Here is a 110,384-nt window from a genome sequence, read left to right as displayed (position 1 = left end):
TCGCGCGTGCTCACGCCGGCGATCGTCGGCCAGGAGCATTATGACACCGCCCGCGCCGTCCAGGAGACGCTGCAGCGTTACAAGTCGCTGCAGGACATCATCGCCATCCTGGGCATGGACGAGCTTTCGGAAGAGGATAAGCTCACCGTCAGCCGCGCCCGGAAGATCCAGCGCTTCCTCAGCCAGCCGTTCCACGTCGCCGAAGTGTTCACCGGCATCCCCGGCAAGTTCGTCGCGATCGAGGATACGGTGAAGTCGTTCAAGGCCGTGGTCGAAGGCGAATATGACCATCTGCCCGAGAGCGCCTTCTACATGGTCGGCGGCATCGACGAGGCAGTCGCCAAGGCCCAGAAGATGGCCGAGGACGCCTGATCCCGATGTGGCGCCGTCTGGCTCTCGCCGCCTGCGCACTGCTGCTTCCGGCAGCCGCGGCGACGCAGGACGTCAAGCCGGCGATCGATCAGGTGAGCGCGGACCTGGCCTATGGCTATTGCCCGCGCTTCCTCGCCGGCCAGTTCGCGCTGGCAGACAATCCCAGGCTCGTGGCCTTCGGCTTCGCGCCGATCGTCGAGAAGGCGCCCAATCCGCGCTTCGGCGAGCTGCAGATGGTCACCGCGAACCGCGCCGACGGCGAGATTTCGTTCGGCGGCGCACCGCAGAAGGTCTGCAGCGTCGTCGTCACCGGCGCCAATCGCGACAAGGCGCTGGCCCGGCTGCGATCGGGCATGGCGCAGATGGGGGTCCCCTTCAAGGCGGACCTCACCAATACGGGCGATCGCGGCGCGGTGAAGCTCGAATCCTATAAGGGGCGGGTCGACGGGCAGATGCTCAACGTCCAGCTCATCCAGGCCGGGGTTCCCGAACCCACGGTGGTCGCTCAACTCTTCGTCACGGCGGAATAAAATGGCCCTGCATTTCGAACTCGTCACCCCCGAACGCCTCGTCCGCTCCGAGGAGGTCCATATGGTCGTCGTCCCCGGCACCGAGGGCGATTTCGGCGTGCTGGAGGGCCATGCCCCCCTGATGTCCACGGTCCGCGACGGCACGCTGGAAATCTACAAGAGCTCGATGAGCGAGACCCCCCAGACGATCCGCATCGAAGGCGGCTTCGCCGAGGTCAACGAGCGCGGCCTGACCGTGCTCGCAGAGCGCGCCGAGTAATAAGCAAAATCCCCCCTCCCTGTATGGGAGGAGGCCCCTGAACATCCCCTCCCTGAAAGGGAGGGGTAAGGGGTGGGTTTAGCTTCAGGCGAGGCTCGATGCCTCGACTGGAGCTTATAGTGGTGACCGTCGGAGGCTCGCTACGCTCGCCACCCACCCCCAACCCCTCCCTGAAAGGGAGGGGAGCCCGCTCATTTCACCCGCCGATACGTCCAACTCAGCCGCCGGCTACCATCCAGCATCGAAATCTCCGCCTTCAACAGCGCACCCTCGCGCCAATAGCGGATCCGCTGCGGATATTCGTTCGCCGCATTCTCGAACAGCATCTCGCCCGGGCCATGGCGCACCAGCACGAAGTCAGCGGGCGGGTCCCCATCGGGCGTCGCGGTAAAGACGGTCTTCCCGCGCACCGTCCCGATCCGCATCTGCTCCCCCGACGATTCGCCATCGGCGCGCACCACCTCGGACGAGCCGGTCATCGCGCTCCCGACGGCACGCCACGTCTCGCAGCTCCTGGCCCGCTCGGTCTGCTCGCACCATTCGCCCACCAGCCAGGTCGGCAAGTGCAGCGCCTGGGGCGGGGCGGCGGCCAGCAATAGTGGCACGAGCATCAACAACACCGAACTTCCTTTGCGCCTTGCTCCCATATCGCCGCGTCCGCGGCAATTCGCATCGGGCCGCCGATGGTTAGTATATTCTCAAGCCTTGGCCGCTAACCCCGTCATCACCACGGGGATCAAGAGCCGTAATGAGCGCTTTCGGACGACGCAGCGGAACGAGCGGAGGAACAGGCGGCAGGCCTGCGTTTGGCGTCGCACGCCCGATGCAGGGACCCGGACCGGCTCCGCGCCCTTCCGATTCTCCACTGGGCGGTGAGCAATTTCCGCCGATCGGCAGCGTGCCGCTCCCCGGCGCCTCCGGCGATCTCGACATCATGGAGCAGCGCGATCCCGCTTCGGGCAGCGCCGCCAATGGCGATGCGATGCAGCGCCTCGCCGATCGCCAGGCGCAATCGGGCGACGCCGGCAATTCGCGCGTCGAGGGCTTCGAGGCCTCGATTCACCGCATCAAGGAACAGGTGCTCCCTCGCCTGCTCGAACGAGTCGACCCCGAGGCCGCGGCAACGCTCTCCAAGGACGAGCTGGCTGAGGAATTCCGCCCGATCATCGGCGAAGTGCTCGCCGAGCTGAAGCTGACGCTCAACCGCCGCGAGCAGTTTGCGCTCGAAAAGGTGCTCGTCGACGAACTCCTCGGCCTTGGGCCGTTGGAGGAATTGCTCGCCGATCCGGCTATCTCGGACATCATGGTCAACGGCCCCGAGCAGACCTATATCGAGCGCAAGGGCAAGCTCGAGCTCGCCAACATCAATTTTCGCGATGAAGAGCATCTGTTCCAGATCGCGCAGCGCATCTGCAACTCGGTCGGCCGCCGCGTCGATCAGACTACCCCCCTCGCCGACGCCCGCCTCAAGGACGGCAGCCGCGTCAACGTCATCGTGCCCCCGCTCTCCTTGCGCGGCACCGCCATCTCGATTCGTAAATTCTCCGCCAAACCGATCACGCTCGACATGATGGCGCAGGGCGGGTCGATGTCGCAGAAGATGGCGACGATGCTCAAGATCGCCGGCGCCAGCCGCTTCAATGTCGTCATCTCGGGCGGCACCGGCTCGGGCAAGACGACGATGCTCAACGCCATCTCCAAGATGATAGACCCCGGCGAGCGCGTGCTGACGATCGAGGACGCCGCCGAGCTTCGTCTCCAGCAGCCACACTGGCTCCCGCTCGAGACCCGCCCGCCCAACCTCGAGGGCCAGGGCGAGATCAGCATCCGCGATCTCGTCAAGAACGCCCTGCGTATGCGCCCCGATCGCATCATCCTCGGCGAAATTCGTGGATCCGAATGCTTCGACATGCTTTCGGCCATGAACACCGGCCATGATGGCTCGATGTGCACGCTCCACAGCAATTCCCCGCGCGAGGCGCTCGCCCGTATGGAGAATATGGTGATGATGTCGGACATCAAGGTGCCGAAGGAGGCGATCAGCCGCCAGATCGCCGACTCGGTCGATCTCATCATCCAGGTGAAGCGCCTGCGCGACGGTTCGCGCCGCGTGACCAACATCACCGAAGTGATCGGCATGGAAGGCCCCGTCATCGTGACGCAGGAGCTGTTCAAGTTCGAATATCTCGACGAGTCGGCCGACGGCAAGATCCTCGGCGAGTATCGCTCGATGGGCCTGCGCCCCTACACGCTCGACAAGGCCAAGATGTTCGGCTTCGACAGCGCGTTGCTCGAGGCGTGCCTGTAACGGCTTAGGAGTCGCACGCGCCTGGGCGCCCCGCTAGAGCACGGGCGATGCTGGCCTTCCTCCTCCCTGCTTTCGCGCTCGTCCAGGCCGAACCGAAGGCCGCGACCAGCCTCACCCCTGACACCGAAGCGCGCTGGGTCGCATTCGAGCTTACTCCCTACAACCAGATCCGCTTCGCGCTCGAGCTGAACGGCCACGCGGCCCACGCCATCCTCGATACCGGCCTCAGCGACACGATCGTCACCGCCGCCTTCGCGCGCACTGCCGGCCTCATTGCCTATCGCCGCCAGCGCGCCGCCGCGATCGGGGGGAGTGTCGATGTCGATTGGGCGAACCTCGCGTCGCTCACCTTCGGCGGCCTCGCGCGCCGGGGCGGACGGATCGGCATAGCTGCCGCCAGCGGAGAACGCTTCGGCGCCGATGCCTTCCTCGGCAGCGACATCCTCGCCTGCTGCGCGCTCGAGATCGACTATGACGCGCGCCGCTTCCGCATGCTTCCCAGTGGGCGGATGCCCTTCGCCGGCACCATCGTTCCCCTCACCCGCGCCCGCGCCTCGGGCGTGTACCAGTCCGAAGTCCGGATCGGCGCGCGGCGGCTGCGGCCGATCGTCGTCGATACCGGCGACGGCGCCGCGCTCACGCTCAGCCGCGCCGCTTGGGCCTCGGTCGACTATCGCGGCTCGCCGGTCACCACCACGATCGGCTGGGGAATGGGCGGCGCCAGCGTCACCCAGATCGCCGTGGTCCCATCGGTCGCCCTCCCCGGCCTCGCTCCGGTCGAAAGCGAAGTCCGCGTCGAGGGCGAGGGCGGCTTCACCGCGCGCATCGGCGCCGCCGGCCGGCTCGGATCAGGACTGCTCCAGCGGTATCGTGTTTTGCTCGATCCCGGCGCGGGCCGGATGATCCTGCAGCCGGGCAAGACGATCGCGGCGCCCGTCATCCGCTCGACCAGCGGGCTGCTCCTCGACTTTACCGCCGCATCGCTGCGGGTGGTCCATGTCATGCGCGGCTCGCCGGCCGCGCTCGGCGGGTGGAGGCCCGGCGAGACGATCTGCGCCGCCGAAGGTCGCGACATCGCCGATCAGGTCGATCGCCAGGGCCTCGTCGAATGGAGCGTCGGCACTCCGGGCCGCACGATCAGCCTGACTCTGTGCCACGGCACCCGGCGCACCCTGAAGCTCGCACGCTTCTACTGAACACTATCGCAAGTTCAGCGCCAGGCTGGCGCAGACCAGTGCTGCCAGCATCGCCAATATCTGGATCAGCGACCACGGCATGAAGCCGGCGCGATCCAGATCGGCACGCTTGCTCCGCCGACCCTCGGCAAAACCGCTCGCAACTGCTAGTAACAGCGCTGCAGCCGCACCGCTCCATAATTGTGGTTGCATCGAATCGAGACTTCCCCGTGGCCAATGCCAGATAGGCAAGGAAATCCCATGCGCCAGACCCTGACTGTCCTAGCAATGCTCACCACTGCCGTCGCCTTCACCAGTGTCGCCGTCGGCGCGCCCCAGACTCACCGCCACGCGATCCACGAAGCGACCTCCGCGGCGACGCGCACCCCCGCCAACCTCGCCCGCGACAAATATCGCCATCCGGCCGAGACGCTTGCCTTCTTCGGCGTCGAACCCGACGACACCGTCGTCGAGATCTGGCCCGGCGGCGGCTGGTACACCGAGATCCTCGCGCCGCTGACGCTGGCGAAGGGCACGCTCTATGCCGCCGGCCCCTGGCCCAATGGCCTGAAGGGCGTCCAGACGCTCCAGGCGGCGAACCCCGCCGTCTATGGCAAGGTCAAGCTGGCCGCCTTCCCCTGGGCGGAGGGCCAGCCCAAGGTTGCAGACGGCACCGCCGACGCGGTCCTCACGTTCCGCAACGTCCATAACTGGCGGATGGGCGCCGGCCGCCCCGACAAGGCGGATTATTCGGCCGAGGCGTTCGCGCAGATGTTCGCGATGCTCAAGCCTGGCGGCACGCTCGGCATCGAGGATCATCGCCTCCCCGAGGGCGCCAGCGCCGAACGCGAGCGGACCAGCGGCTATATGAAGGTCTCCACCGTGCGCCGCTTGGCCGAAGCCGCAGGGTTCCGGTTCGTCGCCGCTTCCGAGGTCAATGCCAATCCCAAGGACAGCGCGGACTGGGCCGATGGCGTGTGGACGCTTCCTCCCAGTTATCGCCTCAAGGATGTCGACCGCGCCAAATATGAAGCGATCGGCGAAAGCGATCGCATGACGCTCAAGTTCCGCAAGCCCTGACCGCAACCCCTCCCCTCCCGCGGGGGGAGGGCTCGCGCCCGCATCGGCAAGAACCGCCCATTAACCAATCTCGCGTAGCACCCTTGTTCGTGCCACGCCGCATCCGTTCCCTCCTGTCCGTCCTGCAAGACGAGGTCGACAGTTTCGCCAGCACGAGCGAACAGATCGCCGCGCGCACCAATCTTCTCGCACTCAACGCCGCGATCGAGGCCGCCCGTTCGGGGGAGGCCGGGCGCGGCTTTTCGGTCGTCGCACAGGAAGTGAAGGCGCTTGCCCAGCAGGCCCGCCACGCCAGCCACGAATTTCGCTCCGAAGTGCGTGAACGGCTGGCGATGGGCGCGGGCATCGCCGACGAGATGGTCGGCGATATCGAGGGCACCCGGCTGGTCGAGCTGGCCCAGGCGTTGATCCAGAACGTCACGCGGCACCTCTATGGTCGCAGTATCGACCTGCGGCTGATGGCGTCCGACGCCGAGATAGTCGCCGCGACGCTGGATCCCACTCCGGAAAATCTCGCCGCGGCCGAGTCACGCCTGGCTGTGCTCGCCGCGACTTCGCCTTATTATGTCAACGCCTTCATTGCCGATGCGCAGGGCAGGGTCATCGTCTCGTCGGACCCTCATGCGCGCGTCCGCGAGACCAATCTCTCCGACGCCTCGCAATATCGCAACGCAATGGCCAGCACCCATCGCGATAATTGGTTCACCGACGCGGTCTGGCAAAACCCCTGGTCCGATCATCGCGCGGTCCTGGTCTTCGTCACGGGCATCCGCCCGCGCGGCCAGCACGGCACCCCCGCCGGCGTCTTCTATCTCGAATTCGATTGGGAGGGGCATGTCCCGGCGATCATCTCCGATCGCTCGCTGCTCGGCGACAAGGACTGGGCGCGCACCCGCATCGCGATCGTCGACGAATCGGCGCGGGTGGTCGCCGATTCGACCGGCACGCGCTATGGCGAGATCATTCCCCTGCCCGCCAACGCGGTACGCGGCGCCGAACCCCGCGCCGACGCCACCATCGCCTTCGCCACTGCCGCCGACTATCACGGCTTCGCCGGCCTTGGCCTGCGCTGCGTCATCGAGCAGAATATGCTGACCAAGGAAGAGATCGACGCGGCGCTGGGAGGCCTGCGCGCGCGATTCCGCTGAGGCCGCCCCTCTCAAGGAGGGCAGCGCCGCTTACTTCCCCAGTTTTTCGATCTTGTCCTGCAGTCGAGCGAGCTCGGCCTTGAGCGCGGAGACATCGTCGCCGCTCTCCGTCGCGGACGCAGCCGGGGCTACCGGCGCACCGGACACACCCGGCATACCGGGAACCTGCCCGGGCTTGAACGCTTCCGCAGCCGCTTCGAACATCGCCAGGTTGCGCTTGGCGATCTCGGCGAAGGGAGAATTGGCGAAGGCGCCCTCGACCGCGGACTTGAACTGTTCCTGGTTGCGGCGGAAGCTGTCCATCGAGGCTTCGAGATAGCCCGGAACCATCGCCTGCATCGAATCGCCATATAGCGAGATCAGCTGGCGCAGGAAATTGACGGGCAGCATCGTCTGGCCGCGCGATTCCTCTTCCATGATGATCTGGGTGAGCACATTATGGGTGATGTCGTCGTCGGTCTTGGCGTCCACGACCTTGAAGTCGCGGCCCTCGCGCGTCATCGCCGCGAGATGTTCCAGCGTGATGTAAGACGAGGTTTCGGTGTTGTAGAGGCGGCGGTTCGCATACTTCTTGATGATGACCGGACCGTTGCCAGTAGCAGTTTTCTTCATGGAACCCCCCGCGCGTGAGCGACTATCTAGCATCCTTTAATGCCGCATCGCAACAAGGGCCACGGCCCCTTCCACTGTTTCTTGCGTTGCTGCGCAGCGAGACTGCAGCATCCCCCGAACGCCGCGCCGCGGCATTGGCCGGGCTGCGTGCATATCAGGACGCGGAGCGCCCCGCGCCGCGCCCACCCAAGCCCGCGATCGCGACGGCCGGGCGCGCCAAGCTGCGCGATTATGGCGGCAGCGGCCTGCCGGTCGTCTTCGTGCCCTCGCTGATCAATCCGCCGCTTGTGCTGGATCTCGCGCGCGGCAATTCGCTGCTGCGCTGGTTGAGCCGCCAGGGCGTCCGCCCGCTGCTGGTCGATTGGGGAACCCCCACCCCCGACGACCACGCACAGGACGCCACCGCGCATGTCGAGCGGTTGCTGCTCCCGCTGCTGCACAGCCTCGATCGCCCGCCCGCCTTGGTCGGCTACTGCCTGGGCGGAACGATGGCGATCGCCGCCGCCGCCGCGACGACGCTCGCCGGGCTCGTCACGATCGCCGCGCCGTGGCGCTTCTCGGCCTATGGCGACGCGCTCGATCCGATCTCGGCGCTGTGGGACGAGGCATATGCCACCTGCGCGCAGCTCGGCGTGGTGCCGATGGAAGTGCTCCAATCGGGCTTCTGGCAGCTCGACCCCGCCCGCACCGTCGCCAAGTTCGAACGCTTCGCCCGCTTGGCTCCAGGCGGCAGCGCCGAGGCCCGCGCCTTCGTCGCGCTCGAGGATTGGGCCAACGGCGGCGCCCCGCTCACCTTCGCCGCGGGCCGTCAGATGTTCGACGATTTCTTCTCGGCCGACCTGCCGGGTGCGGGCAGGTGGACGATCGAAGGCAAAACCGTCGACCCCCAGTCGCTCGATTGCCCCGCGCTGTCCTTCGTTTCCACCACCGATCGCATCGTCCCCGCGGCCAGCGCGGCGCGGATCGGCGAGGTGCGCGAGCTCGCGATGGGCCATGTCGGCATGATCGTCGGCGGCCGCGCACGCGCCGCTTTGTGGCAGCCGCTCGCGGACTGGCTAAGCGGACTGCGCGCGACTAGATAGGCGCCAACGTCAAAAGACAGATCGCAGGAGCCTTCATGACCGATATCGTCATCACCGCCGCCAAGCGCACCCCCGTCGGCGCCTTCCTCGGCGCCTTCGCGTCCACGCCCGCGCACGAGCTCGGCCGCGTCGCGATCGAGGCCGCGCTGGAGCAGGCCGGGGTCAAGGGCGAGGAAGTCGACGAAGTGATCCTCGGCCAGGTGCTCACGGCCGCGCAGGGCCAGAACCCCGCGCGCCAGGCCTCGATGAACGCCGGCATCCCCAAGGAAGTCCCCGCCTGGGGCGTCCAGCAGGTCTGCGGCTCTGGCCTCCGCGCCGTCGCGCTCGCTTATCAGGCGATCAAGACCGGCGACGCGACGATCGTCGTCGCGGGCGGGCAGGAATCGATGTCGATGTCCACCCACGCCCAGTCGCTGCGCCCGGGCACCAAGATGGGCGACGTGACGCTGGTCGACACGATGATCAAGGATGGCCTGACCGACGTCTTCAACGGCTATCATATGGGCATCACCGCCGAAAATCTCGCCGAGCAATATCAGGTCACCCGCGGCGATCAGGACGAATTCGCCGTCCGCTCGCAGAATCTCGCCGAGGCGGCGCGCAGCTCGGGCCGTTTCAAGGATGAGATTTCGGCCGTCACCGTCAAGGGCCGCAAGGGCGACACGATCGTCGCCGACGACGAATATATCCGCGCCGGCGCCACCGTCGACGGCATCGCCGGGCTGCGCCCCGCCTTCAAGAAGGACGGCACCGTCACCGCCGCCAATGCCTCGGGGCTCAACGACGGCGCCGCCGCTTTGGTGATCATGTCGCGCGAAGAAGCCGAAAAGCGCGGCAGCCCGATCCTCGCGGTGATCAAGAGCTGGGCGTCGGCCGGCGTCGATCCCTCGATCATGGGCATCGGCCCCGTCCCCGCCTCGAAGAAGGCGCTCGAGAAGGCCGGCTGGAGCATCGCCGATCTCGATCTGATCGAAGCCAACGAAGCCTTCGCCGCGCAGGCGCTGTCGGTCGGCAAGGAGCTCGGCTGGGATGCCGAAAAGGTCAACGTGAATGGCGGCGCGATCGCGATCGGCCACCCGATCGGCGCATCGGGCGCGCGCGTGCTGACTACGCTCATCTACGAAATGCAGAAGCGCGACGCCAAGAAGGGCCTCGCCACGCTCTGCATCGGCGGCGGCATGGGCATCGCCATGTGCATCGCGCGCGACTGAGCCCGTCGGTGGCCGAATACGCCTATCACACCGTCGACGTCTTTACCGACCGCCGCTTTGGCGGCAATCCGCTCGCGGTCTTTCCGGCCGCGAGCGGGCTCGATACCGCGACGATGCAGGCGCTCGCCGCCGAGCTGAACTATAGCGAGACGACCTTCGTCCTGCCCCCGCAGGACCCGGCCAACACTGCGCAAGTGCGCATCTTCACCCGCACCGCCGAGATGCCCTTCGCCGGCCACCCCAATGTCGGCACGGCCTTCGTGCTGGCGCGGCTGGGCCATGTGCATGAACCGGTGCTGCGCTTCGAGGAAATCGCGGGAATCGTCGAAGTGCGCCTCTCCGAAAACGGCGCCGAGATCGACGCGCCGCAGCCGCTGAGCCTGCTCGGCGAATTGCCGGTGCCGGATATCGCCGCCTGCCTGTCGCTGCCGGTCGAGGACATCATCGTCACCGCGCATGAGCCCGTGCGCGCCAGCGTCGGCGTCGACTTCATCCTGGTCGAAGTCGCACCCGACGCGCTTGCCCGCGCCGCACCCGACATGCCGGCCTATCGCCGCGCCGCCACCGCGCATCCTTCGGGCAAGGGCCGCCTCTCGATCTTCCTGTACGCGCAGGACGGCGCCGGCATCTGCGCCCGCATGTTCTCGCCGCTATCCGGGACCTGGGAAGACCCCGCCACCGGCAGCGCCAACGCCGCCCTCGCCGCGCTCCGCCTGTCGCTCTCGGGCGAGTCCGAGCTGGCTTATGAAGCGGTGCAGGGGGTGGAGATGGGCCGCGAAAGCCGGCTGGCGTTGCGGGCTTGGAAGGCGAGCGACGGAGTCCGGGCGAGTGTGGGTGGTGGCTGCGTGGAGGTGTTCAGCGGTACCGTCTCGATCTAATCCGCTTTGAAGGGGGCAAGCTGATGAAATGCGCGTTTCTGTGTGCGACGGCACTCGCGGCTCCGGTAGCGGCGCAGACTGCCCCCGATGTCCCCCGGGTGCATAGCGGCCCTTGGGTCGCCGAGTTCGAAGAGTCGATGTGCGTCCTGTCTCGGACCTTTGGGCGGGGGCCGGATCAGGCGACTTTCGCGATCCGCCCCGTACCCGCCGATGACGACATCGAACTGGTCGTGATGACGCCGTACTCAGGCAAGAATTTTTACCGAGTGGGTCAGGACGCTTCGGTCGAATTGCTACCTAGTGGGCAGAAGGCGAACGGCTCGTTTCGTGACTATACGATTCCCGGCAAACGGCTTGTGCGTTTCTCAGTACCTCGTGCCGACATATCGAACTTTGCCGGAGCTACCTCCCTTCGACTCATTGCGGGCAAAGAGAGGCCAATTCACCTCGCACTAGCGAATTCGGCGGGTGCGATGCGCACCATCGCCCAATGTGAAGATATGTTGCTAACGCATTGGGGATATGATCTCGCCGCACTGAAGAAGGTGACTAAATATGCGGTGGCAGACCATCCCGAAACGTGGGTCACAACCGATGACTATCCCGTCAAGGCGCTGTTGGGGAAACGCACCGGCTACGTCCGCATGCGATGGACGATTGATGTAGATGGTCGAGCCAAGAATTGCGTGATCGTCCAGAGCAGCGGCCATCCTGACCTCGATTCGCTGTCGTGTTCGCTGATGCTCAAGCGAGCGCGCTACTCTCCTGCCCTCGGAGCAGACGGCACGCCCATACCGGCGCCCGCCGGCAGATCCATTCTCTGGCAAATTCCCTAATAGATAGATCGACCAACCGAGGTTTCGTCATCTCCAAACCCGCTCGAACCGCTTCCCCAATCCCGTCAGCAACTCATACTGCGACAACCCGCTAAGCGCCGCCGTCTCCGGCAACTCATAGTCCATCGCAACCCAATCCCCCTCGACCAGCTCCGGCACGGCATCCACCGCGATCGCGGTCATGTCCATCGACACCCGCCCGATCACCGGCACCGCCACATCGCCGACCCACGCGCGCCCCTTGCCCGAGAAGCAGCGCAGATATCCGTCCGCATAACCGATGTTGAGCACCGCCACGTCCATGTCCGCCGTCGCCACGAAGGTCGCGTTGTAGCCGACGATCTCGCCCGCCTTCACCCGCCGCCGCTGCAGCACCTGCGCCTCGGGCGTTACCACCTGCCGTATCCCGGCATGCCCCGCGCGCTGGACGCCGCCGTACAGCGATATCCCCGGCCGCGTCAGGTCGAAGCCATAGTCCACCCCCAGCGCGATCCCCGCCGAATTGGCCAGGCTCAGCCGCTTGGCGGAGGTGCGCCCCTGCAGCCCCGCCAGCCGATCGCGCTGCACTGCGTTCAGCGGCACATCCTCGTCGGCGCAGGCGAGGTGGCTCATCAGCGTGTCGATCGCCAGCCCGTCTAGCAGCCCGCTCGCCACATCCTCCAACGACACACCCAGCCGATTCATCCCCGTGTCGACCATCACGTCGCAGGGGCCCCCGCCCGAATCCTGCCAGCGACGCACCTGGTTCGCCGTGCTCAGCACGGGCCGGATTCGCTCGGGCAAATCAAAGCCGAGATCCGCCTCGCGCACGCCGTGCAGCACGGCGATATCGACGCGCAGATCGGCCAGTGCCGCAGCCTCGGCCCAGGTCGCCACGAAGAAATCCCGACATCCGGCGCGTTGCAACCGCCGCACCACCTCACGCGCGCCCAGCCCATAGCCGTTGGCCTTCACCGCCGCGCCGCACGCCGCCGCCCCGCTCAGCCGATCAAGCAGCCGCCAATTGTCGACGAGTGCCGCGCCATCGAGGCGCAGCCGTAGCGGGGATCCAGTCATCGCCGCAGCGATTAGCGCCGTACGGGCTTCGGCGCCACCGTCTCTTCGAGCCCCCACACCGTCACCACCAGCGCCAGCGCCACCACCGCGAAGGTGTACCAGAGCCCGGCATAGGGATCGCCGGTCTTGGCGACGATCAACTGGCTGATCAGCGGCAGGAAGCCGCCGAAATAGCCGGTGCCGATATGATAGGGGATCGACATCGAGCTGTAGCGGATCCGCGAGGGAAACATCTCGCTCAGCAGTGCCGCCACCGGGCCATAGGTCGCCCCCGAAAGCGCCACCAGCCCGAGGATCGCCAGCACGATCACCACCAGGTTTCCGCCCGAAGGCACCACCCGATCGAGCTGATAGCCCGCCGCCGCCAGCGCCGCGTCGAGCGCGGCAGGCTCTGTGTCGTTCACCGGATTGCCACCGATCGAGACGGTCACCGCCGGCGCCTTCGCGGTATTGTAGGTCACGCCTTTCTTCGAGAAATAATCGAGCAGCTTGCCGCACTCGTCGGGCTGCACGCTCGCGAAGGGGTCGTATCCGCAGTGCGGCCCGGTGACGATCACCGGCGCCCGCCGCGCCGCCGCCGCAAGCTCCGGATTGGCGGCGTTGCCGATCACCCAGAAGAGCGGGAACAGCAGCACCAGCGTCAGCGCATAGCCGATCACGATCGGCTTCTTGCGCCCCACCCGATCCGACAGATGGCCGAAGAAAATGAAGAAGACGATCCCGATCACCGCCGCGCCGCCGGTGATCAATTGCGCCGCGGTGGCATCGAGCCGCATCGGCCCCTGCAGGAACGACAGCACCGAGAAGGTCGCGGTATACCAGATCACCGTCAGCCCCGCGGCGATCCCGAACAAGGCGACGAACAGCCGCTTGCGGTTGCCGGGATAGATGAAGCTCTCGACGAACGGATTCTTCGCGGTCTCGCCGGCTTCCTTCATCGCCTTGAACACCGGACTCTCGGAAAGCTTCAGCCGCATCCACAGCGACACCGCCAGCAACACGATCGAGAAGAGGAACGGCACCCGCCAGCCCCAGGCGTTCCAGATTTCCAGCGGCATGCCGAACCGGCAGACCAGCACGACGGCGATGCTCAGGATGAACCCGCCGATCACGCTCGCCTGGATGAAGCTGGTATGGAAGCCCGCGCGCCCGTGGCTCGAATGCTCGGCGACATAGATCGCCGCCCCGCCATATTCGCCGCCCAGCGCCAGCCCCTGGCAGATCCGCAGCAGGATGATCAGCACCGGCGCGGCAATCCCGATCGCCGCATAGCTCGGCACCAGCCCGACGCCCGCGGTCGCCACGCCCATCAGCGTGATCGTCACCAGGAAGGTATATTTGCGCCCGAGCTTGTCGCCCAGATAGCCGAACAGGATCGCCCCCAGCGGCCGGAATCCGAACCCGACCGCGAAGCCGGCCCAGGCCAGCAACGCCTGCAGCACTTCATTGCCGGCGGGAAAGAAGGTCCGCCCGATGATCCCCGATGCGGCGAGCGTCCCATAGATGAAGAAATCATACCATTCGAACACGGTGCCCAGCGACGACGCGCCGATCACCAGCCGCATCTCCTTGGCACTCGGCTCCGCGGCCTGCGTCGTCATCTTGCTCTCCCCGTTCGAGGAGAGGTGTAGCGCGTGACGGCGCAGCGGCAAGCCTCAAGCAGCCAGCCGCATCGCATCCTTTGAGAGCAGGGCCAGCAGCGAGATCCGGTTGAAGAACCACATCCGCTCGAGCTGCAGCCCGCTATATTTCCGGATCGTGTTGGCGAAGGTGTAGGGCGTGTACCAGGCGTTGTGATCGGGGTGGACGACTTCGACGAAGGTCTCGCTGCCCTCGACATAGTCGAAATGCCGGCTGCGGCACTGATAGGCGTCGGGCACCGAGATCAGATAGGCATCGGCGTCGATCGCCTCGAGCTGCGCCAGGAAGTCCGAGACGTTGGGCACATGCTCCATCACTTCGGGCACGAGCACCAGATCGTAGCGATCGGTCGCCTCGGCCAGGCTCGAGAAGAGCCGCCCCTTGGTGAAGGGCGCGAGCTGCTCCAGCGCCTCGGCATGCGGATCGACTCCGTCGAGCTGCGCGCAGACCGGCTCCAGCGCCAGGTGCAGCGAGGTCCGGGGATCGGTGATCGGCCAGTCCGCGCAGCCGACATGCAGCACCCGCTGCCCCTCGCAGAAGCTACGCAGCACGTCCGTCCGGCGCAGCGTCGCGAAATCACTGCTGACGTTCACCTGCTGGACGAAATACGCCGGATGCCTGGCCACCAGCGGGGAGACCGCGGCCACGGGCGGCTGCACCGCGCGCTTGTGAATCTCGTCATAGGCCTGCTTGGTCGATCCCCAGAGCTGATCGGCATAGACCGGATCGCTGCCTTCATAGGTCAGCCCGGTGAAATGCGTCGGGATGAAATAGTGGCTCGGATAGATGCGCAGCTTGGAATAGCCGCATTTGCGATAGGTCTCGGTCAGCCGCTGCGGCCCCACCGTGCGCCACGCCTTGGCATCGGTGACGCTGGCCTCGGCGGCAATGTCATGGATGATCTGCCCGACGAAGGGATTGCGCGCGACGCTGCCGAAATAGCCCGCCGCGAGCAGCCCGGGCCGCGCGATCTCATTCTCCCAGCAAGTGAAGGCCTCGCAGTCGAGCAGGTGATCGTCGAGCGGGCGCAGCGCGATACTGTCCGCATCGACGACGATCCCGCCATGCGCGTACAGAATTTCCCAGCGCATCATGTCCGCGACGCCGTTCAGCTCGTGGCCGTACATGTCCTCCATATGCGCGCGATTGTGCCAGGCCTGCTGCTCCAGATCGGCATTGCCCCAGATCCGGATCGTCCAGTCGGGGTGCAGCGCGCGCCAGGTGTCGATGCAGTTATGCGGGCATTTGGATTCGTCGCCCACCCAGATGAAATGCAGCAGCTTGGGGATCATCGGTCGTCCTCGCGTTTCACGGCAAGGGTAGAGCGGCATGGTTAACAGTTTCTTTGGAAGCCTCTGCCACCGTCACACAAACTGCCGGACGAGACCCTATGCTGAATGCCCCGACCATCGCCGCCGTCCTGATCGTTCGCGACGAGGCGCGCTGCATCGCCCGTTGCCTGGATAGCGTGCGCCCCTATGTCGATCGCATGCTGGTTCTCGATACTGGCTCGACCGACGCCACGCCGATGCTGGCCGCAGCCGCCGGCGCCGAGGTCCACCATCTGCCCTGGCCGGACGATTTCTCGATCGCGCGCAACCATGCGCTCGACCTCGCCGATGCCGATTGGAACCTGGTGATCGACGCCGACGAATGGATCGTCGAGGGCGGCGACGCCCTGCGCGCCTGGTGCCGCGGCCCGGTCCGGCTCGGCACGATATGCGTCCGCAGTGGCGTCGAAGGCCGCGGCCCCGATTGCGAACGGCGCAGCTGGCTCACCCGCCTGCTTCCCCGCGGCGTACGCTATGAAGGGCGCGTCCACGAACAGCCGATCTCGCCGCTGCCGCGCGCCCGCATCGCACTGCACCTCGCGCATGACGGCTATCTGGCGGAGCAGATCGACCGCAAGCGCGATCGCAATGGCCTGCTCCTGCTGCGCGAGCTCCAGGATCGTCCGGGCGATCCCTACCTCCTCTACCAGCTCGCCAAGGATGCCGAAATGCGCGGCGACTTGCCCGCGGCCTGCACCCGCTATGCCGCCGCGCTGGACGCGACCTCGCACAAGGCGAACTGGCGCCACTCGCTGGTCGTCCGCCAGCTCCACTGCCTGGGCAAGACCGGCCGCCGCGAAGCCGCGCTGGCGCTGGCACATGCCGAGGCGCCCAACTGGCCGGACTCCCCCGATTTCTACTTCGTCCTCGGCAATCTCGCGCTCGATCAGGCCGCGGCCGAGCCCGCGCAAGCGCTCGAAGACTGGCTCCCGCTCGCGATCGGCGCGTGGGAGCGCTGCCTGGAAATCGGCGAACGCCCCGATCTGGAAGGCAGCCTGCAGGGTTGCGGAAGCCATCTCGCGCAGCACAATCTCGACGCCGCCCGCACCCAGATGAAGCTGTTCGCCGCGCAGGCCGAGCTAGGCCGCCTCCGCGCCTGATACCCGCTGATCGATTTCGAGTGGGGTTCCACCCCGGCGACGGCCGGGGCCCAGCTACGGCGGACGCGCGACGGCATCCCGCCATCTCCATCGGTTTGCAACTGGGCCCCGGCCTGCGGCGGGGTGACGGCTGAAACAGCAGGCGAGCGCTAGCCGGCGATCCCCTCCAGCGCCTCGCTCGCCTCCATCCACGCCACTTCCGCCGCCTCCATCGCCGCGGTCACCTCCGCCCGCCGCTTCATCAGATCGCTCATCGAAAGCGTCGAAAGCCCCGCCTCTGCGGTCGACGGATCGAACATCGCCCGATCCACCGCGCTGCGCTGCTCGGTGAGCCTGGCCAGCTCGCTCTCCGCCGCCTTGGCCGCCTTACGCAGCCCCGCATCCTTGTCGCGCGCCTCCGCCGCCAGCCGCCGCGCTTCCTTCTTGTCGGCCTTGGACAGCTTCGGCCCCGCCCCGTCCTTGCTCAGCACGAAGGCGATATAATCGTCGAGCGAGCCGTCGAATTCCTTCGCCGTGCCCTGGTCGACCAGCACCAGCCGGTCGGCGGTCATCTCCAGCATGTGGCGATCGTGGCTGACCAGCACGACCGTTCCCGTATATTCGTTGAGCGCCTGGATCAGCGCCTCGCGCGCATCGACGTCGAGATGGTTCGTCGGCTCGTCGAGGATCAGCATGTGCGGCGCGTCGCGGGTAATCAGCGCCAGCGCCAGCCGCGCGCGCTCGCCGCCCGACAATTTGCCGACTTCGGTCGTCGCCTTCTGCCCCGAAAAGCCGAACCGCCCAAGCTGGCCGCGCACCGCGCCCTGGCTCGCGCCCTTCATCAGCACGGTCATATGCTGGAGCGGCGTCTCGCTGCGCTCCAGTTCCTCGACTTGATACTGGGTGAAATAGCCCACGCGCATCTTGCCCGACGCATTCATCTCGCCTTCCATCGGCGTCAGCTGCGCCGCGAGCAGCCGCGCCAGCGTCGTCTTGCCGTTGCCGTTGCGCCCGAGCAAAGCGATCCGGTCGTCGGGATCGATGCGCAAATTGAGCCGCTTGAGGATCGGCGTCTCGCCATAGCCCACGCTCGCCAGGTCGAGCGTGATCAGCGGCGGGCGCAGTTCGTCGGGATTGGGAAAGTCGAAGGTGAGCGTCGGATCGTCGAGCAGCTCCGCGATCGGTTGCATCTTGGCCAAAGCCTTCTGCCGGCTCTGCGCCTGCTTGGCGGTCGAGGCGCGCGCGCTGTTCTTGGCGATATATTCCTGCAGATGCTCGCGCTGCGCCTGCTGCTTGGCGCGGGCGGAGGCGATCTGCGCCTGCCGCTCGGCGCGCTGCCGCTCGAACGCATCATAGCCACCTGGATACAGCGTGAGCTTGCCGCGATCCAGATGGAGGATATGATCGACGACATTGTTGAGAAAATCGCGCTCGTGGCTGACCAGCAGGATCGTCGCCTGATAGCCCTTCAGGAAATCCTCAAGCCACAAGACCGCTTCGAGATCGAGATGGTTCGAAGGCTCGTCGAGCAGCAGCACGTCGGGCTGCGAGAAGAGCAGGCTCGCCAGCGCCACGCGCATCTTCCACCCGCCCGAGAAGCTGTCGAGCGGCGCATGCTGCATCTCCTCGTCGAAGCCCAGGCCCACCAGGATCTGCGCCGCGCGCGACGGCGCGGTATAGGCGTCGATCGCCATCAGCCGCTCATGCACTTCGCCCAGCCGATCGGGATCGTGGCTGGTCTCGCTCTCGTGGAGCAGCGCCGCGCGCTCCAGATCGGCATCGAGCACCGTCTGGAACGGCGTCGAATCGCCATGCGGCGCTTCCTGCGCGATATAGCCCAGCCGGGCCCCGCGCGGCATGTCGACGCTGCCGGTATCGGGATCGAGCTGCGAGGCGATCACCTTCACCAGCGTGGTCTTCCCCGCGCCATTGCGCCCGATCAGCCCGATCCGCCCGCGCGGCGGCAGCTTGGCGGTGGCATTATCGAGGATCGTGCGCCCGCCGAGGCGCACCGTGATGTCGGTCAGGTTGAGCATGCGCCGCCGTTAGCACTTGCAGCATCGTGCGTCATCCCCCGCACAACCCCCACCCTCCGCATCCCGGCGACGGCTGCATGTTGGTATGGACAACGGCGATGCTCCATGGGACCCGCCTTGCCTCGGCGTCCAAATTCCGCGACCATTCCTCTTATGAAACCGATATTGTTGTTGCCGATGCTGGCGTTGCTCGGCGCCGCGCCCGCCCCACCCCAATGGGTGTCGATTTTCGACGGCAAGACGCTCGAGGGCTGGACGCCCAAGATTAGCGGCCGAGCGGTCGGCGAGGATCCGCTGAAGATGTTCGTGGTCGAAGCGGGTGCGATCCGGGTGAGCCACGCCGGCTATCCGAAGTTTACCGGAGAGTTCGGCCACCTATTCTGGAAGTCGCCCCTCACGGCCTACCGCATCCGCTTCGAATATCGGCTGTTCGGCGAATCGCTTCCCGGGATCAAGAACTGGCAGGGCAGCAACAGCGGACTGATGTTCCATGCCCAGGCCCCCGCGACGATGCGCCGCGACCAAGCCTTCCCGGTCAGCCTCGAAATGCAGCTGTTGGGCACCCCGCGTGATCCGGCGGAGCCGACCGGCAATCTTTGCACCCCCGGCACCACCGTGCACATCAACGGCAAGCTCGAGACGCAACATTGCATCCTGTCCTCCTCGCCGATTGAGAAGAACGGTCGCTGGATGCGCGCCGAAGTCGAGGTGCTGCCGAGCGGGCACATCAGCCACACAATCGACGGCAAGCTGGTGCTGCGCTATTCGAAACCCGAGCTCGATGCGGGCGACGAGGACGCCAAACCGCTGATCGCCGCTGCGGGGGGCAAGATCATGCTCACGGGCGGCTATATCGCGCTGCAAAGCGAAGGACACCCGATCGAATTCCGACGCATCGAGGTGCAGTTACTCGATTAGAGCGATGCGCATCCTGCGGTCAGTCGACATCATCTTTCGTCCGAAAGATGAGAGCGTGCATTCGCCATGCGGCGCTTCCTTCGCGCTATATCCCAGCCGGGCGCCGCGCGGCATATCGACGCTGCCGGTATCGGGATCGAGCTGCGCGGCGAGCACCTTGACCAACCTGGTCTCCCCGCGCCGTTGCGCCCGGAAGCCGCCGCCGCGCCGCATTGCTCCGGGCCGCATCAGCGCTCGGTTGCCGGCACTACTTTAGGAGACCAGTTCGAAGGAAGAACCTTAACGTTGTCCGCGCGCAAACCGTTCCCCAAACGCACGGCAATTGCTTCCGCAGCGGTCTGCTCCTTCGCCCACACGCACTCGACTTTTGCCTGGGCGCGTACGAGCCGGGGATCGATGCCTGCCGCCTCGATAACCTGGGCAACGGACGCATCACTGCGAAGCCAAGCCTGATATTCGTCGGTCAGGGCAGCGACACGCGCTCCGTCGCCTTGAGAAAGGTTCAGCAGCGCAACACGATTGGACCCGGGCCGCGTCGGGGTCGCAGTGCAGACCAGAAATCCTTCCGTAGCCTGTGCGGGTTCGGCCGGGGTCAAGCTGAGCAATATCGCTGCAGAAACGGATACGAAAATCATATATTTTGCTCCAGGTGATTTCTGAGAATTAGGCAGGCAAGAACGTCAAACAGTCTAAACCTTACATATCGCGGGCCGCTGCGACGTTCTCCGGATCTTGAAGGTCGGTGGCGGCCTGCTGATTGCCCTGCGCTGCGGATTTTCGGAACCAGCGGACTGCTTCTTTCACATCCTTGGGCACCCCCTCCCCGTTCTGGTAGAGTGCGCCGAGCATGCGCTGGCCCTCGGAGTGTCCGCCCTCTGCGGCAAGGCGGGCGTAGCGCACGGCAGCGTTCACATCCTTGGCCACGCCGTCGCCAAAATATGCGAAGCGCACCATCATCACCTGCGCGTCGCCATCTCCGGCCTCGGCCGCCTCGCGCGCGTATCGGACGGACGCCGCCAAATCCTTCGGCACCAGCGCGCCCTCGTATAGAATTGCTGCATAGTCGCCCATCGCCGCGGGATGGCGTTGCTCCACCGCCATGCGGATATATTTCAGCCCCCTGGCCGGGTCCTTCCCTTGACCGTTGCTGCCCTGAATGAGCGACAGCCCCAGCGGGCGCATCGCTCCGGCCTGGCCAAGATCGGCCGCCTTGGTGAGCAGCGCCCAGCCCTTGGCCCTGTCCTTTTCGATGGCGGCGCCGCCCACCATATAATGCTCGCCCAATATCTGCAGCGCCATCGGATGATCCTGAGCCGCGGCGAGCTTGAGATAGTGGATCGACTTGGCCGGATCCGCCTTGGCGCCATTGGTGCCGAAGACATAGACCACGGTTCCCAGAATCGCTTGCGCGACCACCTCGCCGGCATCCGCGGCGCGCGTCAGCAGATCGATCGCTTCGGGAAGCGGCGCATCGCTGGTGCGCGTCTCGACAGCGTCATTGACCAGCATCATGCCGTAGAGCGCCTGGCCATAGCTATCGCCACCGGCCGCTGCGGTGCGCAGCGCGGCTCGAGCAGCGGCGGGGTCGACCGGGCCGCCGCGTCCATACATCGTCAGATAGCCATATTGCGCAGAGGCCGCCGGGTGCCCCTGGGCCGCTGCGGCCCCAAACCAGCGGCGCGCGGCCACGTCATCGCGTGCGACGCCAAGGCCCGCATAGTTCAACCGGCCAAGATTATACTGCGATTCCGCCTTTCCTTCTCCGGCCTCCCGCGTCACGCGAGCCAGCATTTGTGGCGTCGTCTCCTCGATGCGGATGAACACGGTGCGGGTCGCAACCACGCTTTGCGGACCTCGCTCCGCGCCGGGCGTGGCGGCAAAGGCGCTCGCCGACGGGGATGACGAATTGGGAGCACTGGTGCCGCCTGATCCGCCCGTGGTCGAGCGGCCGCCGGCCAGCCCCCTCTGGAACGCGGCGTCGGCATTGCGGCGGTCGTTCGCGGAGGCAGTGTCGCTCATGCTGGACATCATGCGCTGGCGATTGGCCTCGTCGTTCGCTGCGGTCCATTGCGCACGAGCCTGGGAAGGGATGATGACCGGAAGCGCCAGCGTGGCAATGCCCACCCATAGAGCCGGGCGTTTCGAGCGCATTCGGAACGCAGGCGTGGCGCGCATGATGGGTCCTGATCGCAAAAGCCGAGAGAGCCGCCGCTTGGGAAGCGGCAATTGCCCAAGTCGTATTGAGCATGTGGCTGCGCGCAACCCTAGGATCAGGGGGGTCCCGCATCGGATCGAGATTGGTGCCGACGCATCGCTCGCATTCGGTCCTTCCAAAATAGGATTTGGTCTGACACCCTCTCCCGGCTCTTTGAACCCGTCAAAATCGCAAGTTCGCCAAGCGCAACTTCCTTACCCCTCCGCGCAACGGAATTACCCAAAACACGAGAAAAGTGCGAAGCTAAGCGTCTCCGCTCCCCCGACTCAGTCCAGGTTCGGCCGCAAATAACGCTGCGCCAGATCGAGCGGAATTCCCCGCCGCGCGGCATAATCCTCGACCTGGTCCTGCCCGATCCGCGCCACGCCGAAATATTCCGCCTGCGGATGCCCGAAGTAAAATCCGCTCACCGCCGCGGTCGGCAGCATCGCGAAGCTCTCGGTCAGCGTCAGGCCGGTCGCCGCCTCTGCGTCCAGCATCTCGAACAGGATCGGCTTCAGGCTGTGCTCGGGGCAGGCGGGATAGCCCGGCGCGGGGCGGATGCCGCGATATTGCTCGCGGACCAGCGCCTCATTGTCGAGCTGCTCGCCCTCGGCATAGCCCCACAGATCGGTGCGGACATATTGGTGCAGCCGCTCGGCAAAGGCCTCGGCCAGGCGATCGGCCAAGGCCTTGAGCAAAATGTCCGAATAATCGTCGATCGCCGCCTTGAAGCCGGCCAGATGCGGCTCGATGCCGTGGATGCCCACCGCGAAGCCGCCGATCCAGTCGCCGTGCGGATCGATGAAGTCGGCCAGGCACATGTTCGCCCGGCCCTCCCGCTTGGCGATCTGCTGGCGCAGCATCGGCAATCGGACGCTGCCTTCGTTGCTGCGGTCCAGGTCGGGCACGTGGAAGAAGTCGGGGACGCTCGCGCCGTCGGGGCTGCGATGATCGTCCGAATGGCGCGTCTGCACGCGGATGTCGTCGCCGCTGCGATGGCACGGCCACAGCCCGGCGACGCCGCGCGCGGTCAGCCATTTCTCGTCGATGATCTTGTCGAGCATCGCCTGGGCATCGGCGAACAGCGAAGTCGCGCTCTCGCCGACCACTTCGTCGGTCAGGATCGCGGGATAATTGCCCGCCAGCTCCCAGGCGCGGAAGAAGGGCGTCCAGTCGATATAGCGGCGCAGCTCGGCCAGGTCCCAATCGTCGAACACATGGACGCCGGGCTGTTTGGGCGCCGGCGGCTTGAGCGCCATGTCGGCAACGAACCCATTCTCCCGCGCCGTCTCCAGCGGCAGCAGGTCGCTCTGTCCCTTGTTCGCACGCGCCACGCGGACCGCCTCATATTCGTCGGCGATCTTGGCGACATAATCGTCGCGGATCGTGTCCGAGACGAGCGTCGTCGCCACGCCCACCGCGCGGCTGGCGTCGAGGACGTGAATCACCGGGCCCTTGTATGCCGGCTCGATCCGCAGCGCGGTGTGGACGCGGCTGGTGGTGGCGCCGCCGATCAGCAGCGGCATCGTCATCTCCAGCCGCTGCATCTCCTCGGCGACGGTCACCATTTCGTCGAGGCTCGGCGTGATCAGCCCCGACAATCCGATCATGTCGGCATCATTCTCGTTCGCCGCCGCGATGATCTTCGACCAGGGCACCATCACCCCCAGGTCGACCACGTCGAAGCCGTTGCACTGCAGGACGACGCCGACGATATTCTTGCCGATATCGTGCACGTCGCCCTTCACGGTCGCCATGATGATCTTGCCCTTGCCCTTGGCGCCGGGCTCCTTCGAAGCCTCGATATAGGGCAGCAGATGCGCGACCGCCTTCTTCATCACGCGGGCGGATTTGACCACCTGCGGGAGGAACATCTTGCCGCTGCCGAACAGGTCGCCGACGACGTTCATCCCGTCCATCAGCGGGCCCTCGATCACTTCGATCGGGCGGGCATAGGCCAGCCGGGCTTCCTCGGTATCCTCGACGACATGCAAGTCGATGCCCTTGACCAGCGCATGTTCGAGCCGCTTCGAGACGTCCCAGCCACGCCATTCGGCCATCTGCTTCTCGGCCACCGCATCGGTGCCGCGGAATTTCTCGGCGAGCGCGACCAGCCGGTCGCCGGCCTCGGGGTCGCGGTTGAGGATCACATCCTCGCAGGCCGTGCGCAGCTCGGGCTCGATCTGGTCGTAGATGTCGAGCTGGCCGGCATTGACGATCGCCATGTCCATGCCCGCGGGAATGGCATGATAGAGGAACACCGAATGCATCGCCTTGCGGACGACTTCGTTGCCGCGGAAGCTGAACGACAGGTTCGATAGCCCGCCCGAGATATGGACGTGCGGACAGCGCTTCTTGATCTCGCGCGTCGCCTCGATGAAGTCGACGCCGTAATTATTATGCTCCTCGATCCCCGTCGCGACCGCGAACACGTTGGGATCGAAGATGATATCCTCGGGCGGGAAGCCGATGCCGACGAGCAATTTGTAGGCTCGCTCGCAAATCTCGACCTTGCGGTCCTTGGTGTCGGCCTGCCCGGTCTCGTCGAACGCCATCACCACCGCGGCGGCACCGTACGCCATGCATTTGCGGGCCTGCTCGAGAAACTGCGCCTCGCCTTCCTTCATGCTGATCGAATTGACGATCGGCTTGCCGGAAACGCATTTCAGCCCCGCCTCGATCACCGACCATTTCGAGCTGTCGATCATCACCGGCACGCGGGCGATGTCGGGCTCGGCGGCGATCAGCTTGAGGAAAGTGGTCATGGCGTAGTGCGCGTCGAGCAGCCCCTCGTCCATGTTGACGTCCACCACCTGCGCGCCATTCTCGACCTGCTGGCGCGCGACTTCGACGGCCTTGTTATAGTCGCCGGCCATGATGAGCTTCTTGAACGCCGCGGAGCCGGTAACGTTGGTCCGCTCGCCGACATTGACGAAGTTGGTGGAGGAGGAGGGGGTCAATGAAAGTGTCCGTACATGAGAAATCAGGAAGCTAGCGGCCGGGCGAAGACGAGATCGTCGTGGAGCGTACCGCCCACGTCGAACTGGCGCTCGCCGACAGGCACGAAGCCCTGCCGACGATAGAAAGCGATGGCGCGGGCATTGCCGGCATAGACGCCCAGCAGCAGCCGCTCATGCCCGCCGGCCGCCGCAACCGCCGCCTGCATCAACGCGGCCCCTGCGCCGCTGCCGTGGAAGCGCGCCAACAAATAGATGCGCTTGAGCTCGACGTCACCGGCTTGGGCGCCGGGCAGATCGGGCGTGCCGAGCAGCGCATAGCCGATCGGCGCACCGCCGGTGACGCTCTCGGCCAGCCATGCCCGCGCGCCGCCCGCCAAGGCGTTCCGATAAGCCGCATCGGAATGAACTCGCGCGCAATGGGCGACGATCGCCTCACCCTGCAGCACCCCGGCAAAGGCATCCAGAAAGGTCGCGGCGCCGACCAGCGCCAGCGCCCGGGCGTCGTCCGCGCTGGCCTCCCGCACGCGCCAGGTGTCGCCGTCAGCCATGGATCAGGCCGCCATCGTGAAGGGCTCGAGCCCCGCCAGCCGGGTCTGCACCTCGGGCACCGCGATCCGCCGCGGCTCGAGCGCTTTCACCGCCTCGGCGATCGCCGCGATATGCGCCGGGGTCGATCCGCAGCAGCCGCCGAGCACATTGACCTGCCCGGCATCGGCCCATTCCTTGACCAAGGCCGCGGTCGTCGCCGGCATCTCGTCATATTCGCCCAGTTCGTTGGGAAGGCCGGCATTGGGATAGACCATGATCAGCGTGTCGCACAGCGCGCTCAGCGTCTTCACATGCGGACGCAACTGCTCCGCCCCGAACGAGCAGTTGAGACCGATCGTCAGCGGCTTGGCATGGCGCACCGCATGCCAGAAGGCCTCGACCGTGTGGCCGGAGAGGTTGCGCCCCGAAAGATCGGTCAGCGTCATCGACATCATGATCGGCAAATCGCGGCCCAGATCCTTGCCGGCCTCGATCGCCGCCATGATCCCCGCCTTGGCGTTGAGCGTGTCGAACACCGTCTCGATCAGGATGAAGTCCACCCCGCCCTCGACCAGCGCGTCGATCTGTTCGCGATAGACTTCCTTGAGATAATCGAAGTCGATCTCGCGATAGCCGGGATCGTTGACGTCGGGGCTCAGCGACAGCGTCTTGTTGGTCGGCCCCAGCGCGCCGGCGACGAAGCGCGGGCGGCCGTCCTCGGCCTGGAACTCGTCGGCCACGCGCCGCGCCATCGCCGCGGACTGGACGTTGATCTCGCGCACCAGATGCTCGGCGCCATAGTCCGCCTGGCTGATCTTGTTGGCCGAGAAGGTGTTCGTCTCGGCGATGTCCGCCCCGGCCGCGAAATAAGCGCGGTGGATCGATTCCGGCACCTCGGGCTTGGTCAACGCAAGGATGTCGTTATTGCCCTTCTGATCGTGGCTCAGGCCGAGATCGCCGGCATAATCGTCCTCGGAAAGCTTCCAGTTCTGGATCTCGGTCCCGAACGCACCGTCGGTGATCAGGATGCGCTTGGCGGCTTCGGCCAATAGGGTTTCGCGTGGTGTCATCATTTCTTCCTTCTTCCTCCCCTCCCGCTTGCGGGAGGGGTCGGGGGAGGGGCTGTGCAAAATTCAACGTGGTCGAGGAGGATAGCCCCTCCCCTAACCCCTCCCGCAAGCGGGAGGGGGATTTACGCCGCCGCTAGTTCCGCCACCTTCGCCCGCACCCCCAGCAAGTGGCAGATCGCGTAGCTGAGCTCGGCTCGGTTCAGCGTGTAGAAGTGAAACTGCCGCACATCCCCGGCATAGAGCTTGCGGCACAATTCGGCGGCCAGCGTCGCCGCGACAAGCTGCCGCGCGCCGGGATGGTCGTCGAGCCCTTCGAACAATTTGCCCATCCAGGGCGGCACTTCGGTCCCGCACATCGCCGACATCCGCACGACCGCGGCATAGTTCATCACCGGCATGATCCCCGGCACCAGCTCGGCGTCAATCCCGGCCGCCGCAGCATCGTCGCGGAAGCGGAAGAAGGCTTCGGGGGTGAAAAAGAATTGGGTGATCGCGCGCGTCGCCCCGGCGTCGATCTTGCGCTTCAGATTGTCGAGATCGGCCTTCGCGCTCGGAGAATCGGGATGGCATTCGGGATAGGCCGCGACCGATATTTCGAACGGGTGCAGCTTCCGCAGCCCGCCCACCAGATCGGCCGCATTTTCATAGCCGCCGGGATGCGACTGATATTTAGCGCCGGGCGTCGACGGATCGCCGCGCAGCGCGACGATATGCCGAACACCCGCTTCCCAATAAGCATGCGCGACCGCATCGATCTCGTCGCGTGTCGCGTCGACGCAGGTCAGATGCGCCGCCGCCGGAATGCGCGTCTCGCGCGCGATGCGGGCTACCGTGTTATGCGTCCGCTCGCGCGTCGTCCCGCCCGCGCCATAGGTCACGCTCACGAAGCGCGGCCCCAGCGGGCTCAGCGCCTGGATCGACTCCCACAGCGTCTCCTCCATCTTCTCGCTCTTGGGCGGGAAGAATTCGAACGAAATGTCCACGTCGCCGGCCACGTCCGCGAACAGCGGCGCCGCCAGCGGATTTACGATCGTCATGCCGCTTTCACTTTCTTCGTTTCTTCGCCGATCTTGCGACCCAGCCATAATTTCACGGTCAGCTCGCCGCCCTCGAGCGTCTCGACCAAAACCGGCGCGAGCCCGCTCGTCTCGAACCAGCCGAGGATCTGTTCGTCCGAAAAGCCGAGCCGGGTATGGGCATCGCGCGAGCGCAGTTCCTCGCGGTCATGCGGCGCGAAGTCGGCGATCAGCAGCCGTCCGCCGGGACTCAGCACCCGCGCCGCCTCGCCGATCGCCGCACCCGGCTGCTGTGCGAAGTGGAGCACATGGTGGAGGATCGCCGCATCGGCCTCGCCGTCGCGCAGCGGCAAGGCATAGAGATCGGCCTGGCGGAGCTCGGCATTGGCCAGCCCCCGCTCGGACAATTTGGCGCGCGCCAGCCGCAGCATTTCGGAGCTGCGATCGATTCCCAGCGCATGCCCCGCCTGCGGCCCGAACAGCTCCAGCATCCGCCCGGTGCCGGTGCCGATGTCGATCAGCCGGCCCAACGGCGCATCGCCGAGCGCCTTCGCCATCGCCGCCTCGACTTCGCTGTCGGCGACGTGGAGCGATCGGATCGCGTCCCATTGCCCGGCATTGACCTCGAACCATTCCGCCGCCGCGCTTGCCCGGTCGGCGCGCACCGCCGCGAGCCGTGCTTCGTCGGCCACGGTCCAGTGATCGGCCTCGTCCCAGCTGTCGAGCGCGGCCAATACCGGCGCCACTTTCTCCGCGGGCCCCAGTCCTACGAATACCCAGCTCCCCTCCTTGCGGCGATCGGCCAGGCCGGCGTCGCAGAGGATCTTCACATGCCGACTGACCCGCGGCTGGCTCTGCCCGAGCACCTGCGCCAACTCGCCGACCGACAGCTCCATCGAGCGCAATAGCGCGACGATGCGAAGGCGCGTCGAGTCCGCCAGAGCGCGGAAAATGATAAGGGCTGATTTCATGTCGCATATAGATATAAAGATATCTTTATATCAGGTCAACGATTGCCATCGCGGTTACGGCTGTTTAGCCCATCCTCGATCCAAATGAGAGGCCGAACCCATGCGCAAGACCCTGCTCCTCCCCCTCGCACTCCTCGCGCTCTCCGCCTGCAACAGCGCGCAGAACGAAGCCGCCGAGGCCAACGAGATTCTCACCGGTGACAGCAATACGATGGGCGAAGCGGTCAGCGACGTGAACGCCGCCAATGCCGCGACCGACGCCGCCTTCGGGGCCGCCGAAAATGCCTATGTCGGCAATGCCGTCGAAGAAACCGGCCCCGCCGGCAACGAGATCATCGACTAACCGTTAGGCCATGATGAAGAAGCACATGCGCGCATTGCTGCCACTCGCGCTGGCCTTGGCCGGCTGCGGCCAGACCGACAGCGGCCCGAGCGGCGGCGACGAAGCACGCCAACTCGACGAGGCCGCCGCCGCGACCGATATCAATGCCACCTTCGCCGACAATGTCGCCGAGGCCGAGAAGTGACCGCTCTGCGCGAACTGGGCACCAGCGGGCTGATGACGCCGCCGCTGATCCTCGGCGGCAACGTCTTCGGCTGGACGATCGACAAGGCCGAGAGCTTCCGCATCCTCGATCGCTTCGTCGAGGCGGGAGGCACGATGATCGATACCGCCGACGTCTATTCGGCCTGGGTGGATGGGCACCAGGGCGGCGAATCCGAGACGATCATCGGTGAATGGCTCCGCCACTCGGGCAAGCGCGATCGCGTCCTCGTCGCCACCAAGGTCGGGATGCTCGACGGCGAAGGCGGCGCGAAGCTCGCCCCCGCCCGGATCGCGGCCGCTGCCGAGGCCTCGCTCCAGCGCCTCGGCGTCGAGACGATCGACCTCTATTTCGCCCATCAGGATGACGAATCCGTTTCGCAGGAAGCTGCCCTCGCCGCGTTCGACACGCTGATCCAGGCGGGCAAGGTCCGCGCGCTCGGCGCCTCCAACTTCCACGCCATCCGCCTCAAATCGGCCCTCGAGATCGCGACGCGCGAGGGACTGCCGCACTACCGCGTGCTCCAGCCCGAATATAATCTGGTCAGCCGCCACAAGTTCGAAGGCGAGCTGCAAAATCTCTGCATCACCCAAAATATCGGCGTCGTCCCCTATTACGGGCTCGCCTCGGGCTTCCTCACCGGCAAATATCGCAGCGAAGCCGATCTCGGCAAAAGCGTGCGCGGCGGCCGGATGGGCGAACTGCTCGCCGGCAAGGGCGCACCCGTGCTCGAGGCCATGGACCAGGTCGCCGCCGAAACCGGCGCCAGCCACGCCCAGATCGCGCTCGCCTGGCTCGCCGCGCAGGACGGCGTCACCGCGCCCATCGCAAGTGCGACGAGCGTGGAGCAGCTCGACGAGCTGCTGGGCGCGTGGAGCGTGACGTTGACGCAGGACCAGCTCGATCGGCTCACCGGCGCGGGGGCCTGAATTCGCCCGCGATCGAGAGGATTGTGCGCGGAGAGGACGATTGTCCTTACCGGACCAAGGTCAAGCGAAGGCGGACAATGCCCAAATATGCTCCGTCATCTCCAACCTCCCTACGTCATCCCCGCGCAGGCGGGGATCCAGGGTGGTGCGGGACAAGGCTGGGGATGACAAATAGGCGGCCGAGTTACATAGCGGCCGCTCCGCTGACAACCCAGTAGCGGACGTTCGATCGACGGCCTACACGTTGATGATGCGTGGTCTCGATAGCCACCCGAGGTGGATTTCTGTCGTGCTCGGCGCAGTATTCCTCTGCGCTGCCGTGGCGGCAAACGCGGCTAATCACACGGTGGTCGGAGTATGTCTTCTGGTAACAGGAGTTGGTCTGATGGTTCCGCGCCGCACGTTGCCGCCCGCTTAAATCAACGGCAGCTTCCCCCCCAAAAATCAGCCATCCGCGCGCCTAGTCGACGCCGCCAAAAAAAAACGGCCGCACATCCCGGACGGCATTTATCCCCGACCCCTCTGCGTCCTCCGCGCCTCCGCGCGAAAAAAATCGCCGCCTCCACAGGCGCGCAAAAGCATCCGGAACACCGCAGACCTTCCCGCATTGTCCCCCAATGCCAAACCAATCCCCGCCCCGTTGGCCGAAGCGTCTCTGGGTAGTCCGTCACGGCCAGAGCGCAGGCAATGTAGCGCGCGACCTGGCGCATGACTCGGGCGAGCATCGCATCGCGATCGAGACCCGCGATGTCGACGTGCCCTTGTCCGAGCTCGGCTATGCGCAGGCTGAAGCCCTCGGGCGCTGGTTCACGCAAGGGGCGGGCAACGGCCGTCCCGATGTGATCCTCACCAGCCCCTATCTGCGCGCCCGCGAAACGGCGCGGACCTTTCGCGATGCCGGTGGCGCGGATCCCGACGAAGCGATCTGCGGCGACGAACGGCTGCGCGAGAAGGAGTTCGGGATTCTCGATGGGCTCACCACCGCCGGCATCCACGCGATTCTGCCCGAACAGGCCGAATTCCGTCGCCTGCTCGGTAAATTCTATCATCGCCCGCCCGGCGGCGAGAGCTGGTGCGACGTCATCTTCCGCCTCCGCTCGCTGCTCGACACGGTCTCGCTCCATTATGCCGATCGCGAGGTGATGATCGTCGCGCACCAAGTCGTGGTGCTCTGCCTGCGCTACATCATCGAGAATCTGTCGGAGGAGGAGATATTGGAGATCGATCGCCAGGGCGACGTCGCCAATTGCTCGATCACCGAATATGCCCACGATCCCGCCGCCGGAAAGGATGGCGGGCTGGTGCTCCTGCGCTACAATGTTAACCCGCCGATGGAGGATGGCGATGCCGAGGTGACCAGCGCCCCCGACGCAATGGTCGCGGCTCGGGGATGATCGCGCTTGATTCGGCCTGGCTCGAAGCCCATCCGCTGCCCCAGCCCGGGCATGACACCGACAAGAATGACCGGGGCCGCGTCCTCGTCGCGGGCGGCTCGGAAACGGTGCCCGGCGCGCTGCGGCTGACCGGCGAGGCCGCGTTGCGCGCCGGCGCGGGCAAGGTCCAGCTCGCGACGATCGAGCGCGCCGCACTGGCGCTCGGCATGATGATGCCTGAGGCGGCCGTCTATCCGCTGCCTGCCAACGGCGACGGCGAACTGGGCGCCGCGGCCGGGGATCGGCTGCTGACCTATCTCGGACGCTGCGACACGTTGGTCCTGGGCCCCGGGATGGGACCGGATTCCGATGCCGGAGCAATCCTGGCGACCGTTCTCGCGCAACCGCGCGATGCGATGTCACTGGTCCTCGACGCCGCCGCGATCGCCGCCGCCGCAGACCTCGCCGATGCGGTCAAAGCGCATGCGGGCCGCGCCGTCCTGACCCCGCATCCCGGCGAGATGATCCAGCTGATGGGGTGCGACGAGGCGCGCATCTCCGACGATCCCGATGGCCTCGCGCGCGAGGCGAGCGCGCGCTTCGGCGCCACCGTCTTGCTCAAGGGGCCCCAGACCTGGATCGCCTGCCCGGGCGAGGAAGTGCTCCGCTATGCCGGCGGCGGCCACGGCCTCGCCACCGGCGGCTCCGGCGACGTGCTCGCCGGGATCATCGGCGGGCTGCTGTCGCGCGGGACCGCACCGCAGGCCGCGGCGGCATGGGGCGTATGGCTCCACGGCGAGGCCGGACGGCGGCTGGCCGAACGGGTGGGGCCGATGGGTTTCCTCGGCCGCGAACTGCCGGGCGAGGTCCCTGCGCTGATGGCGCTCGGCCGCTAGACAAGCGGCGCAGCCCGAACCGCAAAGTTGTAAGTCAACCTTGCAAAGCCGGGCCCCGCCTGCCATCGGCAGGTCATGAAAATCACCGCTGCACGCGTCATCGTCACCTGTCCGGGTCGCAACTTCGTCACGCTGAAGATCGAGACCGACGAGGGCCTCACCGGTATCGGCGATGCCACGCTCAACGGTCGCGAGCTGGCAGTCGCGAGCTATCTGAACGACCATGTGATCCCTTGCCTGATCGGGCGCGACGCGCATCGGATCGAGGATATCTGGCAGTATCTCTACAAGGGGGCATATTGGCGGCGCGGCCCCGTGACGATGTCGGCAATCGCCGCGGTCGACATGGCCTTGTGGGACATCAAGGGGAAGGCAGCCGGGCTTCCCGTCTATCAGCTGCTTGGCGGTGCCAGCCGCGAGGGCTGCATGGTCTATGGCCATGCCAACGGCTCCGACATCGAAGAGACGATCGAGCGCGCGCAGGAATATCTCGAGCAGGGCTACAAGGCGGTCCGCCTCCAGTCCGGAGTCCCCGGCCTCGCCGCGACCTATGGCGTCTCGGGCGAGCGCTTCTATTACGAGCCGGCAAAGGGCTCGTTGCCCGACGAAACGCTTTGGTCGACCTCCAAATATATGCAGCATGCGCCCAAATTGTTCGAGCGCGGACGCGATGCGCTCGGCTGGGATATCCATCTGCTCCACGACGCGCATCATCGGCTGAGCCCGATTGAGGCCGGACGGCTCGGAAAGGATCTCGAGCCCTATCGCCTCTTCTGGCTGGAGGATGCCACGCCCGCCGAAAACCAGGCCGCGTTCCGGCTGATCCGCCAGCACACCACGACGCCGCTCGCGGTGGGCGAGATCTTCAACACCGTCTGGGATGCCAAGCAGCTGATCGAAGAGCAGTTGATCGACTATATCCGCGCGACCGTGGTCCATGCCGGCGGAATCACCCATCTGCGCCGGATTGCCGCGCTGGCCGATCTCTATCAGGTTCGCACCGGCTGCCACGGCGCGACCGATCTCTCCCCCGTCAGCATGGCCGCGGCGCTGCAGTTCGGGCTTTCGGTGCCCAATTTCGGCATCCAGGAATATATGCGGCACACGCCCGAGACCGATGCGGTCTTCCCGCACGGCTATTCGCTGAGCAACGGCCTGATGCATCCGGGCGACGCGCCCGGCCTGGGCGTCGAGATCGACGAGCAACTGGCTGCGAAATATGAGTATAAGCGCGCCTATCTGCCGGTGAACCGCCTCGAGGACGGGACGATGTTCAACTGGTGAAGCTGCGTCCCCCGACCCACCGGCCGGGCCGGGCGTGCGCTTCGCGGCGGATCGGCTAGCCGTGGGCATCACCAAGGCGGCGTCATTGGCCGACGATCTGGTCCGGCGGTTCGAAGAGCAGATCGAGACCGGGACCATGCCGCCCGGCGCGCGCTTCCCGACCGAAATGGCGATCGTCGAGGCATTTGGCGTAAGCCGGCCGGTGGTCCGCGAGGCTTTTGCGCGGCTGTCCGCCCGGGGTCTGCTTGTCTCGCGGCGGGGCTCGGGCGCCTTCGTCGCCAACGGCGCGCGGTACCGGGCGTTCCAGGTTACCGCGGACGAGATCAGCGAGATTGACGACGTTATCAAGCTGCTTGAGATGCGAATGGGGTTCGAGACCGAGATGGCATTTCTCGCCGCGCAACGCCGCACCGGCAGCGAACTGCAGGAGATGCGTCGCAGCCTTGCGGATATGGACGCCAGCACCGAAGTCGACGGCTCGGTCGCGGCGGATACCGCGTTCCACGCCGCCATCGCCCGCGCCACGCAAAACGACTATTATCTGCGCTTCACCGATTTTCTGGGCGTGCGGCTGGTCCCGTCGCGCCGGGTATATCTGCAGGATAGCGACGCCGCGACGCACCAGACGTATGCGCGCGCGATAAACGCCGATCATCGCGCAATATACGCCGCGATCGAAACCGGGGATGCCCAGGCGGCGCGTGAGGCTGCCCGCGCCCATATCCAGAAAAGCATCGCGCGCTATCGGCCCCATGCGCTGGTGGCGTAGCGGAGCGCCGCCTATCGGATCGGGCGCTTTTCCAGTTTGCGCGCCAGGGTGCGGCGATGCATCCCCAGCCTCCGCGCGGTCTCGGAGATGTTGAAGTCGGTTTCGACCAGCGTCTCGTTGATCCGTTCCCATTCGAGCGTCTTTATCGAGGTGGCGCGGCCTTCGATCGGGGCCCCAGGGTCCCCCGCAGCCTTGCTGAACGCGGCCTCGATATCATCGGTGTTCGCCGGCTTGGCGAGATAATGCGATGCGCCCAGCTTGATCGCCTCGACCGCGGTCGCGATGCTGGCAAAGCCGGTGAGGACCACGATCAGCATCGCCGGATCCTTCGCATGCAGCCGCTGGATGCAGGGCAGACCGGAGGCCGTCCCCAGCTTCAGGTCGACGACTGCATAGCCCGGCACCTCGGCGTCCAAAAGCGTGTCGAGTTCCTCCGGGCTGCGGGCCACGCGCACCGCATATCCGCGGCGTTCGAACGAACGCTGCAGCGCCCGGGCGAAGGCGGCATCGTCATCGACGATCACCAGATGTCGTTGCGAATCCATCATCCCTCCTGCGCAGGCTTGGCGACAAGCGGCAGCACAAGGCTGACTTCGGCACCGCCCTGCGCCCGATTGCTAGCCTCCAGCCGCCCGCCAAGCCTGCGGGCGACATTGGCCGCGAGGAACAGCCCGACGCCGTGCCCCGCCCCCTTGCGCGACGTCGAGGGCTTGCCGACGATCGCCAGCTGCGCCGTCGAGAAGCCGGGCCCGCTGTCGATGACCGAAATGCGGAGCATTTCGTCGTCGCGCGTCACCACCAGGCGAATGCCATGCTCAGAAGCCTCCGCGGCATTGTCGAGCAGGTTCCAGAGTGCCTGCCGCAGCGACACGCCGGCGAACAAAGCCGCGCCGCTCAGATCGCTACAGGCATAGTCCAGCGCGACCGCGGCGTGCGTCGGGCGCCAGGCCGCAACTGCCTCGTCGAGAAAATGAAAGGCATCGACGCTCTCGATCGCCTCGCTGCGCGGTTCTCCCGCGGAATGGAGGATGTCGGTGACGATCGCCTTGCAGCGTCGCACCTCGGCTTCCATTTCCTCCAGCTCGCCCAGCAGTTCGGGATCCTGCGCGAGCCGCGGCATGCGCCGCCAGTCGCCGAGAATGACCGACAACGACGCGAGCGGCGTGCCCAGTTCGTGCGCCGCACCGCTCGCGAACAGCCCCATCCGGACGATGCCATCCTCTTCGGCGGCACGCTCGCGCAGATCCGCGAGATATTGGTCACGCGCGCGCAAGTTGCGCGAGATTCGAGTCGTGAACAGCCCCAGCAGCGCCCCGATCAGGACGAAATTAATCCACGCCCCGAGCGTGAAGAGACTGGCCAAGTCGGGTGCCAGTTCGGGCGGAAGCACCAGCGGACGATGGTTTATCGCAAGCCCGGCATAGCAGACCGTCGCCGCCGCCACGAGCACCCATACCGACCAGACTTCGAGAAGGATGGCGCCTAGCACGACTTGGAGCAGGAAGAGCGAGATGAAGGGATTGGTGGCCCCGCCGCTTAGATAGAGCTGGGCAGCGAGCGCCCCCATGTCGAGCAGCAGCGCCAGCATGATCTCGACATTGGTCACGCGGTGCCTAGACAGCAGGAACATCCCGACCAGATTTGCCAAGCCGAGCAGCGCTACGAGGCCCAGCATCGGCGCCAGCGGCAACGGCACGCCAAGCCCCTTGTCCACCGCCAGGATCGTTACCAGCTGCCCGACCACGGCGATCCAGCGCAACTGGACCAGCTGGCGCATATTCTCGGTCGCGGCGGCGTCAGGCGACGGACCCGGGCGGGCGATCCCCCGCCGGGTCAGCGCGAGGAGCGGCCTATCCATCAGCGTCTCCCTCTCGTGCCGAGCAGTAGCGCCGCCCCGGAGAGCGACAATGCGGCCAGACCGAACCAGGTCAATGCATAGACCAGATGGTTGTTGCGAAAGGCGACCACCGTCAGGCCGCCGACGGGATAGCCGCCGGGATTCGCGGACGCGTCGGCATCGATGAAGAAGGGCGCGACCGGCCCCAGGCCGCGCGCCTGCGCAATCGCGGCGACGTCGCGCGAGTGCCAGCGATCGGCCGCCGGATCGTTGGCGCGCAGGAAGCCCCCGCCGGGCTCGCTCGCGCGAAGCAAGCCGGTGACGCCAACCGGACCCAGCGGCATGCCCGCCCGCCGTGTCTCGGGCGCTTTACGCTCCGAGGGCACGAAGCCGCGATTGACGAGGACCACGCCTTTGTCGGTCCGCAGCGGAGTCTCCACCCACCAGCCCGGCCCCAGATCGGTCACCGCTTGGACCAGCGCCTCGGCCTCGTGGAGGAAAACACCCGTCACGCGCACCCGCGTATAAGCAAGGTCGTCGCGCCATTCGGCCGCAGCCGGCAAGGCCCGCGGCGGGGCGTGGATCCGCGCCTCCACCTTCGCGATCAGATCGAGCTTCCAGGCGCGCCGCTCGATTTGCCAGACGCCGAGCGCAGCGAAGGCGGCTGCGAGCAGCAGGCAAAGGCTGGCGAACAGCGCTCGTCTATGGCCAAGGCTCACGGGTTCGGGGACGTGCCCCCGCCCGGCATCGGCATCATGTTGCTGTTGAGATGGTACATGATCCACATCGAGCCCGCGATCACGATCAGTACGATGACCAGGGTGAACACCGTCGCCAGCAGCGTCCAGCCACCCTCCGAGCGCGTGTTGACGTGGAGGAAGAAGATCGTGTGCACGACAATCTGCGCGACGGCGAGCGCGACCACGACGAGCGCCGTGGTCTGCGCATCCGCGATCGCGCCGGTCATCACCAGCCAGAAGGGGATCGCAGTGAGCACGACCGACAGCGCGAAGCCGATCAGATAGCCGCGCCGGGTGCCGTGCCCATGTTCGAGCGTGTGGGCGGTGTCGTGGGGCGCGCTCATCGCAGGACTCCGAGCAGATAGACGAAGGTGAAGACACCGATCCAGACCACGTCGAGCAGATGCCAGAACATGCCCAGGCACATCATCCGTCGCATATTCTCTGGGATCAGCCCGCGCTGGCCGACCTGGACCAGCATCACGCCGATCCAGACCAGCCCGACGGTGACGTGCAGCCCATGCGTGCCGACCAGCGTGAAGAATGCCGAGAGGAAGGCGCTGCGCTGCGGCGTCGCGCCCTCGGCGATCAGGTGCGCGAACTCGTACAGCTCGATCCCGACGAAGGCCAGGCCGAACAAGGCGGTGACGGCGAGCCAGGCCTGGGTGCGGCGCACATGCCCCGCCTCCATGTCGATCGTCGCCATGCCGAAGGTGATCGACGAGAGCAGCAGCATCGCCGTATTGAGCGCCACCAGCGGCAGCTGGAAGATTTCGCTCGGCGTGGGGCCGCCGGCATAGCTGGTGCTGAGCACGCCATAGGTGGCGAAGAGCGTCGCGAAGATCAGCGCATCGCTCATCAGGTAGATCCAGAAGCCCAGCATCGTCGCGCCGGTGCTGCCGTGCGCGTGGCCGTCTTCTTCGAGGACGTAGAAGTTGGGCTTCTCGGGCACGCCCGCGTCCATGGTCATGGTCTGGCTGCTCATGTCAGGCCTCCGCCGCCGCGAGATGCGCGCGCTCTTCGCGGGCCACCTCGTCGGCCGGGATGAAATAGTCGCGGTCGTAGTTGAACGTGTGGGCGATCGACACGACGATCAGTGCGACGAAGCTCAAGGCCGCCAGCCACCAGATATACCAGACCATCGCGAAACCCACGGCCAGCGCCAGCGCCGAGACGATCACGCCGGTGCCGGTGTTGCGCGGCATGTGGATCGGGCGATAACCGGCTGCCGGGCGCTCGTGCCCGCGGTCCTTCATGTCGTACCAGGCGTCGAGATCGTGGACGACCGGGGTGAAGGCGAAGTTATAGGCGGGCGGCGGCGAGGTCGTGGACCATTCGAGCGTACGCCCGTTCCACGGATCGCCGGTCGTATCCCGCAACTGATCGCGCCGCACCACGCCCATGACGATGCTCATCACGAAGCCGAGAATGCCGATCAGGATGATGACCGCGCCCACCGCGGCGATGACGAACCAGATCTGCAGCGAGGGATCGTCGAAGTGGCGCACGCGCCGCGTCGTACCCATCAGCCCGACGATGTAGATCGGCGTCCAGGCAACCCAATAGCCGATCACCCAGCCCCAGAAACCGACCTGGCCCCACCACGGATCGAGCTTGAAGCCGAACGCCTTGGGGAACCAATAGACCATCCCGGCGAACAGCCCGAACACGACGCCGCCGATGATCACATTGTGGAAATGCGCGACCAGGAACAGCGAATTGTGGAGCACGAAGTCGGCCGGCGGCACTGCCAGCAGCACGCCGGTCATCCCGCCGACCACGAAGGTCAGCATGAAGGCGACGACCCACATCATCGGCAGATCGAAGCGGATCTCGCCGCGATACATCGTGAACAGCCAGTTGAAGATCTTGGCGCCCGTCGGAATCGCGATCACCATCGTCGCGATGCCGAAGAAGCTGTTGACGCTCGCCCCCGATCCCATCGTGAAGAAGTGATGCAGCCACACCAGGTAGGACAGGATCGTGATGACCACGGTGGCATAGACCATCGACGAATAGCCGAACAGCCGCTTGCCCGAAAAGGTCGAGGTGATTTCGGAATAGATGCCGAACACCGGCAGGACGAGGACATAGACCTCCGGATGCCCCCAGATCCACACCAGGTTCCAGTACATCATCGGATTGCCGCCGAGATCGTTGGTGAAGAAATTGGTCCCCACATAGCGATCGAGCATCAGCAGCGCGAAGGCGCCGGTCAGCACCGGGAAGATCGCGATCGCCAGCACGTTGCTGCACAATGCGGTCCAGCAGAAGACGGGCATCTTCATCATCGTCATGCCCGGCGCGCGCATCTTGATGATCGTCGCGACCATGTTGATCGCGGAAAGGGTCGTCCCGACCCCGGCTATCTGCAGCGCCCATAGATAATAGTCCGGTCCGGTATCCGGACTATTCTCCAGGTTCGAAACGGGCACATAATTGAGCCACCCCGCTCGGCTGAACTCACCGACGAACAGCGAAATCATGACAAGCAAGGCACCGGCGACCGTCAGCCAGAAGCTCAGATTGTTGAGATAGGGAAAGGCCACGTCACGCGCGCCGATCTGGAGCGGCATGACGAAATTGACGATCCCCACCACCAGCGGGATCGCCACGAAGAAGATCATGATCGTGCCGTGCGCGGTGAAGATCTGGTCGTAATGGTGGGCGTTGAGATATCCCTCGTTGCCGCCGAACGCCATCGCCTGCTGCGCGCGCATCATCAGCGCATCGGCAAAGCCGCGCAGCAGCATGATGATCCCCAGGATCATATACATGATCCCGATCTTCTTGTGATCGACGCTGGTGAACCACTCGCGCCACAGCCAGCCCCATAGCTGGAACTTGGTGACTGCGCCCACGACCGCGCCGCCAAGCAGGACGACGACGACGAAGGTGACGAGGAGGATCGGTTCATGGATCGGGAACGACTCGAGGCTGAGCCGACCGAAGATCGTGCGCGCCAGGCTTTCGGTGGACATTTAACGCTCCTGGGGCGAATTCGGTGAAGGGCTGCCCTGCGCGCCTGGCGGAGGGGTGACGCTTTCACCGCTGGATTTCTCGGCGCCTTCCTTGAACAGCGCGCCCTCGGGCTTCGCGCCCGCGGGTGGCGGGGCGGTGTGGCGCCCCGGCATGCCCTCGACGGGCTGCATCGAATGCGGTTCGCCGGCGCCGCGCTTCTGGTCGTGCGCCATCACATCCTTCATGCACCGGGTGCCCGGTGCCACGCAGCGATTGACGACGCGGTCGAACAGATCGGGCTGGACCGCGGCGAAATACATCGCCGGCACTTTCTCGCTCGGCTTTTCGAGCAGGAGATAGTTGGGGATCGAGAGCGGCAAGCGCGCCGCCTTGACCCGCGCCACCCAGGCGTCGAACTCGCCCGCCGGCAGCCCGCGCAGCTTGAAGCGCATGTCCGAGAAACCGGCGCCGCTATAATTGGCCGACATGCCCTGGAAATCGCCCGGCCGATTGAGCACCGCGTGCAGCGTGCTCTGCATGCCCGGCATGGCATAGACCATCCCCGCCATCGTCGGCGCGTAGAAGGTGTTCATCATGTTGGTGGAGGTGATGTCGAAGCGCACCTGCCGATCGACCGGCAGCGCAAGCTCGTTGACCGTCGCGATACCCTGCTCGGGATAGATGAACAGCCATTTCCAGTCGAGCGCCACCACCTGCACACGCAGCGGCTTCGCGGTCGGATCGATCGCCTTGCCGGCCGCGATCCGATCGAGCGGGCGGAACGGATCGAGCAGATGCGTGCTCGACCAGGTGAGCGCACCCAGCGCGATGATGATCAGCAGAGGCGCCGACCAGATCACCAGCTCGAGCGACGTCGAATGGTCGAAATGCGGATCGTAGGTCGCGCCCTTGTTGCCCTTGCGATAGCGCCAGGCGAACAGCACGATCAGGATCATCACCGGCACGATGATCAGCAGCATCAATGCGGTGGAGACATAGATCAGGTTGCGCTGCTGCAGCGCCACGTCGCCCGCAGGGTCGAGCACCTCGCCCTGGCAGCCGGCGAGCAGCCCCAGCAGCGGGAGCAGCAGGGTTAGGCCCAGACGGCCGGCGAGGGGCATGGGTTGGCGCATGGCAGCGCGTTACGCGTAGCACGTTTGCCGCTACATTGGACATTTTGTCCAATGCCCCTGCCCGCCCGGGTGCGGCAGGGGAATCTAGGTGCCGATCCGCGCGTGGACGGCTATAGGTTATAAGCGGGAGCTTCCCGCAGGAGCAAGACGGCATGACTGCACCGACTGCTGCGTCGAACTCGACGCCACTCGAGCGCGATGCGCGGCTGGTCAATGCGCGCGAGCACAAGATCGCTCCCGGCGAGATCGCGATCGGCGTCATCGTCGGGCGGACGAGCGAGTTTTTCGACTTCTTCGTCTATGCGATCGCCTCGGTGCTGGTCTTCCCGGCGCTGGTCTTTCCCTATGTCGATCCGGTCACCGGCACGCTCTATTCCTTCGCGCTCTTCTCGCTCGCCTTCATCGCGCGGCCGTTCGGCACGCTGATCTTCATGTGGGTCGATCGGAATTACGGCCGCGGCGTCAAGCTGACGATCGCCTTGTTTCTGCTCGGCGGCTCGACGATGGCGATCGCCTTGCTGCCCAGCTACAATCAGGTGGGTACGCTTTCGGCGGTGCTGCTCGGCCTGTTCCGCTTCGGCCAGGGCATCGCATTGGGCGGCGCCTGGGACGGGCTGCCCTCCTTGCTTTCGCTCAACGCCCCGCGCGAGCGCCGCGGCTGGTATGCGATGATCCCGCAGCTCGGCGCACCGCTCGGCCTGCTCGTGGCATCGGGCCTGTTCGCTTATTTCCTGGCGATCCTCTCTCCCGAGGACTTCCTCAGCTGGGGGTGGCGCTATCCCTTCTTCGTGGTGCTGGCGATCAACGTCGTCGCCTTGTTCGCGCGGCTGCGGCTGGTCGCGACGCCGGAGTTCCAGCGCCTGTTCGAAAGCCGCGAGCTGCAGCCCTCCCCGGCCTTCGCGACGCTCTTCCAGGAATGGCGCACGATCCTGCTCGGTGCCTTCGCCCCGCTTGCGAGCTTTGCGCTTTTTCACCTGGTCACAGTGTTCCCGCTCTCGTGGGTCACACTCTATTCGCGCGAAGAGCCGGTCCGCTTCCTGCTGATCGAGGCCGCCGGGACGATCGTCTGCGTGCTGGCGATCCTGGCGTCGGGTCTGATCGCCGATCGAGTCGGGCGGCGGGCCGTGCTGGGCGTCTCAGCCGTGCTGATCGGTGCCTATAGCGGCTTTGCACCGCAGCTGCTGGACGCCGGGGGCTTCGGCGAGACGATCTACATGATGGTCGGCTTCGCGCTGCTTGGCCTCGCCTTCGGCCAGTCTTCGGGCGTCACGAACGGCAGCTTCCCCCCGCAGCATCGCTATACCGGCGCAGCGATCGTCGCCAATTCGGCCTGGCTGATCGGCGCGGGCTTCGCGCCGCTGGTCGCACTTTTCCTTGCCAGTCGCTTCGGCCTCTGGTCGGTCGGCGCCTATCTGCTCTCCGGCGCGGTCTGCACCCTGGCGGCGCTCGCTATCAACAAGGAATGGGCGCGGAAGTCGGAATGAGCGCGGGCTCGATCACCAATCCGCCGGCCGATTACTGATAGCGTGAATAGAGGCGGCTTCTGTGCCGCCCCGGCACAGCGCCGCAAAGACCCCTATTCGATGTGTTGCCCTGCTGCGGCATGCCCTACCGTTAGGAATGCATTTACCAGATTCGCCCGGCTCCCTGCCCCGCCGCTCGGTCACGGGCCGCGTCGTACGCTTCCTGATCACGGCGCTCGCGATCGGAATCGCGGCGCTTGGGGCGCCACATGTTTCCGCGACGAACCGCTTCGAACTTCTCCGCCAGCAGGATTTGCGTTTGGCGACGGTCGCCTATCAGCTGGCTACGCGTAGCCCGGTCTGCCGCGCGGCAACCGCGCCCCAGCTGGGGTTCACGCTGCATCAGCGCAGCCAATATGCTCCCGCCGACCGCGAAGAGGCGGCGCGGCACTATGGGCTCTACGCGCATGTCGGAGTGATGGCGGTAGTGGCAGGTAGCCCGGCCGATGTAGCCGGCCTTGCCGCCAACGATCAGCTGATTTCGGTCAACGGCAGGGCATTGCGCGCCAACTCCGAGGAGCCGGCAGGCAAGATCCTTGTGGACGAGCTGCAGAAGGGGCCGGTCATCCTGCGCGTGTCGAACTCTGCGGGACCGAAGGACGTGCGGTTTGCCGCGATGCTCGGCTGTGCCTCGAACGTCGAACTCATCGCCGGGGTGGAGGTCAACGCATGGGCCGATGGTGAGCGTGTCGTCGTCACGACCGCGATCCTCGACAAATGCAGCACCGACGACCAGCTCGCGCTCGTGATCGCGCATGAAATGGGTCACAACCTCCTCGGCCATCGCCACGACAGCGCCATGGCCGGCGGCGCGCCCAGCCTGCTGCCGGTTTCCGGAGAGGGATCCGCCAAGGGACGCGCGGACGAAGAGGCGGCCGATCGGTTCGCGGTCACGATGGCGCGGGCGGCAGGCTATGATCTCGGCCAGGCGGTGCCGTTTCTGGCAATGCTGCTCGACGCCGACGGGCCCAGCGCCCGGGCGGCGCCGACTCATCCGACGACGAAGCGCCGGCTGCGGCTGCTCGAGGCAGCGATCGCCGCGATCTAGCGGCTCGAGTTGCGGCTTATGCCCGAGAACACCGCGTCGATCGGCTTGGTCTCCGGCAGGATGTAGACGATCCCCACCGTAGCCGTGAATGCGGGCACGACGACATCGTCGTAGAAGGCCGCCGGCACATTGATGCAGCCAAAGGATATGCGATTGTCCGCGGCTGTCGCCGAGGCGAGCCGCGCGCGTCGGCGATCCTTGGGATTACCGCTGATCACCCGGTGCAGCGAAAGCGCCGAGGCATAATCGATCCACAGGATGTCCTGCTCGAAATCATGCCCCAACGATGCCTGAAATCGGCCCGCGGGGGTGGTCCGCTCAACCGGGGTGATCGTCGCGAGACGCCGCTGACCGATGCCGGGCACGCTATCGTCCCCATTGCCCAGCCCGAGCAGCGCAGGCGCAGCGCCGAGCAGACGACCTTCCTTGTCGAACAGGAAGACCTTGGCGGCGCGCTTGTCGATGATCATGAACGGCAGGCCGCGGCTGTCGCCGGAGCCGAGCGCCCAGTGCGCCACCTCGCGCGCCTCGCTCGAAGCGGCTTGCCCCTTGAAGTCGATCCGCGACTGCTCGGCTGCTGCGACCTGCGAACCTCGCGCCACAGACGGCGGGGCAAAGCCCGCCGCCAGCAGCGCGAGCAGCAGACTCAATGCCGCGCCTGCTTGCGCGGATAGACCGGCACGACGGGCGCCGGCAGGAAGGCCTTGCCGGCTGGCGCGGTGCCGGTGCGGCTGACCGGGCGATCGTCCTCGACCTGCTGGACCGGCGCTTCGGGTGCGCGCCATGCCTGCTGGGTCGCGGGCATGTTCACGCCATTTCCGATGACGCTGACCGGCGCGCTGACCGGCTGGACCGACACGAGCGCCCCAATTCCGGTCAACGCATTGCCTATGGGCTGGAGCGGTTGCGCTTCCTGCACCGTCTCGATCGGCACCGGCACCACGATGACGGGTGCGTCGACCACCGGCGGGGTCACGACGACCGGCGGGACGACGGGTGGAGCCACGATGGGCGGCTGCACCACGGGCGGCACCACAACCGGCGGGACAATAACGGGGGGTACGACTACCGGCGGCACCACGGGCGGGACCACGATCGGGGGCACCACGACTACCGGCGGGACGACAGGCGGAACCACGACCGGCGGCACGACCGGGGGCGCGACCACCACAGGTGGAACCACGACGGGCGGCACCACTACCGGCGGCACAACCACGGGCGGCACCACCACCGGAGGCACCACCACCGCCGGTGGAACGACGACGACCGGCGGCACAACCACCGGGGGTATCACAGGCGGTACCACGATCGGCGGGACCACCACCGGTGGCTCGACCGGCGGGACTACGACTGGCGGCGCGACCGGCGGCACGACGACGGGGGGCACCACGACTGGCGGCACAATTGGCGGCTCGACGACCGGCGGGACGACGATGGGCGGGATGACCGGCGGCACGACCACGGGTGGGATCACCGGGGGAATCACCACCGGCGCTGCGCTGATCGTCCCGGTCGTCGCGAAGGTCGAGACGCAACAGGTCCCGGCCAGTGCATATAGCCCGGCATTGGGTCCGCCCAGACTATAGCCGCTATAGGTGATGCCGAGCCCCGAACCGACCGCCGATCCACTGAACGTGGCCGAGGCGGCGGGCCCCGCGACCAACGTGACACCGGTCGGGATCCCCGAAATCGCCGTCGAATTGAAGCCGGTAAGCACGGTGCTCGCGCTGCCGTCGAACACCTTGTCGCCATTGGGGAACAACAGCATCCGCTGGGTCAGCGACGCGCCTTCGGTGAGCACGAAATTGGTCGAGAAGTCGGTCGGCGCCGCATAGGAAACGGGGTTATAGTTGATCGTCACCGGCGCCACGACGACCGTGACCGGCGGACTGAGCGGCGCGAAGGTCAGCGTGCCGCCGCCGACGCCCGGCCCGGTGCCGTCGCCGCCGGCGATCAGCGTGAGGCCGACCGGCAGACCGAGCGCCTGTGCCGGGATGGTCGAGCCCCGCGTCAGGCTGATCGCCGCTTCGATGTGAACGTCATGCCCCGCGCACAAGGCGATGTTGCCGTCGGTCGTGGTCAGCGCGTGGAACACCCGCACGTCGCGGCCGGCGTTGAGCAGGATGCTGCCGTTGGTCGTCGTGATCGGCGCGTTGACGTTCACGTCCCGGCCGCAGCACACCACGACATTGCCGTTGGTCGCAGTGATCGCTGCATTGATGTTCGCATCGCGAAAGGCGTTCATCGTCAGCGTGGTGGGCACGCCCGATGCAGTCCAGGCGACGGCATCGTTGACGAAGATGTCGCCGTTCCCGCCGGTCGAATCGGGCGTCACCGTGCTGATCACGACGCTGCTGGTGACGAGCTGCGCCGAAAGCGTGGCGCCGGTGATGTTGCCGCCTGTCGGCGCGATGATGAAGTCTGCCGGATCGATCAGCCAGGTGCCGGTCTGGCCCGAAGCCGCGGCGGTGGTGACGCGCACCCCGTCTGCGACGCGCACGGTCGCGGCCGAAGTCTCGATGAAGCCGCCATCGCCACCGTTCGGCGCGCTGGCATCCAGCGTCCCGTCGATGTTCGCAGTGCCGCTCTGCATGTCGCCGAGCAACAGGATGGTGCCGCTGCGGCTCTCCAGCGTGCGGGCTTCGATGACGCCGCTATTGTTGACCGCGGTGCGGAGCAATTGCCCCGCCGCCTGCGCGGTGAGCACGACCTTGCCGCCATCGGCGCGGATCATCCCGCCATTGCTGACCAGCGCCTGCACCGCGCCGGTATCGACCGCCACGTTGAGCAGCCCGTCCCCCACCACGTCGAGCGTCACGCCCTGGCCGGCGGCGAGCGCGACGGTGCCCAGCCGCGCGACGATCAGCCCCTGGTTGCTCACATCGGCGCCCAACAGCGCGACATAGCCGCCGTCGGCGGCCTGGATCGAGCCGCGATTGAGCACCGCCGCCCGGCTGGAGCCCGCGAAATTATAGCGCCCGGCCATGAAATCGGCATCGCTCACGTCCAGCGTCGACGCGATGAGACCGCCGACGTTGACCTGCGCGCCCTGGCCGAACAGCACCCCGTTCGGATTGACCAGGAAGACCTGGCCATTGGCGTTGAGGTTGCCCAGGATCACCGAAGGATCGCTGCCGAGTACGCGGTTGAGCGCGACCGCGCTGGCATTCGGCTGGTTGAACGTCACGCTATTGCCCTCGGCGATGCCGAAGCTGTCCCAGTTGATCGCCGCGGCCTGGCTCGATTGGTCGATCGTCACCGAGCCCGGCCCGTTAGCGATGGTCGCGCTGCCCGCCGATACGGTGCCGCCGGTCGGCAGCCCCTGCGCCTGCGCCACCGACGCGAGACCCAGCGAGCCCGCCAGTCCCCAGATCGTCAGTCTGGCGAAGCGCGCGAGCGCGGTGGAGGTGAAGAGCGCGCTACGGGCACCGATGATATTCATGCTGACGGTCCTTGGTTGTTGGCGGTACGCCGCGGAAATGCGGCGTGCCCGTCAGAAGATTTTGACGATCTGGAACCAGAAGCGGCCCGAGCGATCGGGCCCCGAAGTGACTCGCTGATCCCCCAGGCGATGCGCGTAGCTGGCCTTGAGCAGCAGCCCGTCGGGGCCGGTCCAGCCCAGCGCGACGCCCGCGCCGCTGCGATGGCTGCGGTTGCGCCCGGCGAACCAGGGCTCGTGCGCATAATCGACCTGGCCGACGTCGATGAATGCCGATGCCTGGAGCTGTCCGGGCACGAAGCTCGCCCATTGGCCGAGCATCAGCCGCGCTTCGGCGGTGCCGATATAGCCCTGGTCGCCGAACGCCTCGCCCTCGGGATAGGCGCGCACGCCGTACGCGCCGCCCAACTCCATCTTCTCTGATGTGTCGAGATTGTCGAAGGCGATCTGCCCGCGCAGCGAGGCGAACAGCGACAGCGGGCCGCTTAGCGTCTGCAGCCGCGACGCGCCGAACGCGATCTTGTTGAAGCCGCCGTCGGTACGCGCGGTCGCCGCATCGGCTGCGCGTTCGAGCGCACTCTCGATATCGAGCTCGCCGAAATGCCAGCCTGCCGAGAGATTGCTCCAACCGCCGCCGCCGAAATCGTCATGCGCATCGGCCGCGAAGCCCAGCGTGGCGACCCGGCTCTTCTTGTTCGAGCGCGCCGAGACCAGGCCAATACTGTCTTCGAACCACTTCGCCTCGATCGTGGCGAGCGCATAGAGGTTGGCGTCGCGCGAGCGGATCAGCGGATAGCTGGCATAGGCGCTGGCAACGTCCGCCGTACCGTCGGCATCGAGATTCTCGAATTCGCGGCCCAGCTGGTAACGAATGCGGGCATAGGCCACGCCGAGCGTGAGATTGCCCAGCGGCGCCTGATAGGAAGCGCGGCCATAGGCCAGCCCACCAGTGGAGGCGAGGATCCGGACGCTCAGCTGGTCGCCGATGCCCAGCGCGTTGTTGAGATTGACGGTGCCGCCCAGCCGATATTCGCCGGTGTAGCGATTGCCCGAATTGTCGGCCTCGACGCTGCCGGTGAGGCGGCGGCCTGGCGTGATGTCGACTGCCAGATCCGACGTGCCGACCGCGGCGCCGGGCGCAAGCGTCGAGCGGACCCGAATGCCGGGCAAGTCCGAAAGCAGCAGCAGCCGGCGCTCGAGCGGCGCGTTGGCGACGATGTCGCCGCTGTCCAGCCCGCGCAGGATGCCCCTCGCGACGCCGTCCGACAGGTTCGTGCTGTTGGTGACGCCGATCGCGCCGTAGCGGCCTTCGATCACCGGGATCGTGACCGCGCCCGACTGGGCATCCTGCTGCGGCACATAAGCCTGCGCCAGGAAATAGCCGCGGGCGTGATAATATGCGGAAATGCGGGCCGCGATCGTGCGCATCTCGGGCAAGGTAAGCTCGCTGCCCGGCTGGAAGCCGCTCGCGACGATCAGCGATTCGGGGGTGAACAGCGTCGCGCCGGTCACGCGCAGCGTGTCGACTCGCATCGTGGCTCCGGCCGGCGCTTCGTCCGGCGTTGCCGCTGGCGGCGCGAACTGGATGTCGGGCGCCGCGCGGGGAATGTCCGGTGCGGGCGGGATCTGCTGAAGCTGACCGCCGGCGCTGGTGGATTGAGCATGCGCCGCGGATGCCGATGCAAGCAGGGCCGCAGTCATAAGTCCGGTTCTGAGCAAGACTGCCTCGCGAGGATGTGCCGCGAAATGGGCCGCTTGCGACCCCCCGCAGCAAGCAGAGGAGGCAAGTAATATGCAAGATCAGGCCGCCGCATAATGCGTCGGATTACTTCCTTTGCTACCGATAGGATTAACGAAGCGAATGTCGGCGCTCAGTATAAAACCGGATGTCTGAAATGTTTCCGGAGGGGAACTTTACGTCGAGATGGGCGACGGCGCGCGCACGCTCGGCACCTCAAAATTGGGACGCTCGGTAATTTCGTCTCTGGCGAATCCTATGAAACTCGCCATTTTGGCCGCCGCAGGCGTCGCGGCGGCAATGATGCTGTCGACCACCGCCGAGGCGCAGGTGCGTCGCCAGCTGCAATTCTTCAACAAATGCCCGCTTCCGGCCCCGCTACTCCATCGCGACACCACGTGATGGGGGGTGGGAAGCGCTCGGCTGGTTCAACGCCACCGGCAACGAGCCCGTCCACGATCTGCTCAATCGCGATCGCTCGCCGATCGACTTGGCCGAAGGCGCGCGCCTCCATTGTTATGCCGAGACGATCAGCGGGAAATCGATCCGCTGGAACGGCACTGTGAGCATCGGCATGAGCGGTGCCAATTTCCTCGCCAGGGCCGTCGTGCTCGGCGTTCGCGGCGGCGAGTTCCAGTTCGGACGGAATTGCGAGAATGAAATGGGCGGCGGTCCCCGTCGTCGGGCTTCGGCGGAAGCTCCGGGAGCGGTTTCGGCCGAAATTCGAGCAGCGCTTCGACGGAGGCCAATCCGCAGCATGCCGGCCTAACTGAGCCCGAGCCACGTGATTCCCCCTCGCCATGATTTATGGGCATGACCTCGATCACATCGGTTGCTAAACCGTTGTTTTTTAGGGTCATGCGGAGCGAGTGCGATCATCACGTCCCAGCGGCCACTCGCACTTGCCTGGTCGGTCTCTTCGGAACGGCAAGCCGACGCGTTCGACATCTATCGCGATTCGATTTCCGACATGTTCGATGTGACCGGGGTACCGAATCGCGGACGTAGCGGCTTTACCAGCCGGACCCAGGTGACCCGCTTCGGAGGAAGCGTCCTCGGTCGCGGGCGCTCGGTGGGGCAGACTTTCGTGCGGGACGCTCAGCGAGCACGCCGCTCCGGGCTCGACCATGTCAGCATCGTCGTCAACTTCTCCGATGGTGCCGGAGACTTTGCGGGCCTCTCCGCAAAATCGGGGTGCGGCTCGGTTCAGTTTCGCGACCTAGCGCGGCCTTCGTCGATCACGACAAGCGTCGTCGATCTCATCAACCTGATCGTGCCGCGCCATGCCCTGCCCTCCTGGCTATTGGCCCGCAACTTTCACGGGCTGACTCTGTCGGGAGACAGCGCAGGCGCGCGATTGATCGCGTCGCACCTCACCACGCTCACCGAGGTAGCCTCCGAGCTGACCGAAGACGAAGGCAACGCGGCGGTCGAGGCGACCTTTGTAATTGCGGAGCGCTTCCTCGGCCATGACCGTGCCGTATCTCCGCTACACACCGATGCGGTCCAGCGCAGCATCCGGCGTCGAGCGATGCACCTGTTCGATTCGCCTTCGCTGCCTACTTCGGCGAGCGTCGCAGACGTCGCGCGGATGATCGGAATTTCACGAAGCGGCCTCTATCGCGCGTTCGAGCCTATGGGGGGCGTGGTCGCCTATGTCCGGCAGCGCCGTCTCGATCGGATGTATGCCGCGCTGCGCGCTCCGGCCTGCGAGGCCCGCTCGATCCATGCGCTGGCCCGCGACTATGGCTTCGCATCCGGCGCCGAAATGACCAGCGCGTTCAAAAAGCGATTCGGCTTCTCACCCGAAGACATCAAGCCGTCGACCTTCGCGGGTGGAGCACAGCCCGGCATGAACATGCGCGGGGAATTGGATAGGGCTGCGCACGATATCTTCATCGACTGGTTACGCGTCGGCGAGACGGTCTGAGCTAATCCAATCCATCCGCATCTAGAGGAAGCATGGCGAGGCGAGTTCCAGGAGTTTGGCCGTAACCTGTTGCGTGCCTACATCGAGACGATGACGCTCACCGCGATCCTTCGCCTGCACCTCCTATGGTTCGCCGTGCTGGTGGCGCATCCCGCCGCTGGGCAGCTGGTGCAAACGCGCGAGGCGGCGCTGATCCAGGACGCCGGCGAATATGCCCGACAATATGGCGTGCCGGCGATCGAGGCGCTCCGGCGTCTCCGCGCGCAGCGGGATAGCGTCGCGGCAACCGACGCGCTCGCCGAGCGCCATCGCAGCCGCCTGGCGGGCATATCGGTCCAGCATCGCCCCGATTATCGCTACGTGGTCTATCTGACCGGCGACCATCCGATCCCGGCGACTCAGATCCGCGTCGGCGGCATGACGGTCCCGATCGTCTTCCGCACCGGTGCGAAGGCGAACCGGGACCGCGTCATCTGGGCTATGACGTATCATCAGGCCGCGATCCGGGCCGCTCTGCCCGGCGCGCCGTCGATGGGCCTTGATCCGCGCACCGGAGAATTGGTCGTCATCGTCGGCAATGCCATCGCCGCCGCCGATGGAGGTGCAACGGCGATCGATGCCAGGCTTGAGAAGCTCACCGGCGTGCCCGTCCAGGTTCGCCTGCTCGAGCGAACTGACAGAAACCTCGATCTGCATGGCGGCGGTCGGCTCGACGGGATCAACCCGGACGACGGCAAGCGCTATCGATGCACCACCGGATATGCCGTCAGCGACGGCGCACGAAGCGGCATCACCACCGCCGCCCATTGTCTCGACAACATGACCTATTACGATCCGCAGCGCCGCGCGACTCCGCTCAGCTTCGTCGGCCAATGGGGCTGGGGCTATCACGATGTCCAAATCCATGCCGGCGCCGCGCCCGAGCGGCCTTTGATCTATTCGGACACCGCTCGCTTGATTGCGCGCCCCGTAGAGATGCAGCGGAGCAAGCTCAGCACCCGCGCCGGGGACTTCGTCTGCCATCGCGGCGAGAGCAGCGGCTATAGCTGCGCCGAGATCGAGCTTCTCGATTTTGCGCCGGCCGGTGATCTGTGCGGCGGTGCCTGCCTGCCCACCTGGGTCACCGTCGCCGGCCCGAACTGCAAGGGCGGCGACAGCGGCGGCCCCGTCTTCAGCGGCACGACGGCGTTCGGCGTCGTCAAGGGCGCCAGCTATCGCCGCGACGGTACGTGCGCTTTCTATTTCTACATGTCGCTGGATTATCTCCCCGCGCCCTGGGGGCTGCTCGTCGATAGCGGCCCTGATGCGGCGAGCGCCAGCAGGCCTGGAGAAATCCTTACCGCCCCCTTTTGAATTTCTAAACCATGACCGCGTAGCGCCAGTAGATGTTCGTCCGAAAAGGGTAACGCGTGCGTATCGATCACCTTCGCCCCAAGCCTAGTATAGCAGCACCAATCGAAATTCCGGCTGAACTGCTGGACAGCGTGAATCGCCACCAGGCCAACCTCGCGGCGCTTATCGCCAGCTTGCAGGCGGCAGGCCTGCAGCATGCGATGATCGAGGCGAGCGTGCGTACGCTGGTCGATAGCTATGCCTCCGAACTCACCGCAGCGATCCAGGCCTTCGCGGAGGGTTCACGCCATGACTGACCCCCTGCTGCACGACGATACAGCGCGCATCGCTGCCTTGAACCGGCTGAACGTGCTCGACACCGCCCCCGAAGAACCGTTCGAAAAGATCGTGACTCTGGTGCGAACCGTCCTGTCCGTACCGATGGCGGTGGTGACACTCGTCGACCGCGATCGGCAGTGGTTCAAGGCGCGCCGCGGTCTGGATGCGACGGAAACTCCGCGTGCTGTCGCTTTCTGCACGCACACGATCCAACAGCGCGAGCCGTTGATAGTCGAGGATGCGCATCTCGATCCACGTTTCGCCGCCAACCCGCTGGTCGTCGGATCGCCCCATATCCGCAGCTATGCCGGAATCCCGCTACGGACTGCGGAAGGCTATAACGTCGGCTCGCTATGCGCGATCGACACGCGTGTTCGCGAATTCAGCGACTCCGAGATCGCGATCCTGCAGAACCTCGCGAACATTGTCTGCGATGAACTGGAGCTCAGAACGATCGCCCAGGTCGACCATCTGACCGGGGCGCTGACGCGGCGGGGATTCGTGGAGCAGGCTGAGCGCGAAATTGCCCGGGCGCGCCGCTTCGGCCGTCCGACCTCGCTCGCGATGCTCGATCTCGACCATTTCAAATCAATCAACGACACCCATGGCCATGCGGTCGGCGACCAAGTGCTGATCCACATTGTGGCGATCGCCCATAGCACCTTGCGCCCAAGCGACATATTCGGTCGTCTGGGTGGAGAAGAGTTTGCGATATTGCTGCCCGAAACCAAAGGCGACGAAGCTTTCGCCGTTGCGGAACGGCTGCGCGAAGCCATCGCCTTCCGCCCGCTCGACCTGGCCGAAAGTGCGACGCTCCCCGTTACCGCCAGCTTCGGGGTTGCCGCCTTGTCCCCCAGCGTGGCCTCCTTCCCCGACTGGCTCGAGCGCACCGACAAGATGCTCTACGCGGCGAAGGCCGGCGGCAGAAACTGCACCCGCGTTGCTGAGATGATCGGGGTCTGATCGCCTGACGATGCAGGAAACGATCGGTGTATCCAATGACCGGGAGAAGCAGGCGCATCGTGGCGGAGCAAAGCGCGCAAAAGTAAGCTTGTCGCGCACTATGAATCCGAATGTCCATTCTGTAAAACTCAGGTCAGGGCTCCGTGAGCACATCTATCAATCCAATATGGACTAGTTAGAGCCGCCCCAGGCTTCCCCGTATATTGCTCACTCTGATTAGTCGTTGCTATCATGTCACGACTCGAGAGATGCTGCATCGGTACGTTTTATATATTCGCCATTTGGCGAATTATCACTGTTGCACGCTCTCCGCTCGTGCCCGAACGGTGCTGGTCGATGCGGTCGCGGTGAGCGCGCAGGGCACAGCGCGCGGCGATCCGCTGGTCCAGCGCCTGTTCGATCAGGTCATGATCGCCGAACATGCCAGCGCGTATAAGTGCGAGTACGACGCCAGCCCGCCCGATCCCGGACATCTCCAGCCCAGCAGCCTGCGACATGAGCGACGCCGATGTCGATGCCGCCATCGCACACATCCGCACCCAGCCCGAACTGCGCATCGCGCTGATCACGGGCGGCGATCCGCTGCGCGAAGAAACCAAGCTGTTCCGCCTGCTCGACGGGCTCGCGACGATCCCGCACGTCGCCGAGATCCGCATCAGCACGCGCAACCTCTTGTTCGAGCCCGAACGGCTGACCGAAGCGCTCGCCGAGCGCATCGCGAGCCGCTCGCGGATCGATTGCGATGCGATTGCCGGATCACAGGTCGTGATGGTGGGGTTGTCGCTCAATCACCCCGACGAGCTTTCGGGAGCAGTTGCACGTGCAGTGCGGAGGCTGGTCTCGCGCGGGGTAACAGTGAAGGGGCAGGTGACGCTATTGCGCGAGGTGAACGACGATGCGGCGACGCTGTTGGCTTTGTACCAGCGATTCAATGCACTTGGGATCCAGCCTTATTATCTGTTCCATTGCATGCCGGTGCTCGGAAGTGCGCATTTTCGCACCAGCGTGGCGCGCGGGCAGCAGATATTGAGCGAGCTCGCCGCACTCAGCGGCATCTATGCGCCGACCTATGTCTACGTCACCCAGATCGGCAAGGTCCGGGTCGGGATCGACAGCCCGCTCGAGACGGTCGAGATCGACGGCCGCCCGCATCTGCGCAAGCAGACCGTATATCGCGCGGCAGACTTCCTCCGTTACACGGGCCGCAGCGATATCCCCGCGCCGCATTATGCCGACAATGAGGGGCGGCTGGTCACGCTATACCCGGACGGCCCGGCATCTTGAGCGGGTGGCTGGTCCACCTCGACAATCATAGTCTGGGGCATGCCGACGCGGCAGCGGACTCGGTCCGCGCGCGCGGATTGCGGACCGCCGCGATCGGCCCCGCGGCGGAGATCGCGACGCTCCGCACCGTCGAGCGCGCGATCCCGCTCGATCGCTGCGACGCGTCCGCGGTCGAGGCGGCGCTGGCTACGCTCGAGGCCGAGGCGCCAATCCGCGGCATCCGATGCATGTTCGGACTGCCCGAGGGCGGTGGCGCCGAGCCGCGCAGCCTGACCGCGCTCGCGGCCGAGGCGCGCGCGCGGCGTGGCCTGCCCGGCCCCACCGCCGCCGCGCTCGATTCGGCCAACGTCAAATCGCTCACCCGTCGCGTGCTCGACCGCGCCGGCATCGCCAATGTCGCGCATCGGCTGGTGCGCAGCGGCGACGAAGCGGCCGATTTCGTCCGCGCTTGCGGTCGCGCGATCATCCTCAAACCGCTGACCGGCGTCGGCGCGGGGTTCGTCCGGCGCTGCGACGGCGCGGACGACGCCCGCACCGGCTTCGACGAGATCGTACCGCTGCTCGCCCACGCCTATCATCGGCCCACCCGCAACCCCCCTTTCATTGCACACACGCCTTGGGGCGACGTCCCGGTCGACCCCCGCGCCACCCTGCTCGCCGAGGAGCATATCGACGGACCCGAGATCAGCGTCGAATGCGTCGTGGTCGGCAATCAGCCGCTGCCGCTGGTGGTCAACGACAAGCTCGCCTTGGAGACCACACGCTGGACGGTGCGCGAACCGCTGCTCGTCACCCCGCCGATCCGCCTCGACCGCCGCCAGACCGCGGCCGCGCGGGACTATGCGGTCCGCGTGATCGAAGCGCTCGGCTTGAGCGACTGCGTCTGCCATGTCGAGCTTCGCATCGACGCGGCGCGGGGGCCGCTGCTGCTGGAGGTCAACCCGCGGATCGGCGCCGGTTGCGTCCGCGATTCGCTGGCGACCTTCTGGGGCGTCGATCCGATCGCGGTGGACGTCGATCTCGCGCTCGGGCGCGTACCCCCGATGAGCCGGTTCGAGCGCACCGACCGCGCCCATGCGATGATCTTCCTCTTCACCGATCGCCAGGGGATCCTGCGCGGGATCGACGGGCTGGAGACGATGATGCGCCAGCCCGGCGTACTGTGCGTGCGGCAGATGACCGACACCGGAGCCGCGGTCGACGGGCGCCATGAGGAGCAGTTCCTGCTGGGGGTGTGGCGGCGGCTCACCGAGGGACAGACCCCCCAGGCCGCCTATCGGGCAACGTTGGAGGCCATTAATGTCGATATCCTGTGAGGAGGCCATCGAGACCGATTGGGGGATCCCCGCGGCGATCACCCGCGCGATCCTCGACCGCCGCTTCGCGGTCGCTCCCTGCGACACCCACGCGGTCGCGCGGCGCTTCCTGCCCTTCGCGCCGGATATCACGGGCTTCCTCGGCGCGGCGCATGCCGGTATCGGCGAACTCCGCCTGGCATGTGAAGTCGACGGCGCGATCCGCTTCGATCCCATCGCCGCCGAGACGCCGACGGTCGCCGCGCCGCGCGCAGGCGAATGGTATATGTTGCGCGCGCTGGCCGATCATCCCGCGACCGCGCCCCGCTATCGCGCCTTCTGCGATGCGCTCGGCAAGGACGATCAGGCCAACGTCACGGCCTATGCCCATGGCGAGGGCGTCCACGCGCCACGCCATACCGATCTCGCCGGCGGCCTGGTGTTCATGCTCGACGGCTGCCGCGAATGGCGAGTCGAACCGCCGCTCGCGCGCGGCGATGGCATTTTCTCGCCCTTGCACTGCGGAGGCTGGGGCAGCGGGTTCAACAGCGCGGTGCCGGTGGTCGAGACTGCGGCGGACTGCGTCCTCTATATCCCCGGCGGATGGTGGCACGAGACGCGGTCGCTGACCCCGTCGCTGACCTTCCGGGTCGGGATCGCCGAACGCACCGTCGCGCGTCCGCGCTGAGAGTATAGGGCCAGGGTCCTCGGACGCTTCGCAACCGCCTACGCGCCCGCTCGTAGCGAAAGGCTCACTCCTCGACCCCCTCGCGCTTGCGCAAGACGCGCTTGCGATCGATGCCATAAGCATAGCCGCCCATGCTGCCGTCGCTGCGCTGGGCGCGGTGGCAGGGAATGATGATGCCGACATGATTGGCGCCGCACGCGGTCCCCGCCGCACGCACCGCCTTCGAATTGCCAGCCACCGCCGCGAGCTGGGCATAGCTGCGCGTCTCGCCCGCGGGGATGGCGCGAAGCGCCTGCCACACGGCTTCCTGGAAGGCAGTGCCCTGAACGTCGATGGGAAGGTCTGTATCGCGACCCGGAGTCTCGACCTCGGCCACCACGCGCGCCGCGAGCGTCGCCAACGCCGTGCCGCCGGCGACGATCTCGGCCGCAGGGAAGCGCCGCGCCAAGGCGAACTGGTCCTCGTCGAACGCCACCCGGCACAGCCCCTTGTCGGTCGCCGCGATCAGCAGCGGCCCCAGGCTGGTCGCCGCCACGGTCCAGCGGATCGTCGCCCCCGCCCCGCCACGCTTCCACACCGAGGGAGTCATCCCCAGCCGGGCATTGGCGGTCTCGTAGAAGCGGCTCGGCGCGGAGTAGCCCGCCTCGTAGATCGCATCGGTCACCTTGCTCTCCTCGTTCAATGCGGTGGCGGCGCGCCGCGCGCGCAGGCCCCGCGCATAGGCCGCCGGCGTCACCCCGGTCGCGCGCTTGAACAGCCGGTGGAAATGGTGCGGCGCATAGCCGACCCGCGCCGCAAGTTCGTCGAGCCCGACCAGTTCCTCCGCCGCCTCGATCAGCGCCACCGCTTGCGCCACCGCCACCCGCTCGCGCCCGACTTCGTCGGGCTTGCAGCGCAGGCAGGCGCGAAACCCCGCCGCCCGGGCGGCATCGGCGTCGGGATAGAAGATCACATGCTCGCGCTTCGGCCGCCGCGCCGGGCAGCTCGGCTTGCAATAGATTCCGGTAGTGGTCACCGCCCCGATCACGCGGCCGTCCTGCGCCCGATCGCGCGCTTCGAAGGCGGCCCAGGCGGCATCGTCGGACAGGGTCTGCTGGCTCGTCATGCGACCGATATAGCCGTCCGCCGCGCGCCCGACATCCCGCCGCTTGCGATCAAAGCGGCGGACAATCTCCTTGCCCTCGACCGCGCTTCGCGGCACCGTTAGCGTTAACAAGGCCGGTCAGCGGCCGGTTCGGGAGAGCGCCTTGGGCTTCTGGCAACGCACGCGGGCACTTCGGTGGTGGATCATCGCCATCGTGATGCTGGGCACGATCATCAATTATCTGGTGCGCCAGACGCTGGGCGTGGCAGTCGCCACCGAGTCGTTCCAGGCCGACGTGCCCATGAACAAGGAACAATATAGCTGGGTCACCGGCGTGTTCCAGGCGTTCATCATGATGCAGCCGGTGGTCGGCTATATCCTCGATCGCATCGGGCTGCGCCAAGGCATGGCGATCTTCGCCACCGCCTGGGGCGTGCTGATCTTCGCGCATGGCTGGGTTTCGAGCTGGCAGGGGCTGGCGGCGCTGCGCGGCGCGCTCGGCTTCGCCGAAGGCACCTCGCATACGCTGGGGCTCAAGGTGGTCTCCGAATGGTTTCCCGCCAGGGAGCGCGGCTTCGCCGGCGGCATCTACAATCTCGGCGCGTCGGCGGGGATCGCGCTGGCCGGGCCGCTGGTCGCGATCTCGATCGTCTGGTGGAACTGGCGCGCGGCCTTCTACGTCGCCGGGATCCTCGCCTTCCTGTGGGTGCTGCTGTGGCTGCGTTATTATCGATCGCCCGAAGTGCATCCCGAGATTGCGCCCGAAGAGCTGGCGCTGATCCAGAGCGGGCAGGAAGCGCATGTCCAGCCCAGCGGGACCAAGCCCGAAGTGCTCTCCCTGCTCGGCCGCCGCAATTTCTGGGGTATCGCCTTGCCGCGCTTCCTCGCCGATCCGACCTGGGCGACTTTGACCTTCTGGCTGCCGCTCTATCTGAGCGAAGTCCGCGGCTTCAATCTGGGCGAACTGGCGATCGCCGTCATCCTGCCCTTCGTCGCCGCGGACATCGGCTGCCTGTTCGGCCCCGCGGTGGTCGTCTGGCTCGAGCGGCGCGGCATCGCGCTGATCGACGCGCGGCGCTGGACCTTCACCTTGGGCGCGGCGCTGATGACGAGCATGATCTTCGTCGGCAGCGTCACCAATCCCTATATGGCGGTGGCGCTGCTCAGCATCGGCGCCTTCGCGCACCAGACGCTGTCGGTCACCTGCATCACCATGGCGAGCGACCTTTTCCGCCGCGACGAGATGGGCACCGTCGCCGGCATGGCGGGCACGCTCGCCAATCTGGGGGTGATGATCTTCACGCTGCTGATCGGCGCGCTGGTGACGACGATCGGCTACACGCCCTTCTTCGTGGCGCTGGCGGTGTTCGACCTTGTCGCCGCGGCGATCCTGTGGACGCTGGTGGTAAAGCCCGGCGGGCCGCCCGAACGCGAGAGCGGGCTGATCCCGATCCTGCTCGGCGGGGCGACCGCTTTCTATCTGGGCGGCGTCGTCGGCATCGGCGCGGTCGGCGTCGCGGGCTATGTCGGCTTCGGCTTCGGCGCGCTCCTGTTCATCCTGGGCCTCGCCATCGAGTTCCGCGCCCGCACGAGAAAGACCGCATGATCCGCAATCCGATTCTCCCCGGCTTCAATCCCGATCCGTCGATCGTCCGCGTTGGCGCGGATTATTATATCGCCACCTCGACCTTCGAATGGTTTCCCGGCGTGCAGATCCACCACAGCCGCGATCTTGCGAACTGGACGCTGATCACCCGGCCGCTGCGCCGTGCCGCCCAGCTCGACATGCGCGGCGATCCGGACAGCTGCGGCGTCTGGGCGCCCGACATCAGCCATGACGGCGAGCGCTTCTGGCTGCTCTACACCGACGTCAAACGCTATGGCCGCACCACCGTCGGCGGCGCATCGGGCGCGAGCCTGCGCGATTTCCACAATTATCTGGTGACCTGCGAGACGATCGACGGCGACTGGTCGGATCCGGTCCACATCAATTCGAGCGGCTTCGACCCCGCGCTGTTCCACGACGACGACGGCCGCAAATGGGTGGTCAACCAGCTGTGGGACCACCGCCCGGGGCGCAACCGCTTCGCGGGCATCGTCCTCCAGGAATATGACCCCGCCGCGCAGAGGCTGATCGGCGAGCGCGTCAACATCTTCGCCGGCACCGCGCTCGGGCTGACCGAGGCGCCGCATCTATACAAGCGCGACGGCTATTATCACCTGATCACCGCCGAGGGCGGCACCGGCTGGAACCATGCCGTGACGATGGCGCGGTCGAGAGACATTGCCGGACCCTATGAGCTGCATCCCGATGCGCAGGTCCTCACCAGCCGCACCCGCCCCGACGCATTGCTCCACCGCGCCGGGCATGCCGATCTGGTCGAGACCCCCGACGGCCGCCCCTTCATGCCCTATCTGTGCGGGCGCCCGCTGCCGGGCCGCGGTCGCTGCGTGCTGGGGCGCGAGACCGCGATCCAGCCGATGCGCTGGCAGGACGGCTGGCTTTATACCGAGGATGGCAGTGGCCTGCCGGTGCTGGAGGCGGCTGCGCTCGACGGCCCTGCCTCACCGGCACGGTCGACTCACGCCCGCTATGATTTCGACTCGCCCGACCTGCCGCTCGACCTGCAATGGCTTCGTACCCCCGAGCCCGAGACGATCTTCAGCCTCACCGCGCGCCCCGGGCATCTGCGCCTCCACGGCCGCGAGACGATCGGCAGCCTGTTCACCCAGGCGCTGGTCGCGCGGCGGCAGCAGGATTTCTGCTATTCGGCCGCTTGCGCGATGGACTTCACCCCGCAGCATTTCCAGCAGGCCGCCGGCCTGGTCGCTTATTACAACAGCGCCAAATTCCATTATCTCCACGTCAGCCATGACGAGGATGTCGGTCGCCATATCCGCGTGATGTCCGCGCTCCCCGACAGCCCCCAGGCCGACGCCTTCACCGCGCCGATCGCGATTCCCGAGGGCCCGATCGAGCTGCGCGTCGAGGTCGATCTCGAACGGCTCCGCTTTGGCTACCGGCTCGGCGACGGCGCGTGGCAATGGCTGTCCGAGCAGTTCGACGCCTCGATCCTGTCCGACGAGGCCAGCGCGCCCGGACTGCCCAACTTCACCGGCGCGTTCATCGGCATGGCCTGCCAGGACATGTCCGGCGCCGGGCATCCCGCGGATTTCGACTGGTTCGACTATCGCGAGCGGCCCTATGCGGCGGATTCAACCCGCGAGCCGATCGCCAACGCCGTTTCGGAAAATCTGGTCGGGGCGACAGGATTCGAACCTGCGACCCCCACACCCCCAGTGTAGAGGAAAGTTACCGGTCTAGATAGCGCTTCGTTATTCTAGCTTATAAATACTCAGAAAGTCATAGACTTAGCTTCGCGACAGTTTGATGCACGCTCCACTAGCTAACCCTAGGTTGTTAGACATACGCTAAAAGGAGCAGGGCATGGTGAAGCTAACAAAGACCTTCGTAGAGAAGGTTGACCCGCCGGCAAATGGCCACACCATTCATTGGGATGGCAGCTACGATGGCGCTGTAAAGGGATATGGTCTGCGCGTGTCCTCGCGTGGCAAGCGCGTCTTCATTGCGATGGGGCGGGTTCACGGCAAGCAGGTGCAATTTACGATCGGGCCGTTTGGCCAGTTCACGGAAAAAGTCGCGCGCGAAAAGGCCCAGACGATTTTGCAGCAGATGCGCGACGGCATCGACCCGCGCGATGGCAAGAAGGCCGCTCGAGCCAAGTTCGCCGATGACGAGGTGGCTATGACCACGCTTGAGCAGGTGCTGGAAACCTATCACGCTCGCGGCAAGCTAAAGGACAGCACGAAGGCGGAGATGCGCCGCCACATCGAGAAGGTCTTCGGCGATTGGAAAGATAAGCCAATTGCTTCCATTACTGAGCGAATGTGCCGTGAGAGGCATCGCGAGATGGCCCAAAAGGGGCTGAGGAGCCGCCCCGCCCCCGGTCAGGCACAAATCTCGATGGTCACACTTCGGACCCTGATGAATTTTGCCATGCGCCGATTCCGTCGGGCTGACGGTACGCCGCTGATTGTCGCCAATCCGGTCTTGGCCATCCGGGATGAATGGACCGAACTGAAGCCCCGCACACGCGACATTGATGCGCGATCTGTTGGCACCGCGTGGTACACTCTCCAGACGGCTCGCTCGGAACCGCGCAACCGAGATACGGCTACTGGTATCGACCTAACCATGTTTCTTCTGCTTACCGGTAGCAGACGGATGGAGGGCGCAGCGCTCACCTGGGACCGGGTGCACCTTAGCGCCGACCCAGCGGATTGCTGGTGGCACCTCCCCGACCCGAAGAACCGCAACCCGGTGTACCTGCCGCTGTCCACGCAAGCCGTGGCCATATTGAACCGGCGGAAGGCTGCGGCCGCCGAAGCCAGCGAGGACGAAGACGCGGGCGAGCCCAGCCCCTTCGTCTTCCCCAGCCGCAGCGCTAAGGGCCACGTGACTGACACCCGGGCACCGATGGAGCGGGTCAGCGCCGCCGTAGGCATGGACAAGCTGTCTGCTCACGATCTTCGTAGGACGTTCGTGTCCATCGGCTTTACGACCTGCGGCATCGACCTCTTCAAAATGGAGCTCTTGACGAATCATAAGCCCACCGGCGTCACGGCAAAGCACTACTTGCAAACGTCTCGGCTCCAGTACCTTCACCCCGAAGCGCAGCGCATTGGTGACTGGATCGAACACCAGGGTGCAATCGCCGAAGCTAAAGCGACCGGTGCCAATGTCGTGACGCTGCGGGGCTAGGGCGTACGCTCACGCGTCGACCGTGCGCTTAGCTGAGAACCTAGCTGTGTCCGTAGCCCGACAGTTGCGTCATCACATCGGCGCGAATGGCGTTCTTCTTCTCCCGGATCATTCCCGGAATCAGGAACGCGTCGATCAAGAGCCAGATGAAGCCAACGATAACGAAATAGGATAGTATCTGTAAAATAGCCGTTCCGGGTCTCCCAAGATAGAACCGATGCCCGCTGACGATCCAAAGGAAGAACCACAGTAGATAGGCGACTGCGGTGCTCGGAGCGTCATTTGCTACCCGCTGCTCCACCAAAGACAATTCGGCCGTCGAAAGTGCCATAACTTAACCCCCAGAACCTTAGACAAATAGGGGTATGGGCGCATCATTAAATAATCAATAGCACACGCGAAACTTCACCAATTTCGCAGCCGCTTCACCAGCGCTCCCCATTCATATTCGTACTGCATCCAATCCGGATAGGTCGGTTTGGCTTTCGTGGGACGAATATAGGCTGGACGACCACGGCACACGCGGCACCTAAAATGCCGCCCCGCGATCTCAAGCTGATCGGACCAACAGTGACAGTGGAACCAGCGCCGGACCTTTTCGATATCCAGAACCGACCTATTCGGGCAGGCGCGACACTCAATCAGCAAGTTCGCATTCTGCAGCTGGTAATCGCTTAGGGTTCGGAACCTAACATTCGCCCCCACTGGTCACAGGCCGAGGGGCAATTGCGCTCCAGCGTCCTCAGGCGACGGGTTTAGGTGCTCCACGATGCTAAGAGCCAGCTCGTGAGCCGCGCGCTCTCGCATCCGTCCATCCGGCTCTGTTATGCCGAGGCGAGCCCACCCCGGCGCTCCAAGGATGGCGTTGGCAAGATCACGGGGATTGCGTGCGAATCGTTCCATATGAAGGTTTTAGAACGAAAAGAGAACATCCGAAAGAGGCCGTGTCGTTCGCCGTCGCTATCAGATATCCCGAACGCTGTTCCACTGAGATAGTTCTTCGAAGTAGCTAAACAGTCGTTTAGTTGCTTCTTACAGTCGTCCTAGAACGATGCTTTGAAAAACACCCACGCGTTATAATAAACGGCATTGCGTTATACAAATTACGGTGGCAAGTAGTGGTTGTCGGTAGGGCCGTGGGCCACCGACCCCGGTAGTATCAAGCTGTGAAGACAGTTTGATAAGCTCCACCGCCAGCGCGGTCCCGGTGCTATACCCGAGTAACGGTCGGGCCAACTCCCATCTTGAGGGATGCGACCGTGACCGATCAGTCATTCAATCAGCTATGCGAACTATTCGCTTACAAGCCCAAGGGCCGCCCCCTCGCGAGTGAGGAAGTAGCGGCCATCCTCCGGATTCACCCTGGAACAATGGCCCAGTACCGCCTTCGCGGCGAAGGCCCGCGCTTCTTCAGCCCGCCCGGCACCCGGCGTGTTTGGTATGCGGAAAGCGACGTGCTGTCCTGGCTGGCGTCCGGCGCCAAGCGCAGCACCAGCGAGCAGGTAGCGGCGTAAGCTGCACCACACCCAAGGTGTGCGGGACATAGCTGAAAAACTGAGGCTCTCGAGCGACTTACGTTCGCTTGCGGCAAGTATTCGACCGCATTTCTCGCACTAGTCAAAGAAATAGCGGCGGAGTGGACGCAAACCACACTTCGCCGCTGGTCTGGAGCACGAAACAATGTCCGCTATACCAAACGGCCCTGGTGCCGCGCAAGCCTATGCTTGGCTTTCTATTTACGAGGGAGAGCTAGCCCGTGGTTAAGTTCTCCGCCTTGTTCACGGACGACCCCATCGAGGAGCACCGGCTGCCCAAACCGCGCCCGTTGGTCGAACCGAACCTTGTCCCGACCTACCCGATCACAGCCCTGCCTCCGCTCATCCGCAATGTAATCGAGGAGGTCGCCAGCTACGTGAAGGCCCCGGTCGCTATGATTTCGGCAAGTGCCCTGGCGGCTGTCTCTACCGCCGTGCAGACGCGATACAGCGTGCGGCGAGATGATGCATTGTCCGGTCCCGCCACACTATACCTTCTGACAGTAGCGGAGAGCGGGGAGCGCAAGACTTCCGTCGACAACCAGTTCACCGGACCTATTCGCGAATGGGAGGCCGAGCAGCGTAAGCTCTTCAGGGAGCGCCGCGCGAAGTACGAGGCCGACATGGAGGACTGGGAAAGGCAGGGAGAGGAAATACGCCGCAACATCGAAGGGGGCTTCTTAACGGCCCAGCTCGGTACTGAATTCGATCCGCGCCTCGCACATCAAATATCTAAGCCGGAGGAACCACAAAAGGTGCGTATCCTACGCGGCGATGACACCCCGGAGGCCCTCGCAATGGCGCTGGATCACTATCCGGTCGCGTCAGTGATCAGCGCGGAAGCCGGTACGATCTTCGGCTCGCATGGGATGAGCGCCGAGGCGGTCACCCGCAACTTAGCCCAGGCGAATACGATGTGGGACGGCGGCGTGATCCAACGGGACCGTCTGAGCACGGGCGAGATGCAAGTTGAAGGCATGCGGGTGACGATGGGCTTGCAGGTCCAACCCAAGGTGTTGGACGACTTCGTTCACAAGACGGGGGGCCTAGCGAAGGGTATCGGCTATTTCGCCCGATTCTTGTTCAGCCGACCAGAATCGACACAAGGCACTCGGCTCTACTCTGCGCCCCCTTCACCGCGACCTGCGCTAGCCGCCTTTTGCAACCGGATGACCACACTGCTCGCGGCCGAGGCCGTCTTTGACGAGTATGGCCGGCTCGCGCCGGACTACCTCGGCTTTGACGGGGACGCTCAGCGTGTGTGGGTGAACTTCCACGACGAGGTGGAGGAGCAGCTACGAGGCGAGGAAGCATACTCGGGCATTCGCGACGTCGCGAGCAAGGCCGCCGACAACGCGGCTCGCTTGGCCTGCTGCCTGCACGTCTTCGCTGGTGACCCGGGACAACCGATCAATCGAGAGGCCATGGTCGGAGCCTGCGCGCTAATGCTCTGGTACTTGGATGAGGCTGTCCGCTTCGCCCGCGAGGCCGACGCGGCTCCCGAGCTGGCTGACGCGGTGATGCTCGAAGAGTATCTCGTCAGGGAGGTAATGAGGCGGGGGCAGGCCGGCGCCAGCCTCATCGTGTCCGTAAATGAGGTGCGACGAAAGGGTCCGAACCGACTCCGCCAGTCCAAGTCGAAGCGGCTGGACGATGCGCTAGAATTACTCGCCGATCACCACAGGGTGCTCATCACTCGGCGGCACGGGAATAAGGGATTGGACATAACCCTCCGCGCTGAGGTGATCCGCGAGCACAACAGATGATGTGCTTTTCGAGCTGCTATCGTCGCGGTTCGTCGCAACTGGAATTTGGGTTTTTGCGACGATCGTCGCGGGCGGTAACCACGCTTTTCCGCGGGTTTGAGCGCTATCGTCGCAATAGTCGCGGTCGCAGCGGAGCCGTGCGTAACCACAGTCGCAATGGCAGCGTCGCTACCCGATTCATAATATATATATCTCCTCCTCCTTTCCTTCACGCCAAAGCGCACCCGCTCGTTTTGGTCCCCAAACCCGCGACTATTGCGACGATAGTGCTCAAAGCCGCGGAAAACCGCTGTTTCCACGGTCGCAAGCGCCCGCGACCGCATGCGATGATTGCGACGGTAGCTCCCAAGAACACGTGCGTCGCGCGTGGCTATGGCGGCCACGGCCCACGCCGTCGCGGCAACTTAGTGCTTTGCCCGCCAGTACGCCGCCAACGCCCGCTCAAGGCCGGGGACGGCCATTGCCTGCCGAGCAGGCGGCGCGCGCCAGGGCTCCAGTAAAGCCCTGCCGCCCACCCCGCCCCGCACTGTGGTCATCGCCGCCAAATCAATGCCCGCGCACTCGCAACAAACACAGAGTGTGATGCAAATGGGTAGTTCGCTAGATGTAAGCACCTGTTATCTAAGCAGAATCGCGAGACAAGCAGGCCGCTAATAGGTAAATTATAGCATATACCGAGCATAATCACGTGTTGGAGCACAATTCATGTCCCTGGAACTTAACAATAAGGTGACCCCATCCCTTCATCCGGCGAACGTGACCAAGATCGACGGATATAGCGAGGCGACCCAGGGCTACGCCGCAGGGACTGAGCGGGCCTTTCACGAGGCCTATTCGGGCGTCGCATCTGTATTCGCAGCTAGGGAGGCGGCGAAAAGAGACCTTTCGCTTACCGAGGCAGCACGCGTCATCAAAGTCGACGACATGGCGCAGCGAGTCTTTTCGAAGGTAGCCAGGCTGTTCGACACCGAGCGGAGGAATCTCGACAACGGCATCGCACAGCTAGAGGCAGAACTCACCGCGCCCGTCGCGGCGAAGGCATCTCACCCGGTGGCGGCCGAGGTACGGGCTTACGTTCGCACGATGTCCCCGCCCGAGCGCGTGAGCTTCGTCTACCACGCGATCAACAACGGCGATGATGTAACCGCCACCGCAGTCCTAGGGGCCCCGTCGTATCTGTCGGGGATTGAGGCCAATGTTCAAGCCGTCCTGGTCCGCACCTATCATGAGGTCAGCGCCCCCGCCGAGGCGGCAAAGCTCAAGACGATGCAGGGCGCCAGGACGCTGATCGAGAAACGCGGCGGGCTGTTGTTCACCCAGCTTGAAGAAGCAGTAGGCGCGCAGCCTCACGAGGTCCGCAAGCTTCGGGAGGCCAAGGCGCGCTCCGACAAAGCGTTCGCGGTCTGATTGCTCCGGCCCTGATCTGATCAACGAGGTGCAGCATGAGCGAAACCCAAGTCTCCTACCCGCCCCCCTGGCTGGGGCAGACGCAGCCCGTCCAGCCGCAGTTGCCGCCGCCGCCAGCCGTTCCCCGCAAACCGGGCAACCCGGCTTGGACGCCGGGTATGCGCAGCCCCAACCAAGCGGGACGCCCCAAGGGCATCGTGGATAAGCGCTCGAAGCTGTCGCAACGCATGCTCGCGGACGCGGAGGGCATCGTCTCTGCGCTCATCGACAAGGCACTGGAGGGAGACACCGGTGCCGCAAGTTTGATTCTCAGCCGGGTGCTGCCGTCGCTCCGCAGCCAGGCCGAGAAGGTCGCATTCGACTTTGACGCCACGGCTCCCGTGGTGCGCCAGGTTGAGCAGGTGCTTGCCGCCATCGCAGGTGGCGTGGTGGCACCGGACGTGGGCAAGCAGATCATCGAAGCCATCGGTGCACTGTCCGCGATCCGCGCAACCGAAGAGCTGGAAGCCCGCCTTGCGGCATTGGAGGCAAAGCAATGACCTACGCACCATGGGGGCCGCGCTATCGTTTGACCACGGTAGCGCCCGGAAAGTTAGACCTATTCGTCATTACCTTCGTCGACGGCAAACGGGCAACCATCGACCCGATCACGCAATACGAGGATGCTTTGGCGAAGGTTCGAGCCTTCCACCGCGAGCACCAGTGCCAGATCAAGGTCCTGCCAATGACGGGTCCGGAAGTGCGCAACCTGCTCGCGATCGACCTGCCCGAGCATTCAAAGCCCGTGGACGCGACTTTCCGCGACCAAATGGTCGGCACGCTCCGGCAGTCAGTGCGGGAGAGCAGCGACGCGGACGCGCGAGCGGACGCCCTGGAGTTGCTAACCGAGATGGGCGAGGTCGGCTCATAGTATGGCCGGGGTCCGCTCCATGCTGGCGAGGGTTACGCGTCTTGAGGTGACCGATGCCCCGGCCCAGTCGCCATTCGAGCACATCTATGGTTCGCTTGCGGGCTTCACACAGGTGGCGCGGGCCGCCATCAAGGCGGGCACACTGGACCGTCGCGACGGCGGGGTTCTGCTTGAGATTATTCGACGCTGGCACGCTGATCGGGTTTGGGACGTGTGGCAGTAACGAGCTACACTGAAGCTCTATCTGTCGCCAGCGAGCACGTGATGATTCCGCGAACTTTCACTTCACCTCGCGCCAGGCTACTGCAGTCCGACAGCTTAGGGGGTCGGTATGGAAGCAACGGAAGCTATCGGTGTGGCGAAAGAGTACGTGCGCACCATCTTTGCGGACGAGGGAGCCTTCAACATCGGCCTCGAAGAAATAGAGCACGAAGACGACTCTTGGTTTGTTACGGTTGGGTTTTCCCGCCGTTGGGACCGGGCACCCAAGAGTCCTTTCAGCATTACAATCGAAGGTCAAGACGATAGAGCGACGAGTCGGACCTATAAAATTGTTGAAGTTCAGGATGAAACCGGGCAGGTCTTAGGTGTTAAGAACCGACCTGGCCTGACGTGAGTCGAATATTTCTTGACGCTAATCTATTGTGTCTAGTTGTCGCGGGCATGTTTGCTCCTGCATCGGTGGGGCGTCATAAACGACTTAGGGCATATTCAATGAAGGATTACGCGGCGGTGAGTGAAATACTCTCGCGGTACCAAGAAGTAGCCTGCTGTCCACACGTGCTAACGGAAACTTCTAATCTGATATCCCAAACCAACGAATGCGAAGCCCGTTTGTTGAAGGCGGGCCTAAAATCGTTGACGGAAAAAATGTGTGAGCTTCAGATGACAGCAATGGAGGCGATGCAGCGCTCCGAGTATCTGTTGCTAGGTTTGACGGACGCAGTGATCCTTACACTGCAGAGTTCGCCGACGCCGCTCCTCACGGTGGACGTGGGCCTCACGGTAGCGGCGCAAAAAGCAGGATTGCAGGTAGTGAATTACAATTGGTTGCGTGATCACGCCTAAGTAAACCTTGCTTCACGCTCCTCCCATCAAACATCCAATTAGGCGGTGGCGAATTTAGGCGCTTGAATTTGTTCGTCTTCCCAACCAGTGAATCGACCTCAAGTCAGGTCGTGAGTGGCCGGTGCAAGGGCCGCTGTGCAGCGGTTCGTCTGAGTTGGGGAGGCACCGGCACCGGTGATCTTCTCTGCGGAGACACGGCCGTAATCAGCCACCTTTGAGAATACGCCGTAGAGCGCCATGGACCGAGCGCCAGCTAAACTTTGAAAAAGAGTAGCGTCCTTGCACGCGCCGTCGATCTAGGCGATCCTGCTCTCATGCTCGGCGAGAAGCCCCAGCCTGTGGCAGTAGGCACCGTTTATTTCGCATTTGGCGAAAAGAAGATTGCCGCCTCGTTTAATCGGGACAAGATTTACATTGGCGGCGTTGTCTATATCTCCGCAGAGGAAGCATGGGAACCTCAATTTTGCCCTGACCCTTTTCCTGGATCAATTCGGCATTGCGTCACGTGGATATCAACATCTGATTGGACAGTATTCCTGGAAGATCGCCTAATTGTCGCGGAGCATGATGTCCATCGGATTACGTCAGTTTTGGGGGAAGCCATTTCCCAAGATGATGTTCGTAGGGCGCTGTATTATGCGGCAGGCTTGGTGCCTGTCGGCAAGCTCCATCTTGGCGACACTTGGCACAGCAGCATACCGGGCAAGTGTCTCGCCGTTGCTGAGCGATTGCAGCTCGTAGGTGACTTGCGCAGGCCGCATATTGAATCAGTACTCTGGTGGCACTCGGAACCGCTTATCACGTACCTCCTGCTCACATGCTTCGACATTCTCGGGCAATCTAAAGGCTGGATGCCTTTCGGCAACTGGCTCAAATCTAAGAAGGGCGGTCCCGATTTAGCTCTAATTGGCAGCACCGATCCCATAGGGGTTGCGGACGAACTTCATCGGCAATGGCTCGATAGATTCGGCACGCGAAACTCATTCTACAGATTCGCCAACGAGCGGCTTGATCAACCGACGCGCCAGAGGTTGTTGGATAGCTTGGAGATAATAAAATACCCCCTGCCTCCCGCCGACGGCGCTCTCAGTAGAGGGTCTGAAATCCCCACAACCCCGGAAGAGAAACTACGCTACCTCTACAAGGTGCGCAATTCGTTCACCCACGAAGCCCGAGGCGTGCCGGGCAAGTATCCGGGTGTAGCAAGACAGCCTAAGAGAGGCCTGGGCCAAGCAATCGAGAAGGGGCTTTTCTGCAATTATGCGACGGTCAATTGGCCTAACGTGCTGATTGAGGTAGTGAAATTCGGACTGTTAGGTGTGCTTCACGACCAACTGGCCGAAGCACCACAAGATTTGGACGTCCCGGAGGTGTTACCAAACGGACCGGGTAGGCGCTCTTATGCGTGACTGCCAATAAGGCACAACTTTATACTAGTTTTTTTTGACTTCCAATGAATTCAAAGCGCGGACGCATCGCGGCCCATTGCGGGCTTCCGTCCGCGGTCACGCCCGGCTCCTTGGAACCCAGCTGAGCTTGCATAGGGAAGCTAGATGCCACAACCCGCGCCCAGCCACGTCACCGGTTGGAGTCCCAACCCAACTTGGATTCTGGATCATCGACCCGAGTGTGTGACCGCGATTGGACTAATTGCGCTGGCTTGGACGAGAGTTGAGAATGAGCTTGCGACTATGATCTCAGCCATCGTGGGTGGGGCAACGGTCGGCTACGGCGGCAATACCGATTGGATCGTCCATGGTGTCATGGGTGAAGTGGAGACGATCAGGGTTCGGATTAAGATCGTAGAGACCATTCTCAAACGTCTGCTTGAAAACACTGATCTCCACGATGAGTGGTCACTGCTTGAAGCTGCTCTCTACAAACGAGCTAGGGAGAGAAATGTAGCCGTGCACTCCGAATGGGCCTGGTCAGAAGACGCCCCAAACGCCGTGTTGAGGATCGAAAGGGACGGGACCAAGAGCCTTTGGGTGGAGAGAGACTTCATGGACGCTTTCCACAGGATCAAGACTCTGGAGCACGATCTTCACGCTTTTCTGAAAAAGGTGTGCCTGGCCATTGAGCAGGGTGCTGTCCGCGTCTGATAATCATCCCCGCAGGAGCACGAATGCGTATCTTGCTTCCCCAACACCAGAGCGTTTGCGACTGGCGTCATCGAATACGCAGTATCGCTGCATGGATGGCGACTCGCCCGCCGCGTTAGGCATACGTTAGACAGGTGCAAAGAGCGCTACCGACGGTGCCGGCAAGACCTTCCAACCTATTGAAATTGCCTGATTTTCTGGTCGGGGCGACAGGATTCGAACCTGCGACCCCCACACCCCCAGTGTGATGCGCTACCAGGCTGCGCTACGCCCCGACCAAGGGTGCGCCCTCTATGCCGGTCGCGCGCCGGATGCAAGCCGTGCCGTCAATAGTTGCACCCCCGCCCGACGCATGTTAGCGCGCGCCGCTTGAACGGGCCGCTCTCCGCGCCCCTCTATCCAGGCATCCAAAACCATGTTCGCCACCCCAGCATATGCACAAGCCGCAGGCACCGCGGCACAGAGCGGCAGCACCGCAGGCGCGATCGTGTCGCTGCTGCCGCTCGTCCTGATCTTCGTCGTCTTCTACTTCCTGATGATCCGCCCGCAGCAAAAGCGGATGAAGGCACTCCAGGCGGCCGTCGGCGGCGTGAAGAAGGGCGATACCGTGATCACCGCGGGCGGGCTGATCGGCAAGGTGACGCGCGTCGACGAGGGTGAGGTCGAGATCGAGCTGGGCACCAATGTGAAGGTCCGCGCGATCAAGGCGACGCTCGCCGAGGTTCGCCCGTCGGGCACCGGCAAGCCCGCGAACGACTGATGATGCTGCTCGATTTTCCCCGCTGGAAGGTCTGGGCCGTCATATTGACGATCGTCGCCTGCTTCGCGCTGGCGATCCCGACCTTCGTTCCCGAGAATATCCGGAAAACCTGGCCGAGCTGGGTTCCCCAGCCGGTCGTCAGCCTCGGCCTCGATCTGGCCGGCGGCTCCTATCTGCTGCTCGAGGCCGATACCAAGGACGTCGCCGCCTCACGCCTCGATTCGATGCGCGAGCAGGTCCGCTCGGTCATGCGCCGCGATCCGCGCGTCGAGATTGGCGACATTTCGGTCCAGGGCGGCCAGTTGAGCTTCATGGTCCGCGATCCGAGCAAGGTCGATGCTGCGCGCGAGCGGCTGCTCGAAGTCGCCGGCAGCGGCGCGGGGCTCACCGGCCAGCGCGTCTGGGACATTTCCGTGGTCGATTCGACTCGCTTCGTGCTGCGCCCGACGCAGGCGGGGCTCGAGGAAGCGATCAACACCGCGATGGACGATGCCCGCGAAGTCGTCGATCGGCGGATCAACGAGTTCGGCACGAAGGAACCGACAGTTGTGCGCCAGGGCGACAATCGCATCGTCGTCCAGGTTCCCGGCCTCCAGGATCCCCAGGGGCTGAAGAAGCTGCTCGGCACGACTGCCAAGCTCGAGTTCAAGCTGGTCAACGACATCTCGCCGCAGCAGCTGCAGGCGGGCAACATCCCGCCGGACACGCAGGTCCTGCCCTACGCCGAGGGTGGCGGCCAGATCGCCGTCTTTCGCCAGGCGATCATCACCGGCGACATGCTGGTCGATGCACGACAGGATTATGATCCGCAGGACGGCACGCCCGGCGTGACGCTCACGCTCGACGGCGTCGGTTCGCGCCGCTTCGCCAAGGTGACGCAGGAAAATAGCGGTAAGCCCTTCGCGATCATCGTCGACAATACGGTGATTTCCGCGCCGCGTATCAACGAGCCGATCCTCGGTGGCAGCGCGCGGATCAACGGCGGCTTCACGGTCAAGAGCGCCAACGAGCTGGCGGTCGCGCTGCGCTCGGGCAAGCTCCCGATCGCGCTGAAGGTCGTCGAAGAGCGCACCGTCTCGGCCGAACTCGGTCAGGATTCGATCAACAAGGGCGTACTCGCCGGCGTTCTCGGCACCGGCGCGCTGATCTTCTTCATGCTGATCACTTATGCCCGTTTTGGCGTCTACACGACTGCGGCCCTGCTGGTGAACGCCGTGATGATCCTGGGCATCATGGCGCTGTTCGGGGCGGCGCTGACGCTGCCCGGCATCGCCGGTTTCGTGCTGACGATCGGCGCGGCGGTGGACGCCAACGTGCTCATCAACGAGCGCATCCGCGAGGAGCAGCGCATGCGAAACCGCAATGCGCTCGCCTCGGTCCAATTCGGCTACAAGGAAGCATCGACCGCGATCTTCGACGCGAACATCACCAACGTGATCTCGGCCGTCATCATGTTCACCTTCGGCTCGGGCCCGATCCGCGGCTTCGCGGTCGTGCTCGCGATCGGCATCGTCACTTCGGTCTTCACCGGCGTCACCTTCACCCGGCTGCTCGTGGCCGACTGGCTGAAGCGCAACCGTCCGAAGACGATCAGCATTTAAGGCCGGATCATGCGCTTCCCGCTCAAACTCGTACCCGACAATACCAACATTCCGTTCCTGCGGTACCGCACGATCGCGATGGCTATTTCGGTAGCGATGATCGTCGCCGCGATCCTGCTGTGCGTCTTACGCGGCTTCAATCTCGGGATCGATTTCATCGGGGGCCAGAGCGTCCGCGTCCAATTCGACCAGGCCGTGCCGATCGACCAGCTCCGCGACAAGATGGCGACGCTGGGGTTCGAGGACGTCACGATCCAGGAATATGGCAGCCCCACCGAGATCGGTATCCGCACGCCGCTGCCCGAGGGCGGAGACACGGCGGCCGAGGCGGCGGCGACCAAGATCCGGACCGCCATCGAAGGCTCATACCCCGGCGCACATGTCGGTGGCGTCGAAAGCGTATCGGGCAAGGTCTCGAACGAATTGTTCCGCACCGGCATGATCGCGCTGGTGCTCGCGATGCTGGGCATCACGGTCTATATCTGGTTCCGCTTCGAGTGGCAGTTCGCGGTCGGCGCCTTGTTCGCGCTCTTCCACGATGTCGCGCTGACGCTCGGCTTCTTCGCGCTGACCCAGCTCGAATTCGACCTCAACATCGTCGCGGCGGTCCTGACGATCATCGGCTATTCGCTCAACGACACGATCGTCGTCTACGATCGCATCCGCGAGAATATGCGCAAATATCGCAAGATGAGCATCGAGGCGTTGCTCGATCTGTCGGTCAACGAAACGCTGTCGCGCACCGTCGTCACCAGCCTTTCGATCGGCATCGTGCTGACGATCCTGCTGCTGGTCGGCCCGGACGTGATCTTCGGCTTCACCGCGGCGATGCTGCTCGGCATCGTCATCGGCACCTTCTCGTCGGTCTATGTCTCCGCGGCGATCCTGCTGTGGCTGCGGCTCAAGCCCGACAGCTTCGTGACCAAGGTGGCGAGCGGCCCCGAGGGCGAGCGGGTGACGTCGCGCGAGAAGCCCTGACGTGAAGTTGGCCAAATGAAGATGGAACGCCGCAGCGCCGACGGGCCGGTCATCTCCGGCTTTGCGGGGCGCGGCTTCCGGGTGGACGAGAATGTCTATGAAGGGCTGCTGATCAGCCCCGAGCGCGCCGACGGCTGGGCGCCGTCGCCGATCGGCGAACTTGGCGAAGCCGACCTCGCGCCGCTGCTTGCGCTCGACCCCCCGCCGGAATTCATCCTGCTCGGCACCGGCGACACGCTGGTCCGCCCGCCGCTGGCACTCACGAAGGCGCTGGGCGCGCGCGGCATCGGGCTGGAGGCAATGGACAGCCGCGCCGCCGCGCGCGCCTGGGGCGTGCTCCGCGCCGAGCTCCGCTGGGTAGGCGGGGCGCTGTACCCGCTGGGCTAGGCATCGGGTGCAGGCTCTTCGAACTAACGTCACCCCCGCCAAAGCGGGGGCCCATCGCCTGCAGACGCATCAAACGAAACAGCTGTTTAGCGCGTGGCCCGCTAAGGAGATGGGCCCCCGCCTTCGCGGGGGTGACGGCTATAGCTTGCGCAACGCGTTACGACTTGCCCGCCGCGAATATAATCAGAGCGCGTCCCAATCGATCTCCGCATGCCGATCGAGCCAGCGCGAGGCATCCGCCAACGGATATTTCAACCCGGTAGCGCAGTTGAACAGCAGCACCCGCTCCTCGGCGTCCACCAACCCCGCCGCCAGCGCATCGCGATACGCCGCCAGCGTCGCCCCGCCCTCCGGGCACAGCAGCAGGCCATCCCGCCGTGCCGCATCGTCCACCGCCTGCGTCAGCGCCGCATCGCTCACCGCCAGCGCCGCCCCGCCGCTCGCGCGCACTGCGTCGAGGATCAGGAAATCGCCCACCGCTTGCGGCACCCGGATCCCGGCCGCGACGGTATGCGCGTCCTCCCAGCGCACCGCATGCCGCTCGCCTGCATCGAACGCACGGACGATCGGCGCGCAGCCCTCGGCCTGCACGGCATACATGCGCGGGCGCTTGGCCCCGATCCAGCCGAGCGCCTCCATCTCGTCGAACGCCTTCCACATGCCGATCAGCCCGGTGCCGCCGCCAGTGGGGTAGAAGATCGCATCGGGCAGCTCCCAGCCGAACTGCTCGGCCAGCTCGAGCCCCATCGTCTTCTTGCCCTCGATCCGGTAGGGCTCCTTGAGCGTCGACAGATCGAACCAGCCGCGCTTTTCCTTGCCCATTGCGACGATCTTGCCGCAATCGTCGATCAGCCCGTTGACGCGGTAGACCCTAGCCCCCTGCGCCGCGATCTCGCGGACGTTGATCTCCGGGGTGTCGTCGGGACAGAAGATGATCGCCTCGATCCCCACGCGCGACGCATAGGCCGCCGCCGCCGCACCGGCATTGCCGTTGGTCGGCATCGCGATCGTGGTGACGCCCAGTTCCTTGGCCATCGCGATCGCCATCACCAGCCCGCGCGCCTTGAAGGAGCCGGTCGGCAGCCGCCCCTCGTCTTTCACCCAGACATTGCCGGGCTCCTTCTCGAGCGGCACGATCGGCGTCGCGCTTTCGCCCAGGCTGACGATGTTCGCGGTGTGCCGCACCGGCAGCAGCTCGCGATATTTCCACAGATCCGCCGGACGGCTTGCCAATATCTCGGGCGTCAGCGCCGCCTTCACGCCTTCGAGGTCATAGCGCACCAGCAAGGGCCGCCCTACGCGCGACAGGCCGTGGAGCCGGTCGGCCTCGTAGCGCTCGCCGGTCATCGAGCATTCGAGATGGCTGACGAAGGTCGGGCGATCGGTAGTCAGATTGTCGTCATGGCGCATGTTGGCGGCTCCCGGAGTCGCCCCGGCGCATAAGCGGGTTTGCACCGCTCGCCCACCCTCCCCATATGCGCCCGCATGAGTGAAAACAGCAATGCATGGCACGGCACGACGATCCTCGCCGTGCGCAAATCGGGCAAGGTCGTCATCGCCGGCGACGGCCAGGTCTCCGCGGGCAACACCGTGATGAAGCCCAACGCCCGGAAAGTCCGCCCGCTCGGCGACGGCAAGGTGATCGCGGGTTTCGCGGGCGCGACCGCCGACGCCTTCACGCTCTTCGAACGGCTCGAGGCCAAGCTGGAGCGTCATCATGGCCAGCTGCTGCGCGCCGCGGTCGAACTTGCCAAGGACTGGCGGACCGACAAGTTCCTGCGCAACCTCGAGGCGATGCTGATCGTCGCCGACAAGGAAGTGACGCTGGTCGTCACCGGCAATGGGGACGTGCTGGAGCCCGAAGGCGGGGTCGCCGCGATCGGCTCGGGCGGCAATTTCGCGCTCGCCGCGGCGCGTGCGCTGGTCGAATATGAAACCGACGCGGAAACCATCGCGCGCAAGGCTATGGGTATTGCCGGCGAGCTGTGCGTCTATACGAACGATCGGCTGACCGTCGAAGTGCTGGAAAGCGTCAGCCCGTAGCGGGGATTGCAGGGGGCGGGATATCGTCCCGCGCGTCGCGAATGCACGATTGCGTATCCGCGGCGTCGATCGCCTTCAACAAATCCTCGAATTGGCCGTCATCGGCAACCGGGAAACACCGGCTGAAGCCACTTCCGAGCCTCTCCAGGTCGCGGGCACTCAAAAGCCCGACAGCCACGATACGCTCCTGCGACAAAGATATTCTCCGGGTACGAACACGGGGCACTAACGCAGATCAATCGGGATAGTGCCGCGGGATTTTCGCTTTATCTGTGGAGGATGTCCAGCGCCGCCGCGGTCATCGCCTCGGTAGCGGTGCCGATCACCGCTTCGGCGTCGGGCGCCCAATAGGGACTGTGGAGCGAAGGCAGCGGTTTCGTGCCCCCTTCCGACGCGTCCCATTTGTCCTTGGGCACCCCGCCCACCCAGAAGATCATGCTCTGGATCGACTTGTCGGCCAGATAATAACGGCCGAAATCCTCGCCCCCCATCACCGCCGGCGTCTCCACCACGCGATCCTTGCCGAAGCGAGTCGTCCATAAAGCGGTCAGCCGTCCGCTCAGCGGATCGGTGTTGAAGGTGGCCGGCGTGCCTTCGTTGCGCACGGTGACGACCGGCATCCGATCCTCGGGCATCCCCGCCGCGATCGCCTCGCCGCGCGCGATGCGCGCGATCCCGTCGAGCAAAGTCTTGCGCACTTCGGGCGCATAGCTGCGCACGGTGAGCAGCATCGAAACTTCCTTGCCGATGATATTGTGCGTCGACCCGCCCTGGATGCTGCCCACCGTCACCACCGCCGGCGATTGCGGATCGACCTCGCGCGAGACCAGCGTCTGCAGCGTGGTGACGATGCGCGCCGCCAGCACGATCGGATCGCGCGTCGTGTGCGGATAGGCGCCGTGCCCGCCGACGCCGCTCACCTTGATGTCAACCGAATCGACATTGGCGAGGACATAGCCCGATCGCACCCCGACCACGCCGGCCGGCAGCGTCGCGCTGTCGTGGAAAGCGAGCGCGAAGGCGGGCTTGGGAAAGCGAGTGAACAACCCGTCCTCCAGCATCATCCGCGCGCCCATGCCGCGCTCCTCGGCGGGCTGGGCGATCATCACCAGCGTGCCCCGCCACTGCGCCTTCATCGCCGCCAGGTTGCGCAGCGTGCCGATCCAGCTCGCCATATGGGTATCGTGCCCGCAGGCGTGCATCACCCCGGTCTCGCGCCCCTCGTCGGTGGTGGCACGGACCTTGGAGGCGTAGGGCAGCCCGGTATCCTCGGTCACCGGCAGCCCGTCCATATCGGCGCGAATCAGCAGCACCGGCCCGTCGCCGTTCCTCAGCACCGCGACCACCCCGGTCCCGCCGACCTTCTCGGTTACGTCGAAGCCCGCCTTGCGCGCCTCGGCGGCGAGCTTTGCCGCGGTCTTCACTTCGCGCAGGCTCAGCTCGGGGTTGGCGTGAAAGTCGCGATAATGCGCCATCAGCGCAGGCATTACGGCCTGCGTCGCGTCGCGCACCGGATCGGCGGAGGCGGGCGCGGCGAGCGTCATCGCGGTGGCGAGCAGCAAGGTGCGGAGCATGGCAGGTCCCGGATCATGAAGCCGCGAGTGTCGGGGAGGCCCGGGACGAAGTCAAACCACAGCGTCAGGCCGGTACCAGCTCCACCACATCCAGCATCGACTCGAACCGCGGCCGCGGCAGCACCAGCCGCCAGCGCTTCGCATCCACCCGCTCGATATAGCCGATCATGTCGCGGTTCGCATCGAGCCCGTAGCGCAGCGGCGCATGTTCGTCGCCGAGCACCAGCGTCCCCAGGAACACGACCCGCGTCTCGCTATGCGGGAAAATCAGCCCGGTCGGCCGCTGCGATCCGGTGACCTTGTGCAGGCTCTTCACTTCGCCTTCGTCGGCGATCCGGCAGTCGAACCAGGGATAGGCCGTGAAGTCCCGCATCGCGGTGCCGACTCCGCCCAGCTTGAAGCTGCGGCAGCGATAATTGCCCGGCGGCGGGGATGCGCCCGGCAGCGCGCGATCGGGATCGAACAGCAGGGGCTCGGCGGCAATTGCCTTGGCATCGGCCTTGCGCGCGAGCGGCAGGGCCTGGTCCCAGGCGCGGCGCCAGTTGCGCATCCGCTCGCGATCGGCCGTGGTGGCGACCTGTTGCCAGTGCACCCCGGCGGGCGCGCGCGACGATGTCGCCTCGCGATAGACGCTGCAGCCGCTCAGGCCCAGCATCAGCGCAGCCGTGACGGCCAGCGTCCTCATCATGGTTCGGCTTCCTCTCAGGCCGCGTCTTACGCCGCGGTCCATCCCCCATCCATAGAATAGTTTGCCCCGGTGATCGACGCGGCCTCGTCGCGGCACAGGAACAGCGCCAGCGCCGCCACCTGCTCGGGCAACACGAACTGCTTGGTCGGCTGGGCGGCGAGCAGCACGTCGTTGATCACCTGCTCGCGCGTCAGCCCGCGCGCGGCCATCGTGTCGGGGATCTGGTTCTCCACCAGCGGCGTCCAGACATAGCCCGGCGAGATGCAATTGACCGTGACGCCGAACGGCGCGGTCTCCAGCGCCACCGTCTTGGTCAGCCCGGCGATGCCATGCTTGGCGGCGACATAGGCCGCCTTGTTGGGGCTCGCGACCAGGCTGTGCGCCGAGGCGGTGGTCAGGATCCGCCCCCAGCCCCTGGCCTTCATCCCCGGCACCACCGCGCGCATCAGATGGAAGCTGGAAGACAGGTTGATCGCCAGAATCGCGTCCCATTTCTCGACCGGGAAATCCTCGATCGGCGCGACATGCTGGATGCCCGCATTGCTGATCGCGATATCGACCCCGCCGAACGCGTCCTGCGCGCGCGCGACCATCGCCGCGATCTGATCGGGCTTCGCCATGTCGGCCCCGTCGTACAGCGCCTTGGCGCCGCTCGCCGCCTGCAGCGCGACTCGCTCCGTTTCGATCGCGTCCGCGTCGCCGAAGCCGTTGATCATCACGCTCGCTCCCTCGGCCGCGAGCGCCTTTGCCAACGCAAGCCCGATGCCCGACGTGGAGCCGGTGACGATCGCGGATTTGCCCTTCAGAAACATGGGAATGCCTTTCGTGATGCCGCGTCCCTCTAGGCCGATCGCGACGGCGCGTGCAACGCTTGGGCAACTGGGGCATTGTTGCGGTCAACGAACGATAGGGGAACTCCATGCGGCTCGACGATCTAGATCCCACCCAGCATGCCCGCGATCTCGGGTCGGGCGGCGGCGGTGGCGGCGGTTTCGGCCTGCTCGGGTTCCTGCCCTTGCTGCTCGGACGCGGCATGGGCTGCGGCGGCATCGTCCTGATCGGCATCGTCGCCCTGATCTATTTCGCCATGTCGGGCGGCGGCGGGATGCTCGGCAGCACCGGCGGCAGCTCGACCGGCCCCGCCTCGACCACCGCCGGCGCCAGCGGCGCGGCCGCCTGCAACACTGCGGAGCGGCGCTTCCCCTGCCAGGTTATGACCAGCACCGAACAGACGTGGGACGCGCTCTTCAAGCGCTCGGGCCAGACCTATCAGCCGCCGACGATCAACTTCTACCAGCGCGGCGTGCAATCGGGCTGCGGCCAGGCCTCGTCCGCGGTCGGGCCCTTCTACTGCCCTGCCGACGACGGCATCTATCTCGACACCACCTTCTTCGACGAGCTCGGCCAGCGCTACGGCGCCGAGGGCGATTTCGCCCAGGCCTATGTGATCGCGCACGAGGTGGGCCACCATATCCAGAAGCTGCTCGGCACTTCCGAAGAAGTCTCGCAGGCGCAGGCACGCGCCTCGCGCAGCGAAGGCAATCGCCTCTCGGTCCTGCTCGAGCTGCAGGCGGATTGCTTCGCCGGCGTCTGGGCGGGCAACAATCGCGATCGGCTCGAGCCCGGCGACATCGAGGAAGGCATGACCGCCGCCAACGCGATCGGCGACGACACCCTCCAGAAGCAGGCGCAGGGCGAAGTCGTGCCGGACAGCTTTACGCATGGGACTTCGGCGCAGCGCATGGAGTGGCTGCGCAAGGGCCTGGAAAGCGGCGACCCTGCGGTGTGCAACACCTTCGCGGCGACGCGGTAACCCCCTTCTCCCCCTCCCGCATGCGGGTGGGGGAGAAGGTAAAGGCTGACGAACCCGGCCCACTTGGCTAAGTCCCCCGCATGACCGAACCCCTCGACCTGCAGCGCCCCAGCCTCGCTTACCACCACAGCAAAGGCAGCGGCCCGACCGTCGTCTTCCTGTGCGGCTATGCGTCCGACATGAACGGCACCAAGGCGCTTGCGCTCGAGGCCTGGGCGCGGGCGCGCGGCCAGGCCTTCCTGCGCTTCGACTATGCCGGTTGCGGCGCCAGCCAGGGCGAATTCGAGGACCAGACGCTGCCGCTGTGGCGCGACGATGCGCTGCGGATTATCGAGATGCTGGTCGAGGGCCCGGTCGTCCTTGTCGGCTCGTCGATGGGCGGCTGGATCATGCTGATGGTCGCCAAGGCGCGGCCCGATCGCGTCGTCGGTATGGTCGGCGTGGCCGCAGCGCCCGATTTCACCGATTGGGGCTTCACCCAGGCGCAGAAGCTCGAATTGCTTCAGCACGGCCGGATCGAGGAACGCTCCGACTATTCCGAGCAGCCAACGATCACCACCCGCGCCTTCTGGTCCTCGGGTGAGGCAAATCGGATGATGATCGGCCCGATCGCCTTCGACGGCCCGGTCCGCCTACTCCAGGGCCAGCGTGACAAGGAAGTGCCGTGGGAGCGCGCGGCGCGGCTCGCCGAGTTGATCCGTTCAGATACGGTGCAGACCATATTGATCAAGGACGGCGATCACCGCCTTTCGCGCGAGGGCGACATCACCCTCCTGCTCCGCGCCGTCGAGGATGTCCTGGCCGCATGTTCTTCTCCCTCCTCCTGATCCTCCAGGCCGCGCCCGCGCCCGCTTCTCCCCCACCGGGCCAGGAGCCGCCGCGCTTCGCCGAGTGCATGGATCTCGCCACCGGCGATCCGGGCGCCGGCCAGGCCAACGCTTCCAGATGGAGCATGGAGGGCGGCGGCATGCTCGCCCGCCAGTGTCTGGGCGTTGCCTATGCCAACCAGCGCCGCTGGGATTCGGCCGCCGCCGCGTTCGAGGAAGCCGCGCGCGAAGGTGAGCTCAACCGCGATCGCCGCGCCGCCAATTATTGGGCGCAGGCCGGCAATGCCTGGCTTGCCGCGGGCAACGCCGCCAAGGCGCGCGCCGCGCTCGACGCCGCGCTCGCCGCGGGCACGCTGGAGGGCCTGGCACTCGGCGAAGTCCATCTCGATCGCGCCCGCGCGATGGTTGCCGCCAACGATCTCGACGCCGCGCGCGCAGATCTGGATCGCGCGACGCAGAGCGCCCCCGCCGATCCGCTCACCTGGCTGCTGTCCGCCACCCTCGCCCGCCGCCAGAACGATGCGGCACTGGCGCGCAAGCATATCGACGAGGCGCTCCGCCGCTCGCCCGACGACGCCTCGGTCCAGCTCGAAGCCGGCAACATCGCCGCCGCGGCCGCCGACGAAGCCGGCGCCCGCACTGCCTGGAACCGCGCGATCGAGCTGGCGCCGGGCAGCCCGACCGCCGAATCGGCGCGCAAGGCGTTGGCGCAGTTCGGCGCGACGGAGAAGTAAGGGTACGTATCAAACTTACACCGTCATCCCCGCGAAGGCGGGGATCCAGGAATGACTCTGCCCAGCCAGTCCTGCTTGGCCCTGGATCCCCGCCTTCGCGGGGATGACGAAGAATATCGGTAGAGCCCGGTCTCTCTCTTGCGGCGAGGCCCGCCCCGCCCCTATCTCTCCCCCATGCAATATCTCCACACCATGATCCGCGTGTCCGATCCGGACGCAACCGTCGCCTTCTTCGAGCTGATCGGCCTCCGCCAGGTCCGCCGCATCGATAACGAGCAGGGCCGCTTCAGCCTGATCTTCCTCGCCGTCCCCGGCGAAGAGGGCCGCGCCGAAGTCGAGCTCACCCATAATTGGGACCCCGAGGAATATTCGGGCGGCCGCAATTTCGGGCACCTCGCCTACCGGGTCGACAATATCTACGAGACCTGCCAGCGGCTGATGGACGCCGGCGTGACGATCAACCGCCCTCCGCGCGACGGCCACATGGCGTTCGTGCGAACCCCCGACAATATCTCGGTCGAACTGCTCCAGGACGGCCGGCTCGAGCCCGCCGAGCCCTGGGCCTCGATGCCGAACACGGGCGTCTGGTGATGGCCGGGCTCGAGGTCGTCCGTATTCCGGCGCTCAGCGACAATTATGTCTGGCTGGTGCATGATGCGACCTCGGGCGCGACGATGGTCGTCGATCCGTCCGAAGCCGCGCCGGTGCTCGCCGAGGCGCAAGCGCGCGGCTGGACCATATCGGCGATCTGGAACACCCACTGGCACCCCGATCACACCGGCGGCAATGCGGCGATCAAGGCCGCGACCGGCGCGACGGTGATCGCCCCCGCCGCCGAGGCTGCGCGCATACCGACGCTCGATCGCGCGGTGGCCGAAGGCGACGAGGTCTACCTGGGCGGGCATGTCGCCACGGTGGTCGAAGTCCCGGCTCACACCGCCGGCCATATCGCCTTCCATTTCGCCGAGGAGGCGCTGCTCTTCCCCGGCGACACTTTGTTCGCGATGGGCTGCGGCCGGCTGTTCGAGGGGACGGCGGACCAGATGTTCGCCAACATGCAGCGCCTCGCCGCGCTTCCGCCCGAGACGATCGTCTATTCGGCGCACGAATATACCCAGTCCAACGGCCGCTACGCGCTGGTCGCCGAGCCGGACAATGGCGCAATCGCCGATCGGATGATCGAGGTCGACGCCGCCCGTGCGCGGGGCGAGGCCACCCTCCCCACCACGATCGCGCAGGAACTGGCGACAAATCCGTTCCTGCGCGCGGCCAGCGTCGAGATTCTCGCCGAACGCCGCGCCGCCAAGGATGCATTTCGCGGCTGAAGCGACTATATCGTCGGGCGGGGCAAGTTGGAGACGACGATGACTCGCTTTGCCGTAGCCGCATTCCTGCTCCTTGCCGGTTTTGCGACCACGGGCGCCACCGACCAACGGAGTCCCGATAGCAGGGGCGCCAAGGTCGAGCGCTCGCTCGATGGCCTGACTCCCGGCGCGCCGTTACGCTGCCTGCGCCGCGGCGAGGCCAACCAGATCCGCTCCTTCGGCAACAGCATCCTTTACGTGGCCGGCCGCAACCGGATCTGGCGCAACGATGTCGTCGGCACCTGCGCCGGCCTCGCGCGCGGCGATATCGTCGTGACCAAGAGCCTGGGCAGCGATGCCTGCAGCGGCGACCTCGTCCAGACCCGGGCGGCGACCGGCGGCATGCTCACCGGCAGCTGCTCGCTTGGCAATTTCGTTCCCTACACCAAGGAAGGAAAGTGACATTGCGGCTGGCAATCCTGACGGCGACCCTCGCGCTCGCCGGCTGCACGGCGAGCGGCGAAATGCAGGCATCGCAGCGAGCGCGATCCGATCGCGAACTCGCCGAGGCGCTGGAGGGCCGCGTTGCCGGCGCGCCGCAGGACTGCATCTCGGCGCAGGGCACCAACGGCCCCCGGATCATCGATGCAGGCACGATCCTCTACAGCGACGGCCGCCGCACCTATGTCAACAAGCTGGAGGCCAGCTGCCCCGGCCTTTCGCCCTATGACACGATCGTGATCGAGCTCCACGGCAGCCAGATCTGCCGCAACGACCTGTTTCGCACCATCGACCCCGGCAACCGCATTCCCGGGCCTTATTGCCGGCTCGCGAAGTTCGTCCCCTACGAGAAGCCGCGCTGACCCTCCTGACTCCCCTCCCTGCAAGGGAGGAGTTGGGGGTGGGTGGCGAGCGAGGCGAGCCTCCCCGGCATGCCGCGAAAAGAAAAGGCCGGGCATCGAGCCCGACCTTTCATAAACCCACCCCCCGGCCTCCCTTCCAGGGAGGGGAGACTTACAGCACGTACCGGCTCAAATCGGTATTCCGCGCGATCGCCTGCAACTGCTGCTCGACATAGGCCGCGTCGATTACCAGGGTGGATCCCGAACGGTCCTCGGCATCGAAGCTCACTTCCTCGAGTAGTTTCTCCATCACCGTCTGCAGCCGCCGCGCGCCGATATTCTCGATCTCGGCATTCACCTCGGCCGCGATCTTGGCCACCGCGCGGATGCCCTCCTCCGTAAAGTCGATCTGCACGCCTTCGGTGCCGAGCAGGGCCGCATATTGCTGGACCAGGCTCGCCTTGGTATCGGAGAGGATCGCGACGAAATCCTCCTCGGTCAGCGCCTTGAGCTCGACGCGGATCGGCAGTCGCCCCTGCAGCTCGGGCAGCAGGTCGCTCGGCTTGGCGACGTGGAAGGCGCCGCTGGCGATGAACAGGATATGGTCGGTCTTCATCGGCCCATATTTGGTCGCGACCGTCGTGCCCTCGATCAGCGGCAGCAAATCGCGCTGGACGCCCTCGCGGCTCACCGAACCGCCGCGCACGTCGCTCACCGCGATCTTGTCGATCTCGTCGAGGAAGACGATCCCGTTCGCCTCGGCATTGGCGAGCGCGACCCGGCTGACCTCGTCCTGATCGAGCCTTTTGTCGGCCTCCTCCTCGACGAGCTTGTCCCACGCCGCACGTACGTTGAGCTTGCGCCGCCTGAGGGGCGGTCCGCCGAATGCCTTGCCCATCATCTCGGACAGGTTGATCATTTGCGGCGCGCCGCCGGGGATTTCGAACGGCATGTTGGGCGCCTGCTCGACTTCGATCTCGATCTCGGTCGCGTCGAGCACGCCGTCGTGGAAGCGCTGCTTGAACGCTTCCCGAGTGGCGGTGGAGCTGTCCTTGCCGGTCAGCGCATCGAGCAGGCGCGCCATCGCCGCTTCCTCGGCCTTGTCGGACACCGCGGCGCGGCGGCGGTCCTTCTCGAGCCGGATCGCTTCCTCGACCAGGTCGCGCGCGATCTGCTCGACATCGCGGCCGACATAGCCGACCTCGGTGAACTTGGTGGCCTCCACCTTCACGAACGGCGCGTCGGCCAGCTTCGCCAGCCGTCGACTGATCTCGGTCTTGCCGCAGCCGGTGGGCCCGATCATCAATATGTTCTTGGGGGTGACCTCGTCGCGCAGCTCGAGCGGGAGCTGCTGGCGGCGCCAGCGGTTGCGCAGCGCAACCGCGACGGCCTTCTTCGCGTCCTTCTGGCCGATGATATGCGCGTCGAGCGCGGCGACGATCGCCTTGGGGGTAAGGGCTTCGTTCATGTGGGGAATGGGTTCCGTATCTTGGTTTCCACCTAGATGTGCCGCCGGACCCCCGGCTTCAAGCCGTGCGCCTCAGCGCGGGGATCGATCCCTCGGCATCCTCTGCCTTTTCGGGGCGGATGTAGATCGAAGAGAGGATCGGCATCTGCGCCTTCAGCTCGGCCTCGATTTCCTCGATCAGCGTCTCGCCCGCGCCCATCGTCATCGCATCGTCGAAATCGGCGCTGATCGCCACGAACACCCGATCCGGCGAAGAGTGGACGGTGCGGATATGATTGACCGCCGTCACTCCCGCATGTCGCGCGAGCGTCGCGCGGACGCGTTCGACCACGTCCTTGTTCGCGCGCTCGCCGATCAGCAGCCCCTTGGCCTCGCGCGCCAGCAGCATCGCCACGCCGGACAGGATCAGTCCGATCAGGATCGAGGCAGCGCCGTCGATCCGTGGATCGCCCCAGGCATGGCTCGCCCAGATCCCGGCGCCGGCCACCAGCAGTCCGGCCAGCGCCGCCGAATCTTCGAACAGGACGATGAAGGTCGCCGGATCCTTCGATTCGCGGACAGCCTGCCACCAGCCCATTTCGCCCTTGGCCGACGCGAATTCGCGCAGCGCGATCGTCCACGACGTGCCCTCGAGCGCCATCGCCACGGCGAGCACGACATAGTTGATCAGCGGGTCGCGCAAGGCCTCCGGTTCGGCGATATGCTTCCAGCCCTCGTAGATAGAAACTCCTGCGCCCAGTCCGAAGATCAGGATCGCGACGACGAACGCCCAGAAATAGAGTTCGCGGCCATAACCGAAGGGATGCTCGGCGTCGGGCGGGCGCTTCGCGCGGTGCTGGCCGTAGAGGAGGAGACCCTGATTGCCGCTGTCGACCAGACTGTGGACACCCTCGGTGAGCATCGACGATGAACCGGAAATCGCCGCCGCCACGAATTTGGCGACGGCGATTCCAAGGTTCGCCGCAAGCGCGGCATATAGTACAAGATCGGCGCGCCAGCCTGACGCCGGGCAGGTCGCCACGCCGCGTTCGTTCAGCCGAGGCCGATCTTAGACAGCAATTTGCCGACCACACCTTGCGACTCGCCCTTGGCGAGTTTCTGCTCGGCCTTGGGGTCATAGCCCGAGGAGGCCGGCGGTTCATGATTGTGGATCGGCTGGGTAGAGGCGGGCGGGTCCGACGCGTCCATCGACTCATCGAGCGCGCGGTCGAGCCGTGCTTCCTTGCTTTCGGGATTGCGCTCGAGCCGCTCGACGATCGACTTGTCGGTGCCGGCGTCGGCCGAGTTGACTGGGCCGCGCGTCGCGGTTTCGCTGCTCTCGGGCCCCGGCGCCACCGACATTCTGTCCATGGCCGGGTCGATCGGGTTCGAAGTCATATTGTCACTCTCCTGAGCGTTGCTTAGCTGTAACGAACGCCCCCGCTTTCGCGTTCCCGGCCTGCGGGGGCACCGTCAAAAGAAACGGCCCGGCGAATTTCTCCGCCGGGCCGCAAATCGCATCCTGTCGCCGCGCTTAGTCGCGCGCGCTGCCGAAAAGGCGAAGCAGGAACAGGAACATGTTGATGAAGTCGAGATAGAGCGTCAGCGCACCCATGATCACGGCCTTGCCCTGCATGTCGGTCCCGCCGACATAGGCATACATGCTCTTGATCTTCTGCGTGTCATAGGCGGTGAGCCCCGCGAAGATCAGCACGCCGAGCACGCTGATCACCAGGCTCATCACGCCCGACTGCAGGAACAGGTTGACGATCGACGCGACGATCAGCCCGACCAGACCCATGATCAGGAACGTGCCGAAGCCCGACAGATCCTTCTTGGTCGTATAGCCATAGAGGCTCAGCGCGCCAAAGCCCGCCGCCGTGCCGAAGAAGACCTGCGCGATCGAGGTGCCGCTATATTGCAGGAAGATCGTCGAGAGCGAAGCGCCGAGCAGGCCGGCATAGGCCCAGAACAGCATCTGCAGCGTGCTCGTCGAAAGGCGTGCCTGCCCGAAGCTCATCACCAGCACGATCGCCAGCGGCGAGAGCATCACCACCCAGCCGAGCATCGACGGGCCAAGCGTGGCGCCGCGCGAGGTCTGCTGCACGGTGAACAGATATTCGATCAGCGATGTCTGCGACACCACCAATGCGATGATCGCGGTCAGCAACACGCCCGAGAGCATATAGTTGTAGACCGACAGCATATAGGACCTGAGCCCCGCGTCGTACGCGTCCGTGCGCGTGCCCGACGTCGCATAGGGTGCGGCGCTCGTCCGGGGATCCGACCAGTTTGCCATGTTGAACTCCTTTGCCCGGCATATCGCCGGATAGCTGGAATATCGTCTCCGCAGCCGCCATTTTCAAGCGAAACCGGCGACCCTATCCTTGAGGATGACTCACCGCCCGCTCTGGAGCGTACCATGCACCGTCTCTTCGTCGGCCTCCGCCCGCCCCACTCGATCCGGGAGCAACTGCTCGCGACGATGGGCGGCGTCCCCGGCGCGCGGTGGCAAAGCGACGAACAGCTCCACATCACCCTGCGTTTCATCGGCGAAGTTGAGCGGCCGCTTGCCGAGGACATCGCGATCGCACTCGGCAACGTCCGCTTCCCCCCGCTAGAGGTTGCGCTGGCGGGGGTGGGCCAGTTCGACAGCCGGGGTCGGCCCAATGCGCTGTGGGCCGGGGTCCGGCCGCACGAGGCATTGGCCGGGCTCCACCACAAGATCGATCAGGCGCTCGTCCGCTGCGGCCTGCCGCCCGAGGGCCGCGCCTATCTGCCCCACATCACTCTCGCCAGGATGAATGCCGCCGCAGCCGCGACCAGCGGCTTCCTCGAAGCCCAGGCGGGTCTCGCCAGCGCGCTCTTCGCGCTCGATCATTTCCTCCTGTTCGAAAGCCATCTCGGCCGCGAGGGCGCAACGTATGACGCAGTAGAGCGCTACCCGTTGCGGGCCTGAACCCACGCGTCCGTTTCGGCATCCGGCGCGTTAGTGATGCAGAGGAGTGACCCATGTCCGATCCCGAAACCACCGAAGACACGCCTGCAACCCCCGAGCCGGAGACCGGTGCCGACCCGCATGAAGTCGAAGCCGAGGACGAAGCCGCAAAGCTGGGCGACTTCGCCTAGCCGACAATCCGCGATTTTTCTGGCATCCCGCCGGCCCGGAGCTAGGCTCTTCCGATCCAGCGGGAGACGAACATGGCGCAGATCCATCGCAACCACTACGGCGCCGTCGCCGCTGCCTTCCACTGGGGCATCGCGCTTCTGCTGTTCGCCCAGATCTATGTCGGCTGGACCTTCGGCGACATGGAGCGCGGCCCGGCGCGCGGGCTCTGGTTCGATTGGCACAAGACGCTCGGCTTCGTCATCCTGATCCTGAGCCTCGCCCGGCTGGGCTGGCGGTTGATGAACCCGCCGCCGCCTTTGCCGGCCGAGATGAAGAGCTGGGAACGGATAGCGGCGCGTGCGAACCATATCGCATTCTACGTCATCCTGATCGGCCTGCCGCTGACTGGCTGGGCCTATATCTCCACCGGATCGGGCGCGCTGGCGAGCAGCACGACCCCGCTCGTCGGCGGGCTCAGCTTCCCCTTTCTCCCCGGGCTGCCGCGCGAAGGGCATGACACGTTCGAGGACGCCCATGTCCTGCTGGTGAAGATCACCTACGCGCTCGTCGCGCTCCACGTCGCCGCAGTGCTCAAACATCTGCTTATCGACAAGGGGCCCCTGGCGCGGCGCATGCCGCCCTTCACGGGGTTGCGCGGCTAGCCCGGAGCGTGATCCGGGTCAGCTCGGACGGGCGGCCGAGGCGCAGCGCGAAACCGGGCCACAGCGCAGTGCCGTTGCTGACATAGAGGGTCATTCCCCCGACCGCGTAACGCCCCGATACGAACCCGCCATTGCCGCGCGCGACCAGCCGGTCGAGCCCGATGACCATCCCGCCATGGGTGTGCCCCGAGAGCTGCAGCGCCACCCCGCGCGCCGCCGCCTTCGCGGCGTTTCGCGGCTGATGGTCGAGCAGCACGATCGGTACGCCGCCAGGCGCTCCGGCCAGCGCGACGTGAAGGTCCGGCCCCGCCTGGCCATGCTGCGGCGCCGAAAGGTCGGTCACCCCCGCCAGCACCAGCCGCCCGCCGTCGCGCGCCAGCACGGCATGCGCGTTGGGCAGCATGCGAATGCCCATGTCCGAAAGCCGCGCCATCCAGGCCGGATAGTCAAAGAAATATTCGTGGTTGCCGGGAATTGCATACACCCCATCGGGCGCGCGCAGATCGCGTAGCGGCTCGACATCGTCGCGCCGCATCGCCACCGACCCATCGATGAAGTCGCCGGTCACGACGATAAGGTCGACCGCCGAGGCGTTCGCCGCATCGACCACCTGCCGCGTCCAGGCCTCTGGGTAGAGCTTGCTGATATGCAGGTCGGTCAGCTGCAGCAGCCGATAGCCGTCATATTGCGGCGGCAAACCGGGAATTGCGACCTCGACATCCCTGAGCGGCGGGACCCGCAGCGCCCCGGCAACCCCCACCGCCGCCAGCAGCGCCGCGATCGCGGCTGCGGCATAACGTACCGTGTCGGGCGCCCCGATCGCGCGCTGCCGCGCCGCCATCACCGCCAGCGTCCCCAGATCGAGCAGGATCTGCAGCACCGCGAGCAGCACCAGCGCGCCGAACGCCCAGTTGAACAGGATAACGATCGCCCGCGGGAATTCGGGTGCAAATACCGATCCCGACGATAGCTTGCTCCACAGATGATATTGCGAGGCGCCCAGCAGCAGCAGCGCCACCGCGCCCTTTACCCAGAGCGGCAGCGACAAGGGCAGCAACCAGCGTATGATGACGAGCAACGCGGGGGTCGCGAAGATGAAGTGCACGGATATGGGTCTCCTGGGGCCTGCCGCCTGCGCGCACGCCGGCCTGTTCGCAAGCCCCTAACCTCGTGCCCCGGGCGGGAGGCATCCGTCGGGAACGGACACCGCCGGCAAAAGCCTGTAGCAGAAGGGGGGCCGAAGCCCCCCTGAATCACATCGCCTGGAAAACGCCGCAGGCGATCCGTCCGCCCGAATTGCCCGAGGGATCCGTCTTGTAATCGTCCGCGTCGGCATGGATCACCAGCGCTGCGCCGTCCTGGTCGAGCAGCCCGGCGAAGGTTCCGCCCGGCAGCGTGAAGATCGTGCGATCATTGCCATCGTCGCCGACGTTGAGGTTGGGCATGTCGCCGGCATGCGGGCCGGCGGGGTTTTCCTTGCCGTGCTGATGCCCGGTCGGGTTCCAGTGCGGCCCGGCGGTGGTGAAGCCCGGCGCCTCGCACTTGCCGACCGCGTGGACATGCGTGCCGTGCGGCCCCTTGGGCAGTCCGCGCGCCTCGACCATCACGCGCAGCGAACCGTCAATCTCCTCGGCGATCGCGGTGCCGGCGTCCTTGCCATCCACGGTCTTCAGCGCCGCCTGGGCGCGGAAATTCCCTGCCATGTAGCGGGCATTCTTCTCGGGGCTGGTGCAGCCGCCGATCGCCAGCACCAACGAAGCCGCCGCGGATACTGCCACCCATTGCGATCCAACCATCTATCGTCTCCCGCCAAAATCCATGTCCTAGCCTAATGGCCGGGCGCGCGCACGGTTCCAAGGCTGTCGGCAAGGCACGCTCCGTCGCGCTTGCCGCTCACACTGCCGACGTCGAGGATGATCTTCGCCCGGCGCGAGAAGGTCAGCGCCTGCCAGCGCCCGCTATTGCCCACTGCAGTGCGGCTGCGCAGATGGGTCAGATGGAGCATCTCATACTGCTCTGAATCGACTCGCCCGGCGTCGATCAGGCAATTCCACTGCGCGACGTTCCAAGCATAATCGCGCCCCACCCCGTCCTGGTCGATCGTCTCGCTCAGCCCCCGATACCAGGCGAGAATCGCGCGCAGCCGCGGCCAGCGCTCGGCCTCGGGCATCGCGGCGAGCTTCGCGCGCAGCCGCGCCAGATCCTCGTCCAGCGGAAAGAAGCCCTGCTGCACCTTGGTATCTATCGCCCAGCGCACCTTGCGCATCGTGATCGCCTGCCCGGCGAACACGCGCATCAGATCGCCGCGCACCGCCTCGAGCAGGGCGACATAATGGTCGGTCTGCACCTGCAGCATCCGGTCGCTCTCGAACAGCGCGGTGAGCTCCGCCAGCATCACCGGGTTCAGCTTCCCGTCCGGCCCATGCGCCGCCAGAATTGCGGCGCGGCACTTTTCGCGCACCGGCACCTTCATGCAGTCCTTCGAGAACAGCAATTTGCCGTAGACGGGCGCCAGCCGCGTGCGCTCGCGCCGAAACTTGCGCCCCGATCGGAATCCGTCGCGCCATGCCTTCAGCACCGGCTGCAGGCTCCCGGTCCCGTAATTCCACTGGCTCATGCCCACCGAGACGAGCTGACTGTCGAAATTGCCCACCGGCATCGCCCAGCAGCCCATCGTCTCGGGAATCGAGGTCTCCGCCATCCGCGCGAAGATCGCCGGGCGGTCGAGCCCGATCTGGGCCAGCCGCGCCGCTGATTCGGGCGCGATCGTCAGGAATTGGGGCACGCCTTCGCGGCTGGCGACGTCGCCAACCTTGCGACAGCTCGCAGCGATCTCCGCGAGCGTTTGCGCCCGCGCCGGCATCTGCGCCGCCACTGCGAGCAGCAAAGCCGCCGCCGCCATCCACGTCCCGCGCATCGCGCACTCCCCCTTTGGGCGCCAAGCTCCGGAGCTGTAATGCCGACGATGGGGAAGGTGAAGCCGGAGCGCAGGAAAACTGGACGAGAGCACCGGACGCTCCGGCTATCCCTTGCGGAACGGGCTGGCAACGAGGGGAGGGCCTCGCGGTTCCCCTCGAATCCCATCAAAGAAATTTCGCCTGCTCTGTGGGTGGGTTGCGGGATGTTCATACTCGCCGGTCTAGAGCCCCGCCCAGTCGCCCCGGACCCGGACAGCAATCTACCGGGGCGGCTATCCATTCGCGCGCATCGCGTCGAACAGCGCCGCTCGAACCACACCCTTCCCCCCACCCCTCCCCCTTGCTAAGGCCCTCGCGAATCTTCGCATTCGCAGCACACCGGTGCGCCTGCGTGGGGGCCCGTCCCCCGCGACCTCCGAAGCGCGCCGGGCCGGACAGACCCAAGGGAAGGACCCACCCGCCATGACCGCCATCGGCAAGGACAGCCTCGGAACGCGTGACACGCTCACCGTCGGCACCGCCACCTACAGCTATTATTCGCTGCCCAAGGCCGCGAAGAAGCTCGGCGACATCAGCCGCCTGCCCTTCTCGATGAAGGTGCTGCTCGAGAATATGCTCCGCTTCGAAGACGGCAAGACGGTCACTAAGGACGATGCCCAGGCGATCGTCGACTGGCAGAAGGACGCGCGTTCGAACCGCGAGATCCAGTATCGCCCGGCGCGCGTACTGATGCAGGATTTCACCGGCGTGCCCTGCGTGGTCGATCTGGCGGCGATGCGCGATGCGATCACCAAACTCGGCGGCGACGCGGCCAAGATCAATCCGCAGGTTCCTGTCCATCTCGTCATCGATCACTCGGTGATGGTCGATGAGTTCGGAACCCCGCAATCGTTCGGCCAGAATGTCGAGCTCGAATATGAGCGCAATCTCGAGCGCTACGAATTCCTGAAGTGGGGCTCGAAGGCGCTCGACAATTTCCAGGTCGTCCCCCCCGGCACCGGCATCTGCCACCAGGTGAACCTCGAATATATCGCGAAGTCGGTCTGGTCGTCGCAGGCGCCCGACGGCAGCATGATCGCCTACCCGGACACGCTGGTCGGCACCGATAGCCACACCACGATGGTCAATGGCCTGGGCGTGCTCGGCTGGGGCGTCGGCGGGATCGAGGCGGAAGCGGCGATGCTCGGCCAGCCGGTCTCGATGCTGATCCCCGAAGTCGTCGGTTTCAAGCTTACCGGCTCGCTGGCCGAGGGCATCACCGCCACCGATCTCGTCCTCACCGTCACCCAGATGCTGCGCGCGAAGGGCGTCGTCGGCCGCTTCGTCGAATTTTACGGCCCCGGCCTGGGCGCGATGACGCTCGCCGATCGCGCGACGATCGCCAACATGGCGCCCGAATATGGCGCGACCTGCGGCTTCTTCCCGATCGACGACAAGACGATGGATTATATGCGGCTCACCGGCCGCCCCGACGAGACGATCGCCTTGGTCGAGGCCTACGCCAAGGCGCAGGGCATGTGGTATGATGCCTCGCTCGCCGATCCGATCTTCACCGACAGCCTCGAGCTCGACATGTCGAGCGTCAAGCCCAGCCTCGCCGGCCCCAAGCGCCCGCAGGATCGCGTCAGCCTCGACGTGGTCGACGAAGTGTTCAATGCCGATCTGAGCAAGGTCTATCACAAGGATGGCGCGGTTCGCGTGCCGGTCGAGGGCGCCGAGCATGACATCGGCGACGGCGACGTCGTGATCGCCGCGATCACCAGCTGCACCAACACGTCGAACCCCTCGGTGCTGATCGCCGCCGGCCTCGTCGCGCGGAAAGCGCGCGCGCTGGGGCTGAACCGCAAGCCCTGGGTCAAGACTTCGCTTGCCCCCGGCAGCCAGGTCGTCACCGACTATCTCAACAAGGCGGGCCTGAGCGAGGATCTCGACGCGATCGGCTTCAACCTGGTCGGCTATGGCTGCACCACCTGCATCGGCAATTCGGGTCCGCTCGCCGAGCCGATCAGCGCCGCGATCAATTCGGGCGACATCGTCGCCGCCTCGGTCCTCTCGGGCAACCGCAACTTCGAGGGTCGCGTCTCGCCCGACGTGCGCGCCAACTTCCTCGCCTCGCCCCCGCTTGTCGTCGCTTATGCGCTGAAGGGCACCGTGACGCAGGACATGTATGAGACCCCGATCGGCGAAGGCACCAACGGCCCGGTCTACCTCAAGGACATCTGGCCCTCGAACAGCGAGATCGCTTCGCTGATGGCCGCCAATATCGATGATCAGATGTTCCGCGCCCGCTATGGCAACGTCTATCAGGGCGACGCGCATTGGAGCGCGATCACCGTCGAGGGTTCGGACACCTATAACTGGCGCGCCGGCTCGACCTACATCGCCAACCCGCCTTATTTCGAAGGCATGTCGATGACCCCGGCCCCGGTGCAGGACATCATCGACGCCAAGCCGCTCGCGATCCTCGGCGATTCGATCACCACCGATCACATCTCGCCCGCAGGCAGCATCAAGGCCGATTCACCGGCCGGCAGCTACCTCCAGGACCATCAGGTCAACCGGAAGGACTTCAACAGCTACGGCGCGCGCCGCGGCAACCATGAGATCATGATGCGCGGCACCTTCGCCAACATCCGCATCAAGAACGAGATGGTCCCCGGCGTCGAAGGCGGCATGACGCGCTTCGCCGGCCAGGTTATGCCGATCTACGACGCGGCGATGCGCCACAAGCGCGACGGCACCCCGCTCGTCGTGATCGCCGGCAAGGAATATGGCACCGGCTCGAGCCGCGACTGGGCGGCCAAGGGCACCAACCTGCTCGGCGTCCGCGCCGTCATCACCGAGAGCTTCGAGCGCATCCACCGCTCGAACCTGGTTGGCATGGGCGTCCTGCCGCTCCAGTTCGCCGAGGGCTGCACCCGCGAGACGCTCAAGCTAAAGGGCAGCGATCTCTACACGATCAAGGACGTGGCGAGCATCCGCCCGCGCCAGGACGTCGAAGTGACGCTGACGCGCGAGGACGGCTCGGTCGAGACCTTCATGACGCGGTGCCGGATCGATACCGTCAACGAGCTGGAATATTTCCTGCACGGCGGGATTTTGCAGTACGTGCTGCGAAACTTGGCGGCTTAGGCTTCAACTCCCTCTCCCTTTGGGAGAGGGAAGGGGCCCGCCGCGAAGCGGTGGGAAGGGTGAGGAAAGGTTAACGGGAATCGCTGCCCTCACCCTTCCGCCGACTACGTCGGCTCCCTCCCTCTCCCAACGGGAGAGGGAATTTACCCCTCTATCCCCAACAACTCGATCTTGAACAGCAAGGTCGCCCCGCCGGGTATCTCCCCCTTGCCCTCGGGCCCATATCCCAGGTCGGCCGGCACCGCGATCTCGATCACGTCGCCCACCCCCATCTGCGGCACCGCCAGCTGCCAGGCCGGGATCAGCGCCCCCAGCGGAAAGGTCGCCGGTTCGCCGCGGGCATAGCTGCTGTCGAACTCGGTCCCGTCGGTCAGAGAGCCCGCATAATGGAGCGTCACCGTGTCGGCGACGGTCGGGTGCCGGCCGCTGCCGTCGCCCTTGATTCGCCGATAGCGCAGCCCGCCTTCCAGCGCCCCCCAGCCGTCGCTGGGCTTCAGGCTCGCCAGCGCCAGCGACTGCTTGTTGTGCCAGGCGGCATCCTGCGAGGGCTGCGACACCGTCTGCGCGGCGACATAGGTTCCCGCGACGATGCCGAGCGCGGCAAGGGTTCGAACAATCCAACGCATCACAAAGCCCTTCCAGCAACGGCGTCCAGTTTCGCCAGCAGCTCCGGATCGCGAGCATGCGGCGCAGTGATAAGCGCCGTATCGAGGCACGTGTCGATTGGCGAGGGCGGACGTTCCACCGGTAGGCTGCGCAACAGGTGCATCACCAGCGCTCGCGCCTTCACGGCATTGGCCGAGAGCTGCTGGATCACCTGCGCGACGTCCACGGCATCCTCGCCCTCGCGCCAGCAATCATAATCGGTAATCATCCCCACCAGCGCATAAGGCAGCTCGGCCTCGCGCGCGAGCTTGGCCTCGGGCATCGCCGTCATCCCGATCACGTCGCAACCCCATTGCCGATAGAGCTCGCTCTCCGCGCGTGTCGAGAATTGCGGCCCCTCCATCGCCAGATAGGTCCCGCCGACATGCGTCTGCGCCCCCGCCGCCTTGGCCGCCTCCGCCGCCAGCGCGGACAATCGCGGGCAGACCGGATCGGCCATCGAGACATGCGCGACCATGCCGCTGCCATAGAAGCTCGAAGGCCGGCCCTTCGTCCGATCGATGAACTGGTCGACGATCGTGAAGCTCCCCGGCGGTCGCGCCTCGGCCAGCGATCCCACCGACGAGATCGCCAGCACGTCCGTCACCCCCACCCGCTTCAACACGTCGATATTGGCGCGCGCATTGAGCTCCGACGGGCTGATCCGATGCCCCCGCCCGTGCCGCGGCAGGAACACCACGCGGACATGCCCCACGCGCCCGCGAAACAGCGCGTCGGACGGCTCGCCCCACGGGCTCGCCACATCCACCCAGGCGCCGTCCTCGACCCCGTCGACATCGTACAGCCCCGAACCGCCGATGATCCCGATCGTCCAGCCGCTCATGCGAGCGACCTGTCCACATTGCGCCGCGAATAGGCGAAATAGAGCGCTAGCCCGATCACGTTCCACGCCCCGAACAGCAACTGCGTCTGCGTCGGCAGGCTCAGGAACAGATAGAGGCAGCCGAACACCGCCCCCAGCCCGACCACCCACACCGCCGGCGTGCGGAACGGCCGTACCGCCTGCGGCGCGCGCCGCCGCATCACCAGCACGCAGATGCCCACCGCCGCGAACGCGGTCAGCGTGCCCGCATTGGCGAGCGCCGCGATCTGGTCGATCGGGAAAAAGGCCGCAAAGAAGGTCACCACCCCCGCGGTGAACAAAGTGATCCGCACCGGCGTCCCACGGCTGGAGACCCGCGCCAGGCTTTCGGGCAGCATATGATCGCGCGCCATCACGAAGAAGATCCGGCTCTGGCCATAGAGGAACGCCAGGATCACCGTCGGCAGCGCGATCACCGCCGACGCCGCCAGGAAGGTCGCCGCCCCCGGCTGGCCGATCCCGCGCAGGATCAGCGCCAGCGGCTCGGGGCTGTCGGCGAAGCGCGTATAGCTCAGCGCCCCCACCGCGACGACCGCCACGACCATGTAGATCACCACGCAGACCAGCATCGAACCCACGATCCCGATCGCCAGATCGCGCCCCGGATTCTTCGCCTCCTCGGCCGCGGTCGAGATCGCGTCGAAGCCATAGAAAGCGAAGAAGATGATCGCCGCCGCCGCCATCACCCCGCGCTCGACTCCGTCGCCCGACATCTGCTTGGAAAAGCCGAACGGCGCGAACGGCTCCAGATTGGCGCCGTCGAAATAGGGTAGCGCCACCGCGACGAACACCGCCAATGCGATCAGCTTGACCACCACCAGCACCGCGTTGATCGTGGCACTCTCGCGCGTGCCGACGATCAGCAATGCGGTCACCACCCCGACGATGAACAGCGCCGGCAAATTCACGCCCCATTCGACCACCTGCCAGCCCGCCATCACCGGCCCATGCGTCAGCGCCGCGGGCAGATTGACCCCCAGCCCCTCCAGGAACCCGACCGAATAGCCCGACCAGCCCACTGCCACGGTCGCCACCACCAGCGTATATTCGGCAAGCAGGCTCCAGCCGACCACCCAGGCGATGATCTCCCCCAGCACGACATAGCTATAGGTATAGGCGCTGCCCGACGCCGGGATCATCGTCGCCATCTCGGCATAAGCCAGCGCGGCGCAGGCGCAGATCAGCCCGGCCACCACGAAGGACAGGATGACCGCCGGCCCCGCCCGATCGGCGCCCACGCCGATCAGCGTGAGGATTCCGGTGCCCACGATCGCGCCGACGCCCAGTGCCACGAGGTGCGGCCAGGAAAGGGTCCGCTGCAGCCGATGTTCGAGCGGACGGTCCGCCTCCGCCAATATCGTCTTGCGGCGGAAAAGGCTGGCCATGCGATCGTCCCCGTTTGCTGTGGCGAGGGTGATGCTGCGCCGCGAGGGACGCGTCAACCGCCCAACGAAACCGCGTCAGCCCTTAGGACAAGCCGCCCCGCTGGCCACCCAGGCACGGGTCAATTCCCCGAACTCGGCCTGCGTACCCGGCGCGGGCTGCCGCCCCGGTCCCGGGTTCCAGCCCCAGCCGACCAGCGAATCATGCGCATTATGCTCGATCAGCTGCTCCAGCGATTTGCCGCCGTTGCGCTTGCGATCCTTGATCTGCGCGCAGATCTGCGCGAGCGTCTTGCCCTCCCACGCCATCTCGATCGGCGCGAGATGCCATTCGGGATGCCCGGGAATGCTGCCAGTGCCATTGGCGAAGGCGACGTTGCGCGGCCCGTGGCAGGTCGCGCATTCAAGCCCCGGCGCGCCCTTGCCCTCGGGCCCGCGCGTCACCGGCGTGACGTGCGGCACCTGCGCATCGCCCTGCAGCGGCCGATCGGTGCGCGGGTGGCAGTTCACGCAGCGCGGGTGCTGGATGACCTTGCCCATCTCCTCGAAGATCGCGGTCGAGCGCGCATTCCTGTCGGCGATCGACGCGAAGGCGACGACGGGCTTCAATCCCTCCACCTTCTGCTCGCGCGCCTGGCTGGCGATCCCGAAGGTCAGCGCGAGCGTCGCGGCGCCGAGCGCGATCAGGCCCCCCTTCATGCATTGTCTCCATGCGCGAACGGAAGTCTCCGCACCGCCTTGCCGGTGAGCTTGCGCCAGGCGTTGGCCACCGCGGGCGCGGTAGGCGGCAACCCCGGCTCGCCGACCCCGGTCGGGTCCGCATCCGACTGGATGATCGCCACCTCCACTGCCGGCATCTCGCCGATCCGCAGCGAGCGATAGCTGTCGAAATTGCCCTGCGCGACGCCGCCGCCCTCGCCCAGCACCAGCTCCGAATAGAGCGCATGGCCCAGGCCGTAGCCGATCCCGCCCTCCATCTGCGCGCGGATCACATTGGGATTGATCGGGATGCCGCAATCCACCGCGCACCAGACCTTATGCACCTTCGGCAGCCCGTCCGGCCCCTTCGAAACCTCGGCGATCTGCGCGACATAGCTATTGAAGCTCTTGTGCACCGCCACCCCGCGTGCGCGGCCCGCGGGCACCTTGCCGCCCCAATTGGCCAGCTCGGCGACGCGCCGCAGCACCACCTTCTCGCGATCGTCCTTCATCAGCGCGATCCGCCCCTCGATCAGGTCCTTGCCGCCCAGGGCGAGCAATTCGTCGACGAAGGTTTCCACCGCATAGGCCGTGTGCGTGTGCCCCACCGATCGCCACCACAAGGTCGGCACGCCGGCCTCCAGGATGTGCTGGCCGACGCGATGCGCGGGAAACTTGTAGCTGCCCTCCGCCGCGCCCTCGGTCATTGTCCCGTCGATGCCGTCCTTCATCCCCATCGGCTCCATCGCGGTGCCCTTGAAGAAGGATTGCGACGCGACGACCTGGTCCCAGGCGCTGATATTGCCCGCGCCGTCGATCCCGCCGCGCAGCCGGTGGACCGTCAGCGGCCGATAGCGCCCGCCGCGAATGTCATTCTCGCGGCTCCAGACATGCTTAACCGGAGTCTTTCCGCCATAGGCCTTGAAAGCGCTGGCCGCCTCGATCGCGAATTCCATCGCCGGCGTGGCGCGCCGGCCGAAACTGCCGCCGGCATATTGCTCGTGCAGCCGTGCCTTGGCGATCGGCACGCCAAGCGTCGCGCAGATCGCGCTCAGTTCGCCGACCTGGAACTGGCTGCCCATCCACACGTCGAGCATGTCGCCGTCCATCGCGATCACGGCGTCGAGCGGCTCCATGGGTGCGTGCGCGAGATAGGGGAAGAGATACAGCGCTTCGTGCGTCTTCGCCGAGCCCGCCAGCGCCGCGGCGACGTCGCCATTCTTCTCGACTTCCTTGCCCGGCGCTTTCGCCGCTTCGGCAAAGACCTTGTAGAGTTGCTCGCTCGAGCGCTTCTCGGCCTTGGAGAGATCCCATGTCACGTCCAGCGCGGCCCGGCCCTTCATCGCGGCATAGCCGTCCTTGGCATAGACGATCACGCCCTGGGGCACCTGGTGCACCGCCAGCACCCCCGGCACCGCCAGCGCCGCGCTGTCGATCACCTTGGTGGCCGTGCCCCCGAAGGCCGGCGCGTGCAGGATCGCCGTGTGGACCATCCCCGGCCGCTGGACGTCCATCGTGAACATCGTCGTGCCCATCGTCTTGCCGACGCTGTCCACCTTGGGCACGTCGGTGCCGATCAGGGTCCACTGCGCCGGCGTCTTGAGCACGGGCTTCTCGGGGGCCTTCAGCAGCGCCGCGTCCGCCGCCAGCTCGCCGAAGCTCGCCTTGCGCCCGCCGCTGGATACCACGCCCTTCGAGACCTTCACCGATGCCGGCGCCACGCCCCAGCGCTTCGCCGCAGCCTCGACCAGCATCGCCCGCGCCGAAGCGCCCGCGTTGCGCATCTGCATCCAGCTGTTCGAGATTGCCGAGGAGCCCCCGGTCCCCATCGTCCCGAAGGCGAGATTCTTGTAGAGCGGGTCGTTCGCAGGCGCCATTTCGACGCGGACCTGGCTCCAGTCGGCATCCATTTCGTCGGCGGCGATCGTCGCCAGGCCGGTCGCGGGACCCTGGCCGAATTCGACATGCTTGATGACGATCGTCACCAGATTGTCCGGGCTCACCCGCACGAAGGCATTGGGCGCGAACGGTGCCGCCGGGGCGGCAGGGGCGCTGGCGGCGGCGCGCGCGCCGATCGGCAGCGTCAGCCCGAGCACGAGTCCCGAGGATTGGAGGAAGCCGCGGCGCGAGGGGGTCAGTGCGTTCATGGCGCTCAAGCCTCCATCTTCTTGGCGGCGTCGTGGATCGCCTGGCGGATGCGGACATAGGTGGCGCAGCGGCAGATATTGCCCGCCATCGCCCGATCGATATCCGCGTCGCTCGGCCGCTTCTTGGCCGCGAGCAGCCCGATCGCCGACATCACCTGCCCCGATTGGCAGAAACCGCATTGCGGCACGTCGATCGCGACCCAGGCCTGCTGCACCGCCTCGGCGGTCTTGCCCGCCACCCCTTCGATCGTCGTGACCGCCTTGCCCGCAACCATGCTCACCGGGGTCACGCAGGATCGCCGGTTCTTGCCCTCCAGATGCACGGTGCAGGCGCCGCACTGGGCGATCCCGCAGCCATATTTTGTCCCCGTCAGCCCCAGATGATCGCGCAGCACCCACAGCAAGGGCGTCTCCGGATCGCCGTCGAAGGACGTGGTCTTTCCGTTCAAGGTGAAATCGGTGGCCATGTTTTCCCTCCGCGGCGCGAACCCTCTTCTAGCGGGCGAGCGGCGTGAGGGAAGTAGGAATCTACCGGTCGGTACAGATAGTCGCGGTTCGATTATCGGCTAACCGCTTCGGCGATCGGGCATGCAAGCGAACGCGATCGGCGGGCTCCCCGTGCCAGGACCAGCAGATCGCACCAGCAAATCCTCGGGCACTATCAAGCAATGGCAGCCAGTTCCCTCCAGCACTCGAGCGCGATGGTCCCGATGCCCTCAGTCGGTCTCGACCGCGAAGGTGGCCGAAATCGCGCGGAGCAATGCCAGCGACTCCTGCATCCGAAAGTTGGATTCACCGGTCTGCTCCGCGATCTCGATCTTCACTTCGCAGGTCGTCGCGATCACCGAACGGGCGACTTCCAACGAAAAGACCTTGGCCTCGACGAGTGCGTGGAGGATGCTTTCCGCCAGGAGCAGCGCGGCCTGGCCGTGCGCGTCGGGCTCGGGAGAGGGGGTGGCCGCCGCGATCAACGCGGCGTCGGAAGTTACATCGTTCATCGCTTTGGCCGATCTGAAAATCAGGCGGGAGCGCTGCGCGTCTCTCGGCCGCCGGCGCCTGAATTCGCGTGCCGGCAATGCCCTATCATGCACGAGTTCGACATTTGCATCATAACCTGCGTTAATGTGCACATCCTCATATAGATTAAGCCGGCATCGGGAGTATCCATGTCCAACCCCTTTGCTCAACGCCTGCGGGGACACGGCCCCCTGACCGAAGATGAAGTCGCGCTGCTGACCGCGGCCTGTCAGAGCACGCGCGAACTGCCCGCGGGCTTTCACCTCATCCGCGAGGGCGATTGCCCCGATCCGGTGTTCGTGATGCTGGAGGGTTGGGCCTTCCGCTACAAGATATTGCCCGATGGCGGCCGCCAGATCATCGCCTTCATGCTTCCGGGCGATTTCTGCGATGTCCATATCTCGGTGCTCGAAGAAATGGATCACAGCATCGTCACGCTGACCAAATCGCGAGTAGCGGCAATCCCCCATACCCAGATGGAGGCGCTGGTCGAATCGCGCCCATCGATCACCCGCGCCTTCTGGTGGTCGCAGCTCGTCGATCAGGGAATATTGCGCGCGTGGATCGTCAGCATGGGCCGCCGCAAGGCCACCGAGCGAGTCGCGCACCTGATGTGCGAGCTCTATATCCGCATGCGCAACATCGGCATGGCGACCGACGATCGCTGCGAGATGCCGCTGACCCAGATCGTCCTGGCCGACGCGGTGGGCCTGACCCCGGTTCACGTAAACCGGGTTCTGCGCCGACTCCGGCTCGAGAAAGTGATGGAGTTGCGATCGGGCTCGCTCAAGATCATCGATCCGGCCAAGCTGGCGCGCATCGCCGGCTTCGACGACAATTATCTCCACGGGCGCCTCAACAAGGCCCGGCTGGTGCTTGCGGCTTGAGGCGGGGGACCTTCAGTCCCCCGCAAAGCCGAACGGCGATATTCCGCTCTCCCGCTCGTTGACCAGCATCGCGCGCCCGGCCGGAGGTGCCGATCGCTGCGGACAATCCATCCGCGTGCAGGCCCGGCAGCCAAGCCCGATCGGAACAGCCCGCCCCGCCAGATCACGCCCGCCCGCCGCCGCCAGCGTAGACGCCTCGCTCGCCGCGACGCCCAGTCCGATCGCGAAGCGCGCCCGCATGCCGCCCACGCGCCCGTCCTGCGGATGTACGCAGCGCGCCATCGTGAACCAGCGGCTGCCATCCTCCAGCTCGACCAACTGGGACAACAGCTCGTCGGGCCGCGCAAACGTCTCGAACAGGTTCCACAGGGGGCACAAAGTCGGTCCGTCGACCATCGGCGATCCGCTCGCGCCGCCATAGCGTTTGGAGACCTGCCCCGCACGATCGACCCGCACCAGGAAGAAGGGCAGCCCCCGAGCCCCCACCCGCTGCAGCGTCGTCAGCCGATGCGCCACCTGGGCGAAGCTCGCCCCGAAGCGCCGCTGCAGCAGCTCCGGATCATAGCCGCTCGCCTCGCACGCCCGCAGGAAACGCGCATAGGGCATCATCACCGCGGCCGCGAAATAGCCGGTCAGGTGCCGACGCAGCAGCCGTTCTCCGACGCGCTCGAACCCGGCCCCCCTCACCAGCGCGTCGATCTGCCCCTGCGCTTCGTGCGACAGTCGCTCGGCCAGCGCAAAGCTGCGCGCGGGTGCGTCCAGCATCTCGGACAATTGGATCTGCCGCGCGTGCAGATCCAGCCGCTTGAGCCGCTCGCCCATCACCTCGCGCGGCAGGATCCGCACCGATAGCTGGTGCTTGACCCGCAGCCGCTCGGCCATCGCGCCATAGGGATCGCCGGCCCCCATCCGCAATTCGTCGGCCAGCGCCTCCGCCGCCGCGTCGAGATCGGCGAAATGGTTGCGCCAGCGCTCGACTTCGCGGCGCACCTGCGCCGCCGGATCGGGTGCAGCATCCCCTGCCGCAATCCCGCCGCCCAGCCGGTCATAGGCCCGCGCGAACGCCTCGGCCCCGCCGGGCGCAGCCGCCAGCCATTCCTCCAGCTGATGTCGATCGATTTCGAGATCGGCGAAGATCGGATCGCCCAGCCGCCGCCGCATCGCATCGCTGCCGCCGCCGGGCTCGCTCGCGCCCAGCGTCCGCGGATCGAAATCATAGGTTTCCGCCAGCCGCATCATCAGCGTCGCGGTCAGCGGTCGCTGGTTGCGCTCGATCAGGTTCAGATAGCTGGGGGACACCGCGAGTGCCTCGGCCATCGCCGCCTGCGTCAGCGCCATCTGGCGCCGCAGCCGGCGCACCGCATGTCCGGCAAAGAGCTTGCGTTCGACCATGTGCCGAGGGCCACCGTTCCTGAAACCGCAGTCCGACAATCCTGTCATTTATTTACAACATTGCAACCGCCTTAGTGGCGCTACCGGACAATCGGACCCGCTTTTTGCACTAGAAGCGATGGTCGTCTCCCACGAGATGCGTCAACACGTGCGGCGAAACAGTCAAGGATATGACAATGACGCTGCGCCTCGAGGATCTGATTCCTGCCCCCACGGGCCGGTTCGACGGCATCGTCCGCCCTTATTCGGCCGAGGATGTGGTCCGGCTGCGCGGCTCGCTCCCGATCGAGCATACGATCGCTCGCCGCGGCGCGCTGAAGCTTTGGGAGTTGCTCAAGACCGAGGACTATGTCCACGCGCTGGGCGCGATGTCGGGCAATCAGGCGATGCAACAGGTGCGCGCCGGGTTGAAGGCGATCTATCTCTCCGGCTGGCAGGTGGCAGCCGACGCCAACACCGCCGGCGCCATGTACCCCGATCAATCGCTCTACCCCGCCAATGCCGGCCCCGAGCTGGCGAAGCGGATCAACAACGCTCTCCAGCGCGCCGACCAGATCGAGCATATGGAGGGCGGCGCCACCCGCGACTGGTTCGCGCCGATCGTCGCCGATGCCGAAGCAGGCTTCGGCGGGCCGCTGAACTGCTTCGAGATCATGAAGGCCTATATCGCCGCCGGCGCCGCCGGGGTCCATTATGAGGACCAGCTCGCCTCGGAGAAGAAATGCGGCCATCTCGGCGGCAAGGTGCTGATCCCCACCCAGGCGCATATCCGCAACCTCGACGCGGCGCGCCTTGCCGCCGACGTCAGCGGCGTGCCGACGGTGATCTGTGCCCGCACCGATGCGGAAAGCGCGAAGCTGATCACGTCGGATGTCGACGAGCGCGATCATGAATTCCTCACCGGCGAACGCACCGCCGAGGGCTTCTATCGCCTCAAGGAGGGCAGCGGCGTCGATCACTGCATCAAGCGCGGCCTCGCCTTCGCGGCGCATGCCGATCTTTTGTGGTGGGAGACGAGCAAGCCCAATCTCGACGAAGCCCGCCGCTTCGCCGAGGCGATCAAGCGCGCGCATCCGGGCAAGATGCTGGCCTATAACTGCTCGCCCAGCTTCAACTGGGAGGCCAATCTCGACAGGGATGACATCGCCCGCTTCCAGCGCGAGATCGGGGCGATGGGCTACAAGTTCCAGTTCGTCACGCTCGCCGGCTTCCACCAGCTCAATTACGGCATGTTCGAGCTGGCGCGCGGCTATCGCGATCGCGGCATGGCGGCCTATTCGGAGCTTCAGCAGGCCGAATTCGCCGCCGAAGCGAATGGTTACACCGCGACGCGTCACCAGCGCGAAGTCGGCACCGGTTATTTCGATGCGATCGCCCAGACCGTCGCCGGCGGCGCGAGCTCGACCACCGCCCTCGCCGAATCGACCGAAGCCGCCCAGTTCAACAAGCAAGCCGCGTGAAGGAGTCCAGACCGATGAGCGAGCCCCAAAAAGAACCCCAGCGCAGCCGCGCCGTCTTCTCGACCGAGGATTTCCGTCTGATCCGCGAAGCGGTCGGCAGCCACCTCCAGAAGATCCGCGACGAACCCGATTCGATCAAATTCTCGCACCTCTACCACCGCCTCGGCCGCATCGCCGACGCCTGAGACTTTCCTGGGGAGGAAAGGATGCCCGCCGGAGGTTCACCCTCCGGCGGGTGTTTCCGCATCCCCGATGTGGGCGCGGAACCAGGCGGCCAACGCTTCGGGCGAAAGCTCACCGGCTGCAAGCGCGAAGAAGGTCACGACGAGTTCGACATCGTCGCATTCCAGACGCAGCCCATTGAGCATGAGGAAGGTTTCGCTGACCACTGCGGCCGTGCGCTTGTTGCCGTCCACGAAGGGATGATTGCGCGCAATCCCGAAAGCATAGCTTGCGGCAAGGTCCGCAGCATCGGGCTCTTCATAGGCAATGAGATTGAGAGGCCGCGCCATCGCGCTTTCGAGCATCGACATGTCTCGCACCCCGGCGGCCCCGCCATGCTCCGCCAATTGCTCGCCATGCGCAGCGATAGCTACTGCGATTTCGACCCAGATCCAATCCGCATCGGCCATCTCACTTTGCGAGCTCGCGCAGTGCATTGCGTCGCCGTTTCATCACTTCGCGAGCGACGCTCATCTGCTCTTCGAACCCGCCGTCGTGGCGGCGCATTTCGATGCCGTGAGGAACCTCGGTGACGCTCAACGTGTCACCCGCCTCGACTCCGAGCCGGGCGAGAACCTCCCGCGGCAATATCACCCCCATCGAGTTACCGATTTTAATCAGCTTGAGAGGCTTGGGAAGGTTCGCAGGCTTGTTCATACGGAGGTTATAACAGAGCTCAGCTCTCTCTGCCAGCCTCAGCTAGCCGCGCCACCCGCGCCAGATGCTCGGTCTTCCCGAACGGGAAGCGCCGGTAGAAAAAGGCCGCGGCGAAGGCGAGCGTCATGTAGAGCGTCGCGAACAGGATCGTCAGCCGGTCGATCGTCTCCGCCGGCACGGTCCCGGGCTTCGCCGCTTCGGGAAAGCCCGCGATCGACAGGATCAGCCCCGCCGCGAAGATGCCCAGCCCGCTGGTGCATTTCTGGACGAAGAAGAAGCCAGCGAAGAACACGCCTTCGGACCGGCGCCCCGTCTCCATCTCCGAATGTTCGACGACATCGGCCATCATCGACGCGCCGAGGATCGTCGAGGACACTGCGCAGACCGTATTGAGGGTGAAGATCGACAGCAGGATCGGCAGGAGCAGCGGGTTGCCGGGCTCGGGAAACAGTCCGGCGAGCCGTAGCCAGTAAGGCGCAGTCAGCAATATTGCCGCCGCCGCCATGAAGCCCATCGCCGCCAGCGGCTTGCCGGTCCGCTTGGCCAGCCGCGGCGCGATCAGGAAGGCGCCCGTCGCTCCGGCCAACAGCGTCAGCCCGAGCCACTGAAAATCGCCGCCGCGAAAACCCCAGACGTGCGCATAGAGATAGTTGGACAGCGCATAGGCGATCCCCTGCGCCGAATAATAGCAGACTCCCGCCGCCATCAGGATCAGGAAGGCGCGGTTGCGCACCGTCTCCTTGAGGTCGCGGAAATTGGCGCCGATCGATTGCTTTTCGATCTCGGGCCGCGGCAGCCGTCCGATCTCGCGGTGCGTGCCCAGCGCCGACACGAGGATCGCGACGAACATCGCCACCGCGCCGCCCACCGAGAAGCCGATATAGCCCTGCCGATCGAGGAGGCCGCCCGAGAGGAAATAGCCGTAGGAGGCCATCAGCATCGCCATCGCGCCGACCCAGCCGAACAGATAGCGATAAGCCATGATCCGCGTCCGCTCGTCATAATCGGCCGAGAGTTCCGGGCTCAGCGCCTGCGAGGGCACTTCGTAGGCGGAGACCGCGGTGCGGACGAGCACGGCGCTGGCGAACACCCAAACCAGCATCGCCTGGTTCGACCAGGTCGGCGGGTTCCACAGCAACAGCCAGCCCAGCGCGATCGGCGCGGCGGAGGCATACATCCAGGGATGCCGCCGCCCCCATCGGCTCCGGGTGCGGTCGGAAAGAAAGCCGATCGCCGGATCGATGAACGCGTCGAGCAAAAGCGCACACATGATCGCGAAGCCGACCCGCGCCGAGGGCAGCCCCAACACCTGATTGTAGAAAAGCAAAAGGAAGGTCGAGAAGGCGAAGTCCTTGACCCCGTACGCGACCGCACCGAACCCATAAGAGAGCATCGTCGACTGGCGAACCCGGCGCACCGGCGGGACCGCCGCGCCGCCGGCATTGGCTTGGTCCGCGTGCATCCTGCTCCTTTCGGTCGATCCGTTGCCGCCAGCATAGATAGGAGCCGGAGCGCGTCAATCCGCGACGATTGGAAGATCGGGTATGGCTTGTCCCGATCGGCTACGGCGCTATACCGTTGCCCTTCGAACAACAGGAACGCTTGCGCATGCCGCTCGACGCCGACACGTTTGACACACTCATCGGCACGATTCGTCGCTTCGTGACCGAGCGGCTTCGCCCTTTGGAAGGCGCGGTCGAGGAAGCCGACGAGGTCCCGGCCGACGTGGTGGCGGAGATGCGCGAGCTCGGCCTGTTCGGCCTTTCGATCGCCGGGGAATATGGCGGACTGGGGCTGACGATGCTCGAGGAATGCAAGGTCGCGATCGAGCTCGGCCGCACCACCCCCGCCTTCCGCTCCACTTTCGGCACCAATGTCGGCATCGGCAGCCAAGGGTTGGTCCTGGCCGGCACGCCCGCGCAGAAGGCCGAATGGCTGCCCCGGATTGCGAGCGGCGAAATCATTACCAGCTTTGCGTTGACCGAGCCCGATGTCGGATCGGATTCGGGCGCAGTGAAGACGCGCGTGGTTCGCGCCAAGGATGAGAATGGGGCCGACGTCTATCGGCTCTCGGGCACAAAGCGCTACATCACCAATGCCGACAAGGCGCAGCTGTTCACGGTGATGGCGCGTACCGGCGACGAGCCCGGCGGCCGCGGCGTCTCCGCCTTTCTGGTACCGCGAGACCTGCCCGGCGTCTCGATCGGCGAGCCCGAGAAGAAGATGGGCCAGAAGGGCGCCAAGGTCGCCGATGTGACCTTCGACGAAACCCCCGTCCCCGCCGCCTATCGGCTCGGCGCGGAGGGCGAAGGTTTTCGCATCGCGATGCAGGTGCTCGATCGCGGCCGGCTTCACATCTCGGCGGTCTGCGTCGGTGTCGCCGAACGGCTGATCGCCGATTGCGTAGCCTATGCCCGCGAGCGCAAGCAATTCGGCAAGCCGATCGCCGAGCATCAGCTGATCCAGGCGATGCTGGCGGACTCGAAGACCGAGGCGCTCGCCGCGCGCGCGCTGGTGCTCGAGACCGCGGCCGCCAAGGACGCCGGCGCCAACACCACGATGGAGGCCGCCGCCGCCAAATATTTCGCGAGCGAGATGGTCGGCCGCGTCGCCGATTGCGCCGTCCAGATCTTCGGCGGCGCAGGCTATATCGCCGACTATGGCATCGAACGGCTCTACCGCGACGTGCGGTTGTTCCGGATCTATGAGGGCACCAGCCAGATCCAGCAGCTGATCATCGCAAGGGAAACGCTGAAGCGGGGCGGGTAACTAGCTTTCTCCTTCTCCCCTCGTGGGAGAAGGAAGGGGCCCGCGCCGAAGGCGTGGGAAGGATGAGGGGGATTAGAGCCACCTCGGCCCAACTCCCCCTCACCTTCCGGCGCTTCGCGCCTCCCTCCCTCTCCCACAAGGGGAGAGGGAAAACAGGAGAAGAAGACATGGATACCAATACCCTGTTCCGGCTCGACGGCCGCGTCGCCCTCGTCACCGGCGGCTCGCGCGGGATCGGCCGGATGATTGCCCAGGGCTTCATCGCCCAGGGCGCCAAGGTCTATATCTCGGCGCGCAAGGCCGACGCCTGCGACGCAACCGCGGCCGAACTGGGCCCAAACTGCATTTCGCTGCCGATGGACATCTCGACCGTCGAAGGGTGCAGGGCCCTCGCCGCTGCGATCGCCGAG

At 65.6% G+C, this 110,384-nt stretch carries 115 protein-coding genes, 1 tRNA gene and 1 pseudogene (2 of these 117 cut by a window edge); 64 read left to right on the top strand and 53 right to left on the bottom strand.

The window, feature by feature from the left end; translation table 11 throughout:
• The 3 genes in view from atpD to OKW87_RS15670 are tightly spaced (at most 5 nt apart) and all read left to right on the top strand, a layout consistent with a single transcriptional unit that may run on beyond the window.
• Positions 1-372, top strand: partial view of a F0F1 ATP synthase subunit beta gene (gene atpD / locus OKW87_RS15680; RefSeq protein WP_265544157.1) — the end only. It extends 1,086 nt beyond the left edge of the window; the window shows 372 of its 1,458 coding nt (coding positions 1,087-1,458); its start codon lies beyond the left edge, outside the window; the stop codon is at positions 370-372.
• Between the two features lie 5 nt (positions 373-377).
• A complete protein-coding gene (locus OKW87_RS15675) occupies positions 378-902 on the top strand; it encodes a hypothetical protein (RefSeq protein ID WP_265540856.1) in 525 nt (174 codons plus the stop codon).
• 1 nt (position 903) lies between these two features.
• The gene (locus OKW87_RS15670) at positions 904-1,161 is read left to right on the top strand and encodes an ATP synthase F1 subunit epsilon (RefSeq protein ID WP_265540854.1); all 258 of its coding nucleotides are present in this window, start codon (positions 904-906) and stop codon (positions 1,159-1,161) included.
• Positions 1,162-1,352: 191 nt separating this feature from the next.
• Here OKW87_RS15670 and OKW87_RS15665 read toward each other — a convergent pair whose 3' ends face one another.
• Complete coding sequence (locus tag OKW87_RS15665) at positions 1,353-1,772, bottom strand: DUF6265 family protein (RefSeq protein ID WP_265544156.1); 420 nt, start codon at positions 1,770-1,772, stop codon at positions 1,353-1,355.
• Between the two features lie 137 nt (positions 1,773-1,909).
• Here OKW87_RS15665 and OKW87_RS15660 point away from each other — a divergent pair, with 137 nt between their 5' ends.
• Positions 1,910-3,469, top strand: coding sequence for a CpaF family protein (locus OKW87_RS15660; RefSeq protein WP_265540852.1), 1,560 nt, complete (start codon positions 1,910-1,912; stop codon positions 3,467-3,469).
• Between the two features lie 47 nt (positions 3,470-3,516).
• Positions 3,517-4,665 (top strand): aspartyl protease family protein, encoded by a 1,149-nt coding sequence (locus OKW87_RS15655; protein WP_265540850.1) that lies wholly within the window; start codon positions 3,517-3,519, stop codon positions 4,663-4,665.
• Positions 4,666-4,668: 3 nt separating this feature from the next.
• Here OKW87_RS15655 and OKW87_RS15650 read toward each other — a convergent pair whose 3' ends face one another.
• Positions 4,669-4,857, bottom strand: coding sequence for a hypothetical protein (locus OKW87_RS15650; RefSeq protein ID WP_265540848.1), 189 nt, complete (start codon positions 4,855-4,857; stop codon positions 4,669-4,671).
• A 48-nt stretch (positions 4,858-4,905) separates the two neighbouring features.
• On the opposite strand from OKW87_RS15650, the gene OKW87_RS15645 reads away from it, so the two are divergent.
• Positions 4,906-5,724, top strand: a complete 819-nt coding sequence (locus OKW87_RS15645; protein ID WP_265540847.1) for a class I SAM-dependent methyltransferase — start codon at positions 4,906-4,908, stop codon at positions 5,722-5,724.
• Positions 5,725-5,888: 164 nt separating this feature from the next.
• Positions 5,889-6,872: pseudogene (locus OKW87_RS15640) on the top strand (methyl-accepting chemotaxis protein); the annotation flags it as partial.
• A gap of 30 nt (positions 6,873-6,902) precedes the next feature.
• Here OKW87_RS15640 and phaR read toward each other — a convergent pair.
• Positions 6,903-7,484 (bottom strand): polyhydroxyalkanoate synthesis repressor PhaR, encoded by a 582-nt coding sequence (gene phaR, locus OKW87_RS15635; RefSeq protein ID WP_265540846.1) that lies wholly within the window; start codon positions 7,482-7,484, stop codon positions 6,903-6,905.
• Between the two features lie 86 nt (positions 7,485-7,570).
• On the opposite strand from phaR, the gene OKW87_RS15630 reads away from it, so the two are divergent.
• The 4 genes from OKW87_RS15630 to OKW87_RS15615 are packed head-to-tail and all read left to right on the top strand — an operon-like array spanning position 7,571 to position 11,491.
• On the top strand, positions 7,571-8,566 hold the full coding sequence (locus OKW87_RS15630) for an alpha/beta fold hydrolase (protein WP_265540845.1): 996 nt from the start codon (positions 7,571-7,573) through the stop codon (positions 8,564-8,566).
• A gap of 35 nt (positions 8,567-8,601) precedes the next feature.
• The gene (locus OKW87_RS15625; RefSeq protein ID WP_265540843.1) at positions 8,602-9,777 is read left to right on the top strand and encodes an acetyl-CoA C-acetyltransferase; all 1,176 of its coding nucleotides are present in this window, start codon (positions 8,602-8,604) and stop codon (positions 9,775-9,777) included.
• 8 nt (positions 9,778-9,785) lie between these two features.
• Positions 9,786-10,655, top strand: a complete 870-nt coding sequence (locus OKW87_RS15620) for a PhzF family phenazine biosynthesis protein (protein ID WP_265540841.1) — start codon at positions 9,786-9,788, stop codon at positions 10,653-10,655.
• Between the two features lie 23 nt (positions 10,656-10,678).
• Positions 10,679-11,491 carry an energy transducer TonB gene (locus tag OKW87_RS15615; RefSeq protein ID WP_265540840.1) on the top strand — a complete coding sequence of 271 codons (813 nt, stop codon included), beginning with the start codon at positions 10,679-10,681 and terminating at the stop codon, positions 11,489-11,491.
• A gap of 27 nt (positions 11,492-11,518) precedes the next feature.
• Here the strand turns inward: OKW87_RS15615 and alr are convergent, their stop codons facing one another.
• From alr to OKW87_RS15600, 3 genes are read right to left on the bottom strand one after another with little or no spacing between them, the layout of a single operon-like run.
• A complete protein-coding gene (gene alr / locus OKW87_RS15610) occupies positions 11,519-12,547 on the bottom strand; it encodes an alanine racemase (protein ID WP_265540839.1) in 1,029 nt (342 codons plus the stop codon).
• 11 nt (positions 12,548-12,558) lie between these two features.
• A complete protein-coding gene (locus OKW87_RS15605; protein ID WP_265540838.1) occupies positions 12,559-14,148 on the bottom strand; it encodes an MFS transporter in 1,590 nt (529 codons plus the stop codon).
• Positions 14,149-14,202: 54 nt separating this feature from the next.
• On the bottom strand, positions 14,203-15,480 hold the full coding sequence (locus OKW87_RS15600) for a glycosyltransferase (protein WP_265540837.1): 1,278 nt from the start codon (positions 15,478-15,480) through the stop codon (positions 14,203-14,205).
• Between the two features lie 98 nt (positions 15,481-15,578).
• Between OKW87_RS15600 and OKW87_RS15595 the strand changes: the two genes are divergently transcribed.
• Positions 15,579-16,619 carry a glycosyltransferase family 2 protein gene (locus OKW87_RS15595; protein WP_265540836.1) on the top strand — a complete coding sequence of 347 codons (1,041 nt, stop codon included), beginning with the start codon at positions 15,579-15,581 and terminating at the stop codon, positions 16,617-16,619.
• A gap of 149 nt (positions 16,620-16,768) precedes the next feature.
• On the opposite strand, the gene OKW87_RS15590 is transcribed toward OKW87_RS15595, so the two are convergent.
• Positions 16,769-18,634 (bottom strand): ABC-F family ATP-binding cassette domain-containing protein, encoded by a 1,866-nt coding sequence (locus OKW87_RS15590; RefSeq protein WP_265540835.1) that lies wholly within the window; start codon positions 18,632-18,634, stop codon positions 16,769-16,771.
• Between the two features lie 153 nt (positions 18,635-18,787).
• Between OKW87_RS15590 and OKW87_RS15585 the strand changes: the two genes are divergently transcribed.
• The gene (locus OKW87_RS15585) at positions 18,788-19,552 is read left to right on the top strand and encodes a 3-keto-disaccharide hydrolase (RefSeq protein WP_265540833.1); all 765 of its coding nucleotides are present in this window, start codon (positions 18,788-18,790) and stop codon (positions 19,550-19,552) included.
• Here OKW87_RS15585 and OKW87_RS15580 read toward each other — a convergent pair.
• The 8 genes from OKW87_RS15580 to OKW87_RS15545 all read right to left on the bottom strand — a co-directional run bounded on the left by OKW87_RS15580 (position 19,541) and on the right by OKW87_RS15545 (position 28,294).
• Positions 19,541-19,780 carry a hypothetical protein gene (locus OKW87_RS15580; RefSeq protein ID WP_265540831.1) on the bottom strand — a complete coding sequence of 80 codons (240 nt, stop codon included), beginning with the start codon at positions 19,778-19,780 and terminating at the stop codon, positions 19,541-19,543. The genes OKW87_RS15585 and OKW87_RS15580 overlap by 12 nt on opposite strands.
• Positions 19,780-20,187, bottom strand: a complete 408-nt coding sequence (locus tag OKW87_RS15575) for a hypothetical protein (RefSeq protein ID WP_265540830.1) — start codon at positions 20,185-20,187, stop codon at positions 19,780-19,782. The genes OKW87_RS15580 and OKW87_RS15575 overlap by 1 nt, the downstream gene beginning before the upstream one ends.
• Positions 20,188-20,248: 61 nt before the next feature.
• Positions 20,249-21,571 carry a tetratricopeptide repeat protein gene (locus tag OKW87_RS15570; RefSeq protein WP_265540829.1) on the bottom strand — a complete coding sequence of 441 codons (1,323 nt, stop codon included), beginning with the start codon at positions 21,569-21,571 and terminating at the stop codon, positions 20,249-20,251.
• 462 nt (positions 21,572-22,033) lie between these two features.
• On the bottom strand, positions 22,034-24,709 hold the full coding sequence (gene metH, locus OKW87_RS15565) for a methionine synthase (protein ID WP_265540828.1): 2,676 nt from the start codon (positions 24,707-24,709) through the stop codon (positions 22,034-22,036).
• 23 nt (positions 24,710-24,732) lie between these two features.
• Complete coding sequence (locus tag OKW87_RS15560; RefSeq protein WP_265540827.1) at positions 24,733-25,257, bottom strand: GNAT family N-acetyltransferase; 525 nt, start codon at positions 25,255-25,257, stop codon at positions 24,733-24,735.
• 3 nt (positions 25,258-25,260) lie between these two features.
• Positions 25,261-26,307, bottom strand: a complete 1,047-nt coding sequence (locus OKW87_RS15555) for a homocysteine S-methyltransferase family protein (RefSeq protein WP_265540826.1) — start codon at positions 26,305-26,307, stop codon at positions 25,261-25,263.
• Positions 26,308-26,429: 122 nt separating this feature from the next.
• The gene (metF, locus tag OKW87_RS15550; protein WP_265540825.1) at positions 26,430-27,344 is read right to left on the bottom strand and encodes a methylenetetrahydrofolate reductase [NAD(P)H]; all 915 of its coding nucleotides are present in this window, start codon (positions 27,342-27,344) and stop codon (positions 26,430-26,432) included.
• A complete protein-coding gene (locus tag OKW87_RS15545) occupies positions 27,341-28,294 on the bottom strand; it encodes an ArsR/SmtB family transcription factor (RefSeq protein ID WP_265540824.1) in 954 nt (317 codons plus the stop codon). Before OKW87_RS15545 ends, metF begins: the two co-directional genes overlap by 4 nt.
• Before the next feature lie 100 nt (positions 28,295-28,394).
• Between OKW87_RS15545 and OKW87_RS15540 the strand changes: the two genes are divergently transcribed.
• The 7 genes from OKW87_RS15540 to OKW87_RS15510 all read left to right on the top strand — a co-directional run bounded on the left by OKW87_RS15540 (position 28,395) and on the right by OKW87_RS15510 (position 34,090).
• Entirely contained in the window at positions 28,395-28,637 is a 243-nt protein-coding gene (locus OKW87_RS15540; protein WP_265540823.1) for a hypothetical protein, read from the top strand.
• A 25-nt stretch (positions 28,638-28,662) separates the two neighbouring features.
• A complete protein-coding gene (locus OKW87_RS15535) occupies positions 28,663-28,821 on the top strand; it encodes a hypothetical protein (protein WP_265540822.1) in 159 nt (52 codons plus the stop codon).
• The gene (locus tag OKW87_RS15530) at positions 28,818-29,768 is read left to right on the top strand and encodes an aldo/keto reductase (RefSeq protein WP_265540821.1); all 951 of its coding nucleotides are present in this window, start codon (positions 28,818-28,820) and stop codon (positions 29,766-29,768) included. The genes OKW87_RS15535 and OKW87_RS15530 overlap by 4 nt, the downstream gene beginning before the upstream one ends.
• A 617-nt stretch (positions 29,769-30,385) precedes the next feature.
• A complete protein-coding gene (locus OKW87_RS15525; RefSeq protein WP_265540820.1) occupies positions 30,386-31,162 on the top strand; it encodes a histidine phosphatase family protein in 777 nt (258 codons plus the stop codon).
• Positions 31,159-32,037 (top strand): NAD(P)H-hydrate dehydratase, encoded by an 879-nt coding sequence (locus OKW87_RS15520; RefSeq protein ID WP_265540819.1) that lies wholly within the window; start codon positions 31,159-31,161, stop codon positions 32,035-32,037. The genes OKW87_RS15525 and OKW87_RS15520 overlap by 4 nt, the downstream gene beginning before the upstream one ends.
• A gap of 75 nt (positions 32,038-32,112) precedes the next feature.
• Positions 32,113-33,321: a D-mannonate dehydratase ManD gene (gene manD / locus OKW87_RS15515; protein WP_265540818.1), complete on the top strand. Its 1,209-nt coding sequence runs from the start codon at positions 32,113-32,115 to the stop codon at positions 33,319-33,321.
• Between the two features lie 34 nt (positions 33,322-33,355).
• On the top strand, positions 33,356-34,090 hold the full coding sequence (locus OKW87_RS15510; RefSeq protein ID WP_265540817.1) for a FadR/GntR family transcriptional regulator: 735 nt from the start codon (positions 33,356-33,358) through the stop codon (positions 34,088-34,090).
• An 11-nt stretch (positions 34,091-34,101) separates the two neighbouring features.
• Here the strand turns inward: OKW87_RS15510 and OKW87_RS15505 are convergent, their stop codons facing one another.
• Genes OKW87_RS15505 through cyoA form a run of 7 tightly spaced genes read right to left on the bottom strand, consistent with a single transcriptional unit; the run spans position 34,102 to position 40,761 of the window.
• Positions 34,102-34,635 (bottom strand): response regulator transcription factor, encoded by a 534-nt coding sequence (locus OKW87_RS15505; RefSeq protein ID WP_265540816.1) that lies wholly within the window; start codon positions 34,633-34,635, stop codon positions 34,102-34,104.
• Positions 34,635-35,948, bottom strand: coding sequence for an ATP-binding protein (locus tag OKW87_RS15500; protein WP_265540815.1), 1,314 nt, complete (start codon positions 35,946-35,948; stop codon positions 34,635-34,637). The genes OKW87_RS15505 and OKW87_RS15500 overlap by 1 nt, the downstream gene beginning before the upstream one ends.
• Positions 35,948-36,646, bottom strand: a complete 699-nt coding sequence (locus tag OKW87_RS15495) for an SURF1 family protein (RefSeq protein WP_443025058.1) — start codon at positions 36,644-36,646, stop codon at positions 35,948-35,950. Before OKW87_RS15495 ends, OKW87_RS15500 begins: the two co-directional genes overlap by 1 nt.
• Entirely contained in the window at positions 36,643-37,011 is a 369-nt protein-coding gene (cyoD, locus tag OKW87_RS15490; RefSeq protein WP_265540814.1) for a cytochrome o ubiquinol oxidase subunit IV, read from the bottom strand. Before cyoD ends, OKW87_RS15495 begins: the two co-directional genes overlap by 4 nt.
• Positions 37,008-37,652, bottom strand: coding sequence for a cytochrome o ubiquinol oxidase subunit III (gene cyoC / locus OKW87_RS15485; RefSeq protein WP_265540813.1), 645 nt, complete (start codon positions 37,650-37,652; stop codon positions 37,008-37,010). Before cyoC ends, cyoD begins: the two co-directional genes overlap by 4 nt.
• A gap of 1 nt (position 37,653) precedes the next feature.
• Positions 37,654-39,648 (bottom strand): cytochrome o ubiquinol oxidase subunit I, encoded by a 1,995-nt coding sequence (gene cyoB, locus OKW87_RS15480; protein ID WP_265540812.1) that lies wholly within the window; start codon positions 39,646-39,648, stop codon positions 37,654-37,656.
• The gene (gene cyoA, locus OKW87_RS15475; RefSeq protein WP_443025057.1) at positions 39,649-40,761 is read right to left on the bottom strand and encodes a ubiquinol oxidase subunit II; all 1,113 of its coding nucleotides are present in this window, start codon (positions 40,759-40,761) and stop codon (positions 39,649-39,651) included.
• Positions 40,762-40,913: 152 nt separating this feature from the next.
• Here cyoA and OKW87_RS15470 point away from each other — a divergent pair, with 152 nt between their 5' ends.
• Together OKW87_RS15470 and OKW87_RS15465 are read left to right on the top strand one after the other, a co-directional pair.
• On the top strand, positions 40,914-42,245 hold the full coding sequence (locus OKW87_RS15470) for an MFS transporter (RefSeq protein ID WP_265540811.1): 1,332 nt from the start codon (positions 40,914-40,916) through the stop codon (positions 42,243-42,245).
• Positions 42,246-42,381: 136 nt separating this feature from the next.
• Positions 42,382-43,332 (top strand): M48 family metallopeptidase, encoded by a 951-nt coding sequence (locus tag OKW87_RS15465; protein ID WP_265540809.1) that lies wholly within the window; start codon positions 42,382-42,384, stop codon positions 43,330-43,332.
• Here OKW87_RS15465 and OKW87_RS15460 read toward each other — a convergent pair.
• From OKW87_RS15460 to OKW87_RS15450, 3 genes are read right to left on the bottom strand one after another with little or no spacing between them, the layout of a single operon-like run.
• Positions 43,329-43,982 carry a L,D-transpeptidase gene (locus OKW87_RS15460; RefSeq protein ID WP_265540808.1) on the bottom strand — a complete coding sequence of 218 codons (654 nt, stop codon included), beginning with the start codon at positions 43,980-43,982 and terminating at the stop codon, positions 43,329-43,331. The two genes, OKW87_RS15465 and OKW87_RS15460, sit on opposite strands and share 4 nt — an antisense overlap.
• Positions 43,979-46,774 (bottom strand): two-partner secretion domain-containing protein, encoded by a 2,796-nt coding sequence (locus OKW87_RS15455; protein WP_265540806.1) that lies wholly within the window; start codon positions 46,772-46,774, stop codon positions 43,979-43,981. Before OKW87_RS15455 ends, OKW87_RS15460 begins: the two co-directional genes overlap by 4 nt.
• Before the next feature lie 51 nt (positions 46,775-46,825).
• Complete coding sequence (locus tag OKW87_RS15450; protein WP_265540805.1) at positions 46,826-48,472, bottom strand: ShlB/FhaC/HecB family hemolysin secretion/activation protein; 1,647 nt, start codon at positions 48,470-48,472, stop codon at positions 46,826-46,828.
• A 295-nt stretch (positions 48,473-48,767) separates the two neighbouring features.
• Between OKW87_RS15450 and OKW87_RS15445 the strand changes: the two genes are divergently transcribed.
• The 6 genes from OKW87_RS15445 (at position 48,768) to OKW87_RS15420 (ending at position 53,073) form a co-directional block, all read left to right on the top strand.
• A complete protein-coding gene (locus OKW87_RS15445; RefSeq protein ID WP_265540803.1) occupies positions 48,768-48,911 on the top strand; it encodes a hypothetical protein in 144 nt (47 codons plus the stop codon).
• An 88-nt stretch (positions 48,912-48,999) separates the two neighbouring features.
• Complete coding sequence (locus OKW87_RS15440) at positions 49,000-49,278, top strand: hypothetical protein (RefSeq protein ID WP_265540802.1); 279 nt, start codon at positions 49,000-49,002, stop codon at positions 49,276-49,278.
• Positions 49,279-49,479: 201 nt separating this feature from the next.
• Positions 49,480-50,439 (top strand): helix-turn-helix domain-containing protein, encoded by a 960-nt coding sequence (locus OKW87_RS15435; RefSeq protein WP_265540800.1) that lies wholly within the window; start codon positions 49,480-49,482, stop codon positions 50,437-50,439.
• Positions 50,440-50,508: 69 nt separating this feature from the next.
• Positions 50,509-51,792, top strand: coding sequence for a hypothetical protein (locus OKW87_RS15430; protein ID WP_265540799.1), 1,284 nt, complete (start codon positions 50,509-50,511; stop codon positions 51,790-51,792).
• A 56-nt stretch (positions 51,793-51,848) separates the two neighbouring features.
• Positions 51,849-52,088, top strand: coding sequence for a hypothetical protein (locus OKW87_RS15425; RefSeq protein WP_265540798.1), 240 nt, complete (start codon positions 51,849-51,851; stop codon positions 52,086-52,088).
• A complete protein-coding gene (locus OKW87_RS15420) occupies positions 52,081-53,073 on the top strand; it encodes a GGDEF domain-containing protein (protein WP_265540797.1) in 993 nt (330 codons plus the stop codon). The genes OKW87_RS15425 and OKW87_RS15420 overlap by 8 nt, the downstream gene beginning before the upstream one ends.
• Before the next feature lie 266 nt (positions 53,074-53,339).
• Here the strand turns inward: OKW87_RS15420 and OKW87_RS15415 are convergent, their stop codons facing one another.
• A complete protein-coding gene (locus OKW87_RS15415; RefSeq protein ID WP_265540796.1) occupies positions 53,340-53,495 on the bottom strand; it encodes a hypothetical protein in 156 nt (51 codons plus the stop codon).
• 73 nt (positions 53,496-53,568) lie between these two features.
• Here OKW87_RS15415 and OKW87_RS15410 point away from each other — a divergent pair, with 73 nt between their 5' ends.
• The 3 genes from OKW87_RS15410 to OKW87_RS15400 are packed head-to-tail and all read left to right on the top strand — an operon-like array spanning position 53,569 to position 56,340.
• Complete coding sequence (locus OKW87_RS15410) at positions 53,569-54,357, top strand: hypothetical protein (RefSeq protein ID WP_265540795.1); 789 nt, start codon at positions 53,569-53,571, stop codon at positions 54,355-54,357.
• The gene (locus OKW87_RS15405) at positions 54,354-55,673 is read left to right on the top strand and encodes an ATP-grasp domain-containing protein (RefSeq protein WP_265540793.1); all 1,320 of its coding nucleotides are present in this window, start codon (positions 54,354-54,356) and stop codon (positions 55,671-55,673) included. Before OKW87_RS15410 ends, OKW87_RS15405 begins: the two co-directional genes overlap by 4 nt.
• Positions 55,657-56,340: a JmjC domain-containing protein gene (locus OKW87_RS15400; protein WP_265540791.1), complete on the top strand. Its 684-nt coding sequence runs from the start codon at positions 55,657-55,659 to the stop codon at positions 56,338-56,340. The genes OKW87_RS15405 and OKW87_RS15400 overlap by 17 nt, the downstream gene beginning before the upstream one ends.
• 64 nt (positions 56,341-56,404) lie before the next feature.
• On the opposite strand, the gene ada is transcribed toward OKW87_RS15400, so the two are convergent.
• Positions 56,405-57,541 (bottom strand): bifunctional DNA-binding transcriptional regulator/O6-methylguanine-DNA methyltransferase Ada, encoded by a 1,137-nt coding sequence (ada, locus tag OKW87_RS15395; protein WP_443025056.1) that lies wholly within the window; start codon positions 57,539-57,541, stop codon positions 56,405-56,407.
• A gap of 46 nt (positions 57,542-57,587) precedes the next feature.
• On the opposite strand from ada, the gene OKW87_RS15390 reads away from it, so the two are divergent.
• The 3 genes from OKW87_RS15390 to OKW87_RS15380 all read left to right on the top strand — a co-directional run bounded on the left by OKW87_RS15390 (position 57,588) and on the right by OKW87_RS15380 (position 62,207).
• Positions 57,588-59,030 carry an MFS transporter gene (locus tag OKW87_RS15390; protein WP_265540790.1) on the top strand — a complete coding sequence of 481 codons (1,443 nt, stop codon included), beginning with the start codon at positions 57,588-57,590 and terminating at the stop codon, positions 59,028-59,030.
• On the top strand, positions 59,027-60,730 hold the full coding sequence (locus OKW87_RS15385) for a glycoside hydrolase family 43 protein (RefSeq protein ID WP_265540788.1): 1,704 nt from the start codon (positions 59,027-59,029) through the stop codon (positions 60,728-60,730). The genes OKW87_RS15390 and OKW87_RS15385 overlap by 4 nt, the downstream gene beginning before the upstream one ends.
• A gap of 142 nt (positions 60,731-60,872) precedes the next feature.
• Entirely contained in the window at positions 60,873-62,207 is a 1,335-nt protein-coding gene (locus tag OKW87_RS15380) for a tyrosine-type recombinase/integrase (RefSeq protein WP_265540786.1), read from the top strand.
• 40 nt (positions 62,208-62,247) lie between these two features.
• Here the strand turns inward: OKW87_RS15380 and OKW87_RS15375 are convergent, their stop codons facing one another.
• Both OKW87_RS15375 and OKW87_RS15370 read right to left on the bottom strand, forming a co-directional pair.
• Positions 62,248-62,538, bottom strand: coding sequence for a TM2 domain-containing protein (locus tag OKW87_RS15375; protein WP_265540785.1), 291 nt, complete (start codon positions 62,536-62,538; stop codon positions 62,248-62,250).
• A gap of 377 nt (positions 62,539-62,915) precedes the next feature.
• Positions 62,916-63,110: a DUF6771 family protein gene (locus OKW87_RS15370; protein WP_265540784.1), complete on the bottom strand. Its 195-nt coding sequence runs from the start codon at positions 63,108-63,110 to the stop codon at positions 62,916-62,918.
• Between the two features lie 467 nt (positions 63,111-63,577).
• Between OKW87_RS15370 and OKW87_RS15365 the strand changes: the two genes are divergently transcribed.
• The 10 genes from OKW87_RS15365 (at position 63,578) to OKW87_RS15320 (ending at position 70,995) form a co-directional block, all read left to right on the top strand.
• The gene (locus OKW87_RS15365; protein WP_265540783.1) at positions 63,578-63,721 is read left to right on the top strand and encodes a hypothetical protein; all 144 of its coding nucleotides are present in this window, start codon (positions 63,578-63,580) and stop codon (positions 63,719-63,721) included.
• A gap of 242 nt (positions 63,722-63,963) precedes the next feature.
• On the top strand, positions 63,964-65,508 hold the full coding sequence (locus OKW87_RS15360; protein WP_265540782.1) for a YfjI family protein: 1,545 nt from the start codon (positions 63,964-63,966) through the stop codon (positions 65,506-65,508).
• Between the two features lie 705 nt (positions 65,509-66,213).
• Positions 66,214-66,915, top strand: coding sequence for a hypothetical protein (locus tag OKW87_RS15355; protein WP_265540781.1), 702 nt, complete (start codon positions 66,214-66,216; stop codon positions 66,913-66,915).
• A gap of 35 nt (positions 66,916-66,950) precedes the next feature.
• Positions 66,951-67,454 carry a DUF5681 domain-containing protein gene (locus OKW87_RS15350; RefSeq protein ID WP_265540780.1) on the top strand — a complete coding sequence of 168 codons (504 nt, stop codon included), beginning with the start codon at positions 66,951-66,953 and terminating at the stop codon, positions 67,452-67,454.
• Positions 67,451-67,825, top strand: a complete 375-nt coding sequence (locus OKW87_RS15345; RefSeq protein WP_265540779.1) for a hypothetical protein — start codon at positions 67,451-67,453, stop codon at positions 67,823-67,825. The genes OKW87_RS15350 and OKW87_RS15345 overlap by 4 nt, the downstream gene beginning before the upstream one ends.
• A gap of 1 nt (position 67,826) precedes the next feature.
• A complete protein-coding gene (locus OKW87_RS15340; protein WP_265540778.1) occupies positions 67,827-68,048 on the top strand; it encodes a hypothetical protein in 222 nt (73 codons plus the stop codon).
• Between the two features lie 108 nt (positions 68,049-68,156).
• Positions 68,157-68,441 (top strand): hypothetical protein, encoded by a 285-nt coding sequence (locus OKW87_RS15335; protein WP_265540777.1) that lies wholly within the window; start codon positions 68,157-68,159, stop codon positions 68,439-68,441.
• Positions 68,442-68,539: 98 nt separating this feature from the next.
• Complete coding sequence (locus OKW87_RS15330; RefSeq protein ID WP_265540776.1) at positions 68,540-68,893, top strand: hypothetical protein; 354 nt, start codon at positions 68,540-68,542, stop codon at positions 68,891-68,893.
• Positions 68,894-69,207: 314 nt separating this feature from the next.
• Positions 69,208-70,302: a hypothetical protein gene (locus OKW87_RS15325; protein WP_265540775.1), complete on the top strand. Its 1,095-nt coding sequence runs from the start codon at positions 69,208-69,210 to the stop codon at positions 70,300-70,302.
• 282 nt (positions 70,303-70,584) lie between these two features.
• On the top strand, positions 70,585-70,995 hold the full coding sequence (locus OKW87_RS15320; protein WP_265540774.1) for a hypothetical protein: 411 nt from the start codon (positions 70,585-70,587) through the stop codon (positions 70,993-70,995).
• Between the two features lie 198 nt (positions 70,996-71,193).
• Here OKW87_RS15320 and OKW87_RS15315 read toward each other — a convergent pair.
• Positions 71,194-71,270: transfer RNA gene (locus OKW87_RS15315), tRNA-Pro, on the bottom strand.
• A gap of 140 nt (positions 71,271-71,410) precedes the next feature.
• Between OKW87_RS15315 and yajC the strand changes: the two genes are divergently transcribed.
• Genes yajC through OKW87_RS15295 form a run of 4 tightly spaced genes read left to right on the top strand, consistent with a single transcriptional unit; the run spans position 71,411 to position 74,721 of the window.
• Positions 71,411-71,755 carry a preprotein translocase subunit YajC gene (gene yajC, locus OKW87_RS15310; protein ID WP_265540773.1) on the top strand — a complete coding sequence of 115 codons (345 nt, stop codon included), beginning with the start codon at positions 71,411-71,413 and terminating at the stop codon, positions 71,753-71,755.
• A gap of 5 nt (positions 71,756-71,760) precedes the next feature.
• Complete coding sequence (gene secD / locus OKW87_RS15305) at positions 71,761-73,356, top strand: protein translocase subunit SecD (RefSeq protein WP_265544151.1); 1,596 nt, start codon at positions 71,761-71,763, stop codon at positions 73,354-73,356.
• A gap of 9 nt (positions 73,357-73,365) precedes the next feature.
• Positions 73,366-74,334, top strand: a complete 969-nt coding sequence (secF, locus tag OKW87_RS15300) for a protein translocase subunit SecF (protein ID WP_265540772.1) — start codon at positions 73,366-73,368, stop codon at positions 74,332-74,334.
• A gap of 15 nt (positions 74,335-74,349) precedes the next feature.
• Positions 74,350-74,721, top strand: a complete 372-nt coding sequence (locus OKW87_RS15295) for an Mth938-like domain-containing protein (protein ID WP_265540771.1) — start codon at positions 74,350-74,352, stop codon at positions 74,719-74,721.
• 183 nt (positions 74,722-74,904) lie between these two features.
• Here OKW87_RS15295 and OKW87_RS15290 read toward each other — a convergent pair whose 3' ends face one another.
• The gene (locus tag OKW87_RS15290) at positions 74,905-76,131 is read right to left on the bottom strand and encodes a threonine synthase (protein ID WP_265540770.1); all 1,227 of its coding nucleotides are present in this window, start codon (positions 76,129-76,131) and stop codon (positions 74,905-74,907) included.
• A gap of 75 nt (positions 76,132-76,206) precedes the next feature.
• On the opposite strand from OKW87_RS15290, the gene hslV reads away from it, so the two are divergent.
• A complete protein-coding gene (gene hslV / locus OKW87_RS15285; RefSeq protein ID WP_265540769.1) occupies positions 76,207-76,764 on the top strand; it encodes an ATP-dependent protease subunit HslV in 558 nt (185 codons plus the stop codon).
• Here the strand turns inward: hslV and OKW87_RS15280 are convergent.
• The 4 genes from OKW87_RS15280 to OKW87_RS15265 all read right to left on the bottom strand — a co-directional run bounded on the left by OKW87_RS15280 (position 76,754) and on the right by OKW87_RS15265 (position 79,838).
• On the bottom strand, positions 76,754-76,942 hold the full coding sequence (locus OKW87_RS15280; protein ID WP_265540768.1) for a hypothetical protein: 189 nt from the start codon (positions 76,940-76,942) through the stop codon (positions 76,754-76,756). The genes hslV and OKW87_RS15280 overlap by 11 nt on opposite strands.
• 88 nt (positions 76,943-77,030) lie before the next feature.
• Positions 77,031-78,338 (bottom strand): amidohydrolase, encoded by a 1,308-nt coding sequence (locus OKW87_RS15275; RefSeq protein WP_265540767.1) that lies wholly within the window; start codon positions 78,336-78,338, stop codon positions 77,031-77,033.
• A gap of 64 nt (positions 78,339-78,402) precedes the next feature.
• A complete protein-coding gene (locus OKW87_RS15270; RefSeq protein ID WP_265540766.1) occupies positions 78,403-79,026 on the bottom strand; it encodes a DUF4893 domain-containing protein in 624 nt (207 codons plus the stop codon).
• Between the two features lie 26 nt (positions 79,027-79,052).
• On the bottom strand, positions 79,053-79,838 hold the full coding sequence (locus OKW87_RS15265; RefSeq protein ID WP_265540765.1) for a 3-hydroxybutyrate dehydrogenase: 786 nt from the start codon (positions 79,836-79,838) through the stop codon (positions 79,053-79,055).
• 107 nt (positions 79,839-79,945) lie between these two features.
• Between OKW87_RS15265 and ypfJ the strand changes: the two genes are divergently transcribed.
• The 7 genes from ypfJ to OKW87_RS15230 all read left to right on the top strand — a co-directional run bounded on the left by ypfJ (position 79,946) and on the right by OKW87_RS15230 (position 84,567).
• Entirely contained in the window at positions 79,946-80,839 is an 894-nt protein-coding gene (gene ypfJ, locus OKW87_RS15260; protein WP_265540764.1) for a KPN_02809 family neutral zinc metallopeptidase, read from the top strand.
• A gap of 80 nt (positions 80,840-80,919) precedes the next feature.
• A complete protein-coding gene (locus OKW87_RS15255; RefSeq protein WP_265540763.1) occupies positions 80,920-81,666 on the top strand; it encodes an alpha/beta fold hydrolase in 747 nt (248 codons plus the stop codon).
• Complete coding sequence (locus tag OKW87_RS15250; protein ID WP_265540762.1) at positions 81,645-82,400, top strand: tetratricopeptide repeat protein; 756 nt, start codon at positions 81,645-81,647, stop codon at positions 82,398-82,400. Before OKW87_RS15255 ends, OKW87_RS15250 begins: the two co-directional genes overlap by 22 nt.
• A gap of 174 nt (positions 82,401-82,574) precedes the next feature.
• Complete coding sequence (locus tag OKW87_RS15245) at positions 82,575-82,991, top strand: VOC family protein (protein ID WP_265540761.1); 417 nt, start codon at positions 82,575-82,577, stop codon at positions 82,989-82,991.
• Positions 82,991-83,725, top strand: a complete 735-nt coding sequence (gloB, locus tag OKW87_RS15240) for a hydroxyacylglutathione hydrolase (RefSeq protein WP_265540760.1) — start codon at positions 82,991-82,993, stop codon at positions 83,723-83,725. The genes OKW87_RS15245 and gloB overlap by 1 nt, the downstream gene beginning before the upstream one ends.
• Positions 83,726-83,764: 39 nt before the next feature.
• A complete protein-coding gene (locus OKW87_RS15235) occupies positions 83,765-84,166 on the top strand; it encodes a hypothetical protein (protein WP_265540759.1) in 402 nt (133 codons plus the stop codon).
• 2 nt (positions 84,167-84,168) lie between these two features.
• The gene (locus tag OKW87_RS15230) at positions 84,169-84,567 is read left to right on the top strand and encodes a DUF6491 family protein (RefSeq protein ID WP_265540758.1); all 399 of its coding nucleotides are present in this window, start codon (positions 84,169-84,171) and stop codon (positions 84,565-84,567) included.
• A 151-nt stretch (positions 84,568-84,718) separates the two neighbouring features.
• Here OKW87_RS15230 and hslU read toward each other — a convergent pair whose 3' ends face one another.
• From hslU to OKW87_RS15210, 4 genes are all read right to left on the bottom strand, one after another.
• Positions 84,719-86,014: an ATP-dependent protease ATPase subunit HslU gene (hslU, locus tag OKW87_RS15225; RefSeq protein WP_265540757.1), complete on the bottom strand. Its 1,296-nt coding sequence runs from the start codon at positions 86,012-86,014 to the stop codon at positions 84,719-84,721.
• 58 nt (positions 86,015-86,072) lie between these two features.
• Positions 86,073-87,035 carry a cation diffusion facilitator family transporter gene (locus OKW87_RS15220; protein ID WP_265540756.1) on the bottom strand — a complete coding sequence of 321 codons (963 nt, stop codon included), beginning with the start codon at positions 87,033-87,035 and terminating at the stop codon, positions 86,073-86,075.
• 11 nt (positions 87,036-87,046) lie between these two features.
• Positions 87,047-87,391: a hypothetical protein gene (locus tag OKW87_RS15215; RefSeq protein WP_265540755.1), complete on the bottom strand. Its 345-nt coding sequence runs from the start codon at positions 87,389-87,391 to the stop codon at positions 87,047-87,049.
• Between the two features lie 136 nt (positions 87,392-87,527).
• Complete coding sequence (locus tag OKW87_RS15210; protein WP_265540754.1) at positions 87,528-88,292, bottom strand: Bax inhibitor-1/YccA family protein; 765 nt, start codon at positions 88,290-88,292, stop codon at positions 87,528-87,530.
• 123 nt (positions 88,293-88,415) lie between these two features.
• Between OKW87_RS15210 and thpR the strand changes: the two genes are divergently transcribed.
• Positions 88,416-88,952, top strand: coding sequence for an RNA 2',3'-cyclic phosphodiesterase (gene thpR, locus OKW87_RS15205; RefSeq protein WP_265540753.1), 537 nt, complete (start codon positions 88,416-88,418; stop codon positions 88,950-88,952).
• A 242-nt stretch (positions 88,953-89,194) separates the two neighbouring features.
• On the top strand, positions 89,195-89,764 hold the full coding sequence (locus OKW87_RS15200; RefSeq protein WP_265540752.1) for a cytochrome b: 570 nt from the start codon (positions 89,195-89,197) through the stop codon (positions 89,762-89,764).
• Here OKW87_RS15200 and OKW87_RS15195 read toward each other — a convergent pair.
• The 3 genes from OKW87_RS15195 to OKW87_RS15185 all read right to left on the bottom strand — a co-directional run bounded on the left by OKW87_RS15195 (position 89,745) and on the right by OKW87_RS15185 (position 92,681).
• A complete protein-coding gene (locus OKW87_RS15195; RefSeq protein WP_265540751.1) occupies positions 89,745-90,869 on the bottom strand; it encodes a metallophosphoesterase in 1,125 nt (374 codons plus the stop codon). The two genes, OKW87_RS15200 and OKW87_RS15195, sit on opposite strands and share 20 nt — an antisense overlap.
• Positions 90,870-91,017: 148 nt before the next feature.
• On the bottom strand, positions 91,018-91,542 hold the full coding sequence (locus OKW87_RS15190; RefSeq protein WP_265540750.1) for a superoxide dismutase family protein: 525 nt from the start codon (positions 91,540-91,542) through the stop codon (positions 91,018-91,020).
• Between the two features lie 50 nt (positions 91,543-91,592).
• Positions 91,593-92,681 carry a hypothetical protein gene (locus OKW87_RS15185; protein WP_265540749.1) on the bottom strand — a complete coding sequence of 363 codons (1,089 nt, stop codon included), beginning with the start codon at positions 92,679-92,681 and terminating at the stop codon, positions 91,593-91,595.
• A gap of 463 nt (positions 92,682-93,144) precedes the next feature.
• Between OKW87_RS15185 and acnA the strand changes: the two genes are divergently transcribed.
• Positions 93,145-95,814, top strand: a complete 2,670-nt coding sequence (gene acnA, locus OKW87_RS15180; RefSeq protein ID WP_265540748.1) for an aconitate hydratase AcnA — start codon at positions 93,145-93,147, stop codon at positions 95,812-95,814.
• A gap of 143 nt (positions 95,815-95,957) precedes the next feature.
• On the opposite strand, the gene OKW87_RS15175 is transcribed toward acnA, so the two are convergent.
• The 7 genes from OKW87_RS15175 to OKW87_RS15145 form a co-directional block, all read right to left on the bottom strand.
• Positions 95,958-96,440 carry an FKBP-type peptidyl-prolyl cis-trans isomerase gene (locus OKW87_RS15175; protein ID WP_265540747.1) on the bottom strand — a complete coding sequence of 161 codons (483 nt, stop codon included), beginning with the start codon at positions 96,438-96,440 and terminating at the stop codon, positions 95,958-95,960.
• Positions 96,440-97,303 (bottom strand): S-methyl-5'-thioadenosine phosphorylase, encoded by an 864-nt coding sequence (locus tag OKW87_RS15170; protein ID WP_265540746.1) that lies wholly within the window; start codon positions 97,301-97,303, stop codon positions 96,440-96,442. The genes OKW87_RS15175 and OKW87_RS15170 overlap by 1 nt, the downstream gene beginning before the upstream one ends.
• Positions 97,300-98,727 carry an amino acid permease gene (locus OKW87_RS15165; protein WP_265540745.1) on the bottom strand — a complete coding sequence of 476 codons (1,428 nt, stop codon included), beginning with the start codon at positions 98,725-98,727 and terminating at the stop codon, positions 97,300-97,302. The genes OKW87_RS15170 and OKW87_RS15165 overlap by 4 nt, the downstream gene beginning before the upstream one ends.
• A gap of 75 nt (positions 98,728-98,802) precedes the next feature.
• Positions 98,803-99,423: an Isoquinoline 1-oxidoreductase subunit gene (locus OKW87_RS15160; protein WP_265540744.1), complete on the bottom strand. Its 621-nt coding sequence runs from the start codon at positions 99,421-99,423 to the stop codon at positions 98,803-98,805.
• Positions 99,420-101,570, bottom strand: a complete 2,151-nt coding sequence (locus OKW87_RS15155) for a xanthine dehydrogenase family protein molybdopterin-binding subunit (protein WP_265540743.1) — start codon at positions 101,568-101,570, stop codon at positions 99,420-99,422. The genes OKW87_RS15160 and OKW87_RS15155 overlap by 4 nt, the downstream gene beginning before the upstream one ends.
• Before the next feature lie 5 nt (positions 101,571-101,575).
• Positions 101,576-102,037, bottom strand: coding sequence for a (2Fe-2S)-binding protein (locus tag OKW87_RS15150; protein ID WP_265540742.1), 462 nt, complete (start codon positions 102,035-102,037; stop codon positions 101,576-101,578).
• Between the two features lie 249 nt (positions 102,038-102,286).
• Entirely contained in the window at positions 102,287-102,568 is a 282-nt protein-coding gene (locus tag OKW87_RS15145) for a hypothetical protein (RefSeq protein WP_265540741.1), read from the bottom strand.
• Between the two features lie 168 nt (positions 102,569-102,736).
• Here OKW87_RS15145 and OKW87_RS15140 point away from each other — a divergent pair, with 168 nt between their 5' ends.
• Positions 102,737-103,474, top strand: a complete 738-nt coding sequence (locus OKW87_RS15140; RefSeq protein WP_265540740.1) for a Crp/Fnr family transcriptional regulator — start codon at positions 102,737-102,739, stop codon at positions 103,472-103,474.
• Positions 103,475-103,486: 12 nt separating this feature from the next.
• Here OKW87_RS15140 and OKW87_RS15135 read toward each other — a convergent pair whose 3' ends face one another.
• Positions 103,487-104,866, bottom strand: a complete 1,380-nt coding sequence (locus OKW87_RS15135) for a helix-turn-helix domain-containing protein (RefSeq protein WP_265540739.1) — start codon at positions 104,864-104,866, stop codon at positions 103,487-103,489.
• A gap of 176 nt (positions 104,867-105,042) precedes the next feature.
• Between OKW87_RS15135 and aceA the strand changes: the two genes are divergently transcribed.
• Positions 105,043-106,326 (top strand): isocitrate lyase, encoded by a 1,284-nt coding sequence (gene aceA, locus OKW87_RS15130; RefSeq protein ID WP_265540738.1) that lies wholly within the window; start codon positions 105,043-105,045, stop codon positions 106,324-106,326.
• 14 nt (positions 106,327-106,340) lie between these two features.
• The gene (locus OKW87_RS15125) at positions 106,341-106,511 is read left to right on the top strand and encodes a hypothetical protein (RefSeq protein ID WP_265540737.1); all 171 of its coding nucleotides are present in this window, start codon (positions 106,341-106,343) and stop codon (positions 106,509-106,511) included.
• A gap of 36 nt (positions 106,512-106,547) precedes the next feature.
• Here the strand turns inward: OKW87_RS15125 and OKW87_RS15120 are convergent, their stop codons facing one another.
• From OKW87_RS15120 to OKW87_RS15110, 3 genes are read right to left on the bottom strand one after another with little or no spacing between them, the layout of a single operon-like run.
• Complete coding sequence (locus tag OKW87_RS15120; RefSeq protein ID WP_265540736.1) at positions 106,548-106,958, bottom strand: type II toxin-antitoxin system death-on-curing family toxin; 411 nt, start codon at positions 106,956-106,958, stop codon at positions 106,548-106,550.
• Position 106,959: 1 nt separating this feature from the next.
• Positions 106,960-107,205 carry an AbrB/MazE/SpoVT family DNA-binding domain-containing protein gene (locus OKW87_RS15115; protein WP_265540735.1) on the bottom strand — a complete coding sequence of 82 codons (246 nt, stop codon included), beginning with the start codon at positions 107,203-107,205 and terminating at the stop codon, positions 106,960-106,962.
• Positions 107,206-107,224: 19 nt separating this feature from the next.
• Positions 107,225-108,667 carry an MFS transporter gene (locus OKW87_RS15110; RefSeq protein ID WP_265540734.1) on the bottom strand — a complete coding sequence of 481 codons (1,443 nt, stop codon included), beginning with the start codon at positions 108,665-108,667 and terminating at the stop codon, positions 107,225-107,227.
• Positions 108,668-108,813: 146 nt separating this feature from the next.
• Here OKW87_RS15110 and OKW87_RS15105 point away from each other — a divergent pair, with 146 nt between their 5' ends.
• On the top strand, positions 108,814-109,974 hold the full coding sequence (locus OKW87_RS15105; protein ID WP_265540733.1) for an acyl-CoA dehydrogenase family protein: 1,161 nt from the start codon (positions 108,814-108,816) through the stop codon (positions 109,972-109,974).
• Positions 109,975-110,141: 167 nt separating this feature from the next.
• Positions 110,142-110,384: the beginning of an SDR family oxidoreductase gene (locus OKW87_RS15100; protein ID WP_265540732.1), read on the top strand. 543 nt of this gene lie beyond the right edge of the window; the window shows 243 of its 786 coding nt (coding positions 1-243); its start codon is at positions 110,142-110,144; the stop codon falls past the right edge of the window.

The sequence above is a fragment of the Sphingomonas sp. M1-B02 genome (genome assembly GCF_026167525.1).
Taxonomy (GTDB): Bacteria; Pseudomonadota; Alphaproteobacteria; order Sphingomonadales; family Sphingomonadaceae; genus Sphingomonas.
The sequence above is the reverse complement of the archived record's forward strand: the minus strand, read 5'-3'. Positions and strand labels throughout refer to the sequence as shown.

Excerpts from the sequence above, each read along its gene's own strand:
- OKW87_RS15120 (WP_265540736.1), bottom strand. The coding sequence starts at position 106,958 with ATGGCCGATGCGGATTGGATCTGGGTCGAAATCGCAGTAGCTATCGCT.
- OKW87_RS15555 (WP_265540826.1), bottom strand. The coding sequence starts at position 26,307 with ATGACACCACGCGAAACCCTATTGGCCGAAGCCGCCAAGCGCATCCTG.
- OKW87_RS15600 (WP_265540837.1), bottom strand. The coding sequence starts at position 15,480 with ATGATCCCCAAGCTGCTGCATTTCATCTGGGTGGGCGACGAATCCAAA.
- cyoA (WP_443025057.1), bottom strand. The coding sequence starts at position 40,761 with ATGCGCCAACCCATGCCCCTCGCCGGCCGTCTGGGCCTAACCCTGCTG.
- OKW87_RS15580 (WP_265540831.1), bottom strand. The coding sequence starts at position 19,780 with ATGCGGCCCGGAGCAATGCGGCGCGGCGGCGGCTTCCGGGCGCAACGG.
- OKW87_RS15185 (WP_265540749.1), bottom strand. The coding sequence starts at position 92,681 with ATGCGCGGGACGTGGATGGCGGCGGCGGCTTTGCTGCTCGCAGTGGCG.
- OKW87_RS15525 (WP_265540820.1), top strand. The coding sequence starts at position 30,386 with ATGCCAAACCAATCCCCGCCCCGTTGGCCGAAGCGTCTCTGGGTAGTC.
- OKW87_RS15335 (WP_265540777.1), top strand. The coding sequence starts at position 68,157 with ATGGAAGCAACGGAAGCTATCGGTGTGGCGAAAGAGTACGTGCGCACC.
- OKW87_RS15350 (WP_265540780.1), top strand. The coding sequence starts at position 66,951 with ATGAGCGAAACCCAAGTCTCCTACCCGCCCCCCTGGCTGGGGCAGACG.
- OKW87_RS15370 (WP_265540784.1), bottom strand. The coding sequence starts at position 63,110 with ATGGAACGATTCGCACGCAATCCCCGTGATCTTGCCAACGCCATCCTT.
- OKW87_RS15590 (WP_265540835.1), bottom strand. The coding sequence starts at position 18,634 with ATGCTCAACCTGACCGACATCACGGTGCGCCTCGGCGGGCGCACGATC.
- OKW87_RS15575 (WP_265540830.1), bottom strand. The coding sequence starts at position 20,187 with ATGATTTTCGTATCCGTTTCTGCAGCGATATTGCTCAGCTTGACCCCG.
- manD (WP_265540818.1), top strand. The coding sequence starts at position 32,113 with ATGAAAATCACCGCTGCACGCGTCATCGTCACCTGTCCGGGTCGCAAC.
- yajC (WP_265540773.1), top strand. The coding sequence starts at position 71,411 with ATGTTCGCCACCCCAGCATATGCACAAGCCGCAGGCACCGCGGCACAG.
- hslU (WP_265540757.1), bottom strand. The coding sequence starts at position 86,014 with ATGAACGAAGCCCTTACCCCCAAGGCGATCGTCGCCGCGCTCGACGCG.
- OKW87_RS15655 (WP_265540850.1), top strand. The coding sequence starts at position 3,517 with ATGCTGGCCTTCCTCCTCCCTGCTTTCGCGCTCGTCCAGGCCGAACCG.
- cyoC (WP_265540813.1), bottom strand. The coding sequence starts at position 37,652 with ATGAGCAGCCAGACCATGACCATGGACGCGGGCGTGCCCGAGAAGCCC.
- OKW87_RS15345 (WP_265540779.1), top strand. The coding sequence starts at position 67,451 with ATGACCTACGCACCATGGGGGCCGCGCTATCGTTTGACCACGGTAGCG.
- OKW87_RS15320 (WP_265540774.1), top strand. The coding sequence starts at position 70,585 with ATGATCTCAGCCATCGTGGGTGGGGCAACGGTCGGCTACGGCGGCAAT.
- OKW87_RS15605 (WP_265540838.1), bottom strand. The coding sequence starts at position 14,148 with ATGACGACGCAGGCCGCGGAGCCGAGTGCCAAGGAGATGCGGCTGGTG.
- OKW87_RS15500 (WP_265540815.1), bottom strand. The coding sequence starts at position 35,948 with ATGGATAGGCCGCTCCTCGCGCTGACCCGGCGGGGGATCGCCCGCCCG.
- acnA (WP_265540748.1), top strand. The coding sequence starts at position 93,145 with ATGACCGCCATCGGCAAGGACAGCCTCGGAACGCGTGACACGCTCACC.
- OKW87_RS15330 (WP_265540776.1), top strand. The coding sequence starts at position 68,540 with ATGAAGGATTACGCGGCGGTGAGTGAAATACTCTCGCGGTACCAAGAA.
- OKW87_RS15125 (WP_265540737.1), top strand. The coding sequence starts at position 106,341 with ATGAGCGAGCCCCAAAAAGAACCCCAGCGCAGCCGCGCCGTCTTCTCG.
- OKW87_RS15595 (WP_265540836.1), top strand. The coding sequence starts at position 15,579 with ATGCTGAATGCCCCGACCATCGCCGCCGTCCTGATCGTTCGCGACGAG.
- OKW87_RS15675 (WP_265540856.1), top strand. The coding sequence starts at position 378 with ATGTGGCGCCGTCTGGCTCTCGCCGCCTGCGCACTGCTGCTTCCGGCA.
- OKW87_RS15145 (WP_265540741.1), bottom strand. The coding sequence starts at position 102,568 with ATGAACGATGTAACTTCCGACGCCGCGTTGATCGCGGCGGCCACCCCC.
- OKW87_RS15255 (WP_265540763.1), top strand. The coding sequence starts at position 80,920 with ATGACCGAACCCCTCGACCTGCAGCGCCCCAGCCTCGCTTACCACCAC.
- aceA (WP_265540738.1), top strand. The coding sequence starts at position 105,043 with ATGACGCTGCGCCTCGAGGATCTGATTCCTGCCCCCACGGGCCGGTTC.
- OKW87_RS15355 (WP_265540781.1), top strand. The coding sequence starts at position 66,214 with ATGTCCCTGGAACTTAACAATAAGGTGACCCCATCCCTTCATCCGGCG.
- OKW87_RS15380 (WP_265540786.1), top strand. The coding sequence starts at position 60,873 with ATGGTGAAGCTAACAAAGACCTTCGTAGAGAAGGTTGACCCGCCGGCA.
- OKW87_RS15115 (WP_265540735.1), bottom strand. The coding sequence starts at position 107,205 with ATGAACAAGCCTGCGAACCTTCCCAAGCCTCTCAAGCTGATTAAAATC.
- OKW87_RS15645 (WP_265540847.1), top strand. The coding sequence starts at position 4,906 with ATGCGCCAGACCCTGACTGTCCTAGCAATGCTCACCACTGCCGTCGCC.
- OKW87_RS15625 (WP_265540843.1), top strand. The coding sequence starts at position 8,602 with ATGACCGATATCGTCATCACCGCCGCCAAGCGCACCCCCGTCGGCGCC.
- OKW87_RS15535 (WP_265540822.1), top strand. The coding sequence starts at position 28,663 with ATGCGCGCATTGCTGCCACTCGCGCTGGCCTTGGCCGGCTGCGGCCAG.
- OKW87_RS15105 (WP_265540733.1), top strand. The coding sequence starts at position 108,814 with ATGCCGCTCGACGCCGACACGTTTGACACACTCATCGGCACGATTCGT.
- OKW87_RS15665 (WP_265544156.1), bottom strand. The coding sequence starts at position 1,772 with ATGCTCGTGCCACTATTGCTGGCCGCCGCCCCGCCCCAGGCGCTGCAC.
- OKW87_RS15150 (WP_265540742.1), bottom strand. The coding sequence starts at position 102,037 with ATGGCCACCGATTTCACCTTGAACGGAAAGACCACGTCCTTCGACGGC.
- OKW87_RS15215 (WP_265540755.1), bottom strand. The coding sequence starts at position 87,391 with ATGACTTCGAACCCGATCGACCCGGCCATGGACAGAATGTCGGTGGCG.
- OKW87_RS15650 (WP_265540848.1), bottom strand. The coding sequence starts at position 4,857 with ATGCAACCACAATTATGGAGCGGTGCGGCTGCAGCGCTGTTACTAGCA.
- secF (WP_265540772.1), top strand. The coding sequence starts at position 73,366 with ATGCGCTTCCCGCTCAAACTCGTACCCGACAATACCAACATTCCGTTC.
- OKW87_RS15325 (WP_265540775.1), top strand. The coding sequence starts at position 69,208 with ATGCTCGGCGAGAAGCCCCAGCCTGTGGCAGTAGGCACCGTTTATTTC.
- OKW87_RS15135 (WP_265540739.1), bottom strand. The coding sequence starts at position 104,866 with ATGGTCGAACGCAAGCTCTTTGCCGGACATGCGGTGCGCCGGCTGCGG.
- OKW87_RS15505 (WP_265540816.1), bottom strand. The coding sequence starts at position 34,635 with ATGGATTCGCAACGACATCTGGTGATCGTCGATGACGATGCCGCCTTC.
- OKW87_RS15465 (WP_265540809.1), top strand. The coding sequence starts at position 42,382 with ATGCATTTACCAGATTCGCCCGGCTCCCTGCCCCGCCGCTCGGTCACG.
- phaR (WP_265540846.1), bottom strand. The coding sequence starts at position 7,484 with ATGAAGAAAACTGCTACTGGCAACGGTCCGGTCATCATCAAGAAGTAT.
- cyoD (WP_265540814.1), bottom strand. The coding sequence starts at position 37,011 with ATGAGCGCGCCCCACGACACCGCCCACACGCTCGAACATGGGCACGGC.
- OKW87_RS15265 (WP_265540765.1), bottom strand. The coding sequence starts at position 79,838 with ATGTTTCTGAAGGGCAAATCCGCGATCGTCACCGGCTCCACGTCGGGC.
- OKW87_RS15520 (WP_265540819.1), top strand. The coding sequence starts at position 31,159 with ATGATCGCGCTTGATTCGGCCTGGCTCGAAGCCCATCCGCTGCCCCAG.
- OKW87_RS15210 (WP_265540754.1), bottom strand. The coding sequence starts at position 88,292 with ATGGCAAACTGGTCGGATCCCCGGACGAGCGCCGCACCCTATGCGACG.
- OKW87_RS15250 (WP_265540762.1), top strand. The coding sequence starts at position 81,645 with ATGTTCTTCTCCCTCCTCCTGATCCTCCAGGCCGCGCCCGCGCCCGCT.
- OKW87_RS15295 (WP_265540771.1), top strand. The coding sequence starts at position 74,350 with ATGAAGATGGAACGCCGCAGCGCCGACGGGCCGGTCATCTCCGGCTTT.
- OKW87_RS15570 (WP_265540829.1), bottom strand. The coding sequence starts at position 21,571 with ATGAGCGACACTGCCTCCGCGAACGACCGCCGCAATGCCGACGCCGCG.
- OKW87_RS15560 (WP_265540827.1), bottom strand. The coding sequence starts at position 25,257 with ATGGCTGACGGCGACACCTGGCGCGTGCGGGAGGCCAGCGCGGACGAC.
- OKW87_RS15545 (WP_265540824.1), bottom strand. The coding sequence starts at position 28,294 with ATGAAATCAGCCCTTATCATTTTCCGCGCTCTGGCGGACTCGACGCGC.
- OKW87_RS15660 (WP_265540852.1), top strand. The coding sequence starts at position 1,910 with ATGAGCGCTTTCGGACGACGCAGCGGAACGAGCGGAGGAACAGGCGGC.
- OKW87_RS15170 (WP_265540746.1), bottom strand. The coding sequence starts at position 97,303 with ATGAGCGGCTGGACGATCGGGATCATCGGCGGTTCGGGGCTGTACGAT.
- OKW87_RS15275 (WP_265540767.1), bottom strand. The coding sequence starts at position 78,338 with ATGCTCCGCACCTTGCTGCTCGCCACCGCGATGACGCTCGCCGCGCCC.
- OKW87_RS15155 (WP_265540743.1), bottom strand. The coding sequence starts at position 101,570 with ATGAACGCACTGACCCCCTCGCGCCGCGGCTTCCTCCAATCCTCGGGA.
- OKW87_RS15400 (WP_265540791.1), top strand. The coding sequence starts at position 55,657 with ATGTCGATATCCTGTGAGGAGGCCATCGAGACCGATTGGGGGATCCCC.
- OKW87_RS15110 (WP_265540734.1), bottom strand. The coding sequence starts at position 108,667 with ATGCACGCGGACCAAGCCAATGCCGGCGGCGCGGCGGTCCCGCCGGTG.
- OKW87_RS15585 (WP_265540833.1), top strand. The coding sequence starts at position 18,788 with ATGAAACCGATATTGTTGTTGCCGATGCTGGCGTTGCTCGGCGCCGCG.
- OKW87_RS15385 (WP_265540788.1), top strand. The coding sequence starts at position 59,027 with ATGATCCGCAATCCGATTCTCCCCGGCTTCAATCCCGATCCGTCGATC.
- OKW87_RS15670 (WP_265540854.1), top strand. The coding sequence starts at position 904 with ATGGCCCTGCATTTCGAACTCGTCACCCCCGAACGCCTCGTCCGCTCC.
- OKW87_RS15540 (WP_265540823.1), top strand. The coding sequence starts at position 28,395 with ATGCGCAAGACCCTGCTCCTCCCCCTCGCACTCCTCGCGCTCTCCGCC.
- OKW87_RS15160 (WP_265540744.1), bottom strand. The coding sequence starts at position 99,423 with ATGAAGGGGGGCCTGATCGCGCTCGGCGCCGCGACGCTCGCGCTGACC.
- OKW87_RS15615 (WP_265540840.1), top strand. The coding sequence starts at position 10,679 with ATGAAATGCGCGTTTCTGTGTGCGACGGCACTCGCGGCTCCGGTAGCG.
- hslV (WP_265540769.1), top strand. The coding sequence starts at position 76,207 with ATGAGTGAAAACAGCAATGCATGGCACGGCACGACGATCCTCGCCGTG.
- OKW87_RS15455 (WP_265540806.1), bottom strand. The coding sequence starts at position 46,774 with ATGAATATCATCGGTGCCCGTAGCGCGCTCTTCACCTCCACCGCGCTC.
- OKW87_RS15470 (WP_265540811.1), top strand. The coding sequence starts at position 40,914 with ATGACTGCACCGACTGCTGCGTCGAACTCGACGCCACTCGAGCGCGAT.
- OKW87_RS15270 (WP_265540766.1), bottom strand. The coding sequence starts at position 79,026 with ATGATGAGGACGCTGGCCGTCACGGCTGCGCTGATGCTGGGCCTGAGC.
- ypfJ (WP_265540764.1), top strand. The coding sequence starts at position 79,946 with ATGCGGCTCGACGATCTAGATCCCACCCAGCATGCCCGCGATCTCGGG.
- OKW87_RS15290 (WP_265540770.1), bottom strand. The coding sequence starts at position 76,131 with ATGCGCCATGACGACAATCTGACTACCGATCGCCCGACCTTCGTCAGC.
- OKW87_RS15420 (WP_265540797.1), top strand. The coding sequence starts at position 52,081 with ATGACTGACCCCCTGCTGCACGACGATACAGCGCGCATCGCTGCCTTG.
- OKW87_RS15340 (WP_265540778.1), top strand. The coding sequence starts at position 67,827 with ATGGCCGGGGTCCGCTCCATGCTGGCGAGGGTTACGCGTCTTGAGGTG.
- OKW87_RS15435 (WP_265540800.1), top strand. The coding sequence starts at position 49,480 with ATGTTCGATGTGACCGGGGTACCGAATCGCGGACGTAGCGGCTTTACC.
- OKW87_RS15410 (WP_265540795.1), top strand. The coding sequence starts at position 53,569 with ATGAGCGACGCCGATGTCGATGCCGCCATCGCACACATCCGCACCCAG.
- metF (WP_265540825.1), bottom strand. The coding sequence starts at position 27,344 with ATGACGATCGTAAATCCGCTGGCGGCGCCGCTGTTCGCGGACGTGGCC.
- gloB (WP_265540760.1), top strand. The coding sequence starts at position 82,991 with ATGGCCGGGCTCGAGGTCGTCCGTATTCCGGCGCTCAGCGACAATTAT.
- OKW87_RS15415 (WP_265540796.1), bottom strand. The coding sequence starts at position 53,495 with ATGTTCGGCGATCATGACCTGATCGAACAGGCGCTGGACCAGCGGATC.
- OKW87_RS15140 (WP_265540740.1), top strand. The coding sequence starts at position 102,737 with ATGTCCAACCCCTTTGCTCAACGCCTGCGGGGACACGGCCCCCTGACC.
- OKW87_RS15375 (WP_265540785.1), bottom strand. The coding sequence starts at position 62,538 with ATGGCACTTTCGACGGCCGAATTGTCTTTGGTGGAGCAGCGGGTAGCA.
- OKW87_RS15165 (WP_265540745.1), bottom strand. The coding sequence starts at position 98,727 with ATGGCCAGCCTTTTCCGCCGCAAGACGATATTGGCGGAGGCGGACCGT.
- alr (WP_265540839.1), bottom strand. The coding sequence starts at position 12,547 with ATGACTGGATCCCCGCTACGGCTGCGCCTCGATGGCGCGGCACTCGTC.
- OKW87_RS15175 (WP_265540747.1), bottom strand. The coding sequence starts at position 96,440 with ATGCGTTGGATTGTTCGAACCCTTGCCGCGCTCGGCATCGTCGCGGGA.
- OKW87_RS15200 (WP_265540752.1), top strand. The coding sequence starts at position 89,195 with ATGGCGCAGATCCATCGCAACCACTACGGCGCCGTCGCCGCTGCCTTC.
- OKW87_RS15450 (WP_265540805.1), bottom strand. The coding sequence starts at position 48,472 with ATGACTGCGGCCCTGCTTGCATCGGCATCCGCGGCGCATGCTCAATCC.
- cyoB (WP_265540812.1), bottom strand. The coding sequence starts at position 39,648 with ATGTCCACCGAAAGCCTGGCGCGCACGATCTTCGGTCGGCTCAGCCTC.
- OKW87_RS15445 (WP_265540803.1), top strand. The coding sequence starts at position 48,768 with ATGAAACTCGCCATTTTGGCCGCCGCAGGCGTCGCGGCGGCAATGATG.
- OKW87_RS15365 (WP_265540783.1), top strand. The coding sequence starts at position 63,578 with ATGGCCCAGTACCGCCTTCGCGGCGAAGGCCCGCGCTTCTTCAGCCCG.
- OKW87_RS15235 (WP_265540759.1), top strand. The coding sequence starts at position 83,765 with ATGACTCGCTTTGCCGTAGCCGCATTCCTGCTCCTTGCCGGTTTTGCG.
- thpR (WP_265540753.1), top strand. The coding sequence starts at position 88,416 with ATGCACCGTCTCTTCGTCGGCCTCCGCCCGCCCCACTCGATCCGGGAG.
- OKW87_RS15245 (WP_265540761.1), top strand. The coding sequence starts at position 82,575 with ATGCAATATCTCCACACCATGATCCGCGTGTCCGATCCGGACGCAACC.